Annotated in this window: 98 protein-coding genes and 1 pseudogene (1 of these 99 only partly in view); 61 read left to right on the forward strand and 38 right to left on the reverse strand. The window is 72.1% G+C overall.

The window, feature by feature from the left end:
• The first annotated feature begins 457 nt into the window (after window positions 1-457).
• The 3 genes from add (at window position 458) to AB0K05_RS19060 (ending at window position 6,514) form a co-directional block, all read left to right on the forward strand.
• Window positions 458-1,471 (forward strand): adenosine deaminase, encoded by a 1,014-nt coding sequence (add, locus tag AB0K05_RS19050; RefSeq protein ID WP_364230480.1) that lies wholly within the window; start codon window positions 458-460, stop codon window positions 1,469-1,471.
• A 42-nt stretch (window positions 1,472-1,513) separates the two neighbouring features.
• The gene (locus AB0K05_RS19055; protein ID WP_364230483.1) at window positions 1,514-4,150 is read left to right on the forward strand and encodes a DUF6493 family protein; all 2,637 of its coding nucleotides are present in this window, start codon (window positions 1,514-1,516) and stop codon (window positions 4,148-4,150) included.
• 111 nt (window positions 4,151-4,261) lie between these two features.
• The gene (locus AB0K05_RS19060; RefSeq protein WP_364230485.1) at window positions 4,262-6,514 is read left to right on the forward strand and encodes a hypothetical protein; all 2,253 of its coding nucleotides are present in this window, start codon (window positions 4,262-4,264) and stop codon (window positions 6,512-6,514) included.
• A 126-nt stretch (window positions 6,515-6,640) separates the two neighbouring features.
• Here AB0K05_RS19060 and AB0K05_RS19065 read toward each other — a convergent pair whose 3' ends face one another.
• Both AB0K05_RS19065 and AB0K05_RS19070 read right to left on the reverse strand, forming a co-directional pair.
• Window positions 6,641-8,185: a polysaccharide lyase family 1 protein gene (locus AB0K05_RS19065; RefSeq protein ID WP_271275594.1), complete on the reverse strand. Its 1,545-nt coding sequence runs from the start codon at window positions 8,183-8,185 to the stop codon at window positions 6,641-6,643.
• A gap of 80 nt (window positions 8,186-8,265) precedes the next feature.
• The gene (locus tag AB0K05_RS19070; RefSeq protein WP_364230488.1) at window positions 8,266-9,837 is read right to left on the reverse strand and encodes a carbohydrate-binding protein; all 1,572 of its coding nucleotides are present in this window, start codon (window positions 9,835-9,837) and stop codon (window positions 8,266-8,268) included.
• A 384-nt stretch (window positions 9,838-10,221) separates the two neighbouring features.
• On the opposite strand from AB0K05_RS19070, the gene AB0K05_RS19075 reads away from it, so the two are divergent.
• Window positions 10,222-10,707, forward strand: a complete 486-nt coding sequence (locus AB0K05_RS19075) for a hypothetical protein (RefSeq protein ID WP_271275596.1) — start codon at window positions 10,222-10,224, stop codon at window positions 10,705-10,707.
• A 48-nt stretch (window positions 10,708-10,755) separates the two neighbouring features.
• On the opposite strand, the gene pgl is transcribed toward AB0K05_RS19075, so the two are convergent.
• From pgl to tkt, 5 genes are all read right to left on the reverse strand, one after another.
• Window positions 10,756-11,529: a 6-phosphogluconolactonase gene (gene pgl / locus AB0K05_RS19080; RefSeq protein WP_364230492.1), complete on the reverse strand. Its 774-nt coding sequence runs from the start codon at window positions 11,527-11,529 to the stop codon at window positions 10,756-10,758.
• A 10-nt stretch (window positions 11,530-11,539) separates the two neighbouring features.
• Window positions 11,540-12,439 (reverse strand): glucose-6-phosphate dehydrogenase assembly protein OpcA, encoded by a 900-nt coding sequence (locus tag AB0K05_RS19085; RefSeq protein WP_271275637.1) that lies wholly within the window; start codon window positions 12,437-12,439, stop codon window positions 11,540-11,542.
• Between the two features lie 55 nt (window positions 12,440-12,494).
• Window positions 12,495-14,096, reverse strand: a complete 1,602-nt coding sequence (gene zwf / locus AB0K05_RS19090) for a glucose-6-phosphate dehydrogenase (RefSeq protein WP_271275598.1) — start codon at window positions 14,094-14,096, stop codon at window positions 12,495-12,497.
• 65 nt (window positions 14,097-14,161) lie between these two features.
• A complete protein-coding gene (gene tal / locus AB0K05_RS19095) occupies window positions 14,162-15,253 on the reverse strand; it encodes a transaldolase (protein ID WP_148031281.1) in 1,092 nt (363 codons plus the stop codon).
• A 5-nt stretch (window positions 15,254-15,258) separates the two neighbouring features.
• Entirely contained in the window at window positions 15,259-17,289 is a 2,031-nt protein-coding gene (gene tkt, locus AB0K05_RS19100) for a transketolase (protein WP_261808859.1), read from the reverse strand.
• A 336-nt stretch (window positions 17,290-17,625) separates the two neighbouring features.
• Between tkt and AB0K05_RS19105 the strand changes: the two genes are divergently transcribed.
• Complete coding sequence (locus AB0K05_RS19105; RefSeq protein ID WP_246640638.1) at window positions 17,626-18,597, forward strand: heme o synthase; 972 nt, start codon at window positions 17,626-17,628, stop codon at window positions 18,595-18,597.
• 65 nt (window positions 18,598-18,662) lie between these two features.
• A complete protein-coding gene (locus tag AB0K05_RS19110; RefSeq protein WP_148031283.1) occupies window positions 18,663-19,826 on the forward strand; it encodes a PrsW family intramembrane metalloprotease in 1,164 nt (387 codons plus the stop codon).
• Window positions 19,827-19,961: 135 nt separating this feature from the next.
• Here the strand turns inward: AB0K05_RS19110 and AB0K05_RS19115 are convergent, their stop codons facing one another.
• Complete coding sequence (locus AB0K05_RS19115) at window positions 19,962-20,948, reverse strand: COX15/CtaA family protein (protein ID WP_271275599.1); 987 nt, start codon at window positions 20,946-20,948, stop codon at window positions 19,962-19,964.
• Window positions 20,949-21,038: 90 nt separating this feature from the next.
• Between AB0K05_RS19115 and AB0K05_RS19120 the strand changes: the two genes are divergently transcribed.
• Genes AB0K05_RS19120 through AB0K05_RS19155 form a run of 8 tightly spaced genes read left to right on the forward strand, consistent with a single transcriptional unit; the run spans window position 21,039 to window position 28,324 of the window.
• Window positions 21,039-22,187 carry an FAD-binding oxidoreductase gene (locus AB0K05_RS19120; RefSeq protein ID WP_271275600.1) on the forward strand — a complete coding sequence of 383 codons (1,149 nt, stop codon included), beginning with the start codon at window positions 21,039-21,041 and terminating at the stop codon, window positions 22,185-22,187.
• The gene (locus AB0K05_RS19125; protein ID WP_271275601.1) at window positions 22,184-22,426 is read left to right on the forward strand and encodes a (2Fe-2S)-binding protein; all 243 of its coding nucleotides are present in this window, start codon (window positions 22,184-22,186) and stop codon (window positions 22,424-22,426) included. Before AB0K05_RS19120 ends, AB0K05_RS19125 begins: the two co-directional genes overlap by 4 nt.
• On the forward strand, window positions 22,423-23,775 hold the full coding sequence (locus AB0K05_RS19130; RefSeq protein WP_271275602.1) for an FAD-dependent oxidoreductase: 1,353 nt from the start codon (window positions 22,423-22,425) through the stop codon (window positions 23,773-23,775). Before AB0K05_RS19125 ends, AB0K05_RS19130 begins: the two co-directional genes overlap by 4 nt.
• Window positions 23,768-24,661: a dihydrodipicolinate synthase family protein gene (locus AB0K05_RS19135; protein WP_364230500.1), complete on the forward strand. Its 894-nt coding sequence runs from the start codon at window positions 23,768-23,770 to the stop codon at window positions 24,659-24,661. The genes AB0K05_RS19130 and AB0K05_RS19135 overlap by 8 nt, the downstream gene beginning before the upstream one ends.
• Complete coding sequence (locus tag AB0K05_RS19140; RefSeq protein WP_219547680.1) at window positions 24,658-25,659, forward strand: proline racemase family protein; 1,002 nt, start codon at window positions 24,658-24,660, stop codon at window positions 25,657-25,659. Before AB0K05_RS19135 ends, AB0K05_RS19140 begins: the two co-directional genes overlap by 4 nt.
• A complete protein-coding gene (locus AB0K05_RS19145) occupies window positions 25,656-26,657 on the forward strand; it encodes a proline racemase family protein (RefSeq protein WP_364230504.1) in 1,002 nt (333 codons plus the stop codon). Before AB0K05_RS19140 ends, AB0K05_RS19145 begins: the two co-directional genes overlap by 4 nt.
• A complete protein-coding gene (locus AB0K05_RS19150) occupies window positions 26,654-27,634 on the forward strand; it encodes an ornithine cyclodeaminase family protein (RefSeq protein ID WP_364230507.1) in 981 nt (326 codons plus the stop codon). The genes AB0K05_RS19145 and AB0K05_RS19150 overlap by 4 nt, the downstream gene beginning before the upstream one ends.
• A gap of 15 nt (window positions 27,635-27,649) precedes the next feature.
• Window positions 27,650-28,324: a GntR family transcriptional regulator gene (locus AB0K05_RS19155; RefSeq protein WP_271275607.1), complete on the forward strand. Its 675-nt coding sequence runs from the start codon at window positions 27,650-27,652 to the stop codon at window positions 28,322-28,324.
• Here the strand turns inward: AB0K05_RS19155 and AB0K05_RS19160 are convergent.
• The gene (locus tag AB0K05_RS19160) at window positions 28,321-29,232 is read right to left on the reverse strand and encodes an EamA family transporter (RefSeq protein ID WP_271275608.1); all 912 of its coding nucleotides are present in this window, start codon (window positions 29,230-29,232) and stop codon (window positions 28,321-28,323) included. The genes AB0K05_RS19155 and AB0K05_RS19160 overlap by 4 nt on opposite strands.
• A 109-nt stretch (window positions 29,233-29,341) precedes the next feature.
• Between AB0K05_RS19160 and AB0K05_RS19165 the strand changes: the two genes are divergently transcribed.
• The gene (locus AB0K05_RS19165) at window positions 29,342-30,541 is read left to right on the forward strand and encodes an MFS transporter (RefSeq protein ID WP_222708920.1); all 1,200 of its coding nucleotides are present in this window, start codon (window positions 29,342-29,344) and stop codon (window positions 30,539-30,541) included.
• Here the strand turns inward: AB0K05_RS19165 and AB0K05_RS19170 are convergent, their stop codons facing one another.
• Window positions 30,542-31,267 carry an ABC transporter permease gene (locus AB0K05_RS19170; protein WP_148034523.1) on the reverse strand — a complete coding sequence of 242 codons (726 nt, stop codon included), beginning with the start codon at window positions 31,265-31,267 and terminating at the stop codon, window positions 30,542-30,544.
• Window positions 31,268-31,320: 53 nt separating this feature from the next.
• A complete protein-coding gene (locus AB0K05_RS19175; RefSeq protein ID WP_271275609.1) occupies window positions 31,321-32,229 on the reverse strand; it encodes an ABC transporter ATP-binding protein in 909 nt (302 codons plus the stop codon).
• A 196-nt stretch (window positions 32,230-32,425) separates the two neighbouring features.
• On the opposite strand from AB0K05_RS19175, the gene AB0K05_RS19180 reads away from it, so the two are divergent.
• The 10 genes from AB0K05_RS19180 (at window position 32,426) to AB0K05_RS19225 (ending at window position 42,234) form a co-directional block, all read left to right on the forward strand.
• Window positions 32,426-33,649, forward strand: a complete 1,224-nt coding sequence (locus AB0K05_RS19180; protein WP_271275610.1) for a multidrug effflux MFS transporter — start codon at window positions 32,426-32,428, stop codon at window positions 33,647-33,649.
• Between the two features lie 91 nt (window positions 33,650-33,740).
• Window positions 33,741-34,460 (forward strand): metalloregulator ArsR/SmtB family transcription factor, encoded by a 720-nt coding sequence (locus AB0K05_RS19185; protein WP_148031296.1) that lies wholly within the window; start codon window positions 33,741-33,743, stop codon window positions 34,458-34,460.
• Entirely contained in the window at window positions 34,457-35,869 is a 1,413-nt protein-coding gene (sufB, locus tag AB0K05_RS19190) for a Fe-S cluster assembly protein SufB (RefSeq protein ID WP_148031297.1), read from the forward strand. Before AB0K05_RS19185 ends, sufB begins: the two co-directional genes overlap by 4 nt.
• Window positions 35,869-36,990: a Fe-S cluster assembly protein SufD gene (gene sufD, locus AB0K05_RS19195; RefSeq protein WP_148031298.1), complete on the forward strand. Its 1,122-nt coding sequence runs from the start codon at window positions 35,869-35,871 to the stop codon at window positions 36,988-36,990. Before sufB ends, sufD begins: the two co-directional genes overlap by 1 nt.
• Window positions 36,987-37,304 (forward strand): non-heme iron oxygenase ferredoxin subunit, encoded by a 318-nt coding sequence (locus AB0K05_RS19200; RefSeq protein ID WP_148031299.1) that lies wholly within the window; start codon window positions 36,987-36,989, stop codon window positions 37,302-37,304. The genes sufD and AB0K05_RS19200 overlap by 4 nt, the downstream gene beginning before the upstream one ends.
• 3 nt (window positions 37,305-37,307) lie before the next feature.
• Window positions 37,308-38,054, forward strand: a complete 747-nt coding sequence (gene sufC / locus AB0K05_RS19205; protein ID WP_148031300.1) for a Fe-S cluster assembly ATPase SufC — start codon at window positions 37,308-37,310, stop codon at window positions 38,052-38,054.
• Window positions 38,051-39,313 carry a cysteine desulfurase gene (locus tag AB0K05_RS19210; protein ID WP_271275611.1) on the forward strand — a complete coding sequence of 421 codons (1,263 nt, stop codon included), beginning with the start codon at window positions 38,051-38,053 and terminating at the stop codon, window positions 39,311-39,313. Before sufC ends, AB0K05_RS19210 begins: the two co-directional genes overlap by 4 nt.
• Window positions 39,314-39,315: 2 nt before the next feature.
• Complete coding sequence (sufU, locus tag AB0K05_RS19215; RefSeq protein ID WP_148031302.1) at window positions 39,316-39,756, forward strand: Fe-S cluster assembly sulfur transfer protein SufU; 441 nt, start codon at window positions 39,316-39,318, stop codon at window positions 39,754-39,756.
• Window positions 39,753-40,112, forward strand: a complete 360-nt coding sequence (locus AB0K05_RS19220; RefSeq protein WP_148031303.1) for a metal-sulfur cluster assembly factor — start codon at window positions 39,753-39,755, stop codon at window positions 40,110-40,112. The genes sufU and AB0K05_RS19220 overlap by 4 nt, the downstream gene beginning before the upstream one ends.
• Window positions 40,113-40,416: 304 nt before the next feature.
• Window positions 40,417-42,234, forward strand: a complete 1,818-nt coding sequence (locus AB0K05_RS19225) for a DEAD/DEAH box helicase (RefSeq protein WP_364230518.1) — start codon at window positions 40,417-40,419, stop codon at window positions 42,232-42,234.
• 819 nt (window positions 42,235-43,053) lie between these two features.
• Here AB0K05_RS19225 and AB0K05_RS19230 read toward each other — a convergent pair.
• Window positions 43,054-43,983: an RNA polymerase sigma-70 factor gene (locus AB0K05_RS19230; RefSeq protein WP_271275613.1), complete on the reverse strand. Its 930-nt coding sequence runs from the start codon at window positions 43,981-43,983 to the stop codon at window positions 43,054-43,056.
• Window positions 43,980-44,891: an NAD(P)-dependent oxidoreductase gene (locus AB0K05_RS19235; RefSeq protein WP_364230521.1), complete on the reverse strand. Its 912-nt coding sequence runs from the start codon at window positions 44,889-44,891 to the stop codon at window positions 43,980-43,982. The genes AB0K05_RS19230 and AB0K05_RS19235 overlap by 4 nt, the downstream gene beginning before the upstream one ends.
• A gap of 146 nt (window positions 44,892-45,037) precedes the next feature.
• Here AB0K05_RS19235 and AB0K05_RS19240 point away from each other — a divergent pair, with 146 nt between their 5' ends.
• From AB0K05_RS19240 to hisG, 3 genes are all read left to right on the forward strand, one after another.
• Window positions 45,038-45,805 (forward strand): SDR family oxidoreductase, encoded by a 768-nt coding sequence (locus AB0K05_RS19240; protein ID WP_271275615.1) that lies wholly within the window; start codon window positions 45,038-45,040, stop codon window positions 45,803-45,805.
• A 134-nt stretch (window positions 45,806-45,939) separates the two neighbouring features.
• Entirely contained in the window at window positions 45,940-46,203 is a 264-nt protein-coding gene (locus AB0K05_RS19245) for a phosphoribosyl-ATP diphosphatase (RefSeq protein WP_148031308.1), read from the forward strand.
• A gap of 62 nt (window positions 46,204-46,265) precedes the next feature.
• The gene (gene hisG, locus AB0K05_RS19250) at window positions 46,266-47,111 is read left to right on the forward strand and encodes an ATP phosphoribosyltransferase (protein ID WP_148031309.1); all 846 of its coding nucleotides are present in this window, start codon (window positions 46,266-46,268) and stop codon (window positions 47,109-47,111) included.
• Between the two features lie 72 nt (window positions 47,112-47,183).
• Here the strand turns inward: hisG and AB0K05_RS19255 are convergent, their stop codons facing one another.
• Window positions 47,184-48,473, reverse strand: coding sequence for an aminotransferase class V-fold PLP-dependent enzyme (locus AB0K05_RS19255; protein ID WP_364230526.1), 1,290 nt, complete (start codon window positions 48,471-48,473; stop codon window positions 47,184-47,186).
• 9 nt (window positions 48,474-48,482) lie between these two features.
• On the reverse strand, window positions 48,483-49,532 hold the full coding sequence (locus AB0K05_RS19260) for an EAL domain-containing protein (protein WP_364230529.1): 1,050 nt from the start codon (window positions 49,530-49,532) through the stop codon (window positions 48,483-48,485).
• Window positions 49,533-49,651: 119 nt separating this feature from the next.
• Between AB0K05_RS19260 and AB0K05_RS19265 the strand changes: the two genes are divergently transcribed.
• The gene (locus AB0K05_RS19265) at window positions 49,652-50,299 is read left to right on the forward strand and encodes an acVLRF1 family peptidyl-tRNA hydrolase (RefSeq protein ID WP_364230532.1); all 648 of its coding nucleotides are present in this window, start codon (window positions 49,652-49,654) and stop codon (window positions 50,297-50,299) included.
• Window positions 50,300-50,318: 19 nt separating this feature from the next.
• Here AB0K05_RS19265 and AB0K05_RS19270 read toward each other — a convergent pair whose 3' ends face one another.
• The gene (locus AB0K05_RS19270; RefSeq protein WP_364230535.1) at window positions 50,319-51,137 is read right to left on the reverse strand and encodes an NAD(P)H-binding protein; all 819 of its coding nucleotides are present in this window, start codon (window positions 51,135-51,137) and stop codon (window positions 50,319-50,321) included.
• Between the two features lie 97 nt (window positions 51,138-51,234).
• On the opposite strand from AB0K05_RS19270, the gene AB0K05_RS19275 reads away from it, so the two are divergent.
• The 11 genes from AB0K05_RS19275 (at window position 51,235) to AB0K05_RS19325 (ending at window position 65,144) form a co-directional block, all read left to right on the forward strand.
• Window positions 51,235-51,801 (forward strand): TetR/AcrR family transcriptional regulator, encoded by a 567-nt coding sequence (locus tag AB0K05_RS19275; protein WP_364230538.1) that lies wholly within the window; start codon window positions 51,235-51,237, stop codon window positions 51,799-51,801.
• A gap of 93 nt (window positions 51,802-51,894) precedes the next feature.
• Window positions 51,895-52,932, forward strand: coding sequence for a LacI family DNA-binding transcriptional regulator (locus AB0K05_RS19280; protein ID WP_364230541.1), 1,038 nt, complete (start codon window positions 51,895-51,897; stop codon window positions 52,930-52,932).
• A gap of 487 nt (window positions 52,933-53,419) precedes the next feature.
• Window positions 53,420-54,034 carry a DUF624 domain-containing protein gene (locus tag AB0K05_RS19285; protein WP_271275620.1) on the forward strand — a complete coding sequence of 205 codons (615 nt, stop codon included), beginning with the start codon at window positions 53,420-53,422 and terminating at the stop codon, window positions 54,032-54,034.
• 56 nt (window positions 54,035-54,090) lie between these two features.
• On the forward strand, window positions 54,091-55,590 hold the full coding sequence (locus tag AB0K05_RS19290) for an extracellular solute-binding protein (protein ID WP_364230545.1): 1,500 nt from the start codon (window positions 54,091-54,093) through the stop codon (window positions 55,588-55,590).
• A gap of 59 nt (window positions 55,591-55,649) precedes the next feature.
• Window positions 55,650-56,627 (forward strand): ABC transporter permease subunit, encoded by a 978-nt coding sequence (locus AB0K05_RS19295; RefSeq protein WP_222708922.1) that lies wholly within the window; start codon window positions 55,650-55,652, stop codon window positions 56,625-56,627.
• Between the two features lie 13 nt (window positions 56,628-56,640).
• A complete protein-coding gene (locus tag AB0K05_RS19300; protein ID WP_222708923.1) occupies window positions 56,641-57,540 on the forward strand; it encodes a carbohydrate ABC transporter permease in 900 nt (299 codons plus the stop codon).
• A gap of 5 nt (window positions 57,541-57,545) precedes the next feature.
• Window positions 57,546-60,164, forward strand: a complete 2,619-nt coding sequence (locus AB0K05_RS19305; protein WP_271275622.1) for a Tat pathway signal sequence domain protein — start codon at window positions 57,546-57,548, stop codon at window positions 60,162-60,164.
• Window positions 60,165-60,286: 122 nt separating this feature from the next.
• Entirely contained in the window at window positions 60,287-61,885 is a 1,599-nt protein-coding gene (locus AB0K05_RS19310; protein ID WP_219547720.1) for an ABC-F family ATP-binding cassette domain-containing protein, read from the forward strand.
• A gap of 113 nt (window positions 61,886-61,998) precedes the next feature.
• Window positions 61,999-62,214 (forward strand): helix-turn-helix domain-containing protein, encoded by a 216-nt coding sequence (locus AB0K05_RS19315; RefSeq protein WP_020547488.1) that lies wholly within the window; start codon window positions 61,999-62,001, stop codon window positions 62,212-62,214.
• 119 nt (window positions 62,215-62,333) lie between these two features.
• Entirely contained in the window at window positions 62,334-63,167 is an 834-nt protein-coding gene (locus tag AB0K05_RS19320; RefSeq protein WP_271275623.1) for an enoyl-CoA hydratase/isomerase family protein, read from the forward strand.
• 90 nt (window positions 63,168-63,257) lie between these two features.
• Window positions 63,258-65,144 (forward strand): ABC transporter ATP-binding protein, encoded by a 1,887-nt coding sequence (locus AB0K05_RS19325; protein ID WP_364230552.1) that lies wholly within the window; start codon window positions 63,258-63,260, stop codon window positions 65,142-65,144.
• On the opposite strand, the gene AB0K05_RS19330 is transcribed toward AB0K05_RS19325, so the two are convergent.
• The gene (locus AB0K05_RS19330; RefSeq protein WP_271275625.1) at window positions 65,116-65,997 is read right to left on the reverse strand and encodes a sulfotransferase; all 882 of its coding nucleotides are present in this window, start codon (window positions 65,995-65,997) and stop codon (window positions 65,116-65,118) included. The genes AB0K05_RS19325 and AB0K05_RS19330 overlap by 29 nt on opposite strands.
• 30 nt (window positions 65,998-66,027) lie before the next feature.
• Between AB0K05_RS19330 and AB0K05_RS19335 the strand changes: the two genes are divergently transcribed.
• Complete coding sequence (locus AB0K05_RS19335; RefSeq protein WP_364230555.1) at window positions 66,028-66,942, forward strand: LD-carboxypeptidase; 915 nt, start codon at window positions 66,028-66,030, stop codon at window positions 66,940-66,942.
• A gap of 40 nt (window positions 66,943-66,982) precedes the next feature.
• Entirely contained in the window at window positions 66,983-67,840 is an 858-nt protein-coding gene (locus AB0K05_RS19340) for a hypothetical protein (protein ID WP_271275627.1), read from the forward strand.
• A gap of 3 nt (window positions 67,841-67,843) precedes the next feature.
• On the opposite strand, the gene AB0K05_RS19345 is transcribed toward AB0K05_RS19340, so the two are convergent.
• On the reverse strand, window positions 67,844-69,613 hold the full coding sequence (locus AB0K05_RS19345; protein ID WP_364230558.1) for a glycoside hydrolase family 15 protein: 1,770 nt from the start codon (window positions 69,611-69,613) through the stop codon (window positions 67,844-67,846).
• A 15-nt stretch (window positions 69,614-69,628) separates the two neighbouring features.
• Window positions 69,629-70,231, reverse strand: a complete 603-nt coding sequence (locus AB0K05_RS19350; RefSeq protein WP_219547725.1) for a hypothetical protein — start codon at window positions 70,229-70,231, stop codon at window positions 69,629-69,631.
• Window positions 70,232-70,294: 63 nt separating this feature from the next.
• On the opposite strand from AB0K05_RS19350, the gene AB0K05_RS19355 reads away from it, so the two are divergent.
• Window positions 70,295-71,725, forward strand: coding sequence for a PLP-dependent aminotransferase family protein (locus AB0K05_RS19355; protein WP_364230562.1), 1,431 nt, complete (start codon window positions 70,295-70,297; stop codon window positions 71,723-71,725).
• A 4-nt stretch (window positions 71,726-71,729) separates the two neighbouring features.
• On the opposite strand, the gene AB0K05_RS19360 is transcribed toward AB0K05_RS19355, so the two are convergent.
• Both AB0K05_RS19360 and AB0K05_RS19365 read right to left on the reverse strand, forming a co-directional pair.
• On the reverse strand, window positions 71,730-72,338 hold the full coding sequence (locus AB0K05_RS19360) for a trimeric intracellular cation channel family protein (RefSeq protein ID WP_148031324.1): 609 nt from the start codon (window positions 72,336-72,338) through the stop codon (window positions 71,730-71,732).
• Between the two features lie 10 nt (window positions 72,339-72,348).
• On the reverse strand, window positions 72,349-73,842 hold the full coding sequence (locus AB0K05_RS19365) for an oligopeptide:H+ symporter (RefSeq protein WP_271275630.1): 1,494 nt from the start codon (window positions 73,840-73,842) through the stop codon (window positions 72,349-72,351).
• A gap of 135 nt (window positions 73,843-73,977) precedes the next feature.
• On the opposite strand from AB0K05_RS19365, the gene AB0K05_RS19370 reads away from it, so the two are divergent.
• The 3 genes from AB0K05_RS19370 (at window position 73,978) to AB0K05_RS19380 (ending at window position 77,292) form a co-directional block, all read left to right on the forward strand.
• Window positions 73,978-75,813 carry an AMP-binding protein gene (locus AB0K05_RS19370; protein ID WP_271275631.1) on the forward strand — a complete coding sequence of 612 codons (1,836 nt, stop codon included), beginning with the start codon at window positions 73,978-73,980 and terminating at the stop codon, window positions 75,811-75,813.
• A gap of 69 nt (window positions 75,814-75,882) precedes the next feature.
• Window positions 75,883-76,689, forward strand: coding sequence for a hypothetical protein (locus tag AB0K05_RS19375; RefSeq protein ID WP_271275632.1), 807 nt, complete (start codon window positions 75,883-75,885; stop codon window positions 76,687-76,689).
• 126 nt (window positions 76,690-76,815) lie between these two features.
• Window positions 76,816-77,292, forward strand: coding sequence for a hypothetical protein (locus tag AB0K05_RS19380; RefSeq protein ID WP_364230567.1), 477 nt, complete (start codon window positions 76,816-76,818; stop codon window positions 77,290-77,292).
• A 48-nt stretch (window positions 77,293-77,340) separates the two neighbouring features.
• On the opposite strand, the gene AB0K05_RS19385 is transcribed toward AB0K05_RS19380, so the two are convergent.
• Window positions 77,341-78,093 (reverse strand): carbon-nitrogen hydrolase family protein, encoded by a 753-nt coding sequence (locus AB0K05_RS19385; protein ID WP_364230569.1) that lies wholly within the window; start codon window positions 78,091-78,093, stop codon window positions 77,341-77,343.
• Window positions 78,094-78,228: 135 nt separating this feature from the next.
• Here AB0K05_RS19385 and AB0K05_RS19390 point away from each other — a divergent pair, with 135 nt between their 5' ends.
• Window positions 78,229-79,392, forward strand: a complete 1,164-nt coding sequence (locus tag AB0K05_RS19390; protein ID WP_219547738.1) for a histidinol-phosphate transaminase — start codon at window positions 78,229-78,231, stop codon at window positions 79,390-79,392.
• Between the two features lie 115 nt (window positions 79,393-79,507).
• Here AB0K05_RS19390 and AB0K05_RS19395 read toward each other — a convergent pair whose 3' ends face one another.
• The 3 genes from AB0K05_RS19395 to xylA all read right to left on the reverse strand — a co-directional run bounded on the left by AB0K05_RS19395 (window position 79,508) and on the right by xylA (window position 82,431).
• Complete coding sequence (locus AB0K05_RS19395; RefSeq protein ID WP_364230572.1) at window positions 79,508-80,464, reverse strand: CAP domain-containing protein; 957 nt, start codon at window positions 80,462-80,464, stop codon at window positions 79,508-79,510.
• Between the two features lie 229 nt (window positions 80,465-80,693).
• Complete coding sequence (locus AB0K05_RS19400; protein ID WP_219547742.1) at window positions 80,694-81,005, reverse strand: STAS domain-containing protein; 312 nt, start codon at window positions 81,003-81,005, stop codon at window positions 80,694-80,696.
• Window positions 81,006-81,255: 250 nt separating this feature from the next.
• On the reverse strand, window positions 81,256-82,431 hold the full coding sequence (gene xylA / locus AB0K05_RS19405; protein ID WP_148031333.1) for a xylose isomerase: 1,176 nt from the start codon (window positions 82,429-82,431) through the stop codon (window positions 81,256-81,258).
• Between the two features lie 77 nt (window positions 82,432-82,508).
• Here xylA and xylB point away from each other — a divergent pair, with 77 nt between their 5' ends.
• Window positions 82,509-83,921, forward strand: a complete 1,413-nt coding sequence (gene xylB, locus AB0K05_RS19410) for a xylulokinase (RefSeq protein WP_364230577.1) — start codon at window positions 82,509-82,511, stop codon at window positions 83,919-83,921.
• Between the two features lie 851 nt (window positions 83,922-84,772).
• Complete coding sequence (locus tag AB0K05_RS19415; RefSeq protein ID WP_364230580.1) at window positions 84,773-86,413, forward strand: ROK family protein; 1,641 nt, start codon at window positions 84,773-84,775, stop codon at window positions 86,411-86,413.
• A gap of 20 nt (window positions 86,414-86,433) precedes the next feature.
• On the opposite strand, the pseudogene AB0K05_RS19420 reads toward AB0K05_RS19415, so the two are convergent.
• Window positions 86,434-87,465, reverse strand: a pseudogene (locus tag AB0K05_RS19420) (LacI family DNA-binding transcriptional regulator); the annotation flags it as partial.
• A gap of 81 nt (window positions 87,466-87,546) precedes the next feature.
• Here AB0K05_RS19420 and AB0K05_RS19425 point away from each other — a divergent pair.
• From AB0K05_RS19425 to AB0K05_RS19445, 5 genes are read left to right on the forward strand one after another with little or no spacing between them, the layout of a single operon-like run.
• Window positions 87,547-88,896 carry an ABC transporter substrate-binding protein gene (locus tag AB0K05_RS19425; protein ID WP_364230583.1) on the forward strand — a complete coding sequence of 450 codons (1,350 nt, stop codon included), beginning with the start codon at window positions 87,547-87,549 and terminating at the stop codon, window positions 88,894-88,896.
• A 49-nt stretch (window positions 88,897-88,945) separates the two neighbouring features.
• Entirely contained in the window at window positions 88,946-89,827 is an 882-nt protein-coding gene (locus tag AB0K05_RS19430; protein ID WP_271280402.1) for a sugar ABC transporter permease, read from the forward strand.
• Complete coding sequence (locus AB0K05_RS19435) at window positions 89,824-90,651, forward strand: carbohydrate ABC transporter permease (RefSeq protein WP_219547753.1); 828 nt, start codon at window positions 89,824-89,826, stop codon at window positions 90,649-90,651. Before AB0K05_RS19430 ends, AB0K05_RS19435 begins: the two co-directional genes overlap by 4 nt.
• 28 nt (window positions 90,652-90,679) lie before the next feature.
• Window positions 90,680-92,173 (forward strand): alpha-N-arabinofuranosidase, encoded by a 1,494-nt coding sequence (locus AB0K05_RS19440; protein ID WP_364230588.1) that lies wholly within the window; start codon window positions 90,680-90,682, stop codon window positions 92,171-92,173.
• Window positions 92,170-93,159: a glycoside hydrolase family 43 protein gene (locus AB0K05_RS19445; protein WP_364230591.1), complete on the forward strand. Its 990-nt coding sequence runs from the start codon at window positions 92,170-92,172 to the stop codon at window positions 93,157-93,159. The genes AB0K05_RS19440 and AB0K05_RS19445 overlap by 4 nt, the downstream gene beginning before the upstream one ends.
• A gap of 10 nt (window positions 93,160-93,169) precedes the next feature.
• Here the strand turns inward: AB0K05_RS19445 and AB0K05_RS19450 are convergent, their stop codons facing one another.
• Complete coding sequence (locus tag AB0K05_RS19450) at window positions 93,170-93,886, reverse strand: lytic polysaccharide monooxygenase (RefSeq protein WP_364230594.1); 717 nt, start codon at window positions 93,884-93,886, stop codon at window positions 93,170-93,172.
• 154 nt (window positions 93,887-94,040) lie between these two features.
• On the opposite strand from AB0K05_RS19450, the gene AB0K05_RS19455 reads away from it, so the two are divergent.
• A complete protein-coding gene (locus AB0K05_RS19455; RefSeq protein ID WP_364230597.1) occupies window positions 94,041-95,180 on the forward strand; it encodes an acyltransferase in 1,140 nt (379 codons plus the stop codon).
• On the opposite strand, the gene AB0K05_RS19460 is transcribed toward AB0K05_RS19455, so the two are convergent.
• Window positions 95,086-97,143 carry an ATP-binding protein gene (locus AB0K05_RS19460; RefSeq protein WP_364230600.1) on the reverse strand — a complete coding sequence of 686 codons (2,058 nt, stop codon included), beginning with the start codon at window positions 97,141-97,143 and terminating at the stop codon, window positions 95,086-95,088. The two genes, AB0K05_RS19455 and AB0K05_RS19460, sit on opposite strands and share 95 nt — an antisense overlap.
• 261 nt (window positions 97,144-97,404) lie before the next feature.
• Here AB0K05_RS19460 and AB0K05_RS19465 point away from each other — a divergent pair, with 261 nt between their 5' ends.
• The gene (locus tag AB0K05_RS19465) at window positions 97,405-97,608 is read left to right on the forward strand and encodes a cold-shock protein (protein WP_148031343.1); all 204 of its coding nucleotides are present in this window, start codon (window positions 97,405-97,407) and stop codon (window positions 97,606-97,608) included.
• Window positions 97,609-97,727: 119 nt separating this feature from the next.
• Here the strand turns inward: AB0K05_RS19465 and AB0K05_RS19470 are convergent, their stop codons facing one another.
• Together AB0K05_RS19470 and rfaE2 are read right to left on the reverse strand one after the other, a co-directional pair.
• Window positions 97,728-99,437: a carbamoyltransferase C-terminal domain-containing protein gene (locus AB0K05_RS19470; protein ID WP_364230604.1), complete on the reverse strand. Its 1,710-nt coding sequence runs from the start codon at window positions 99,435-99,437 to the stop codon at window positions 97,728-97,730.
• Window positions 99,438-99,518: 81 nt separating this feature from the next.
• Window positions 99,519-100,952 carry a D-glycero-beta-D-manno-heptose 1-phosphate adenylyltransferase gene (gene rfaE2, locus AB0K05_RS19475; RefSeq protein ID WP_364230606.1) on the reverse strand — a complete coding sequence of 478 codons (1,434 nt, stop codon included), beginning with the start codon at window positions 100,950-100,952 and terminating at the stop codon, window positions 99,519-99,521.
• Window positions 100,953-101,078: 126 nt separating this feature from the next.
• On the opposite strand from rfaE2, the gene AB0K05_RS19480 reads away from it, so the two are divergent.
• On the forward strand, window positions 101,079-101,411 hold the full coding sequence (locus AB0K05_RS19480; RefSeq protein WP_364230609.1) for a YnfA family protein: 333 nt from the start codon (window positions 101,079-101,081) through the stop codon (window positions 101,409-101,411).
• Here AB0K05_RS19480 and AB0K05_RS19485 read toward each other — a convergent pair.
• From AB0K05_RS19485 to AB0K05_RS19520, 8 genes are all read right to left on the reverse strand, one after another.
• Complete coding sequence (locus AB0K05_RS19485; RefSeq protein ID WP_148031347.1) at window positions 101,408-101,743, reverse strand: metalloregulator ArsR/SmtB family transcription factor; 336 nt, start codon at window positions 101,741-101,743, stop codon at window positions 101,408-101,410. The two genes, AB0K05_RS19480 and AB0K05_RS19485, sit on opposite strands and share 4 nt — an antisense overlap.
• A gap of 19 nt (window positions 101,744-101,762) precedes the next feature.
• Window positions 101,763-103,337 carry a SpoIIE family protein phosphatase gene (locus AB0K05_RS19490; RefSeq protein WP_364230612.1) on the reverse strand — a complete coding sequence of 525 codons (1,575 nt, stop codon included), beginning with the start codon at window positions 103,335-103,337 and terminating at the stop codon, window positions 101,763-101,765.
• Complete coding sequence (locus AB0K05_RS19495; RefSeq protein ID WP_271279554.1) at window positions 103,330-104,979, reverse strand: ATP-binding protein; 1,650 nt, start codon at window positions 104,977-104,979, stop codon at window positions 103,330-103,332. Before AB0K05_RS19495 ends, AB0K05_RS19490 begins: the two co-directional genes overlap by 8 nt.
• Entirely contained in the window at window positions 104,966-105,976 is a 1,011-nt protein-coding gene (locus AB0K05_RS19500; protein WP_364230615.1) for an ATP-binding SpoIIE family protein phosphatase, read from the reverse strand. The genes AB0K05_RS19495 and AB0K05_RS19500 overlap by 14 nt, the downstream gene beginning before the upstream one ends.
• Entirely contained in the window at window positions 105,973-106,377 is a 405-nt protein-coding gene (locus AB0K05_RS19505) for an anti-sigma regulatory factor (protein WP_271279552.1), read from the reverse strand. Before AB0K05_RS19505 ends, AB0K05_RS19500 begins: the two co-directional genes overlap by 4 nt.
• The gene (locus AB0K05_RS19510; protein WP_364230617.1) at window positions 106,374-106,745 is read right to left on the reverse strand and encodes an STAS domain-containing protein; all 372 of its coding nucleotides are present in this window, start codon (window positions 106,743-106,745) and stop codon (window positions 106,374-106,376) included. Before AB0K05_RS19510 ends, AB0K05_RS19505 begins: the two co-directional genes overlap by 4 nt.
• The gene (locus AB0K05_RS19515; protein WP_364230619.1) at window positions 106,745-107,581 is read right to left on the reverse strand and encodes an STAS domain-containing protein; all 837 of its coding nucleotides are present in this window, start codon (window positions 107,579-107,581) and stop codon (window positions 106,745-106,747) included. The genes AB0K05_RS19510 and AB0K05_RS19515 overlap by 1 nt, the downstream gene beginning before the upstream one ends.
• Window positions 107,582-107,768: 187 nt before the next feature.
• On the reverse strand, window positions 107,769-108,782 hold the full coding sequence (locus tag AB0K05_RS19520) for a LacI family DNA-binding transcriptional regulator (RefSeq protein ID WP_148031354.1): 1,014 nt from the start codon (window positions 108,780-108,782) through the stop codon (window positions 107,769-107,771).
• Window positions 108,783-109,092: 310 nt separating this feature from the next.
• On the opposite strand from AB0K05_RS19520, the gene AB0K05_RS19525 reads away from it, so the two are divergent.
• The 4 genes in view from AB0K05_RS19525 to AB0K05_RS19540 are tightly spaced (at most 21 nt apart) and all read left to right on the forward strand, a layout consistent with a single transcriptional unit that may run on beyond the window.
• Window positions 109,093-110,391: an extracellular solute-binding protein gene (locus tag AB0K05_RS19525; RefSeq protein WP_271279549.1), complete on the forward strand. Its 1,299-nt coding sequence runs from the start codon at window positions 109,093-109,095 to the stop codon at window positions 110,389-110,391.
• Window positions 110,385-111,308 carry a sugar ABC transporter permease gene (locus tag AB0K05_RS19530; protein ID WP_364230622.1) on the forward strand — a complete coding sequence of 308 codons (924 nt, stop codon included), beginning with the start codon at window positions 110,385-110,387 and terminating at the stop codon, window positions 111,306-111,308. Before AB0K05_RS19525 ends, AB0K05_RS19530 begins: the two co-directional genes overlap by 7 nt.
• Window positions 111,305-112,135: a carbohydrate ABC transporter permease gene (locus AB0K05_RS19535; RefSeq protein WP_364230625.1), complete on the forward strand. Its 831-nt coding sequence runs from the start codon at window positions 111,305-111,307 to the stop codon at window positions 112,133-112,135. The genes AB0K05_RS19530 and AB0K05_RS19535 overlap by 4 nt, the downstream gene beginning before the upstream one ends.
• Before the next feature lie 21 nt (window positions 112,136-112,156).
• Window positions 112,157-114,573: the 5' portion of a glycoside hydrolase family 78 protein gene (locus AB0K05_RS19540; RefSeq protein WP_364230627.1), read on the forward strand. The gene runs 247 nt beyond the window's last position; the window shows 2,417 of its 2,664 coding nt (coding positions 1-2,417); the start codon lies at window positions 112,157-112,159; its stop codon lies off the right edge, out of view.

Genomic DNA, 114,573 nt, shown 5'->3' on the forward strand with positions numbered 1-114,573 from the left:
AACGACGGCGCGGCCATGTACGACGGCGCGGCCATGTACGACGGCGCGGCCATGTACGACGGCGCGGCCATGTACGACGGCGCGGCCATGTACGACGGCGCGGCCATGTACGACAGCGCGGTCACGAAGGTCATGCCGGCCGCCCGGCCGAGCACAGCTCGCGGCCGGTTCCCCTTCGACTCCCGCTCCGCTCGGGCAGGACGCGGACAAGGTCGCAGGTCCAGGTCCACCACGGCTAGCGAACCGCCCCCGTGCGCGTGGCCGGGCGGAGCGCCGGACGTCGCCAGCACCAGGAGGACGGACATGAATACGAGGTCGCCGATGTGAGGACCGGTGTCCGCACGGTGGGAGGAGTGCCGCAGAGCCAGCCGAGGGTCAGGGAGAATCTGACAAGATGATGGCAGATTCAGGCGGAAAACCTTCCGGGCGAAACCGGGCCCGGCCTAAGGTCGTCGGCATGACCATCGACGCCTTCATCGACGCCCTGCCCAAGGTCGAACTCCACGTCCACCTGGTCGGATCCGCCTCCGTGCCCACCGTGCTGGAGCTGGCCCGCCGCCACCCCGGCAACGGCGTGCCCACGAGCGAGGAGGAGCTGCGCGCGTTCTACACCTTCCGCGACTTCCCGCACTTCGCCCAGGTGTACGCGGCCGTCAACGCGCTGGTCCGCGAGCCGGAGGACATCGCCACCCTCGTCACCGGGCTGGCCCGCGACCTGGCGGGACAGGGCGGGCGCTATGCCGAGCTGCAGGTCACCCCGTACGCGCACCACATCACCGGGATCCCCAGAGGCGAGGTCACTCGGGCGCTCGACCTGGCCGCGCGGCGGTCGCTCGACGAGCACGGGGTCGAGATCGCGTACATCTTCGACATCCCCGGCGAGTTCGGCGAGGAGGCCGCGAAGATCACGCTCGATCACGCGCTCGAAGAACCTCCCGCGGCATTGGTAGGTTTCGGCCTGGGCGGGATCGAGCAGCGGCGGCCCCGCTACCGCGACGCCTTCCGCGACGCGTTCGCCGCCGCGCGGGCGGCGGGGCTGCACAGCGTCCCGCACGGCGGCGAGATGACCGGGCCCGAGACGGTCTGGGAGGTCATCGAGGGACTCGGCGCCGAGCGCGTCGGTCACGGCATCGCCTGCCTGGCCGATCCCCGGCTCGTCGCCCACCTGCGCGAGACGCAGCTCCCGCTGGACGTGTGCCCCACCTCCAACGTGTGCACCGGCCAGGTGGCGCGGATCGAGGACCACCCGCTGCCGCGCCTGCTGGAGGAGGGCCTGTTCGTCACGCTCAACAGCGACGACCCGCCCATGTTCGCCACCACCCTGGCCGGCGAGTACCGCGTGGCGGCCCGCGTCTTCGGCCTCGGCCGTACGGAGCTGGCCCAGCTCGCCCGCAACGCGGTGACGGCGTCCTACCTGGCTCGGGAGCGCAAGAAGGCACTCCTGGCCGAGATCGACGCCCTGGCCGCCTGACGATCCCGCGATTTGTCGGCGGGACACCCTAAGGTCCCGATCATGACGAACGCCTGGGAAGAGGTCAGGGCCGCCATCGAGGCGGTAGACACGCCCGCCGTGGTCAAGCTGGTGACGGGGCTCGACGACGAGCAGCGCCGCGAAGTGGCCGCCGCCCTGCCGGGACACCTGCCGGTCGCCCAGGAGGCCGGCCGGCGCAGGGAGCACGAGCGCGCCGAACAGCGCATGGCCGCGGTCCGTGAGCTCGCCGGCAGGAGGGGCCGGTCGATGTACGAGTTACCCGAGTACCACGAGCACGTCCGCTGGTCGCGGCATGACCTCTGGATCGAGCCGATGCGGGTCGCCGGGGCCGCCACCATCGTGGGCGCCGCCGCTGTCGCCACCTGGCTCAGCAGGCCAGACCTGCAGCGCCAGTGGGACGAGCCCGGGCGCGACGACGTGCCGTTCATCCTCGACGTCGTGTCGGCCCGGCCGGTCGCCTGGCAGCAGGACCTCGCCGTACGCTTCGCGCTGCGGCTGCGCGGTACCCGCCCCACCCGCGACCGGCGCGTCCAGCTCGCCCTGAGGCTGCTGCGCCACACGGGCGCCGTCCCGCCCGCGCACGACCCGCTCACCCTCGCCTGGATCGTCGGCACCCCGCCCGACCGGCTGTCCGGCGACCCGCTCCTGGACACGATGGTGCCCAGGCTGTTCGAGACCGAGGGCGCGGGCCGGCTGCTCACCGACGACGCCTGGCCCGCCGCACTCGCCGAGCTCGCCCGTACCGGCAGGATCGCCCGGCAGGTGCTGCTCGACGGCTGCCTCACCCGGTTCCTGCGCGGCGGCGAGGCCACCGGCCTGCGCTTCTTCGTCCGTCTCCACGAGCGGCTCGACCCCGCCCCCGAGGAGGTCGCCGACCGCCTGGGCGACTACCTGGCGCTGCTGCCCGCGTCCGCGGCCAACGTCGCCGACCTGGCGCTCAAGCAGGTCCAGCGGGGCGGTCCGGTGCCCGCCGCCGACGCCGGCGAGGCCGTCCAGGGTCTGCTGTTCCGCAAGGAGGGCAAGCTCGTACGGGCCGGCCTGGCCTGGCTCGACCGGCTGCTCAAGGACGGCGACGACGACCTCGACGCCTACGCGCCCGCGCTGGCCGCCGCCCTGCTCTGCGAGGCCGCCGGCGCCCGCGAGCGCGCGGTGAGGCTGGCCGTCAAGCACGCGGCCCGGTTCGGGCCGGCCGGAGCCGAGACACTGCGCGAGGCGGTGGCGACGCTCCCCGCCCACCAGGGAGCCGCGCTGGCCGCGGCCTTCGGAGGCGACGTGGCGGCGGAGCCGGAGCCGGAGACGTTCACGCCCGGCACGCTGCCGCCCGCGCCCCAGGCCGCCCCGATGCCGCCGCCGCTCCGCACTCCCGGTGAGCTGGGCAACTTCATGCCCAAGGAGTCCAGCTGGATCAGGACCGAGCGCTGGCTGGACGCCTTCGTCAGGCTCTTCGCGGGGCGGGAACGCGACCGGCTGCCCGCCGCGCTGACCCGGCACGCGACCCCCGACAACGAGTTCAGGGGAGCGCCGTGGTGGCACGCGAGCACGTGGGCCGGCGCGATGATCAGGGAGCTGACCGATCCGGGGGCCGAGAGCCGGATCCGGGACGCCGCCCCGGTGGCGAGGCGGATCCCGGAGATGACGCACGCCGCGGTCTGGAAGCTGATGCCGCTCATCCGGTACGCCGAGGTCTACCAGGCCCTGGTCGAGCGGCGGCTGCCGCCGTACCTGCTGGCCACGCCCACCCGGGTCAACGGGCTGCTCGACCCGGGGACGCTGGTGGAGCGGCTCGAAGGGTACGAGCGCGCCGGCGTCGAGGCGCTGCCCGTGGACCTGCGGCAGGCGCTGCTGCGGCTGGGGCGGTCCGTGGAGCCCGAGGTGGCCGCCCGCGCGGCGCGGCTGACCGGTGAGGCGGGACGCCGGGTCGCCCGCTGGCTCACCGACCGGCCCGCCGACCCCGTGGTGACGCTCCACAGGGGGGAGCACCTGGACAGGCCCCACACGTTCTCGGAGTTCTCGTCCGGGCCCGAGTATCAAGAGGTGCTGGGCGACCTGCTGGTGCACCGCTGGCACGAGGAGGAGCTCGGCCGGACCCTCGCCGTCTTCGCCGGGCACCGCGAGCTGGTCGCCGCCCGCTGCGTACGGTACCCGGCGACGTACGGGTACTTCGGCGCGTACAAACCCGCCGACGTCGCCCTGCTGGCCGACGGCGACGGCCCGGCGGGGCCCGGGATGTCGTTGATGCTGGCGTACTCGCTGGTCGACGACGGCCGGGACCTGGCGGTGGAGGCGTTCCTGCGACTGGCCGCGGGGGGCGGTGTGGCGGGGGAGGAGGCCGGCCGGAAGCTCGCCGAGGTGCTGCGGCACGGCGGGGAAGGGCCGAAGCGCGCTCTCGAGGCGCTCAGGGAGGCGGCGCTGAAGGGCGCGCACCGGGAGGTGTGGGAGGTGATGGCCGGCTGGCTGACCGCCTCTCTGCCGGGGCCGGGGGAGCGGGCCACCGCGGGGCACACCCGGATGGTGTCGCTCGCGGCCGACGTGGCCTCCTGGGTGGGTGCGCGGGGCGAGTTGCCGATGATCGCCGAACTGGCGAGCCGCCGACCCGGCAGCGAACTCGTCCGCCAGGCCCGCCGCCTGCACGCCTGCCTCACCACCCCGCCCGCCTGACGTCGTCACCAGGCGGCTCGTTCCTCCTGCCGCGGCGTTGATCGTTCTCAGGACGGCTCGCTAGGGTTGATCGCCTTTCGTTCACCCGTTCCCCTTCTCGGGAGATGTCCCGTGCGCCGTTACCGTTTCGGCTGGATCGCCGCCCCGATCGCCGTCGCCTTCGGGGGCGCCGCCGTGGTCGCCGGCGTCTTCGCGCTGGTCACCGGCGACGCCGCCGTGCTGCGGGCGCTCGTCGTGCACGGCTGGGGCACGGACATGGTGCCCTACACCTGGTGGGTGGAGGTCATCCTGGCCGGGGGCGGGATCCTGACCGGCTGGGCCCTGTGGCAGATCCTGCGCGGGCGGCGGGCCGGCGAGGCGCCTGTCCTGGCGCGGCCGGTGCGGCTGCTGCGGGCCGCGCTGTACGTGAGCCTTGCCTGCGCCCTGGCGTACGAGGCGCCGATCCCGTACCAGTGGTGGCTCGACCTGCCCGGCACATTGACCCAGTTCGCCATCGTCTGGCTGTTCTTGGTGGTCCTCGCCGGATCCATCCCCCGGTGGCTGCGGATCACGGCACTCGTGGCGGGCCTGGCCGACACCGCCGTGGAGCTGGTCGCCACCGTCGCCTACGGCCTGGGGCAGTACTGGGACCTGCCGCCGCTGGGCAACGTGCTCCACCTGCTGTGGCTGGTGCCGGTGCTGATCGGGCAGGCCCGGGACGGGCGCTGGAGCCGGGGCACCGTGCGGGCGGGCATGGTCGCGGCGGTGCTGGCGTCGCTGTCGTCCGGATCGTTCATGATCGTCGCGTACGGCGGCGTCGCGGACCACGGCACCGTGATCCTCATGGTCCGCGACATCCTGAGCGTCTTCCAGCTGATCTGGATGGCGCGGACGGCCCACGAACTGGCCGGGCCGCCACCGGAGCCGTCCACGCGCCGGGGCGAGCGGGCGGCGGTGCGCCCGTGGCCGCTCGCCGCCGTGGCCGTGGTGCTGCCGTCGGTCCCGGCCGCCGTCAACCTCGCCCAGGGGATGCCCTTCTGGATCGGCCCCAGGGGCGCGGTGGACATGTTCTTCCGCGAGTACTCCAGTTACCCGGCGGGCCTGGCCTGGGTCGCCGTGGACGTGCTCGTCGGGGTGGGCGCCCCGGCCGTGCTCGTCCTGGTGGCCGTCATCCGCAGGAGCAGGCGGCTGCTGACCGGCACGATCCTGTTCCTGGTCCTCGCCGCCGCGGCGGGCGTCGTGACGGCGCTCACGGCGCGGCCGGAGGAGGACTGGCAGGTCATTCCCGAGATGGCCGAGGTGCGGCTCGCCGTCTACCCGGACGGGCAGTTCGGCGGGGGCCTGGACGGTCAGCTCGTGTTCGGCCTCTCGCCGCTCTGGTACAGCGCGGCGCTCGCGGTCTCCGCCCTCGTCCTGTTCCTCCTGTACGCGGCCCCGCCCGCCGCCCGGCGGGGGCGCCGGGTGTTCGCGATGGCGCTCGCCACGGCCGTGGCGCTGATCTTCGTCCCGGCCGCCGACCGGTCGCAGGGCACGGTCACCACCGCCGCAGACTGTTCACCACCGGACCACCGGCATACGGAGGTGGAGCCCGCGCCGCTCACGGGCGAGGGCGCGTTCATCTGCGAGGTACGCACCGGCCAGGTCCTGGACATCCCCGCCACCATGCCCGACCAGGCGCTGCTCGCCTACGGCCGGAGCCTGTGCGGTGTCTACACCCGTGACGACCCGCGCGAGCTGGCCCGGGTCGAGTCCGTGGAAGGACTGCGGGTCCGGGACCTGTACTGGGCGATCGACGACATCTGCCCCGCCGCCGCGGCGAAGGTCAAGACCGAGCGGGAGGCGGACGACCAGGAGTTCGCCGCGTTCCATGCCGAGGAGCGGGCCAAGTGCGCCGCCACCCCGCGCCACCGTCCGCTCATCGAGCCCGTCAAGGCGGTCCGGCTCGATGACCCGGTGTGGCCGGAGACCGGACTGGAGATGCGGGACACGGCGGGCACCGGCGATTCCGGCGGCGGCCGGCACGACGACCTGGTCGAGTCCGGCCCCGGGCACCTGACGGTCTCGGTGGACTCCGAGTACCACCTCTGCGTCACCCTGGAGACGTACTCCCGCCGCCCGCCGGTGGAGACGAAGGGCTGGGACCACGTCACCGAGGCCGGCTACACCAGCACGGACGGCGAGCTGGTGTTCCATGACGTCCTGGCCGGCATCGTACTGCCCGACCTGTCGCCCGGCGGCCGCCGGGGCCGCTACCGCATCCGCGTCCACCACGCCTGGTTCCCGTGGAAGGGCGACGAGAGGGGCACCCAGCGGCTGCTGATCATGGCGTACCCGGGGAAGGACGACAGGCTCGTCACCTACCGCAAGCCCGCGGGGAGCCGGTGAGAGTCCCGCTCCCCGGCCAGGGCGGCCACGGCCCTTCCGGCGGGCAGGCTTCCACGTCCCCCGAACCGGCCGAAAGGGCGGGGCGCCCGAAGGCGGCCCCGCCCCGATCAGGCGGCGAATCGGTCGCTACCCGGCGTAGGTCTCGAACTCGGCGACCCTCGGCGTGCCGGACGACCCGGTGATCCGGAAGGTGATCTTCTTCAGCGTGGTGGGGGTGAAGGTGATGGCGCCCGCCCCGCTGCCGGATGCCAGCACGGCGGAATTGTCGTGGTTGACGAGCTGCCACGACCCGATCGAGGAGCCCGACGCCTCACGGATGACGACCCTGGACACCGTCTTGGCCGAACCCCACTTGACCGAGATGTCACCGGTCGAGCCGCTCGGCGACCAGTGGGTGCCCGCGTTGCCGTCGATCACGTTGCCGTAGCTCGTCCCGGAGGCCTTGCTGGAGCCGTCGGCGCCGGCCCCGATGCTGAGGTTGGTCCCGCCGCCCGTCGGCGTGGTCGTCGGCGTCGGGCTGACCGTCGGGGTGGGGCTGTTCGTGGGGGTCGGCCCCGGTGTCTGCGGCGTGCAGCTGCCGTTCGACACCCGCATGCCCTTGTTGGCGCCCGCCGTCTGGGCGACGACGTTCGGCACGCACGAGGCCCCGTCCATGCTGTAGCCGTACGGGACGCTCACGCTGGTGTTGGACTGCGGGTTGGGCCCGGCGGGGTTGTTGTCGCCGCTGCGGCTGGACCAGGTCACGTTGTCGAAGATGTTGCCGGCGACCTGCCAGTAGCCGGCCTCACTGGTGTAGAAGGTGCCCAGGACGTCCTTGGAGTTCCTGAAGTAGTTGTTCTCCACCTTGGCCCGCCCCCCGGCCCGGGAGTTGATGCCGGACTCGTGGATGCTCACGTACGAGTTGTTGTAGATGTGCGCGATGCCGCCGCGCAGCAGGGGCGTACGGGAGTCGATGTTCTCGTACAGGTTGTGGTGGAAGGTGACGAAGCCGTTCGAACGGTCGCTCTCACTGGACCCGATGAGCCCGCCGCGGCCGGAGTTGCGCAGGATGCTGTACGACAGCGTCACGTACTGGGTGTTGTCCTTCATGTCGAAGAGGCCGTCGAACCCCTCCGACTCGCCGCCCGAGGCCTCCAGGGTGACGTGGTCGACCCAGACGTTGCGTACGTCGCTCTCCATCCCGATGGCGTCGCCGCCGTTGGAGGTGGGCGAGCCCGACTTCTTGACGTTCCGTACGGTCACGTTCTGGATGATGATGTTGCTGGCCTCGCGGATGTGGATGCCGAGCTGGTCGAAGACGGCGCCGTTGCCGACCCCGATGATCGTGACGTTGCTGATCTGCTTGAGCTCGATCACCCCGGCGGCGGTGTTGCAGCTTCCGCCCGACACCTTGGTGGTGTTGCCGTGGTTGATGGTGCCCTCGACCTCGATGGTGATCGGGGTGCTGCTGCTGGCCCGGTTGCACAGGGCCGCGTGGATGGCGGTGCCCGTGGTGGCCCGCACCGTCTGTCCGCCCGCGCCGCCGGTGGTGCCGCCGTTGGCGGTCGCGTAGCCGGTGGCGCTGCCGACGGCCGCCGTGGCGTTCAGTGCCGGTAAGGCCACACCCAGCGCGGCCACCAGGGCCGCCGTGGACAGCGCGGCCGGGAGCCGCCATGCGCCTGCTCGTCTCATCCTTGTCTTACCTCTCTTCTCAGGCTGGTCTTCTCAGGCTGGTCTTCTCAGGCTGGTCTCGCTGTGGCTGGTGAGGTCGGTCAGAGGCGGGCGCCGACGTCCGCGCCGTTGGCGGGCCGCAGGAAGGACGAGGAGCGGATCGAGCCGTCCGCGGCGCGCGGGCCGGTGATCGTGCCGCTGTCGGTGCTCGCGAGCGTCCACGTGCCGCCGAGGTCCCAGGAGTTGCCGGAGCTCGACGACGAGCCCGGCGCGGCCTGCGTCCGGTTCGCCACCGACAGGTTCCTGGTCAGGACGGAGACGGAGTCGGCGTAGTCGAAGCCGGTGCCGCCGTTGCGCCAGGCGGTGCTGCGGTCGGTCACCAACCGGCCGGGGTTGCCGTTGTCGGTGAAGCCGTGCACCGCGTTGTCGAAGGCCATGGAGTTGCGCACGGCATGGCCGACCGCCGGGTCCGGGTCGCCGCCGCCGAGCTTGAAGCCGTTGCCGTCGCCGGTGTAGTCAGGCAGGTTCCACCGGTTGAACCCGTTGCCCCAGGCCACGGACGACTCCACGGTGACCTGCCCGAGGAACATCCAGAAGTCCAGGCCGTCGTCGGAGTTGTTCCACAGCCGGGCGCCGCGGATCACGTTGCCGCTGCCGGACCCCTCCTTGATCGCGACCCCGTCGGCGCTCTCGCCGTTCTTGCGCGGGTCGCGGTTGCCGTGGCTGTCGAGGTCGACGATCAGGTTGCCGCTCGACGCGCCCTGCAGGTGCAGGCCCGACTCGTAGTTGTCCCTGGTGACCAGGCGGTCGAAGACGTTGCCGCTGGCGTCCAGGCCGAAGATCCCGTACGGGCCGTTGATGATCTCCAGCCCGGCCAGCCGCCAGTGGTCGCCCTCGATGTGGACGGCGCCGCGCTCGGCGCGCGGGATGCTGGAGCCGACCGCGCCCGGCGTGTGCGGCATGTTCTCGCCGTCGATGATCACCCGCTCGCCGTCGTGGGCGGTCATGGTGATCGGCTGCGCGGGAGTGCCGTCCTTGAGTATCCGGATGTTCGTGCCCGGCGCGTACGTGCCGCCCCGGATGAGGATCGTGTGACCGGGCTGCGCCAGGTCCACCGCCCGCTGGATCGTGCGCAGCGGCGAGGCCAGGGTCCCGGGGCCGGCGTCGTCGCCGTTCGTCGCCACGTAGAGGGTGTTCGCCGGCTGCTCGCCGCCGGTCTCGGCGTCCAGGTAGTCCAGGTTGGGCAGGCCCGCGGAGGTCGTCGGGTTCAGCCGGACGGTGTTGGCGCCGGAGTTCACCGGGACGGTCACGGTCGCGGTCTGCCACGTGGACCAGGCGCCGGTGCCCTCGAAGGACAGGGTCCCCGCCGCGGCGCCGTTCACGGTCAGCCCGGCGGGCCGGGAGCCCGTGGTCCCGTTGGCGAAGCGGATCCGGAGCGTGGCGGCGCCGCCGGCCCCGGCGGTCACGGTGAACTGGGCGTGCGCGCCGGCGGCGTTGGCGCCGTTGCAGAAGCCGCTGCCGGAGTAGCCGGCCCAGTTGAACTCGATGGCGCCGGTGCAGACCGCCGGTGCGGATTCGGCCTCGTACCGGGTGGAGGCGGCGTGCGCGGGCGACACCGCCGCGAGGGTGCCGGCCACGAGGCCGGCGCAAGCGAGGAGCGTTCTGAGGCGCATCGTCCAACTCCCGGTAAGCGCTTTCCGAATGCTGCCGACTCAAGCACAGCACCGGGGTCACGGAAAGGCGGTCCCACCGCGACCCCCGGTCCCGACGCCGCTCACAGCCGGTCCGGCCACGCCTCGCCGGCCGTCATGACGCAGGTCGGCAGCGGTGCCCGGGGGAGACGGAAGGCGCTTACCCGGACGGGCCGAAGCGATGAAACTTTCATCACCGACGCCGGGCCGGGGGACGGGCACGTCAGACGAGGCCGGCCTCGTAGGCGGCGATGACCAGATGGACGCGGGTGCGCGCGCCGATCTTGAGCAGCAGGCTGCTGACGTGGGTCTTCACCGTGCTCAGGCTGACTGCAGGTGCTGGTGTCGGGTCTCGGGAGGTGAGCGGTGAACACCGTCGCCGCCGGATGGATCAAGCTCCGCACGCTCCGCTCGACCTGGTGGGTGATCGGCGCAGGGGTGCTCGGCACGGTCGCGGTCGCCGGATCGCTGCTCATCGCCGTTCCCGGCTACCTCTACGGGCGGCTGGTGGCGGCGGACTTCCGCCCGTCGCCGCTGCCCGCCGGGGCGTGGCAGGTGATCGGCGGCGGCACGCTCGTGATCGTGACCACCACGCTGCTCGGGCTGGCGCTCGGCGCGATCCTGCGCAACGGCGCGGCGGCGACGGCGATGCTGGTGGTGATCGTGCTGGTGCTGCCGTTCGCCGCCCTCGCACTGTCCCCGGCCGGGTGGGTCAACGGGCTCCCGCCGACGTATCCGGCCCTCCAGCCGACAGGGCAGGTACGGGACATCATGCCGGACCCGGCGGCGTTCGCGGTGCTCGCCGCGTGGGCGGTGGCGCCGCTGGCGATCTCGATGACGGTGCGGACATGACAGGGGCCGCCCCGGCGATCGCCGGTGGCGGCCCGGAGGGACAGATGGTCAGGGGGAGGCGATGCGGCCCAGGCCGGGCGGGATCTTGCTGGCCGCCGCGCGGTCCAGCAGGAACAGGGTGCGGCCGCGGGCACGCGCGCCCGCCGCCGGGACCTGCACCGGGCCCGACTCCTCCAGGGCCAGGCGGACGGCGCCGGACTTCTCCTCGCCGGCCGCCACCACCCACACCTCGCGCGAGCCCTGGATCACCGGCAGCGTCAGCGTGATCCGGGTCGGCGGCGGCTTCGGGGCGCCGTGCACCGCCACCGCGGGGCGGGTGTCGTAGAGCGCCGGCATCCCGGGGAACAGCGACGCGACGTGCGCGTCGGGGCCCATGCCCAGCAGCATCACGTCGAAGCTGGGCGCCGGCCCGTGGTCCTCGGGCCGGGCGGCCTTGGCCAGCTCGGTGGCGTAGGCGTCGGCCGACTCCTCCGCCGACAGGCCCGAGTCGGGCCCGGCCATCACATGGACCCGCGACGGGTCGACGTCGACGTGGTCGAGCAGCGCCTGCCGGGCGCCCGTCTCGTTGCGCTCGGGGTCGCCCGAGGGCAGGAACCGCTCGTCGCCCCACCAGATGTCGAGACGCCGCCAGTCGACGGCGTCTCTGGCGGGGGTGTCGCGGATGGCGGCCAGCGTGGCGATGCCGACGGTGCCGCCGGTCAGCACCAGGGACGCGGAGCCCTTCGCGGACTGCGCGTCGACCAGCCGGGTGATGATCCGCGCGGCCACGGCCTTGGCCAGCACGTCGGCGTCGCGGTGCACGACAACAGTGGGAACGCTCACCCGTATCACCTTAGTGTGCGTACGTCCGGGCCAGGCGCTTGACGGCCAGCTCGTAGGTCTCGTCGGAGTCGAGCCGGCGCAGCTCCTCGGCGAGCAGTTCGGAGAGGTGGCGCCGGGTCAGGGCCACGTTCCGGTCGGGCTGGCCGGGACGCGACAGGGTGGCCACCCGGGCGTCGTCACGCGTCACCGACAGCTCGCCGTCGTCGAGCGTGAGCCGCACCTCGGTGAGCCCGGGCCCGTCGGACTCGGCGGTGCCGACCGGCACGTCGAGCCGCTCCGCCAGCCAGGCGGCCAGCAGCGGCGCGCTCGGGTTGTCGGCGGAGGCCGCCACCTGCCCGCCGTACACCTTGCCCACCGGCTGGTCGAACGCGGCCGCCAGCAGGCTGCGCCACGGCGTCAGCCGCGCCCACGCCAGGTCGGTGTCGCCGGCCGAGTAGCCCTTGGCCCTGGCCACCAGGGCGGCGACCCCGTCCGGGGCGGACCTGGCGTCGGTGAGCCGCCGCTGGGCGAGCGTCCCGATCGAGTCCTCCGACGGCACGTCGGGCGCCCGGCCGGGCCACCAGGCGACCACCGGCGTGTCGGGCAGCAGCAGCGGGCTCACCACCGAGTCGGCGTGGTCGGTCAGCTCCCCGTACAGCCGCAGCACCACCGTCTCGCCCGGCGCGGACTCGCCGATGCGCAGCTCGGCGTCGAGCCGGTTGGCCTCCTCGGTCTCCCTGTTGATCACCACGATGATGCGGGACGGGTGCTCGCGCGCCGCCTCGGTGGCCGCGCGCACCGAGTCGTACTGGTCGCGCTCCTCGCACACCACCACCAGCGTCAGCACCATGCCGACCGCAGGCGCGCCCATCTGGTGGCGCAGCTGCGTGAGCTGGCTGGAGATCTTCCCCGCCGTCGTGTCGGCCAGCATGAAGGTAGTCACGACGCCTCCCGCGCCGGTCTCGTGCCGCGTCCAACGCCTGTCACTAGAGCCTCCTCCACACGCGCCCGTCGCGGGCCATCATCTCGTCGGCCGACGGCGGCCCCCACGACCCGGAGGGGTAGGGCTCCGGCTGCCCCTGGGTGGCCCAGAACTCCTCGATCGGGTCGAGGATCGTCCACGACAGCTCCACCTCGCGCTGGTGCGGGAAGAGCGGCGGGTCGCCGATCATCACGTCGAGCAGCAGCCGCTCGTACGCCTCGGGCGACGTCTCCAGGAACGACTCGCCGTAGGCGAAGTCCATGGACACGTCGCGCACCTCCATCGCGGTGCCCGGCACCTTCGAGCCGAACCGCACCGTGATGCCCTCGTCCGGCTGCACCCGCACCACCAGCGCGTTCTGCCCCAATATCTCGGTGTCGTCCTTGCTGAACGGCAGGTGCGGAGCCCGCTGGAACACCACCGCCACCTCGGTCACCCGGCGGCCCAGCCGCTTGCCGGTGCGCAGGTAGAACGGCACGCCGGCCCAGCGCCGGTTGGCGATCTCCAGCTTGACCGCGGCGTACGTCTCGGTCATCGAGTCGGACGAGATGCCGTCCTCCTGGAGGTAGCCGGCCACCTTCTGGCCGCCCTGCCAGCCCGCGGCGTACTGGCCGCGCGCCGTGTTGAGCGCCAGGTCGGACGGCAGCCGCACGGCCCTGAGCACCTTCTCCTTCTCACGGCGCAGCGCCTTGGCGTCGAAGGAGGTCGGATCCTCCATCGCCACCAGCGCCAGCAGCTGCAGCAGGTGGTTCTGGATCACGTCGCGGGCCGCGCCGATGCCGTCGTAGTAGCCGGCCCGGCCGCCGATGCCGATGTCCTCGGCCATCGTGATCTGCACGTGGTCGACGAAGCTGCGGTTCCAGATCGGTTCGTACAGGTTGTTGGCGAACCGCAGCGCCATGATGTTCTGGACGGTCTCCTTGCCCAGATAGTGGTCGATCCGGAAGATCGAGCTCTCCGGGAAGGCCGACGTGGTGATCTCGTTCAGCTCGTGCGCCGACTTCAGGTCGTGGCCGAACGGCTTCTCGATCACCACCCGCCGCCACGAGCCGTCGGGCGCCTGCGCCAGCCCCGTCCGCTTGAGCTGCTCCACCACCACGGGGAAGAACTTCGGCGGAACCGAGAGGTAGAACGCGTAGTTGCCGCCCGTGCCGCGCAGCTCGTCGATCTCCCGCAGCGCCATCGCCAGCGCGTCGAACGCGCCGTCGTCGGAGAACTCGCCCGGCACGAAATGGATGCCCTCGCGCAGCTGCCGCCAGACCTCCTCACGGAACGGGGTCCGGGCGTGCGTCTTCACCGCGTCATGCGTCAGCTGGGCGAAATCCTGGTCCTGCCAATCACGCCGGGCGAACCCGACCAGCGAGAAACCGGGCGGCAGCAGCCCTCGGTTGCCCAGGTCGTAGATGGCCGGCAGCAGCTTGCGTTTGGCCAGGTCACCCGTCACGCCGAACAGCACCATCACACACGGGCCCGCCACCCGCGGCAGCCGCTTGTCACGCGGGTCGCGCAGCGGGTTGGCGGCCGCCACCTCGATCGTGGTCGAGGTGGCGGCGACGGCGGCCGCGACCGCGAGCGCCTCCTCCGGGGGCCCTGCCGGGTCACTCATCTCAAACCTCCTGTGCGGGTGCGCCGCGGCGGAGGAGCCGGGCTCCTCGCCGCGGCGCCGGCGGTCTAGGGGACCAGGTTCTTGCGTACGCTGTCGAGCAGTTCGTTCCAGGACGCCTCGAACTTCTGCACACCCTCATCCTCCAGCACCCGCACCACGTCGTCGTAGTCGATGCCGGCGTCCTTGAGCTCGGCCATGGTGTTCCAGGCCTGCTCGTAGAAGGGACGCACACTGTCACCGCCGACGTCGCCGTGGTCGGCGGTCGCGTCGAGCGTCTTCTCCGGCATGGTGTTGACCGTGCCGGGCGCCACCAGCTGGTCGACGTACATGGTGTCGGCGTAGTCGGGGTTCTTGACGCCGGTCGAGGCCCACAGCGGGCGCTGCGGCCGGGCGCCGGCGGCGCGCAGGCGCTGCCAGCGGTCGGTGTTCATGATCTCCTCGAACGCGGCGTAGGCCAGGCGCGCGTTGGCGACGGCGGCCTTGCCCTTCAGCTCGGGCCTGCCGAGCTTGTCGAGCCGGCCGTCGATCTCGGTGTCGACGCGGCTGACGAAGAACGACGCCACCGACTCGATCGTCGCTAGGTTGAGCCCCTTGGCCTGGGCGGCCTCCAGACCGGCCAGCCAGGCGTCCATCACGGCGCGGTAGCGTTCCAGGGAGAAGATCAGCGTGACGTTGACGCTGATGCCCTCGCCGATCGCCTGCGTGATCGCCGGCAGGCCTTCGAGGGTCGCCGGGATCTTGATGAACAGGTTGGGCCGGTCGACCAGCCACCACAGCGCCCTCGCCTCGGCGACCGTCTTCTCGGTGTCGCGCGCCAGGCGCGGGTCGACCTCCAGCGACACCCGGCCGTCGACGCCCGAGGTGGAGTCGTACACCGGGCGCAGCACGTCGGCGGCCCACCGGATGTCGTAGGTGGTGATGGCGCGCACCGCCTCGCCGATGTCGACGCCGCGCACCGCCAGGTCGTGCATCTGCGTGTCGTACGCGTCGCCCTTGCTCAGCGCGCTGGCGAAGATCGTCGGGTTGGACGTCACCCCGACGACGTTCTTCTCGCGGATCAGCTGCTCCAGGTTGCCCGTGCGCAGGCGCTCGCGGCTGATGTCGTCGAGCCAGATGGCCACGCCCTGGCCCGACAGCTTCTTCAGGATCTCGCTCATGTCACTCAGTTTCCCGTCGTCTCGCCCTTGTCCTGGCCCAGCTTGGCCAGTGACGCCCTGGCCGCCGCGGCCACGCGCTCCGCCGTCAGCCCGAACTGCTCGTACAACGTCCTGTACGGCGCGGAGGCGCCGAAGTGTTCGAGGCTCACGACCTCGCCGCACTCTCCGACGAACTCGTGCCAGCCGAGGGCGATGCCCGCCTCGACCGCGACCCGAGCCCGGATCGACGACGGCAGGACGGTCTGCCTGTATGCGGAGTCCTGCCCCTTGAACCACTCGACACACGGCATCGACACGACCCGTGCCGGAATGCCCTGCGACTCCAGCAGCTCGCGGCCGTGGATCGCGATCTCCACCTCGCTGCCCGTCGCGATCAGGATGACCTTGGGCTGGCCGTCGGAGGCCTCGCGCAGGACGTAGCCGCCGTGGGCCACGCCGTCGGCGCTGGTGCCCTCCAGGACCGGCAGGTTCTGCCGGGTCAGCGCGAGCGCCGCGGGCCGGTCGGTGTGCTCCAGCACCGCCTTCCAGGCCGCGGCCGTCTCGTTGGCGTCGGCCGGGCGCACCACGTCCAGGCCGGGGATGGCGCGCAGCGACCACAGGTGCTCGATCGGCTGGTGGGTCGGGCCGTCCTCGCCCAGGCCGATGGAGTCGTGCGTCCACACGTACACGACCGGCAGCTTCATCAGCGCGGCCAGCCGCACCGACGGGCGCATGTAGTCGGAGAACACCAGGAACGTGCCGCCGTAGGGGCGGGTGCCGCCGTGCAGCGCGATGCCGTTGAGAATGGCGCCCATGGCGTGCTCGCGGATGCCGAAGTGGAGCGTGCGGCCGTAGCGGTTGCCGGGGAACTCCTTGGTCTGGAACTCCTCGGGGATGAAGGACGGCTCGCCCTTCATCGTGGTGTTGTTGGACTCGGCCAGGTCGGCCGAGCCGCCCCACAGCTCGGGCAGCACCGGCGCGAGCGCGCTCAGCACCTCGCCGGAGGCCTTGCGGGTGGAGATCGAGCCGCCCACGTCGAACGACGGCAGCGCGCCCGCCCAGCCGGCGGGCAGCTCGCGGTGGGAGATGCGGTCGAGCTCCGCGGCCCGCTCCGGGTGGGCCGAGCGCCAGCGCCGGTAGCCGTGCTCCCACTCGGCGTGCTCGTGACGGCCGCGGGCGGCCACCTCGCGGGCGTGCTGGAGCACCTCGGCGGGCACGTCGAAGGTCTTGGCGGGGTCCATGCCGAGCACCTGCTTGGTGGCGGCGACCTCCTCGGCGCCGAGCGCCGAGCCGTGGATCTTGCCGGTGTTCTGCTTGTTGGGTGAGGGCCAGCCGATGATCGTGCGCAGCCGGACGAACGAGGGACGGTCGGTCTCGGCCTTGGCCGCCTCCAGCGCCTCGTGCAGCGCCTGCACGTCCTCGGCGTAGTCGCCGGACTGGGTCCAGTCGACGCTCAGGGTGTGCCAGCCGTACGCCTCGTAGCGCTTGACCACGTCCTCGGACTTGGCGATGAGGGTGTCGTCCTCGATGGAGATGCGGTTGTCGTCCCAGATGACGATGAGGTTGCCCAGCTTCTGGTGGCCGGCGAGCGAGCTGGCCTCGTGGCTGATGCCCTCCTCGATGTCGCCGTCGCTGACGACGCACCAGATGTGGTGGTCGAACGGCGACCGGCCCGGCTCGGCGTCCGGGTCGAACAGGCCGCGCTCGCGGCGGGCCGCCATCGCCATGCCCACGGCGTTGCCCAGGCCCTGGCCCAGCGGACCCGTCGTGGTCTCCACGCCGGCGGTGTGGCCGTGCTCCGGGTGACCGGGCGTGAGGCTGTCCCACTGGCGCAGCCGCCGCAGGTCGTCCAGCGTGAGCCCGTAGCCCGACAGGTAGAGCTGGATGTACAGCGTCAGGCTGGTGTGCCCGGCGGAGAGTACGAAGCGGTCGCGGCCGATCCAGTTGGGGTCGGTCGGGTCATGCCGCATCGCACGCTGGAAGAGCAGGTATGCGGCGGGAGCCAGACTCATCGCGGTGCCTGGGTGTCCCGAGCCCGCCTTCTCCACTGCGTCCATCGCCAGCGCTCGGACCACGTCGACAGCCTGCTTGTCGAGGTCGGTCCACTCAAGGGCTGGCACGAGTTCGGTGCTCAAGCTCGATCTCCGGAATCTATTCGTCTGCTGATGGTGCCTGTTGGCAAAATCCCGCCCACACGGGACCCTAACCGAGTGGAGACGGCCATCGATTCCCTATCCACCCGAGCGTGTCCGCGAACAGGCCCACGCACCCCCTTGGCCGGACCGCCCATCCCTGCGACTACAGTTTGCTTGTTCCCAGGGACGCCCCGGCTGCCCTCACGAATCCGCTTCAATCCGAGGTTACGCGTTGACTCCGCACGTGCTGGAAGCGCCTTGACGGTGCTGACGAACAGGCAGGCGAGCAGGCCGCACGACGCCCCCGGCCACCGGGAGACCACCCCGGCGCATCCCGCGCCGCGGTCGATCGGTGAGGTCGTCATGGCCTACGTAGCCCTCACCAAGCCGCGCGTCATCGAGCTGCTGCTGATCTCGACGCTGCCCGTGATGTTCCTGGCGGCCGGCGGCCTGCCGCCGCTGTGGACGGCGGTGTCGGTCATGGTGTTCGGCACGCTCTCGGCGGGCAGCGCCAACGCGCTCAACTGCTACATCGACCGCGACATCGACCAGAAGATGCGCCGCACCCGGCGCCGGCCGCTGGCCAGGCACCAGGTGTCGCCGCGGGCCGCGCTGGTCTTCGGCATCGTGCTGGGCGTGCTGTCCACCGCGGGGCTGTGGCTGACGACCAACTGGCTCGCGGCCGCGCTGTCGACCGCCGCGATCCTCTACTACGTGCTGGTCTACTCGCTGATCCTCAAGCGGCGCACCGCGCAGAACATCGTGTGGGGCGGCATCGCGGGCTGCATGCCGGTGCTGATCGGCTGGGCGGGCATCACCGAGCGGCTCGACTGGGCGCCGCTGGTGCTCTTCGGCGTGGTGTTCTTCTGGACACCGCCGCACACCTGGACCCTGGCCATGCGCTACAAGGAGGACTACGCGGCGGCCAAGGTCCCGATGCTGCCCGTGGTCGCCACCGAGCGCCGGGTGATCCTTGAGTCGATCGCCTACACCTGGGCGACCGTGCTGTGCTCGCTGGCCCTGTGGCCGGTCGCCGGCACCACGCTGTTCTACCCGGCGGTGGCCGCCGTGCTGGGGGCGCTGTGCCTGTGGGAGGTGCACGCCCTGCTGACCCGGCTCAACGCCGGCAAGACCGGGGTCGACCTGCGGCCGATGCGGTTCTTCCACTGGTCGAACGCCTACCTGGCGCTGCTGTTCCTGGCCGTCGCCATCGACCCGCTGCTGTCCTGATCCCTTGCCGCCTGTAACCGAATCGCAGGTAGGACATCACATTCCTGATCGGTTACAGTCACCGTATGCCGTCCCATGATCCACGCTGGGTGTTCAAGGACCGCCCGTCGTCAGCGTTGATCATCGGGCTGGTCCTCACCGGCATCTGCACGCTCGTGTCGTTCTCCTTCGACGTGCTCAACGGCGAGCCGGTGCAGTTCTTCATCGCGCTGGCCCTGGCTCTGGCGCCGGTGCCGCTGCTGCTGGCCGCCGTGCTCGCGCTCGACCGGATGGAGCCGGAGCCGCGCAGCAACCTGATCTTCGCCTTCGCCTGGGGGGCGGGCGTGGCCGTGCTGGTCGCGGGCGTGGTCAACTCGCTCAACCTGCACTACATCATGGACACCGTCAACCTGTCGGAGGCCAGCGCCCGCAACATCGCGGCCACCTTCGGCGCCCCCGTCGTCGAGGAGACGATGAAAGGGCTCGTCCTGCTCGGGATGCTGCGCTTCCGCAGGTTCGAGCTCGACGGGCTCACCGACGGCATCATCTACGCCAGCATGGTCGGGCTCGGCTTCGCCATGAGCGAGAACGTCAGCTACTACCTGGCCGCGCTCAACTCCGAGGCCGGCGGGGTGGGGCTGGCCGTCACCGTGGTGCTGCGCGGCATCCTGTCTCCGTTCGCGCATCCGCTGTTCACCTCGATGATCGGGGTGGCGGTCGCCTTCGCGGCGCAGCGGCACGGGCCGGAGCGGACCTTCTCCATCATGGCCGGCTGGTCGGGCGCGATGATCCTGCACGGCCTCTGGAACGGGCTCGTCTCGTACGGCGGCTTCCCCGGGCTGGTCGTCGCCTACCTGGTGCTGATGGTGGTGCTCGTGGTGCTGATCGGCGTCGTGGTCCGCGACCGGCGCCGCATCGTCGCGCTGATCCAGCTCTACCTGCCGCCGTACGAGCCGACCAAGCTGGTGACCAGGGACGACATCCACATGCTCTCGGCGCTGCCCCGGCGCAGGCACGCCCGCCAGTGGGCCCGCATGTACGGCGGCAGGAAAGGGCTGCGCGCGATGAGCGACTACCAACTCGCCGCGACCGAGCTGGGGCTGCTGCACGAGCGCGCCGCCCGGCGCATGGTGGACGAGCAGACCTTCCACGAGGAGCAGCGGGCCCTGCTGGAGTGCATGAGCACCGCCCGCGCCGAGTTCCCGGTGCCGCCCGCGCCCGCCGGCACGGCCGGTTACGCGCCCGGCTGAGCTCCGGGAGGGGCGGACGAATGCCGCGAAAGGCGCCTCGCGGCGGTGGGGGAGTGGCGGACTTCTCACCCCAAAGCCTGACAGACAGGCACGGGTCGCGGAGGGCGACCGGGTGGGGGAGTGGCCGGGGCCCGGTCAGGCGGGGGCGGCGGCCTCGGCGACGGGCCGGGCGGCGGGCTCGTCCAGCGGGTCGTGCGTGCGCAGCGCGGTGACCACCCGGAGCGCGCAGATCCACACCAGGGTCGAGCCGAGCACGTGCAGGGTCACCAGGGCGGCGGGCACGCCCAGGAAGTACTGGACGTAGCCGATCACGCCCTGCAGCAGCTCCACCGCCAGCAGCGTCCACGCCGCCCGTCGGGCCCGCAGGGGCGCGCCGGTCACGCGCAGCGCGAACGCCAGCGCGAACGTCAGTCCGACCACCAGGTAGGCGACGTCGGCGTGCAGCCGCGCCACGGTCTCGATGTCGAAGCCGAACCGCGAGGCCACCACGTCACCCGAGTGCGGCCCCGTACCCGTCACCACCACGCCCGCGACCACCAGCACGAACACCGCCGCCACCAGGACCTGCCCGAGCCGCCGGAGGTCGCGGTGGACCACCGGGCGGGCCGGCGCGTCACCCTCGCCGGCGCGCGCGTAGAGCGCCCAGCAGGCGGCGGTCAGGCCGATCGACAGCAGGAAGTGCATGCTCACCGTGATCGGGTTGAGCATGGTGCCGACCACCACGCCGCCCCACAGCGCCTGCGCGGCGATGCCCACCGGCTGCAGCCAGGCCAGCCGCACCAGCGACTCGCGCCGCGGCGACAGCCGCATCGCCGCGACGACGCAGGCCAGGCCCACCACCAGCACCAGGAACGTCACCAGCCGGTTGCCGAACTCGATGGCCATGTTGAGGGGGTCGACCTCGGGGTGCGCGACCGGGACGAAGCTGTCGGGGGTGCAGCGCGGCCAGGTCGGGCAGCCCAGGCCCGAGCCGGTGACGCGCACCACCGCGCCGCTCACGGTGATGCCGGCGTTGACCACCACGGAAGCCAGCGCCCAGCCCCGCATGGCCGCGGGTGTCGGCGCCCAGAAGGAGAACAGGCGCCGTACGAGGGGGGAGTGATGGTCCGTGGGTAGCTTCACGTCATCGATGGTACGGGCCCCATGGGCCGGTCCTTTCACCGCCTTTTCAACCTCCGGCGTATGTGACATATTACTGAAGGGAGGTGGGCGATGTCCGACGTCATCGTGGTCGGCGCGGGGGTCGTCGGAGCCGCGTGCGCCTACTACGCCGCCCGCGCCGGGCTCGACGTGACCGTCCTCGACCGCGGCCCCGTGGCCGGCGGCACCACCGGGGCGGGCGAGGGCAACGTGCTCGTCTCCGACAAGGAGCCAGGCCCCGAGCTGGAGCTCGCCCTGCTGTCCAGCCGCCTGTGGCGGGAGCTGGCCGCGACGGGCGGCGGCTTCGAGTACGAGCCCAAGGGCGGCCTGGTCGTCGCCGAGACGCCCGAGGTCCAGGAACGGCTGGTGGAACTGGCCGCCGAGCAGGACGTGCCGCACGAGGTCGTGCCCGCGGACGGGCTGCGCGCGCTGGAGCCCGAGCTGGCCGGCGGGCTGGCCGGCGGCGTCCACTACCCGCAGGACGCGCAGGTCCAGCCCATGCTGGCCGCCGCCCGGCTGCTCCGGCACGGCGCCGCCAGCTTCGGCCGCGGCGCGCTGAAGGTGCGGCTCGGCGTCACCGTCACCGGCTTCACCCGCTCCGGCGACCGCGTCACCGGCGTGCGCACCAGCGAGGGCGACATGCTGGCCGGGGCCGTGGTCAACGCCGCCGGCACCTGGGGCGGCGAGCTGGCCGCCCGCGCCGGGGTGACGCTGCCCGTCCTGCCCAGGCGCGGGTTCATCCTCGTCACCGAACCGCTGCCCCGGCCGCTCATCCGGCACAAGGTCTACACCGCCGCGTACGTCACCAACGTCGCCAGCGACTCCGCCGGGCTGGAGACCTCGGCCGTCGTCGAGGGCACCCCGGCGGGCACCGTGCTCATCGGGGCCAGCAGGGAGCGGGTCGGGTTCGACCGGACCACGTCGCTGCCGGTGCTGTCGCGGTTGGCCGCCCAGGCCGTCGCCCTGTTCCCGGCGCTGCGTGAGGTGCGCGCCATCCGGTCCTACTGCGGGTTCCGCCCGTACTGCCCCGACCACCTGCCCGTGATCGGCGCCGACCCGCGCGCGCCCGGGCTGCACCACGCCTGCGGCCACGAGGGCGCCGGCATCGGCCTGGCGCCCGCCACCGGCCACCTGCTCGCCCAGGTGCTCACCGGCCGCCGGCCCGACCTGGACCTGTGGCCGTTCCGTCCTGACCGCTTCCGCTCCGGGGAGGACCGTTGACCTTCGAGATCACCGTCGACGGGCGGCCCGTGCCGGCGCGGGCCGGCCAGACGATCGGCGCGGCCCTGCACGCGGCGGGCATCCGCGCCTGGCGCACCACCCGCGTGGGCGGCCGGCCGCGGGGTCTCTTCTGCGGGATCGGGGTCTGCTTCGACTGCCTGATCAGCGTCAACGGCGGGCCCGTGGAGCGCGCCTGCCTGGCCGAGGCCCGTCCGGGGGACGAGGTGACCACCTCATGACCGTCTACGATCTCGCCGTCGTCGGCGGCGGGCCCGCCGGGGTGGCGGGGGCGCTGACGGCGGCGCTGCGGGGGCTGCGGGTGGCGCTCGTCGACTCCGGGGTACGGCCCGGGGGCCAGTATTTCCGGCACCGGGACGTACCGGACGAGCCCGCGACCAAGGGCTTCGAGCGGTTCGCCCGCCAGGTGCGGGCGCTGGAGGACCGCGCCGACGTCATGACGCGACGGCAGGTGTGGGCCGTCACCCGTGAGGACGACGGGTTCACCGTCCACTGCCTGGGCGGGGCCGCCGTCCGGAGCCGTCGGCTGCTGATCGCCACCGGGGCGCACGACCGGCCGCTGCCGTTCCCCGGGTGGGACCTGCCCGGGGTGCTCACGGCGGGCGGGGCGCAGGCGCTGCTCAAAGGGCACGGAGTGGTGGCGGGCAGGCGGGTCGTGGTGGCGGGGACCGGGCCGTTCCTGCTGCCCGTCGCGGCGGGACTGGCCGCGGCGGGGGCCGAGGTTCCCGGCGTGTACGAGGCCAACGGCGGGCTCGGCCTGGCCCGGCACCCCCTGCTCGCCCTGGACAAGGCCGGCGAGGCCGCCGGATACCTGGCGGCGCTGGCCCGTCGCCGCGTCCCGTACCGGACCCGCCACGCGGTGGTGGCCGCCCACGGTGACCGGGAGCTGGAGGCCGTCACCGTCGCCCGCCTGGACCGCGACTGGAACGTGCTGTCGGCCCGCCGCGTCCCCTGCGACACGCTCGCCACCGGCTACGGGTTCGTCCCCCAGCTCGACCTCGGGATCCAGCTCGGCTGCGCCACCCGCCCGGACGCCGACGGCACCCCGGTGCTCTCCGTCGACGCCGCCCAGCGCACCACCGTCCCCGGCGTCTGGGCCGCGGGCGAGCCCACCGGCGTCGGCGGCCGCCACCTGGCCGAGCTCGAAGGCCGCGTCGCGGGCCTGTCCATCGCGGCAGCCCGCGAGACCGCCCCGGCGACACGCGCCGCCGGCGTGCCGGACGTCCTGCTGAGGAGACGGACGCGGATGCGCGCGTTCGCCGCCGCGCTGCTGGCCGCCTACCCCGTCAAGGACGGATGGCGCGGCTGGCTGCGGGACGACACGATCGTCTGCCGGTGCGAGGAGGTGCCGCTGGCCGGGATCCGCGAGGCGCGCGAGCTGGGGGCCACCGACGCGCGCTCCGCCAAGCTGCTGTCCCGGGCCGGCATGGGCTGGTGCCAGGGACGCGTCTGCGCCTACCCCGTCGCCTGCCTCGTCGGCGGCGGCCAGGCCGCGCCCCGCCGCCCCATCGCCCAGCCCGTCACCCTGGCCGCCCTCGCCGAACTCACCCTGGAGGAACCCCATGACTGAACGCACCCGCCCCTGGCACGGCATCATGGTCGCCACCACGCTCCCGCTGCACGACGACCTGTCCGTCGACTACGACGGCTACGCCGCGCACTGCCGCTGGCTGGTGGAGAGCGGCTGCGACGGCGTCGTCCCCAACGGCTCGCTCGGCGAGTACCAGACCCTCACCCCCGAGGAGCGCGCCAAGGTCCTGGAAACCGCCGTCGAGGCGGTCGGCGGCGACCGCGTGATGGCCGGCGTCGGCGCGTACGGCGCGGCCGAGTCGCGGCGGTGGGCCGAGAAGGCCGCCGAGCTGGGCTGCGGGTCGGTGCTGCTGCTGCCGCCGAACGCCTACCGGGCCGAGGAGCGGGCCGTCTTCGCGCACTATCGTGAGGTGGCCGGAGCCGGGGTGCCCGTCGTCGCGTACAACAACCCCTACGACACCAAGGTCGACCTGACCCCGGCGCTGCTGGCCAGGCTGCACGAGGAGGGGCTGATCGTGGCGGTCAAGGAGTTCACCGGCGACCCTCGGCGCGCCTACGAGCTGGCCGAGCTGGCCCCGGGCCTCGACCTGCTCATCGGCTCCGACGACGTGCTGCTGGAGCTGGCGCTGGCCGGGGCCAAGGGCTGGATCGCGGGCTACCCGAACGCGCTGCCCGTCTCCAACGTCGCCCTCTACCAGGCCGCCACGGCGCACGACCTGGCGACGGCGCTGCCGCTCTACAAGCAGCTGCACGCGCTGCTGCGCTGGGACTCCAAGACCGAGTTCGTCCAGGCCATCAAGCTCTCCATGGACCTCGCCGGCCGCCGCGGCGGCCCGTGCCGCCAGCCCCGGCAGCCGCTCACCGCCGAGCAGGAGGCGGCCGTCCGCGCTGTCACCGAGAAGGCGCTCGCGGAGGGCCTGCGATGAGGACCAGGCGGGTCTTCCACGCCGTCGACTCGCACACCGAGGGCATGCCGACCCGGGTCATCACCGGCGGCGTCGGGGTCGTCCCCGGCGCCACCATGGCCGAGCGGCGGGTCCACTTCCGCGACCACCTCGACCACGTGCGCAAGCTGCTGATGAACGAGCCGCGCGGCCACGCCGCCATGAGCGGCGCCATCCTGCAGCCGCCCACCCGGCCCGACGCCGACTGGGGCGTGCTGTTCATCGAGGTGTCCGGGCTGCTGCCGATGTGCGGCCACGGCACCATCGGCGTGGCCACCGTGCTCGTCGAGACCGGCATGGTCGAGGTCACCGAGCCCGTCACCACCGTCCGGCTGGAGGTCCCGGCCGGGCTGGTGGAGGTGGACGTGGCGGTCCAGGACGGCATGGCGATGTCCGTGACGCTGCGCAACGTCCCGTCCTACGCCGACCGGCTCGACGCCGTCGTGGAAGTCCCCGGGTACGGGGAGATCCGCTACGACCTGGCGTACGGCGGCAACTTCTACGCCATCGCCGACCTCGACGCGTACGGGCTGCCGTTCGACCGCAAGGCCGGCGGCGAGATCCTCGCCGCCGGGCTGGCCACCATGGAGGCGATCAACGCCGCCGCCGAGCCGGTGCACCCGGAGGACGACCGCATCCGCGGCTGCCACCACGTCTACTTCGCCGCCCCCGGCTCCGACGCCCGCCACTCGCGGCACGCCATGGCCATCCACCCCGGCTGGTTCGACCGCTCGCCGTGCGGCACCGGCACCAGCGCCCGGATGGCCCAGCTGCACGCCCGCGGCGAGCTGCCGATCGGCCGCGACTTCGTCAACGAGTCGTTCATCGGCACCCGGTTCGTGGGCAGGCTGCTGGAGGAGACCAGCGTCGGCGGCAGGACCGCCGTGGTGCCGTCCATCACCGGTCGCGCCTGGATCACCGGCACCGCCCAGTACTTCCTGGACCCGCGTGACCCCTTCCCGGAGGGCTTCGAGCTGTGACCATCCCCACGACCATCCCCACGACCGTCACCACGGTCGACTACCACACGGCCGGCGAGCCGTTCCGGATCGTCACCGGCGGCGTCCCCGACATCCCGGGCGCCACCGTGCTGGAACGCCGCGCCAACGCCGCGTCCGCCGCCGCGTCCGCCGACCACGTCCGCAGGCTGCTCTGCCACGAGCCGCGCGGCCACGCCGACATGTACGGCTGCTTCCTCGTACCGCCCGACGACCCCGGCGCGCACCTCGGCGTGCTGTTCTGGCACAAGGACGGCTACTCCACCGCGTGCGGCCACGGCACGATCGCGCTCGGCGTGCACGCCGTGCGCGAGGGCCTGGTCGAGGCCGCCCCCGACGGAGAGACGGACGTGGTCATCGACGTGCCCTCCGGCCGCGTCACGGCGCGGGTGCGCCGCGCCGGCGGCCGCGTCACCGCCGTCACCTTCGTCAACGTCCCCTCGTACGTGGTCGCGCGCGGCGTCGAGGCCGCCGGCGTGAAGGTCGACGTCGCGTACGGGGGAGCGATCTACGCCTCGGTGCCGGCCGCGGCCGTGGGGCTGAAGGTCGGGCCGGAGCACCTGACCGAGCTGATCGCCTGGGGACGGCGCATCAAGGCGGACCTGGCCGGGCACCCGGCGGCCCGCCACCCGGGCGACGACCGGCTGTCCGGCGTGTACGGGGTCATCTTCCACGAGGAGCTGGACGGGGAGCCCGGGTACGCGCGCCAGCGCAACGTGACGGTGTTCGCCGACGGGGAGGTCGACCGGTCGCCGTGCGGGTCGGGCACCGCCGCCCGGCTGGCGCTGCTGCACGAGGACGGGCTGCGCGACCCGCTCGTGCACGAGAGCGTCGTCGGCACGACGTTCCTGGGACGGGTGACCGGCGTGACCGATGCCGGGGTGATCCCCGAGATCGAGGGCATGGCCTACCGCACCGGGCGGCACTCCTTCGAGCTCGACCCCGACGATCCGCTCGGCACCGGGTTCACGCTGCGATGAGCGGGCTGCCCTACCTCGACGCGGCCGCCGTGGCGCGGCTGGTGCCCGCCGCGCGTGCCGTACAGCTGCTGGAGGACGCGCTGCGCGCCGGGCTCGACCCCGACGAGACGCCGCAGCGGCCCGTGGTCGAGCTGCCCGCCGGGCAGCTCCTGCTCATGCCCGCCGCCTTCGGGCGCTACGCCGGCGTGAAGGCGGCCACCGTCGCGCCCGGCAACGCCGCCCGCGGGCTGCCCCGCATCCAGGGCACCTACCTGCTGTACGACGGCGAGACCCTGACGCCGCTGGCCGCCATGGACGGCATCGCGCTCACCTCCCTGCGCACCCCGGCCGTCTCCGCGCTGGCGGTCCGCCACCTGGCCGCCCCCGGCGCGGGTGACCTGGTGGTGTTCGGCACCGGCCCGCAGGCGTGGGGCCACGTCCTGGCGTTCGGCGAGGTACGCCCGCTGCGCCGGGTGACCGTCGTGGGCCGCGACCCGGCGCGCGCGGAGGCCTTCGCGGCCCGCTGCGCGGCCCTCGGCCTGGAAACGGCCGCACTCACCGCCCGCCCGCAGGAGCCGGGCTCCCCGGCACGGGTGACGGACGAGGTGGCGGAGGCTGTCCGGGAGGCCGATCTCATCGCCTGCTGCACGACCGCCAGGGAGCCGCTGTTCCCCGGCGGGCTGGTCCGCGATGGCGCCACCGTCGTCGCCATCGGCTCGCACGAGCCGGACGCGCGGGAGCTCGACGGCGACCTGGTGGCCCGCTCCACGGTGGTCGTGGAGGCCAGGACCGCCGCGCTCGCCGAAGCCGGCGATGTCGTCATCCCGATCAGCCACGGTACGATCACCACCCACCATCTCGCCGGCGACCTCGCCGACCTGGTCGCCGGCCGGGTGGCCGCCGGGGCCGGGCCGCGCGTGTTCAAGGGCACCGGCATGGCATGGGAGGACCTGGTGGTCGCGGCCGCCGCGTACGAAGCCTGGCATGGTGAGACCTGAGCGAAGGGAAGGGCGATGGCTGCCGAGGACCGGCTCGACCTGCCGATGGTGGGCGAGCGGCAGAGCCTGCGCGAGCAGGTGGCGCAGGCGCTCAGGGCGGCGCTGATCACCGGCGAGATGCGGCCGGGGGTGGTCTACTCGGCGCCGGTGCTGGCGGCCCAGTTCGGCGTCTCCGCCACGCCGGTCCGCGAGGCCATGCTCGACCTGGCCAAGGCGGGCCTGGTGGAGGCCGTGCGCAACAAGGGCTTCCGGGTGACCGAGCTGTCCGAGCGCGACCTGGACGAGCTGACCGAGATCCGCGAGCTCATCGAGGTGCCGACGGTCGCCCGGATGGCCGACTCCGGCCGGGCCGCCGACTTCGAGCGGCTGCGCCCGGCCGCCGAGGAGATTCTCGCCGCCGCCCAGCGGGGCGACCTGCTCGCCTACGTCGACGCCGACCTGCGCTTCCACCTGGAGCTGCTCGGCCTGTCCGGCAACGGCCACCTGGTCGAGGTGGTCAAGGACCTGCGCACCCGCGCCCGCCTCTACGGCCTGTCACAGCTGTCGGAGCGCGGCATGCTGGCCGACTCCGCCAGGGAGCACCTGGCGCTGCTCGACGCGCTCAAGGGCGGCGACGAGCGAGCCGCCGAGCACATCATGAGCGAGCACATCCGGCACGTCAGGGGCATCTGGGCGGCCCGCGAGGGCTAGCGCCGCCGCACCGCCCTGGTGGTGCCGAGGCTGGCCGCGACGATGCACACCACGGCCACCCACTGCTGGACGTGCAGCACCTCGCTGAGCACCAGCACGCCGATCAGCGCGGCCGCGGCGGGCTCCAGGCTCATCAGGATGCCGAACACGTGCTTCGGCATCCGGCGCAGAGCGTTCAGCTCCAGCGAGTACGGGATCACCGACGACAGCAGCCCCACGCCCAGCCCGATCATCAGCAGCTCGGGCTGGAGCAGGTCGGCCCCGCCGGAGACGACCCCCACCGGCGCGACGACCACGGCCGAGACCACCATCGCGAACGCCAGCCCGGTCGTGCCGGGGAACCGGCTCCCGGCCGCCGCCGACAGCAGGATGTAGGCCGCCCAGCAGGCGCCCGCCGCCAGCGCGAACGCGATGCCCACCCAGCTCGCCGACGCCGACTCGCCCCAGGGCGCGAGCAGCACCACTCCGGTCCCGGCCAGCCCCACCCAGACCAGGTCGAGCCGCCGCCGGGAGGCGGCCACCGCCACGCCCAGCGGGCCGAGGAACTCGATGGCGACCGCGACCCCCATCGGCAGCCGCGCCAGGGCCTCGTAGAAGGTCAGGTTCATCAGCGCGAGCGTCACGCCGAACCCGATCCCCACGGCCCAGTCGCGCCACGCCATGCCCTTCAGCCTCGGCCGCGCCACCGCGCCGATGATCAGCGCGCCCATGGCGATGCGCAGGAACACCACCGCGCTCGGCGGCAGCGCCGTGAACAGCTGCTTGGCGAACCCGGCCCCGAGCTGCACCGAGAAGATCGCCAGCAGCACCAGCCCGGACGGCGGGATGGAGTCGGCGGCGGTGCGCAGCAGGTTCCCCGGCCGGGGCAGGCCGCGGTCGACCGGGTCGTCAAGGGTGAAGGCGGGCACGGAACTCCTCGTATCGGACACAACGCCCTGAAGCGTACCGACCTCGCCCGACATTCCTGTCAGAGGGTGTTTTACTGATCAATATCCCCTCAAACGGATGCAGGAGCACATGAGCGCCTCAGCCCCGCCCGTCACCCTCACCCGGCCGCCGGCCGCGCTCGCCGCCGCCTCGTTCGTCAGCAGTTTCGACCGCCTGGTCGTGACGCCGCTCCTGGTGCTGATCGCGGCCGAGCTGGAGGTCCCGCTGGCCACCGCGGTGGCCGTGGCCAGCGGCTACTACCTCGCCTACGGGGTGTCGCAGCCGGTCTGGGGGGTGCTGTCGGACCGGTTCGGGCGGGTGCGGGTGATGCGGCTGGCCCTGCTCGGCGCCGGGCTCGCGGGCCTGGCCTCGGCTGCCATGCCGGCGCTGCCCGCGCTCATCGTCGCCCGGGTCGCCGCGGGCGCCTGCTTCGGCGCGGTCATCCCCACGTCGCTGACGTACGTGGGGGACACGTTCCAGGTGTCGGTACGGCAGCGCGCCCTGTCCGACCTGATGGGCCTGATGGCGCTGGGCACCGCGCTGGCCACCGGGCTCGGCGGCGTGCTGGGCGACCTGGCCGGCTGGCGGGCGGCGTTCACCGTGCCCGCGGTGTGCGCGCTGGCCTGCGCCGTGGCGCTGCGGACGCTGCCCGAGCCGCCGCGCGCCGAGATCGGCGGCCTGGGCAGGCACGTCGGCGCGGTGCTGCGCCGCCCGTGGGCCCTGCTGGTGTTCGCGCTGGCGTTCGTCGAGGGCGCCGTGCTGCTCGGCATGCTGACGTTCCTGGCCACGGTCCTGCAGCACCAGGGCGTCTCCTCCGCCCTGGCCGGCCTGGCCGCGGCCGCCTACGGCCTGGGCGTCTACCTGTTCTCCCAGGTGGTCAAGCGGCTGGCGGGAGGCCGGCCGGTGTGGTCGCTCATCCTGATCGGCGGGGCCCAGATGTGCGCCGGGTACGCGATCGTGGCCGTGGAGGCGAACCTCGGCACGGTCGCGCTGACCGCGCTGCTGCTCGGGGGAGGCTGGTCGTTCATGCACTCGTCGTTGCAGACCTGGGCCACCTCGGTGGTGCCGCAGGCGCGCGGCACGACGGTCGCGTTCTTCGCGTCGTGCCTGTTCATGGGCAGCGCCGTCGCCTCGTGGGCGGCCGGTCCGCTGGCCGGGAGCGGATCGTACGGGCTGCTGTTCGGCCTGGCCGCGGCCGTCGCCGCGCCGCTCACGGTGGTCGCCGCGGTCAGCCGCCGCCGTTACGGCGCGCGCGCTCCCGAGGAGGACGCCGCGCCCCGCCCCGAATGATCACTCCCAGCGGAAGGTCCTGGCGGCCAGCACGAGGGAGACGACGGCCCACGCGGCCAGCACCGCCACCGCGGCCACCGGCAGCGCGCCGCCGCCGAGCACGGTGCGCAGGCCGCCTGTCAGCGCCGAGATCGGCAGCAGCTCCAGCACGGGCCGCACCGACTCGGGGAACTTCGCCAGCGGGAACACCACCCCGCCCGCCGCCAGCAGCAGCAGGTAGACCAGGTTGGCCGCGGCCAGCGTCGCCTCGGCCCGCAGCAGACCGGCCATGAGCAGCCCGAGCCCGCTGAAGGCGGCGGTGCCCAGCAGCACCAGCAGCGCGCAGCCCAGCACCGCGGCCACCGGCGAGCCCTGCGGGCTCCAGCCCAGCGACAGCGCCACCGCGACGAGCACCACCACCTGGACGGCCTCCACCGCGAGCACCGCCACCGTCTTGGCCAGCATCAGCCCGCCCCTGGACAGCGGGGTCGCGCCCAGTCGCTTCAGCACCCCGTAGCGCCGCTCGAACCCGGTCGCGATCGCCTGGCCGGTGAACGCGGTCGACATCACCGCCAGCGCCAGCACGCCCGGCGCCAGGAAGTCGACCCGGCTGCCGCCGCCCACGTCGATCAGCGGCGCCACCGAGAAGCCGACCAGCAGCAGCACCGGGATGATCATGGTGAGCAGGAGCTGCTCGCCGTTGCGCAGCATGCCGCGGATCTCGGCCCCCGCCTGCGCCAGCACCATCCGCGGGAACGGCGCCGCCCCCGGTGCGGGCGTGAAGTCGAGTGTGGGTGTCGTCACCGCAGCTCCCTGCCCGTCAGCTCCAGGAACACGTCTTCCAGCGTGCGCCGCTCGATGCGCAGGTCGTCGGCCGTCACGCCCTCCGCCGCGCACCACGCGGTCACGGTGGCCAGCAGCCCGGGGTCGACCTGCCCCTCGACGATGTAGTGGCCGGACGGCGACTCCTTGGCCGCGCTGCCGATCGGCAGCGCGTTGAGCAGCTCCTCCAGCGCCAGCCCCGGGCGGGCGCGGAACCGGAGCTGCCGCTCGGCCCCCGTCAGCGCGGCAGGGCTGCCCTCGGCCACCACCTGGCCCCTGTCGATGATCACCACGTGGTCGGCCAGCCGCTCCGCCTCGTCCATGTGATGGGTGGTCAGCACCACCGACACCCCGGCGGCGCGCAGCTCGCCCACCAGCTCCCAGCAGGCGTGCCGGGCCTGCGGGTCGAGCCCCGCCGTGGGCTCGTCGAGGAACACCAGCTCGGGCCTGCCGATGACGGCCGCGGCCAGCGACAGCCGCTGCTGCTGCCCGCCCGACAGGCGCCGGAACGGGGTCCGTACGTGATCGGAGAGGCCCAGCCTGGACAGCAGGGCGCCCGGATCCAGCGGCCGGGCGTGGAAGCGCGAGACCAGCCGGAGCCACTCGCCGCAGCGCGCGGCGGGCGGCACGCCGCCCGACTGCGGCATGACGCCGACCCGGGGGCGTAGCGCGGCCGAGTCGGGCGGCAGGCCCAGCACCCGCACCGTGCCGCCGTCGGCCGTGCGGAACCCCTCGCAGATCTCCACCGTCGAGGTCTTGCCCGCGCCGTTGGGGCCGAGGACGGCCGTCACCGCGCCGCGGGCGGCGCTCAGCGTGAGCCCGTCGATCGCGGCGGTGCTTCCGTACCGCTTCACGAGGTCGACGATCTCGACGGCTGGGGATGTCATGAGCACGAGTCTAGGGACCGCCGGGGGTGGTTCGCCGGTCAGCCCCGCGTCGGCTTGTCAGGGAGGTTTCACCTACGAACGATACGTTTACCGGAAATTTCCGGAAACCGGGAATGAGTATTACCAGAAAAGGGTTTAGTCCTCTCGGTTCATGTCCGCATCTCACATTTTGGCCCGCATGGAGAGGTAAACGCGCATGTCCGTGGCAGAAGCCGCGCAACCGGTCGTCCAGGAGAGCCGCCGCCGCGCGGGGCTCCTGCTCTTCATCCTCGGGGCGCTCTCCGCGATCGGGCCCCTGTCCATCGACATGTACCTGCCCGCGCTGCCGGCCATCACCGAGGAGATGCTCAGCGTCCCCGCCCAGGTCCAGCTCACGCTGACGGCCTGCCTCGTCGGCGTGTCCGTCGGTCAGGTGGTGGCCGGGCCGCTCAGCGACGTGCGCGGCCGGCGGGTGCCGCTGATCGTCGGCGTGGGCGGGTTCATGGTGGCGTCGCTCCTGTGCGCGTTCGCCCCGTCCGTGCCCGTGCTCATCGCGCTGCGGCTGGTGCAGGGCATGCTCGGCGGCGCGGCCCTGGTCATCGTGCGCGCCGTGGTGCGCGACCTGTACGACGGCGCCGCCATCGCCCGCATCTTCGCCAGCCTCATGCTGGTCAGCGGCCTGGCGCCGATCCTGGCGCCGATCGCCGGGGCACAGCTGCTGGAGTTCACCTCGTGGCGGGGCGTGTTCGTGGCGCTGAGCCTGGCCGGGCTCGTGCTGATGCTGGCCGTGCTGGCGGGGGTGCGCGAGACGCTCCCGGCCGACCAGCGGGAGAGCGGCGGGTTCAGGCACACCCTGCGCAGCTTCCGGCGCCTGCTGGGCGACCGGCCGTTCATGGGCTGCGCGCTGAGCGCCGGGCTCGCGTTCGGCGCCATGTTCGCCTACATCTCGGGCTCGCCGTTCGTCCTCCAGGACGTGTACGGGGCCTCGCCGCAGCAGTACTCGCTCATCTTCGGGCTCAACGCGTTCGGCCTGATCGCCATGTCGCAGGTCGGCGGGCGCCTGGCCGGGCGGGTGCCGCAGGTCCGGCTCATCCTCGCCGGTCTGGGCGTCGCCCTGGCCGGCGGGGCGCTCCTGCTGCTGGCCGTCGTCATCGGGCTCGGGCTGACCGGGGTCGTGGCCGGGCTGTTCGTCATCATGTGCGGCCAGGGCCTGATCCTGCCGGGCACCGGCGCGCTGGCCCTGGCCGGCCAGCCGCCGCAGGTGGCCGGAGCGGCCTCCGCGCTGCTCGGCGTGCTGCAGTTCGCGCTGGGCGCGGTCGCGGCTCCGTTCGTCGGGCTGTTCGGCGCGGACACGGCGCTGCCCATGGCCGTCGTCATGACCGGCCTGTTCGCCTGTTCCGCCGTGGTTTTCGCGATCATGGCCCCGAAGTCTGTTAGGTAAGCCTTACCTGAGTGAGAAATTGCATTGACCCGCTGCTCGGAACCGTTTGTGGACCGGGAAGGAATTAGGGCACACTGATGTTGTGAAAAACGTGCCCTTGATAGAGCCAGGCAGCGAGCGCAGCACCCGTGCGCGCGTCGCCCGGCTCATTCTGGAGCACGGGCCCATCGCCGCGTCGGCGCTGGGCGAGCGGCTCGGGCTCACGCCCGCGGCCGTCCGCCGCCACCTCGACGCGCTGCTCGCCGACGGGATGATCGAACCCCGTACGGTGCGGCCGCGCGGTCAGCGGGGGCGCGGGCGTCCGGCCAAGCTGTTCGCCATCACCGACGCGGGGCGCAGCGCCTTCGAGCACGCCTATGACGACCTGGCCGGGAGCGCGCTGCGTTTCCTGGCCGCGCGTCTGGGGGAGGAGGCGGTGGCCGACTTCGCCCGCACACAGGTCTCAGGCCTGCTGCGGCGGCTGGAGCCGGTCATGCGGCAGGTGCCACCCGACCAGCGCGTCCAGGTGCTGGCCCAGGCTCTGTCCGCGGAGGGCTACGCCGCCTCGGCCACCAAGGCCAAGTCGGGCGGCGACCAGCTCTGCCAGCACCACTGCCCGGTGGCCCACGCGGCCGCGGAGTTCCCGCAGCTGTGCGAGGCCGAGACGGAGGCGTTCGCGCAGCTGCTCGGCACCCCCGTGCAGCGGCTGGCCACGATCGCGCACGGCGACGGGGTCTGCACCACGCACGTGAGCCCCCAGACGCTGGGGGTCCCACATAGAGCAACTGCCGAGAAAAGCACTCGCGAGAAGAGCAAGGAGACCGGAGGGTGACTGTCACCGACCGCCCGGAGCTGGAAGGCCTCGGGAATTACAAGTTCGGCTGGGCCGACCCCGACGCCGCCGGCGCGGCGGCCAAGCGAGGCCTGTCCGAGGAGGTCGTACGCGACATCTCCACGCTGAAGAACGAGCCGGAATGGATGCTCGACCTTCGCCTGAAGGGCCTCCGCCTGTTCGACAGGAAGCCGCTGCCGACATGGGGCTCCGACCTCACCAGCATCGACTTCGACAACATCAAGTACTTCGTGCGTTCGACGGAGAAGCAGGCGACGTCCTGGGACGAGCTGCCCGCCGACATCAAGAACACCTACGACAAGCTCGGCATCCCCGAGGCGGAGAAGCAGCGCCTCATCGCCGGCGTCGCCGCCCAGTACGAATCCGAGGTCGTCTACCACAAGATCCGTGAGGACCTCGAGGAGAAGGGCGTCATCTTCGTCGACACCGACACGGGCCTGAAGGAGCACGAGGAGCTCTTCAAGGAGTACTTCGGCTCCGTCATCCCGGTCGGCGACAACAAGTTCGCCGCGCTCAACACCTCCGTGTGGTCCGGTGGCTCGTTCATCTACGTGCCGCCGAACGTCGAGGTCGAGATCCCGCTGCAGGCCTACTTCCGGATCAACACCGAGAACATGGGCCAGTTCGAGCGGACCCTGATCATCGTCGACGAGAACAGCTACGTCCACTACGTCGAGGGCTGCACCGCGCCGATCTACTCGTCCGACTCGCTCCACTCCGCGGTCGTCGAGATCATCGTGAAGAAGAACGCCCGCTGCCGTTACACGACCATCCAGAACTGGTCCAACAACGTCTACAACCTGGTCACCAAGCGCGCCGTCGCCTACGAGGGCGCGACCATGGAGTGGATCGACGGCAACATCGGCTCCAAGGTCACGATGAAGTACCCCGCCGTCTACCTCATGGGCGAGCACGCCAAGGGCGAGACCCTGAGCGTCGCGTTCGCGGGCGAGGGCCAGCACCAGGACGCCGGGTCCAAGATGGTCCACCTCGCCCCGCACACCAGCTCCACCGTCATCTCCAAGTCGGTGGCGCGCGGCGGCGGACGCACCTCCTACCGCGGTCTCGTGCAGATCGAGGAGGGCGCCCACGGCAGCGCCAGCACCGTCAAGTGCGACGCCCTGCTCGTCGACCAGATCAGCCGCTCCGACACCTACCCGTACGTCGACGTCCGCGAGGACGACGTCTCGATGGGCCACGAGGCCACGGTCTCCAAGGTCAGCGAGGACCAGCTGTTCTACCTCATGAGCCGCGGGCTCGACGAGGACGAGGCGATGGCGATGATCGTGCGCGGCTTCGTCGAGCCGATCGCGCGCGAGCTGCCCATGGAGTACGCGCTCGAGCTCAACCGGCTGATCGAGCTGCAGATGGAAGGAGCCGTCGGCTGATGGGCCTGAACGAGAAGCCCCTGTCGACCCTGCACGAGAAGGCGTCGTACGACCTGGCCGACTTCGAGGTGCCGGCCGGGCGCGAGGAGGCGTGGCGCTTCACCCCGCTCTCGCGCCTGAAGGGCCTGCACGACGGCAAGGCCGTCGCGGAGGGCCACGTCAAGGTCGACGTGGACGCCGCGCCCGAGGTCACCGTCGAGACCGTGGGTCGCGACGACCCGCGGCTCGGCAAGGTCTACGTGCCCGCCGACCGGGTCAGCGCGCAGGCGTTCAACGCCTTCGAGAAGGCGACCGTGCTCACGGTGGCGCGCGAGGCCGTCACGTCCAAGCCGACCGTCGTCACGCTCACCGGCGCCGGCGACGGCGCCGCGTACGGTCACCTGCTGGTCCAGGTCGAGCCGATGGCCGAGGCCGTGATCGTGCTCGACCACCAGGGCAGCGCGGTCTACGCCGACAACGTGGAGTTCGCCGTCGGCGACGGCGCCACGCTGCGCGTGGTCAGCCTGCAGGACTGGCAGGACGACGCCGTCCACGTCAGCCACCACCACGCCAGGCTCGGCAGGGACGCCACCTTCCGCAGCTTCGTGGTGACGCTCGGCGGCGACCTGGTCCGGCTGTCGCCCAGCGTGTCCTACGACGGGCCCGGCGGCGACGCCGACCTGACCGGCGTCTACTTCGTCGACGCCGGTCAGCACCTGGAGCACCGCCTCCTGGTCGACCACTCGCAGCCCAACTGCAAGAGCAACGTCGACTACCGCGGCGCACTCCAGGGCGAGGACGCGCACGCCGTCTGGATCGGCGACGTGATCATCCGGGTCGCGGCCGAGGGCACCGACACCTACGAGCTCAACCGCAACCTCATCCTCACCGACGGCGCCCGCGCCGACTCGGTGCCCAACCTGGAGATCCTCACCGGCGAGGTGGCCGGCGCGGGGCACGCCTCCACGTCCGGCCGGCTCGACGACGAGCACCTGTTCTACCTCCAGGCTCGGGGCATCCCGTACGACGAGGCGCGCCGCCTGGTCATCAGGGGCTTCCTCGGCCAGCTCGTCGAGAAGATCCAGATCCAGGAGATCCGCGACCGCGTCATGGCGGCGCTGGAGGCGGAGCTCGCCCGATGAGTTTCGAGAAGGTCTGCCAGATCGGCGACATCCCCGACGGTGGCGTCATCGCCGTCGAGCTCGGCGAGACGCCGGTGGCGCTGGTGCGCAAGGGCGGCGACGTGTTCGCCCTGCACGATGTCTGCTCCCACGCCGAGGTGCGGCTCAGCGAGGGTGACGTCTACGACGGCACGCTCGAGTGCTGGCTGCACGGCTCGTGCTTCGACATCCGCACCGGCAAGCCCACCGGCCCGCCCGCCACCAAGCCCGTGAACGTCTACACAGTCAAGATCGACGGCGACGACGTGCTCGTCTCGCTCTCGAAGGAGTCCTAAGCAATGTCCACCCTTGAGATCCGTGACCTGCAGGTCGCCGTCGAGGACAAGGAAATCCTGCGCGGCGTCAACCTGACCGTGAAGTCGGGCGAGACCCACGCCATCATGGGCCCCAACGGCTCCGGCAAGTCCACGCTCGCCTACGCGATCGCCGGTCATCCCAAGTACACGATCACCGGCGGTCAGGTGCTGCTCGACGGCGTCGACCTGCTGGAGCTGTCGGTCGACGAGCGGGCCCGCGCGGGCCTGTTCCTGGCCATGCAGTATCCCGTCGAGGTCCCCGGCGTGTCGGTGTCCAACTTCCTGCGCTCGGCCGTCACCTCCGTCCGCGGCGAGGCGCCCAAGCTGCGCCAGTTCGCCAAGGACCTGAAGAACGGCATGGACGCGCTCGCCATCGACGGCTCCTTCGCCCAGCGCAACCTCAACGAGGGCTTCTCCGGCGGCGAGAAGAAGCGCCACGAGATCCTCCAGCTGGAGCTGCTCAAGCCGAAGATCGCGGTGCTCGACGAGACCGACTCCGGGCTCGACGTCGACGCGCTGCGCGTGGTGTCGGAGGGCATCAACCGCTTCCGCGAGTCCGGCGAGACCGGCGTCCTGCTGATCACGCACTACACTCGCATCCTGCGCTATGTGAAGCCCGACTTCGTGCACGTCTTCGCCAACGGCAAGATCGTCGAGGAGGGCGGGCCGGAGCTGGCGGACAAGCTCGAGTCCGAGGGCTACGAGCAGTACACGAAGGCATCTGCATGACTCAGACCAGCTTTGACGTGGAGAGGATCAGGAAGGACTTCCCGGTTCTCTCCCGCGAGCTGCCCGGCGGGCGCCCGCTCGTCTATCTCGACTCGGGCAACTCTTCCCAGAAGCCCACACAGGTCATCGAGACCATGCGCGAGCACCTGGCGCTGCACTACAGCAACGTGGGGCGTGCCATGCACGCCCTGGGCGCCGAGTCCACCGAGGCCTACGAGAGCGCCCGCGACAAGATCGCCGCTTTCGTCGGCGCTCCCTCGCGTGACGAGGTCGTCTTCACCAAGAACGCCTCCGAGGCGCTCAACCTGGTCGCCTACTCCTTCGGCAACCCGGCCAACACCGACGACCGCTTCAGGCTCGGCCCCGGTGACGAGATCGTCATCTCCGAGATGGAGCACCACTCCAACATCGTGCCGTGGCAGCTGCTCGCGCAGCGCACCGGCGCGACGCTGAGGTGGTTCGGCGTCACCGACGAGGGCCGGCTCGACCTGTCCGGGCTCGACGACCTGGTCACCGAGCGGACGAAGATCATTTCGATCGCTCACCAGTCGAACGTCCTCGGCACCGTCAACCCGGTCGGCGACGTGCTGGCCCGCGCCCGGCAGGCCGGCGCGCTGGTGATGCTCGACGCCTCCCAGTCGGTGCCCCACCACCCGGTGGACGTGGCCGCGCTGGGCGTCGACTTCGTCGCCTTCACGGGCCACAAGATGGTCGGCCCCTCCGGCATCGGCGTGCTGTGGGGCCGGGGCGAGCTGCTCGAGGCCATGCCCCCGTTCCTGGGCGGCGGGGAGATGATCGAGGCGGTCTGGATGGACCGCTCGACCTACGCCCCCATCCCGCACAAGTTCGAGGCCGGCACGCCGCCGATCGTCGAGGCCATCGGCCTCGGCGCGGCCGTCGACTACCTCAGCGGGGTCGGCATGGCGGCCGTCGAGGCCCACGAGCGCGAGCTCGCCGCGTACGGCCTCGACGCGCTGCGCGAGCTGCCGGGGCTGCGGCTGATCGGCCCCGACTCGCTGGAGATGCGCGGCGGCACGCTCGCGTTCACGCTGGACGGCATACACCCGCACGACGTGGGGCAGATCCTCGACGACGCGTTCGGCGTCGCGGTGCGCGTCGGCCACCACTGCGCGCGCCCGCTGCACCTGCGGTTCGGAATACCGGCGACCACGCGGGCGTCGTTCTATCTGTACAACACCACGGGCGAGATCGACGCCCTGGTGCGCGGCCTCCACCACGTCCAGAAAGTGTTCGCATAGCGATGATCGGCGAGTCGATGTACCAGGAGCTGATCCTGGAGCACTACAAGCACCCGCAGGGGCGGGGGCTGCGCGAGCCGTACGACGCCGAGGTTCACCACGTGAACCCGACGTGCGGCGACGAGATCACGCTGCGGGTCAGGGTGGGCGAGGCCGGCAAGATCGAAGACGTCTCCTACGACGGTCAGGGCTGCTCCATCAGCCAGGCCGCGGCCTCGGTGCTGCACGAGCTGACGACCGGCTCGACCGTACGGGAGACCCTGTCCGTGGTGGACGAGTTCACCCGCCTCATGCAGGGCAGGGGGCAGGTGGAGCCCGACGAGGACGTGCTCGGCGACGCGGTGGCGTTCGCCGGGGTGGCCAAATTCCCCGCGCGCGTCAAGTGCGCGCTGCTGTCATGGATGGCCTACAAGGACGCTGTGGTGAGGAGTGCTGCACAATGAGCAAGCCTGTCGAGACCCCGACCGGCTTCGACGGTGACGCGACCGTCGAGGAATTGATGGAGGCGCTCAAGGACGTCGTCGACCCCGAGCTCGGCATCAACGTCGTCGACCTCGGCCTGATCTACGGCCTCAACCTCGACCCGGGCCAGGACGGCAAGCCCGTCGCCACCATCGACATGACCCTGACCAGCGCGGCCTGCCCGCTGACCGACGTCATCGAGGACCAGGCGCACTCCGCGCTCGACGGCATGGTCTCCGATGTGAAGATCAACTGGGTCTGGCTGCCGCCGTGGGGCCCTGACAAGATCACCGACGAGGGCCGCGACCAGCTTCGTATGCTAGGCTTCAACGTCTGATCTTTTCTGCTGGAGGCTGGCGCCTCGGCGCCGGCCGCTTCAGCATGCCGGAGGTCCCCGGAAAGTCCGGAGATCCTCCTCGGGAATAAGCGTGATCTCTCCCGTGTTGGCACCCAAGGACACCTGACGCCTCATCGCGCGTCCCGCGCCGCCTGCGGCCGGCGCCCTCAGGTGCGCCTTCCCCCAAGCTCCGCCCCGATGGCGGGCGCACTGCAATGTGTACGGCAATGTCGCCGTACGTCCTGGCTCGTCCTTTCGCAGAAGTGACGTGCCACTTCGACTGAAAGGCACGAATTTCGTGACCATGCTTGACGCTGTCCTGCCCGAGACGACCCCCGAGCAGGGCCCGTCCGAGTTCGAGCTGCTCGGCCTGCCCAAGCCGCTCGTGAACGGCCTGGCCAGGCAGGGCATCGGCTCCCCGTTCCCCATCCAGAGCGCGGCCATCCCGGACGTGCTCGCCGGCGCCGACGTGCTCGGCCGTGGCCAGACCGGCTCCGGCAAGACCCTCGCCTTCGGCCTCCCCATGATGGCCCGCATCTCCGGCGTCAAGCCGGCCCCCGGACGCCCCCGCGCGATGGTCCTCGTCCCCACCCGTGAGCTCGCCCTCCAGGTGCACGACGCCCTCGAACCCCTCGGCCGCGGCCTCGGCCTGCGCATGAAGGTCGTCGTCGGCGGCATGTCCATGGGCAAGCAGATCGAGGCGCTGCGCCGCGGCGTCGACGTCGTCATCGCCACCCCCGGCCGGCTCGGCGACCTGATCCGGCAGGGCGAGTGCTCGCTGGAGGACATCGAGATCAGCGTCCTTGACGAGGCCGACCACATGTGCGACCTCGGCTTCTTCCCGGTGGTGACGGAGCTGCTCGCGCAGACCCCGCCCGGCGGGCAGCGGCTGCTGTTCTCCGCCACCCTCGACGGCGACGTCGACAAGCTCGTCCAGCGCTTCCTCAAGGACCCCATCAGCCACTCCGTCGCACCGGCCACCTCGCCCGTCGACACGATGGAGCACCACGTGCTGCAGGTGACCCGCGACGACAAGTTCGACATCACCGCCGAGATCGCCAACCGTGAGGGCCGCACGATCATCTTCGTGCGCACCCAGCACGGCGTCGACCGCCTCTGCAAGCAGCTGGCCAGGGTCGGCGTCAAGGCTGGCGGCCTGCACGGCGGCAAGCGCCAGAACCAGCGCACCCGCATCCTGGCCGAGTTCCGCGAGGGCTCCGTCAACGTGCTCGTCTGCACCGACGTCGCCGCCCGCGGCATCCACGTCGACAACATCAGCCTGGTGCTGCACGTCGACCCGCCCCAGGACAGCAAGAGCTACCTGCACCGGGGCGGCCGCACGGCCCGCGCCGGCGAGAAAGGCACCGTCGTCACGCTGGTGCTGCCGAACGAGCGCCGCTCCACCGAGTCGCTGACCCGGCGGGCCGGCATCCACCCGTTCCGCCTCAAGGCGACCCCCGGCCACCCCCGGGTGGCGGAGGTCACCGGCGCTCGCATGCCGAGCGGCGAGTCGATCCCCGTGTGGGAGCCGGACGTCCGCAAGCCCCTGCGCCCGCGCCGCGACAACCACAACGGCCGCTCCCGCCGTCCCCGTCGCGACTTCGACGGCGAGCGTCGTCCCCGGCGTCACGAGGACGGTTTCTCCGGCCCTCGCCGTCACGAGGACGGCTTCTCGGGTCAGCGCCGCCACGAGGGCGAGCGGCCGTTCGGCGGCCCGCGCCGCCACGACGGCGGAGACGCGCAGCCGCGCAGCTTCGGTGAGGACCGCCGCGACCGCCCCTTCCGCGAGGGCGACCGTCCCCGTGGCGGTGGCTACCGTGACGACCGTCCCAGCGGTGGTTACCGCGACGACCGTCCCGCCCGCGACGGTGACCGTCCACGTGGCGGCGGTTACCGTGACGACCGCGGGACGCGAGGCGGCGGGTTCCGTCCCGACGACCGCGGCAACCGCTACTCCGCCGACCGCGGCCGCCCCTCCACGGGTGACCGCGACCGCGGCGGGTACCGCTCCGACGACCGTCCCCGCGACGGCTACCGTCCCGGCAACTTCCGCTCGGACGACCGCGGCACCAGGGGCGGCGGCTACCGCCGCGGCAGCTCCGGCCGCAGCTTCGACCGCTGACCCACACCGCCCGTGACGGGTTCCGTCCATCCGACGGGGCACGCAAGGCCAGGCCATACGAACACCCCTGTTCCGTTCACCCGAACGGTGCGGGGGTGTTCGCGTGTGCGAGGGTGTTACGGCGGATCGTGGGTGATGATTGCACTCCATCCGGCAGGGCACGCAAGGCCGGCAGGCCATACGAACACCCCCGCTCCGTTCAGCCGAACGGCGCGGGGGTGTTCGTGTGTGCGGAGGTGTTGGTCAGTGGTGTGTACGGCGGGTCCTGGGGTGATGTGTTCGGCGAGGCGCGCACGACCGCAAGTCATGCGAGCGCCCCCGTTTCCGTTCAGTCGAACGGTGCGGGGGTGTTCGTGGGTGTGGGTCAGTGGCGTGTACGGCGAGGCTTGCACGACGGGGGCCTGCAGGAGCGGCATCCGAGTTCCCGCTCCGTTCGTCCGAAGGGGGTGCTCGCAGGTGCGGACGGTGGTCATGCCGGTCCGGCGTCGGCGGTGCGGGGGTGGGGGAGGCGAGACGGCGGGCCGTGAGGGCGATCGCGGGCTGGGGCGCCGGTGTGGGTGCGGAGCGGGTGCCGCTTGTTCGCGGGTACTGGTCGGAGGGGGCGCGGGGCGGCTGGTCGGCTGGGCAGGGGTGTTATGGCCTGGGTAGGAGGCGGTGGGGCGTGTTGATCGCGCTCGCGCGCTGCGGACCGGGTGTTGTGGCTGGGGTGTGGGGTGGTGGGTTGTGTTGATCGCGCTCGCGCGCTGCGGACCGGGTGTTGTGGCTGGGGTGTGGGGCGGTGGGGGGTGTTGTTCGCGCTCGCGCGCTGCGGACCGGGTGTCATGGCCGGGGGGTGGGGCGGCGGGCTTGGTTGGCTTCGCGGACGATGGCCCAGGCGTCCGCGACCGGGCCTAGGTGGCGGAGCTTGTCGGGGTTGATCACTGCGCGGATCGTCTGGACGCGGCCGGAGAGGATGTCGAGGGTCAGGGTGTTGACGATCCTGCCGTCCCGGTCGCGGAAGATCGCGCCCGGCTGGCCGTTGACCTCGTGCGGCTGCACCACGCCGCCGATGCGGACGAACGGCCCGGCGATCCCGGCCAGGACCCTGGCCACCTTGCCGGCGCCGAAGACGCCCGTGCCCCACAGCGGGGCGTTGCCGCCGCTGTCGCCGACCATCCGCACGTCGGCGGCGAGCAGGTCGCGCAGCCCGTCGACGTCCCCGTCACGGAAGGCGTCGAAGAACCGTCCGGCGAGCTCGTCCCGCTCGCGGCGGTCGGTCTCGAACCGGGCGCGTCCCGCCTCCATGTGACGGCGCGCCCGCACGGCGAGCTGACGGCACGCCGCCTCCGAGCGCCCCACCGCCGCGGCGACCTCGCCGAAGCCGAACCCGAACACCTCCCGCAGCACGAAGACCGCCCGCTCCAGCGGGCTGAGCCGCTCCAGCAGCAGCAGGGCCGCCATCGACAGCGAGTCGGCCAGCTCCGCCGACCGCTCCGGATCCTCGTAGGGGTCGGCCAGCAGCGGCTCGGGGAACCACCGGCCGGTGTACTGCTCCCGCCGGACGCGGGCCGAGCGCAGCACGTCGATCGCGATCCTGGACACCGTGGCCGCCAGGAACGCCTTGGCCGACGCCGGACGCCCGGGGTAGGCGTCGTAGCGCAGCCAGGCCTCCTGGACCGCGTCCTCGGCCTCGCCCACGCTGCCCAGGATCCGGTAGGCGATCGAGAACAGCAGCGGCCGCAGCTCCTGGAACTCCTCCGCCCTGGTCACGCCAGCTCCTCCTTGAAGCCCTGACGCCAGGAGGGGTGGCGCAGCCGCCAGCCGAGCTCCCGCTTGGCCTTGGCGTTGGAGAAGCCGCGCCCCTCGGTCATCATCGCCACCGCGGTCCTCCCGGCCAGCGGCCTGGCCAGCCAGACCGGGATCCGCATCGGCGGCCTGGCCCCCGCGCACGCGGCCAGGTGGGGCAGCCACTCGCGCGCCGGGGCCGGCTCGTCGTCGACGATGTTGAACACGCCCCTCGCCCGCTGTTCCACGGCCAGGACGGTGGCCTCGGCCGCGTCGTCGAGATGCACCCACGAACTGTAGCCGCCGCCGTCGCCGATGACCGGATACTGCCGCTTGCGCACCAGCTCGACCTGGGCGTCGGTGGCCCCGGGCCCGTAGAAGGCGCCGTAGCGCAGGACCGCGCCCCCGGCCGCGGCGACCACCTGTTCGAGGTGGCGGATCGCCGCCGCCCCCTGGCCCGTGCTCGTCGGGTCCAGCGGATCCTCTTCCGTCTTCACCCATCCGCCCGTACGGATGCCGTTCCACGAGGCGTAGCTCTGCGCGACGACATGGGAGACGCCGGTCGCCTCGGCGGCGGCCAGCAGGTGGTCCGTCCCCTCGGTGCGCAGCCGGTTGGTGGTGGCGAACCAGCGGTCGAAGTGCTTGATGTCGGGCTTGCCGCCGATGGCGGTCATCTGGTGCACGATCACGTCCGGCCGGGCCCTGGCCACCGCCTCGCCGACCGCTTCCGCGTCCAGCCCGTCCATTACGACCGCCTCGGCGCCGAGGCGCTCCAGGAGGCCCAGCTTGCCCGCGCCCGTCGTCGTCGCCGTCACCTGGTGGCCGCGCGCCACGAGCCGCCGCACCAGCCGCCGTCCCAGCACCCCGGCCCCGCCGGCCACGAACACCCGCATGACCATCACCTTTCCCACGTCACTGGCTGTTTCCGCCACCCGGGACGAGACAGCACAGCCGTCTGTGACATCGGCCGTCCATGTCACAGCGCGGCCGGCCTGTCTCGTCCCGGGGCGGACAGACTCACTGAGACAGGAGCTTGGCCATGGACGAGTGGAACACACACCGGAAGATCGCCCTGATCACCGGGGCGAACAAGGGGATCGGCCGGGCGACCGCGGAGCGACTCGCCGAACTGGGCGTGACGGTCCTGATCGGCGCCAGGAACGCGCGGCGCGGCGAGGAGGCCGCGGCGGCGGTGCGCGCGGGAGGCGGCGACGCGCACGCCGTCACCCTCGACGTCACCGACCTCGCCACCGTCGAGGCGGCCGCCGGATGGGTCGAGGAGCGGTTCGGCCGCCTCGACGTGCTGGTCAACAATGCCGCCATCACCGGCTCCGACCAGGTCCCGCCCGAGGACGCCGTCGACCAGATCCCCAGCGGCGTCGACCTGGACATGGTCCGGTCGGTGTTCGAGACCAACGTCTTCGGGGTGATCGCGGTCACCAACGCCATGCTGCCGCTGCTGCGGCGGTCGCCGGCGCCGCGGATCGTCAACCTCAGCAGCGGCGGCGGGTCGCTGGCCCTCAACAGCGAGCCGGGCGGCCCGCTGAGCGGGCTGCCGCAGTCGGCCGCGTACTCGCCCTCCAAGACCGCGCTGAACGCGCTGACCGTGCAGTACGCCAACGAGCTGCGGAAGGACGGCATCCTGGTCAACGCCGCGGCCCCCGGCTACGTCGCCACGGACATCAACGACCACCGCGGGTTCCTCACCCCCGCGCAGGGCGCGACGGTCGTGGTACGACTGGCGACGCTGGACGCGGACGGGCCGACCGGTGGGTTCTTCAGCGAGGACGGCCCCGTGCCCTGGTGACTGCCGGTTGAACGGACCACCCCACCCGAGAGGCCGGGCGCGACGCGCCAGGGAACGCGCCCGGCCGCGGGTGAGTCCGGTGCCTGGCGCAGACTAGGCTTGAGTAGCATTCCTGCCGAACGACGAGAGAGATCATGAAGACCTTCGAAGAGCTGTTCGCCGAGCTGTCCGAGAAGGCGCAGACCCGGCCCGCGGGCTCGGGCACCGTGGCCGCGCTCGACGCCGGCGTCCATGCCATCGGCAAGAAGGTCGTCGAGGAGGCCGCCGAGAGCTGGATGGCCGCCGAGCACGAGTCGAACGACCGGGCCGCCGAGGAGATCTCGCAGCTCCTCTACCACGTGCAGGTGCTGATGATCGCGAAGGGCATCGGGCTCGACGAGGTGTACAAGCATCTCTAGGGCGCCCCGCGCCCGCCTCCGCCCGTCCCGCACGTTTCGCGACCCATCCGAGGACCACTGACATGCTACGTCTGGCCGTACCCAACAAGGGCGCTCTCAGCGAGGCCGCCCAGACCATGCTCAAGGAGGCCGGCTACCGGCCCCGCAGAGACAGCAAGGAGCTGTTCGTCGTCGACGAGGCGAACGGCTGCGAGCTGTTCTTCCTGCGCCCCCGCGACATCGCCGTCTACGTCGGCGAGGGCACGCTCGACGCCGGCATCACCGGCAGGGACATGCTCATCGACTCCGGCGCGCCCGTCGAGGAGATCATGCCGCTCGGCTTCGGCGCCTCCACCTTCCGGCTGGCCGCCAAGGCCGGCACCCTGACCAGCGTGCACGACCTGCAAGGGCTGCGGGTGGCCACCTCCTACACCGGGCTGCTCGAGAAGTACCTGTCCGACCAGGGCGTCGACGCCCGCGTGATCAAGCTCGACGGCGCCGTCGAGACCGCCATAAGGCTGGGCGTCGCCGACGCGGTGGCCGACGTGGTCGAGACCGGCACCACCCTGCGCAACGTCGGGCTGGAGGTGTTCGGCGAGCCGATCATGCGCTCCGAAGGCGTGCTGATCAAGCGGAACGGCACCCCCGACTCGCCCGCCATGCAGCAGATCGTCCGCCGCATCCAGGGCGTGGTGCACGCCCGCGACTTCGTCATGATGGACTACGACATCCGCGCCGAGCGGATCGAGGAGGCCATCGCGCTCACGCCCGGCATGGAGGGGCCGACGGTCTCGCCGCTGCACCGCGAGGGCTGGGTGGCCGTCCGCGCGATGGTCCGCCGCCAGGGCCACCAGCAGGTCATGGACAAACTGTGGGACCTCGGCGCCCGCGCCATCCTCGTCACCGACATCTACGCCTGCCGCCTCTAGTAGCGCAACCCGTAGTCGAAGCGGCGGGCCGGCGAAACGCGTGCCCGAGGCGGGAACCCTCACGGGAGGACGTCAGGCGAGTCCTTTCACCGCTTCGACGGCGTGGTCGACCTGCTCGGGCGTGGTGACGATGCTGGTGCCGAAACGCAGCAGCGACGGCACGTACGGGGTGGTGGAGGCGATGACCTTGCGCCCGTGCAGGCGGGACACCGCCTGGGCCGCGTCCATGCCGTCGATCGAGCAGCACACGAGCCCCGCCGAGAGGCCGGGGGAGTCGGGGGTGGCCAGCCGGACGTGCGGGAGCGCGCTCAGGCCGGCCTTGAGCCGGGTGGCCAGCTCCTGGGTGCGCCGCTGGATGCGATCCTTGCCGATCGCCTTCTGGAAGTTGAACGCCTGCGTCATCGCCCACCGGTGCTCGAACGCCTTGTAGCCGCCCGGCGTGGCCAGGTCGGCCGTGGTCTCGGCCGGCCCCTCGCCGCGCTGCCAGGCCACGAACGAGGACCGCCCGAAGCCGGGGATGACCGGGGCGAGCGCGTCCCAGGCCCGGCCCCACAGGATGCCGGTGCCGCGCGGCCCGAACAGCCACTTGTGCGTGCCGCTGGCCATGAAGTCGCAGCCCAGGTCGCCCATCTCGTCGGCCATCGCGCCGAACCCGTGCACGCCGTCGACGCACAGCAGCGCCCTGTCGGCCTCGTCGCGGCCCCGGTTGGCCTCGGCCAGCATGTCGGCGATGGCCCGGATCGGCAGCCGCACCCCCGTGCTGGAGTGCACCCACGTCACCGCCACCACGCGGGTGCGCGGCCCCAGGCCGTCCTTGATCGCCTCGACGATCCGGGCCTCCGACGCCTGGGCGGGGTCGTCGTACAGCCTGACCCTGCGCACCTTCGCGCCGGTGCGGTCGGCGAGCAGCCGCACCCCCTCGTGGGTGGCCAGGAAGTCGTGCTCGGTGGTGAGCACGTCCTGGCCGTCCTTGAGACGCATGCCGGAGTAGAGCAGGCCCAGGCCCATCGTGGTGCTGTCGGTGAGCGCGAGCTGCCGGGCGTCGGCGCCGACGAAGCGCGCGGCCGTCTCCCGTACGGTGGCGTCAGGAGAGGCGTTGCCGGCGGGCAGGTAGTGCGGGTCGGCGTCCAGGCCCGCGCGGTGCCGCTCGATCGCCGCCCGCACCGGGGCCGGCGCGGGGGCCAGCACGAACGCCGCGAACTGCCCGTACGCCGGATCGAGCGTGAACTGCGCGCGCACCGACTCCCAGTCGTCCGCGTCGAAGGCCGGAGACGGCTCGGGGGCGGGGGAGGAGGTGCAGGCCGCCATCCCGGCGAGCATCCCCGCGCCGAGCACCGCCCGTCTGTTCAGCTGCCGCGTCACGCTCCCTTCCTATCCCGGGACGCGCCGATCTGCCCAGAGCGCCGGGCGAGTCGTTACCTGCCTGATCAGGTCCGAGATCCGGACGATGCCCAGGCAGCGGTTGACCTCGTCGGTGACCACCAGGTCGTCGTAGACGCGGCCGGTGTCCCGGCCGGCCGCCTGCATCGCCGCCACCGCCGGAGTGGTCCGCGGCACCGTGCGGGGCGGATCGGCCAGCCGCCGCGCCGGTTTCGACCCGTACAGCGCGTGCCCGTACCGGGAGGCGATCGAGAGCAGGAACCGGCCGCGGTCCAGGCTGCCCAGCGGACGCTGGTACTCGTCCACCAGGACCACGCTGGTGATCGTCGGCTCGCGCCCGAACGCCTCCACCGCCTGCTCCGCCTTCGCCGCCTCGGGCAGCGTCACCGCCGGCAGCAGCAGCTCCTGCACGCGGGGGCCGAGCGTCGCCTCCGGCTGGTCGTCGGCCGTGCCCAGCGGCACCCGTACCAGCCCGTCGGGGCCGGGCGACAGCAGCGGCCCGGTCGCCATCCGCGCGCCCCACGAGCGCGCCGCGGCCAGCTGCGCCTCGTCCTCGATCGCGGGCGCCAGCACGTGCGCGCCCACGCCGCGCGCCAGCGTCACCACCGCGCGCGCCGCCGCCACCGCCCGGTGGTCGCGGGGCGCCCGCGCGATCAGCTCCGGCGCGATCCCCACCAGGTACGGGGACGCGTCCGCGATCAAATCGAGCGGCACGTGCTCGGTCCCGGCGCCGCCGAATCCGAGCAGGTAGCCGTGGGCCCGCAGCCCGTCGAGCGCCACCCTGAGCAGCCTTCGCTCCTGCGGCGCGCACGGGCCGCTCAGCAGCAGGATCAGCTCGCGCGGATGCCGGCCGGCGCGGCGCAGCGCCTCGTGCAGCGGGGCCATCGCCCCCGCGCCCGACAGCACCACCTGGACCGGGACGTCCAGGACCATCGGCAGCGGGGCGGCCCGCAGATTCCCCGACGGGTCGAGCATCGCCGGCCGGGCGATCACCGAACCCGTGTCGAGATCCACAAGAGGGCCTGTGAGCAGGGAGGACACGTAGCGATGATGGGCTGGTCCGGGACCCCGCGACAGTCTCCCGCGGTGGAATTCACCGACATTTCCCCGGAGATTCCCCGGCCGGTGAACGCGCGCCGCCGGTCGGTTAGCCTTCCGGCATGAACGCGCGACCGGCGAAGGGCGGCGGCCGGTGGGTCTCCGTGCCGCCTGAGCGGCTGAATCCGTGGATCGACGGGTTCGCCGCCCGCCACGGGCCCTTCGAGGCCGCCGGCGACGACCGCCTGGTGCGGCTGACGGCGCGCGACGGGGCGGTGGCCGAGCTGCACGTGCCCTTCCCGCCGATGCGTCCGGGCCCGCCGCACGTCACCCGGCTCGTCGAGCACTCCCGCGCCGCCCGTCGGGTGGGGGTCGTGCTGGTGCGGCTCGGAGGATACGCGGCCGGGGTGTTCGACGGGACCGCGCTGGTCGCGTCCAAGGTCGGGTCGCGGCTGGTGCAGGGCCGCACGGCGGCGGGCGGCTGGTCGCAGCAGCGCTTCGCCCGCCGCAGGTCCAACCAGGCGGGCAAGGCCTTCGAGGCGGCCGCAGAGACGGCCCTGCGGGTTCTGACGCCGCACGAGCTGGACGCCGTCGTGCTGGGCGGCGACCGCAGAGCGGTGGACGCCCTGCGCGCCGACCCGCGCCTGGCGCCGCTGCTGGCCCTGGAGACAGAGCCGTTCCTGACGGTCCCCGACCCGAAGCTGGCGGTGCTCAAGGAGACCCCGGCCCAGTTCCGGGCCGTCCGCGTGCGCGTCACCGACCCCGCGTGACCGCGCCCGGTGGAGGAGGTCAGGCGCCGAAGGCGTGGGCGTGGTCGGCGAGGAAGGCCGTCAGGGGGCGCGGCGGGCGGCCGGTGAGGTCCTCGACCGCGGAGGTGACCGAGGCCCAGTCCTCCGTCTCCATCTCCCGCATCATCGTGGCCACCTCCGTGGCGGCGCCCTGCGGCACGCCCTGGGCGGCCAGGTGGGCGGCCATGGCGGGGACCGGGAGGTCGACGTAGGTCACCGGCCGGCCGATCGCCGCCGTGACCGCCGCGGCGATCTCGTCGTGGGTGTGCGCCTCGGGCCCGGTGAGCGTGTACGTGGCGCTCGGGCCCACCGGCGCGGTCAGCAGGGCGGCCGCCGCCGCGGCGATGTCCCGGGCGTCGATGTAGCTGACCTTGGCCGCGCCGTACGAGCCGTGGATGCGGCCGTCGCGCACCTCGCCCGGCAGGTTCTGCATGAACCCGCCGGGCCGCAGGATCGCGTGCGGCAGGCCGGACGCGCGCAGGTGCTCGTCGATGCGGCCGTGCGGGTCCTGACCGAGCCTGCCGCCCGGCCTGGCGTGGCGTACGGAGACCGTCACCACCTGCGCCACCCCGGCCTCCCGCGCCAGGTCGACGACCGCGCGGTGGGCGTCCACGACGCCGGGCCAGAGCGAGCTGTTGAGGAACAGCCGGTCGCCGGGTGACAGGTGCGCGCCGATCGACTCGGGCCGTTCCAGGTCGCCCGGCACGTACGGACCGCCGAGACCGGCGGGCTCGCGGGTGACGGCGGCGACCTCGCCGGGCGGGAGCAGGGCGACGAGCGCCCGGCCTATGGAGCCGGTGGCGCCGGTGACCACGATCATGGACTTCCCCTAAGTGGATGACATCATTCCGGTTAGGGGGACCGTACAGGAAGCGGAATCTCGTCGTCCACTTATTCGGGGCGGTACGATTTCCTCCGTGCGGGCGGACGCCAGGCGGAACCTGGGCAAGATCGTGGAGGCCGCGGCGGCCGTCATGGCCGAGCGGGGCCCCGCCGCGCCCATGGAGCTCATCGCCCGCCACGCGGGCGTCGGCGTCGGCACGCTCTACCGGCGCTTCCCTGATCGGGCCGCGCTGCTCGCCGCCATGGGGGAGCACTACGTGCACTCGCTGGGCGAGGCCCTCGACCGCGCCGTGGCCGAGGAGCGCGACGCCTGGAGCGCGCTGCGGGCGTTCGTGCTGTGGGCGGGCGACTCGGGGCGGGGCGTGCTCGCCGCCGTGCTGGCCGGGGTGCCCGAGGAGGCGACGGTCGGGCCGGGGTTCGAGGAGACCCGTCCGCGCTGGCTGGAACGTTTCACCGCGCTCGTCCGGCAGGCCCAGGCCGACGGCCGGATGCGCGCCGACGTGGGGGTGGACGACGTGGTGGCGCTGCTCAACCTGTTCGCCTGCCATCCCGGCTCGCTGCCCGCGCACGTCGCGGCCCGGCCCACCTGGTTCCTCGGGCTGATGCTGGACGGGATGGCGGCCGGGGCCGCGCGAGTCTGATCACGGGATCGCCACGTCTTTGAGACGATTCAAAAAAATCTTCAAGGCCGCTATGATGAACCCATTAACAGCGGCACGGCCTCGTGAGGATCAATGGGGACCAGGAGCATCAAGGAGGTCGCGCAGCTGGCGCGGGTCTCGGTCGGCACCGTGAGCAACGTGCTCAACCGCCCCGAGATCGTCTCGCCCGCCACGCGTGAGCGGGTCTTCGAGGCCATCCGCGAGCTGGGGTTCGTCCGCAACGAGGTGGCCCGTCACCTGCGGGTCGGGCGCAGCCGCACGGTGGGGCTGGTCGTCCTCGACGTCTCCAACCCGTTCTTCGCCGACGTCGCCCAGGGCGCCGAGGCGGTGGCCGACGAGCACGACACGATGATGATGCTCTGCAACAGCGCCGCCGACCCCGACCGCGAGCGCCGCCACCTCGACCAGCTGGAGCAGCAGCGGGTGCTGGGCGTCCTGATCACCCCGGTCGACGCCGCCAGCCCGCGCCTGGCCCAGCTCACCGCCAGGGGCACGCCCGTGGTGCTGGTCGACAGCGCCGCCACCGGCATGCAGTGCTCGGTCGCCGTCGACGACCGGCTCGGCGGCCAGGTGGCCGCCGCCCACCTGATCGAGCGCGGCCACCGGCGCATCGCGTTCGTCGGCGGGCCGCTGTCGATCAAACAGGTCGCCGACCGCCACGCCGGGGCCTCCGCCGCCGTGTCCGCCGCTGTGTCCGCGTCCGCCGGGGAAGGCGCCGAGCTCGTCGACTTCGAGACCACGGCGCTGGGCGTGGCCGCAGGGCGGGCCGCCGGGGAGCGCCTGGCCGCGCTGCCGGGGGCCGAGCGGCCGACCGCCGCCTTCTGCGCCAACGACCTGCTCGCCCTCGGGTTCCTGCAGGCCATGTCGTTGCGAGGGCTCAAGGTGCCCGACGACGTGGCGATCGTCGGCTACGACGACATCGACTTCGCCGCCGCCGCGGCGGTGCCGCTGTCGTCGGTGCGCCAGCCGCGTGAGCTGCTCGGCCGTACCGCCATCGAGCTGCTGCTGGAGGAGGTCTCCTCACCGGACGAGCACCGTCACAGGCAGGTGATCTTCCAGCCCGACCTGGTCGTCCGCGAGTCGAGCAAGGCGATCCGCAGAGACGCCTGAGCGGCGCTCCACCGTCCGGGAAGCGGACGCGTGCCTGGAGTGTGCGTCTGGGCAGGATGCGGCTGGAGAGCTGCCGTCCGACGGCCTGGTGTTCCGGTGCCTGGCCGGCGTGCGGATGGACGATCCGAGCCGGCGATCGGGAAAGATCGTTGCACAGCTGCAATCCGCGCGAGAGTCATGGCTTCCACCTGGTCGCGCAGGGGTGGACCCGCTGACGGCGGTGCTCGACGCGGTGGGCGTGCAGGCGGCGGGGTGACCTTCTCGGTCCTCGTTCCGCTGGACCGGCGGCGCGGACGGGTGGGGTTCAGGGAGGTGGCGGAATCCGGGGGTGGCGACGCATTGACTTTGAGTCGATTCAACACTACTTTCGCAGCAACCGACCGCCGTTCACCCCCGCGTAACGGGACGGGAACCAGCATGCAACGGCTCCCGTCCCCGGGTCCGCGCACACGCCACGAGAAGGTGCTGCCGGATGAGCCATCCCGCCATGTCAATCAGGTTGCAGGCCGCCTGTTCCGAGGTGGTCTGGGCGGCCCGGCTGAACGTGCTGTGGATCGTCTTCACGCTACTCGGCGGCGTCGTGCTCGGGCTCGGGCCCGCCACCGTGGCCGCGTACACGCTGGCCCGGAGGCACGCTCGTGGTGAATCGATTCATGCGCTGCCCGAGTTCTGGCGCGTCTACCGGCGCGAGTTCGTCCGCGCGTCCCTGCTCGTCCTGCCCCTGGCGGTGGTCGCCACCGTCCTCGTCGGCAACCTCCTCTACTTCGCCGCACTCGGGCCCGGCGCCAGGGCGTGGCAGGTGGCCACCCTCGTGGCCCTCGTGGCGCTCGCCTGCGTCGGGTCCTACCTGGGGCCGCTCTACGCGCACTACGACCTGCCGCTGCCGGCCTACCTGCCGAAGGCCTCACTGCTGGCGCTCACCCGGCCGGCCTCGTCCGTGCTCCTGCTGTTCGTGCTCGCCGCGATCGTCTTCGCGACGGTGGCGGCCCCCCTCCTCGCGCTCCTCCTCAGCGTCGGCGCGTGGATCTGCCTCAACACGTGGCTGTGCCTGCGGTTCTTCGAGGAGAACGAGGCGCGCCTGCACTCGAAAGGGAACCGATGACCGCATCCCGTCGTCGCCGGCTGGCCGCCGGTGCGTTAACGCTAACAGCAGCTCTCGTGGCGTCCGCCTGCTCCAGCGGCGCCGGTGAGGGGGCGGCGGAAAGCGACACGCTGACCATGATGGTCCCGCTGTTCCAGACCGCTCCCGACCCCAAGGGCGAGATCCAGCAGGCCGTCGAGAAGCTCGTGGGCAAGAAGCTGCAGATCACCTGGGTGCCCAACGCCGAGTACAACGACAAGACCAACGTCATGCTGGCCTCCAACGCCATCCCGGACGTGGTGGTCATCCAGGACAACAAGGGCGCGTCGTTCGTCCAGGCCGCGAAGGCGGGGGCGTTCTGGGACCTGACCGACAAGCTCGACAAGTACCCGAACCTCAAGCCGAAGTCGCAGCAGGCCTGGATCAACTCCAAGACCGACGGCCGCAACTACGGCATCTACCGGGTCCGCCCGCTGCTGCGCTCGGCGGTCGTGCTCCGCAAGGACTGGCTGGAGAAGCTGGACCTGGAGCCGCCCAAGACCACCGACGACCTGTACGAGATCGCCAAGGCGTTCACCGAGAAGGACCCCGACGGCAACGGCAAGAAGGACACCTACGGCCTCATCCTGCCGAAGTGGCCCGCCCCCGTGTTCTCCGCGTCCAGCCCGTACAACGCCATCGACGTCTGGTTCGGCACCCCGAACAACTACGGCATGCGCGACGGCAAGCTCGTCCCCGAGTTCGACGTGCCGGAGTTCTGGGAGGCGCAGAAGTACACCAAGAAGTTCATCGACGAGGGCCTGGTCAACCCCGACTGGGCCACCCTGGACACCGGCAAGTGGAACGACCCGTTCCTCCAGGGCAAGGGCGGCATCATCATCGACGTCAACGTCCGGGCCGGCGAGCTCTTCGACAAGTTCAAGGAGCTGGACCCCGAGACCTACGACCAGAAGGTCGCGATGGCGGGCAACCTGACCCGGCCGGACGGGCAGAAGTTCTCCCTGCCGTTCACCGGCTACAACGGCATCGTGGCGATCTCCAAGCAGCGCGTCCAGACCGAGGAACAGCTCGACGACGTGCTGACCACGCTGGACAAGCTGGCCGGCAAGGAAGGCTCGATCCTGCTGAACAACGGCATCGAGGGCCGCAACTTCAAGGTCGAGGACGGCTACGCCGTGAAGATCAACGAAGACGACCCGGCGGTCAAGGTCATCAACAACGACGTGCAGTTCGGCTTCATCCAGCTCGGCACGACCGCCAGCGTCGGCGTCGCCGGTGACGCGTACGAGTGGATGCGCCCCAGCCAGGCCGAGCAGGACTGGCTCAAGCAGCGCGACGAGCTCATGGAGCTGGACCTGCAGACCGCCGTGCACGACCCGTCGCTGCCGGTCATCTCGCAGACCGCGGTCGAGAAGGGCGCCACGCTCGGCCCGATCCCGACCGACGCCCGCATCAAGTATCTGGCGGGCGCGCTGACCGAGGACGAGTTCAAGGCCGAGATCAAGCGCTGGTACGACAGCGGCGGCACCCAGATCCTCGCCGAGCTCCAGGACGGGATCTCCAAGATAGGCGGCTGACCGGCTCGACCGAGAGGCCCGGGGGCCACCCGGGCCTCTCCTTTCGAAAGGAGGCCGCCGTGGCCACCGATCTGGCGTCGCCCGTCACCGAGGCGGCCCCCAAGAACAACCGGGACGGATCCGGCAGGGTGTCGGTCCGCGCGGCGCTGACGCGCTACCGCTGGCTGTACGTGATGCTCATCCCCGGCCTGGCCTACTTCGCGATCTTCAGATATCTGCCGTTGTACGGCCTGACCATCGCCTTCCAGGACTTCGTGCCGTTCCTTGGCTACTCCGGCAGCCCCTGGGTCGGCCTCAAGCACTTCGAGGCGCTGTTCACCGGGCCGGACTTCGCGCGCCTGCTCTTCAACACCCTGTTCCTCGCCCTGCTGACCGCGATCTTCGTCTTCCCGGCGCCGATCATCCTGGCGTTGCTGCTGAACGAGCTGCGGGTCAGCGTCTACAAGCGGTACGTGCAGTCGCTCATCTACATCCCGCACTTCCTGTCCTGGACGATCGTCTTCTCGCTGACGTACCTGCTGTTCGCGGTGGACTTCGGCGTGATCGCGGGCTGGATCCACAGTCTGACCGGCGGCGGCCCCAAGGTCGACTACATGGCCCAGCCGGAGTGGTTCAGGCCGCTGGTCATCCTGCAGCTGCTGTGGAAGACGTCAGGCTGGGGGACGATCATCTACCTGGCCGCGCTGGCCAGCGTGGACACCCAGCTGTACGAGGCGGCGCGGATGGACGGCGCCGGCCGCTTCCGGCAGTTCTGGCACGTCACGCTGCCGGCGATCCGGCCCACCATCGTGGTCATGGCGATCCTGACCTCCGGCAACCTCCTCGACCAGAGCTTCGAGCAGATCTGGCTGCTCACCAACTCGCTGAACCGCTCGACGGCGGAGGTGTTCGACACCTTCGTCTACTACGTCGGCATCGCCGGGGGCGGCTACAGCTACGCCACGGCGGTCGGCCTGTTCAAGGGCATCGCCGGCGTCATCCTGATCTTCGGCGCCAACTGGCTGGCCAAGCGCATGGGCCAGCGCGGACTTTTCTGAGGAGCGCGCGGCCGTGTCCGACAAGAAACCTGCCAACACGCCGATCAAGCACTACAGCTCGCTCGGCAGCCGCGTGTTCGACACGCTCAACGTCGTCGTGCTCGGCGCGGTGGCGCTGGTCACCGTGCTCCCGTTGTTCTACGTGCTCGCCGGGTCGTTCGCGACCGAGGCGGAGATCTCCACCCGGCCGTTCTTCCTGTGGCCGGAGAAGTTCGTCACGAGCACGTACGAGTACATCTTCGCCAACGACACCATGCTGCGGGCGCTGCTCACCACCATCGCGGTGACCGCCGTGGGGACGGTGCTGCAGGTCGCGCTGACCTTCACCATGGCCTACCCGCTGTCGAAGCGTTACCTGCCGGGCCGCACCCTGGTGCTCAACCTGGTCGTCTTCACGCTGGTCTTCGGCGGCGGGATCGTGCCGACCTACCTGGTGGTGCGCGACCTGGGGATGCTGGACAGCTACTGGGCGCTGATCCTGCCGCTGGCGATCAACCCCTTCTACCTGATCATCGTGAAGTCGTTCTTCCAGGAACTGCCGCAGGCCCTGGAGGAGGCGGCGCGGATCGACGGCTGCAACGAGCTCGGCGTCTTCTTCAAGATCGTCATGCCGCTGTCGAAGCCGATCATCGCCACGTTCTCGCTGTTCTACGCGGTGGGCATCTGGAACGACTACATGTCGCCGCTGCTCTACATCAACGACAACGACAAATGGACCCTGCAGGTGCTGGTCCGGCAGCTCACCAGCCCCGACGCGGCCAACGCCATCAGCGCGCTGGACACGGTGTTCTTCCCCGCGAGGGGCCTGATGTTCGCGGTCGTGGTGATCGCCACGCTGCCGATCCTGTTCTTCTACCCGTTCCTGCAGAAGCACTTCGCCAAGGGCGTGCTGATCGGGTCGGTGAAGGAGTGACCGGAGTGGAGACCTCGCTGCGCTGGCTGGACCGTCCGGGTGGCGGGCAGGGGGTGACCTGGGGCGTGCCGTGGCCGCGCGGCGCCGTCGCCCCCGGCGTGCCCTTCGCCCTGACCGGCGCCGGCGGGGGAGAGGTGCCGGTGCAGAGCTGGGTGACCGCCACCTGGCCGGACGGCTCGGTCAAGTGGTCCGCCCACGCCGCGGCGGCCGCCGGGGAGGACGCGTACGTCCTCGTACCGGGAAGGGAGCCCGCGGCGCCGCGCGTGCCCGTCACCGTCACCCGCGAGGGCGGCCTGATCAGGGTGAGCACCGGGACTGTCGTCTGGACGATCGAGCCGTCGGGGGACACGCTGGTCCGCTCCGCCGGGCGGGACGGCAGGGAGATCCTCCGCGACGTCCGCCTCGTCAGCCTGCGCCAGGACGGGCCCACGCCCGACGACGGGGGCGCGGTCCGACGGGAGAGCGCCACGGGACGGATCGAGCGGGTCACCGTGGAACAGGACGGGCCGGTGCGCGCGGTGATCAGGGCGGAGGGCCGGCACGGCGACTGGCTGCCCTTCACCGTCCGCCTCTACTTCTACGCGGGCGCCGAGGACGTGCGGATCGCGCACACGTTCGTCTGGGACGGCGACCCCGGCCGCGACTTCCTCGCCGGGCTGGGCCTGCGGGCCGGCGTCGTGATGCGGGACGAGCTCCACGACCGGCACATCCGGCTGGCCGGCCGCGACGGCTTCCTCACCGAGGCCGTGCGCGGCCTGACCGGCCTGCGCCGCGACCCCGGCGAGCGGGTGCGGCGCGCCCAGGTCGAGGGCCGCCCGTGCGGGCCCGTCGGCGACCCCGAGGTGGCCGGCCGCCTGCACCTCGTCCCCGCCTGGAACGACTACACGCTCGACCAGAACTCCGCCGACGGCTACCTGATGCGCAAGCGCACCGCCGAAGGCCACGCGTGGGTGACGATCCCGTCCGGGACCCGCTCGGCCGGGTACGGCTACGCCGGCGGCACGAGCGGCGGCCTCGGCTTCGGCCTGCGCGACTTCTGGCGCCTCCACCCGGCCAGGCTCGACGTCCGCGACGCCGCCACCGGCCTGGCCACCGCCACGGTCTGGCTCTGGTCGCCGTCCGCGCCCGCCATGGACCTGCGGTTCTGGCACGACGGCCTGGGCCAGGACACCTTCGCCGAGCAGCTCGAAGGCCTGGAGATCACGTACGAGGACCACGAACCCGGCTTCGGCGACCCGTACGGCATCGCCCGCACCCACGAGCTGACCCTGCGCGTGTACGGGGCCACGCCCGCGCACCCGGACCTGGCCGCGCACGCGGCCGCGATGAACGAGCCGCCGCTGCTGGTCGCGAGCCCCGAGCGGATCAGGGCGGCGGGCGTGTTCGGCGACTGGGCGCCGCCCGACCGCGCCACCCCCGCCCGCGCCGCGATCGAGGACCGCCTGGACTTCCTGTTCGACCTGTACGCGCGCGAGCGCGAGCAGCGCCGCTGGTACGGGTTCTGGGACTACGGCGACGTCATGCACACCTACGACGCCGACCGGCACACCTGGCGCTACGACGTCGGCGGCTACGCCTGGGACAACTCCGAGCTGTCGCCCGACCTGTGGCTGTGGTACCAGTTCCTGCGCACCGGGCGGGCCGACGTGTTCCGCTTCGCCGAGGCCATGACCCGCCACACCGGCGAGGTCGACGTCTACCATCTGGGCCGGTGGAAGGGCCTGGGCAGCCGGCACAACGTGCAGCACTGGGGGTGCAGCTGCAAGCAGTTGCGGATCTCCAGCGCCGCCTACCGCCGTTTCCTCTACTACCTGACCGCCGACGAGCGCACCGGCGACCTGCTCGACGAGGTGGCCGAAGCTGAGGAGGCGTACGCGGCGCTCGACCCGCTGCGCAAGGTCCGTGAGGACGACTACACGCCGGACCCGTCGGCGCTGTCGGTCGGGCTCGGCGCCGACTGGAGCGCGCTCGCCGCCGCCTGGCTGACCCGCTGGGAGCGCTACGGCGACGGGCGGGCCAGGGACAAGCTGCTGCGCACCATGGCCGGCATCGGCGCGCTGCCCAACGGGTTCCTCACCGGCGAGGCCCGCCTCGACCTGGCCACCGGCCGGTTCGACACCTCGCGCGACACCGTCTCGGTCTCCCACCTGTCGGCGGTCTTCGGCCTGCCCGAGGTGTGCTCCGAACTGCTCTCGCTCGGCCTGGACGTGCCCGGATTCGAACGGGCGTGGCTCGACTACTGCCGCCTCTACCTCGCCACGCCCGAGGCGCAGGCCGCCGAGACCGGCCGCCCGCTGACCGGGATCTCCCTGATCCAGGCGCACAGCCGCCTGGCCGCCTACGCCGCCGCCCGCCTCGACGACGCGGACCTGGCCGCGCTGGCCTGGCGCAGGTTCTTCCACGACGAGGGCGACCAGCTCAACAGCAACCCCTTGCAACGGGAACCGGACTGGCGGCTGACCCGGGTCGAGGGGCCGCACGTGCCCGCCGCCCTCTGGGACGCGCCGTTCGTCAGCACCAACGACGCCGCCCAGTACGGCCTCGCCGCGATCCAGAACCTGGCCCTGATCGCCCGGCACCTGCCGGAATCGAACGACGGTCCCCCGGCGTTCCCCGCTATGTGACGCTTCGAGCGAAGGCGGAGCTCCAGGCACGGGCCCTACACTGATCCGTATGCACACTCCCGATTGACCGGCGTCGCTCGCCCTCATCCCTCGTTTCCTAGCTCGGGAGTGCTTCGTCAATCATGATCATTGCCACTGACATCGAACTGCGTGCGGGCTCGCGCCTCCTCATCGAGAACGCCTCCTTCCGGGTCAACCCCGGCGACAAGATCGGGCTCGTCGGGCGCAACGGCGCCGGCAAGACGACGCTGACCAAGGTGGTGGCAGGCGAGGCGCTGCCCGCCGCCGGCACCGTCACCCGCACCGGCAGCGTCGGCTACCTGCCGCAGGACCCCCGCACGGGCGACCTGGAGGTGCTGGCCCGCGACCGCGTCCTGTCGGCCAGGGGCCTGGACGAGGTGCTGCGCAAGCTGCGCGAGGCCGAGGCCGGCATGTCCTCCGCCGACGAGCGCACCCGCGAGAAGGCCGTCAGGCAGTACGGCCGCCTGGAGGACCAGATGCACGTGCTCGGCGGCTACGCCGCGGAGTCGGAGGCGGCCTCCATCGCCTCCAGCCTCGGCCTGGCCGACCGGGTGCTCGGGCAGCCGCTGAAAACGCTTTCTGGCGGCCAGCGCAGGCGGGTGGAATTGGCGAGAATTCTTTTCAGCGGGGCGGAAACTCTCCTTCTCGACGAGCCGACAAACCACCTAGATGCGGACTCAATCGGGTGGCTTCGTGATTTTTTGCGCTCTCATCAGGGCGGCTTGGTGATCATCAGCCACGACGTCCAGCTTCTTGAAGCCACGGTCAACAAGGTGCTCCACCTCGACGCCAACCGGTGCGTCGTCGATCACTACAACGTCGGCTGGAAGGCCTACCTCGCCCAGCGCGAGACCGACGAGAAGCGCCGCAAGCGCGAGCGCGCCAACGCCGAGAAGCAGGCCGGCGCGCTCCTCTCGCAGGCCGACAAGATGCGCGCCAAGGCCACCAAGGCGAAGGCCGCGCAGGACATGATGCGCCGCGCGCACCGCCTGCTGGCCTCCACCGAGGAGGAGCGCGTGAGCGACAAGGTCGCCCGGCTGCGCTTCCCCGATCCCCAGCCGTGCGGCCGCACCCCGCTGATGGCGGAGGGCCTGTCCAAGTCCTACGGGTCCCTGGAGGTCTTCACCGACGTCGACGTGGCCATCGACCGAGGTCACCGGGTGGTCATCCTCGGGCTCAACGGCGCCGGCAAGACCACGCTGCTGCGCCTGCTGGGCGGGGTGGAGCGGCCCGACACGGGGGAGATCCGGCCCGGCCACGGGCTGAAGATCGGCTATTACGCCCAGGAGCACGAGACGCTCGACAGTGACAGAACCGTCCTGGAGAACATGCGTTCGGCAGGCGGAACGTTCACTGACACCGAGCTGCGCAAGGTCCTCGGCTCGTTCCTGTTCACCGGGGACGACGCCGACAAGCCCGCCGGAGTCCTGTCCGGAGGCGAGAAGACCCGCCTGGCGCTGGCCACGCTGGTGCTGTCGAGCGCGAATGTCCTGCTGCTCGACGAGCCGACGAACAACCTCGATCCGGTCAGTCGTGAGCAGGTTCTCAACGCTCTGAGGTCGTATTCAGGAGCGATCGTGCTGGTGACCCATGACGAGGGTGCCGTTGACGCCCTGTCACCGGATAGGGTGATCTTGCTGCCAGACGGAACTGAAGACGCGTGGAGCGAGGAATTTTCCGATCTTGTGGCACTTGCCTGATCTTAATTTGGGTGGGTACGGATCTTTTCCCGTGGAGTAGGTAGCCGATCCCGCTGAAATGACTGATCATGGCGGAGTAACGCTGCGGAAGTCCGGCACTACAGGAGGTACTCGTGGCCGAGACACTGAAGAAGGGCACCCGGGTGACGGGGGCCGATCGCGAGAAACTGGCCGGCGATCTGAAGAAGCGCTATGCCGCGGGCGAGAGCATCCGCGCCCTGGCGGCTTCGACCGGCCGGTCCTACGGGTTCATCCACCGCATCCTCAGCGAGTCCGGGGTGACTCTGCGCGGACGCGGAGGGGCGACCCGGGGCAAGTCCAAGCGCTGACGGCCGCCTCGGAACGCGCGACCGCAGCCGCTCGTCCCTAGTCAGCCTGCCGTCGCGCCCGGGCCAGAATCTCATTCTGTAAGCTCGGGCGCGACGGTACAGCGAGGAGGGCAGCGGTGATGGGCGACGCGAAGGCGCCACAGCAGCGCGGGGGGTACGCGGAGGAGGTTTCCGCCGAGGAGCTGGCGGAGATCGGCCTGCGCTACGAGGTGGACGGTGAGATAGCCACGGTCACTCTGAACCGGCCGGACAAGCGGAACGCGCAGACGTCCGCGACCTGGTCGGCTCTTGCACGCATCGGCGCCGGCCTGCCGGAGCAGGTGCGCGTGGTCGTGGTGAAAGGTGAGGGACCGTCCTTCTCGGCAGGCATCGACCTGCGGATGTTCACGAAAGAAGGGGTGCCGGGGCAGGGCTCGTTCGGCTCGGCCAGCAGGCAGGACGACAGCTCGCTCCAGCGACTGGTCGACCAGGCTCAGCAGGGTTTCCTGTGGCTGCGCCGCCCCGAGATCGTCTCCATCGCGGCCGTGCAGGGTCACGCGATCGGTGCGGGCTTCCAGCTCGCGCTCTCCTGCGACCTGCGGATCGTGGCCGACGATGTCAAGTTCTGCATGAAAGAGCCCGCGCTCGGGCTGGTGCCCGATCTGACCGGCACCAAGCCCCTGGTGGAGCTGGTGGGCCTGGCCAAGGCGATCGACATCTGCCTGACGGCCAGGATCGTGGAAGCCGACGAAGCCTTCCGCATCGGCCTGGCCGAACACGTGGTCGCGGGGGGCGACCTCGACAAGGCCGTGGCCGACAAGGCCGCGCAACTGCTGTCGACCAACCGGGACGCGGCGGCAGCGACCAAGCGGCTCCTTCAGGGCGCGTCCGCGCGCACCCTGGAGGAGCAGAGAGCCGCGGAGGGCGCCGAGCAGGCCGAACGCCTCAGGGCCCTCTTCAACGCCCAGTCATGACGGGGCGGAGCGGTTTCGCCAGAAGCTGATAAGGGAATCGACGGACGGCCCCGCGACGCTTAGCTGGGGGAGTGAGAGGATTTCCCCTGGATGGCGATGATGGGAGGGGGTTTCGGCCCCCAAGTGTGGGCGTCGCTGCGGCGGGACGGCTCGGTGACCAAGCAGCGGCTCGCGCCCGGCACGGTGCGGCGGATCGCCGGCTACGCCCGCCCCTACCGGCGGCAGATCGCGGCGTTCCTGTTGCTGGTGGTGGCGGGCGCGGTCGTCGTCGTGGCCAACCCGCTGCTCATGAAGGCCATCATCGACGACGGCATCCTGCCGAAGCGGACCGGCGTGGTGATCGGCCTGGCGGTGGCGATCGCCACGCTGGCGGTCGTCGACGCCGGGCTGACCCTGGCACAACGGTGGTTCTCCGCCCGCATCGGCGAGGGCCTGATCTACGACCTGCGCACCGAGGTCTTCGACCACGTGCAGCGGATGCCGGTGGCGTTCTTCACCCGGGCCCAGACCGGCGCGCTGGTGTCACGCCTCAACACCGACGTGATCGGTGCCCAGCGGGCGCTGACCAGCACGCTGTCGTCCGTGGTGTCCAACATCGTCAGCCTCGTCCTGGTGCTCGCCGCCATGCTCGTGCTGTCGTGGCAGGTGACGCTGGTCGCCCTGGTGCTGCTGCCGATCTTCATCGTGCCCGCCAAGTGGGTCGGCCGCCGCATGTCGGCGCTGACCCGCGAGCAGATGCAGCTCGACGCCGAGATGAGCAGCGTCACCACCGAACGGTTCAACGTGGCCGGCGCGATGGTGGCCAAGCTCTACGGCCGGCCCGAGGACGACGCCGCCGTCTTCGGTGAGCGCGCCGCCAGGGTGCGCGACATCGGGGTGCGGGTCGGCATGTACGCCGCCGTCTTCCGGGTCGCGCTCGGCCTGGTCGCCGCCCTGGCGACGGCCCTGGTGTACGGGATCGGCGGCGTGCTGGCCGTGGGCGACGTGTTCGAGCTGGGCACGCTCGTCGCCCTCGCCGCGCTGCTCATGCGTCTGTACGGGCCGCTCACGTCGCTGTCGAACGTGCACGTCGACGTGATGACGGCCCTGGTGAGCTTCGACCGGGTCTTCGAGATCCTCGACCTGAAGCCGATGGTGGCCGAGCGGCCCGGCGCCCGTCCGGTGCCGGGCGGCCCGGTCACGATCGAGTTCGACGACGTGAGCTTCCGCTACCCGTCGGCGGATGAGGTGTCGCTGGCGTCCCTGGAGTCGGTCGCCAAGCAGGACACCGGCCCGTCGGCGCAGGTGCTCGACGGCGTGACCTTCACCGCCGAGCCCGGCAGGCTCATCGCCCTGGTCGGCCACTCCGGCGCGGGCAAGACCACGATCACCTCGCTCGTCTCCCGGCTCTACGACGTCACCGGCGGAGCCGTCCGGATCAACGGCCTGGACGTGCGCGACGCCACGCTCGCCTCGCTGCGCGACACCGTGGGCGTGGTCATGCAGGACCCCCACCTGTTCCACGACACGATCGGGGCCAACCTGCTCTACGCCCGCCCCGGCGCGAGCGAGGAGGAGATGTGGGCGGCGCTGCGGGCCGCGCAGATCGGCGAGCTGGTCGAGGCGCTGCCCGACCAGCTGGAGACCGTGGTCGGCGAGCGCGGTTACCGGCTGTCCGGCGGCGAGAAGCAGCGCCTGGCGCTGGCCCGGCTGCTGCTCAAGGCGCCGCGCGTGGTCGTGCTCGACGAGGCGACCGCCCACCTGGACTCGGAGTCGGAGGCGGCCGTGCAGCAGGCGCTCAAGACCGCGCTGACGGGCCGCACCTCGCTGGTGATCGCGCACCGGCTCTCCACGATCAGGGAGGCCGACGAGATCCTGGTCGTGAACGCCGGCCGCGTCGCCGAGCGCGGCCGCCACGAGGAGCTGCTGGCCCGCGGCGGGCTGTACGCCGAGCTCTACCGCACCCAGTTCAGCTCGTCAGGTAGCCCAGCCGGGTGAGCTCCTGGCGGGCCACCTTCTCCACCAGCTCGGCGTCCTCCGCCCGCAGGCGGGCGCGCCAGCCGCCCACCCGGGGCGCGGGCCCGTACAGGGCGACCTTCGGCACCCGGGTGTCCAGGAACTCCGACAGCCTGGCCGCCTCCTGCGCGGGTCTGAGCGCCAGGTCCTCGTAGCGGACCGTGATGAGCTGGTCCTCCGGCAGCTCCTGGCGGAGGGTCGCGTTCAGCCGCACCGCGCTGCGCCAGCGCAGCGCGCTCTTGCCGGCCACCGGCATGGTCTTCCAGCGGTCGCGGTGCTCGTCGCGGTTGACGCCGAGGAACTCGTTGGGGAACTCGGTGTCCTCCGGCAGCATCACGGGCTTGAACCAGGCCAGGCAGGCCGGGTCGTCGAGCATGTCGGCGGTGACGTCCCGGCCGTCGCGGATGAGCTGCACGAACCGCGCGTCGGGGAAGGCGCGCCGCAGTACGGGCACGGCGTAGAGCAGGTCGGGGCTGGCGTCGCCGAACCTGGTGACCTCGCCGGTCGCCACGCACGGGCCGGTGCTGGTCACGCCGCCCGCCTCCCGGCAGGCGTCGGAGCACAGCCCGCACGAGCCGTTCAGCACCTGCCACGACTCGGCCAGCGCGTCGCGCAGCACCCGCACCGCGCCGGAGGTGCGGCCGATCGACGGCCGGCGGGCGAAGGCGTACACCACGTGCGCCACGCACGCGCGGCCCGTCGTCAGGTGGAACCCGGGCGCCCGTTTGAGGGCGCGGGCCAGCAGGTCCGTGCCCGAGTGCGGGGCGCCGACCAGGAACACCGGCCTGCGGACCTTGATGCCGTTGACCACGAGGATGTGGGGCGGAAGTCGCATACGAGAGGTAAGTGTGACACCGTTTTCCGGGTGATAGAGACAACCGGATTCTTGCACCATGACGCCACCGTCGCCGTCGTGTCCCCGTCGGGCCCGGCGGACGCCGCCGTGCTGAAGCGGGGGGTCGAGCGCCTGGAGGGGCTCGGCATGAAAGTCATCGTCGGCGCGCACGCGCTCGACCGCCAGGATCTGCCCTACCTGGCCGGTGAGGACGCGGCGCGGGCGGCCGACCTGCAGGCGGCGTGGTGCGATCCGGCGGTGTCCGCGGTGTACTGCGCCAGGGGCGGCTACGGCGCGGCCCGGCTGCTCGGCCTGATCGACTGGGACGCGATGCGGGCCGCCGGGCCGAAGGTGCTCATCGGCTCCAGCGACATCACCGCGCTGCACCAGGCGTTCGCCGTGGAGCTGGGCGTGCCCACGCTGCACGGCCCGATGCCCGGCAACGTGCTGATCGGCGGCGAGCAGGGCCCCGAGCCGGTCACCTGGGACGCGATGCTCGCGGCCCTGTCCGGCGCCGCCGCGCCGGTTACGGGCGACCGGGTGCTGGTGCCCGGCCGGGCCGAGGGGGTGCTGACCGGCGGTAACCTGTCGCTGCTGGCCTCGCTGTGCGGCACGCGCCACCAGCCGTCGTTCGACGGCCGGATCGCGTTCCTCGAAGACATCGGCGAGGAGCCCTACCGCGTCGACCGCATGCTCACCCAGCTCCTGCAGGCCGGCGCGTTCGCGGGCGTGCGGGGGATCGCGCTCGGGTCCTGGGTCGACTGCGGCGATCCCTACCCGGTGCTCCGTGACCGCCTGGAGCCGCTCGGGGTGCCGGTCGTCGCGGGGCTTCCCGTAGGGCATGGATCGCCCCAGATGAGTGTGTGGCTTGGGGCTCTTGGGGCTATTGATACCGAATCGTGCTCCCTGACCGGCCCCTACTGGAACGAGGACCAGGCAAGGTAGGACAAGAAGGGGACAAAACCGACAGAAAGGGACACGGCGCGTGCCATCCTTCCCACAGGAGCCCTCGCGACGATCGGTGGAGGACGTCGACCTCGACTCGCTGCTCGCCCTCGTCACCGAGTCCCTCGGCTACACCTGCGTGTTCGCGGCCGACGGCGCCTCCCTGACCATGCGCGGCCCCCGGGAGATCCGGGTCAGGCTGACCGGGTTGCGCAGGGAGGCGGTCCGCCGGGCCCGCGAGGACTGGCCGACGCTCGTCTCCGAGCACCTGGCGCACGCCGTGGCGGGCGGCCCGCTCGACTACTGCGACCTGGAACAGGTCCGGCCGCTGCTGACCACCCGCGTGGAGCCGGCCGGTGAGGTGGCCGACCCCGCCCGGGTGGTGGGCCGCCACCTCAACGGCGACCTGGTCGAACTGCTCGCCGTCGGCGACCGCCCGGTACGGCCCGAGGAGGCCGGCTGCTGGCCGGTGCCGGCCGCGCGGGCGCTGGAGCTGGCCGTGTCCAACGTGCGGCTCGGCGTGCGGCTGACGACCGAGTCCGTCGAGCTGTCCGGCACCCCGGTCACCCGGCTCACCGCGGCCACCCCGGCCGCCGCGACCCACCTGCGCTGGCTGGAGGAGTATCTCCCGGTGCCCGCCGACGGGGCGCTGGTCGTCCTGCCCGACCCGTACACCCTGCTCGTCCACCCGGTCGACGGGATCGGCGTGGTGCGCGCGATCGAGCGGCTGCGCGTGCACGCCGCCCGCACCGGCGGGCTCAGCTCGCAGGTCTACTGGTGGCACGGCGGCCGGCTCGCGCTCATCAGGGCCGACATCGAGCTGCGGCAGGGCCAGACGAGGCTGGTCGTGGCCCCGCCGCCGGAGTTCGCCGAAGTGCTCGCCAGGCTGGCCGTCTAGGGCTCACATGAGCTTCGACAGCGCCCGCGCCGCGTGGATCAGCGGGACGTGCGAGAACGCCTGCGGGAAGTTGCCCACCAGCCTGTCGTAGCGCGGGTCGTACTCCTCGGCCAGCAACCCGACGTCGTTGCGCAGCGCCAGCAGCCGGTCGAACAGCTCGGCCGCCTCCTCCTTGCGCCCCTGCATGGCCATGACCTCGACCAGCCAGAAGCTGCACGCCAGGAACGCGCCCTCGCCGCCGGGCAGCCCGTCGACGTCGTTGTCCTCGGCCACCGGGTAACGCAGCACGAAACCGTCGGCCATCAGCTCCTTCTCGATGGCCGCGACCGTGCCCGTCACCCGGGGGTCGTCGATCGGCAGGAACCCGAGCATGGGGATGAGCAGCAGCGCCGCGTCCAGCTCGTGGGAGCCGTAGGACTGGGTGAAGGTGTTGCGGTGCGGGTCGTAGCCCTTGTCGCAGATCTCGGCGTGCATCTTGTCGCGCGCCGCGCGCCAGCGGTCGGCCGGGCCGGTGCGGTCGAACCGCTCGACGTACTTGACCGCCCGGTCGAGGGCCACCCAGCACATCACCTTCGAGTGCACGAAGTGGCGGCGCGGGCCGCGCACCTCCCACAGGCCCTCGTCCGGCTCGTCCCAGTGTTCCTCGACGTAGTCGAGCAGCTTCCGCTGGATCGACCAGGCCCGCTGGTCCGGCCCCAGACCGGAGGTACGGGCGAGGTACAGCGAGCTCATCACCTCGCCGTACACGTCGAGCTGGAGCTGGTCGACCGCCTGGTTGCCGATCCTGACCGGCCGGGAGCGCTCGTAGCCGTCGAGCCAGCCGAGCTCCAGCTCCGGCAGCCGGCGCTCGCCCGCGACCCCGTACATGATCTGCAGGTCCTGCGGCCGGCCCGCGATGGCGCGCAGCAGCCACGCCCGCCACGCGGCGGCCTCCTCCAGGTAGCCGGAGCCGATGAGCGCGTCCAGCGTCATGGTGGCGTCGCGCAGCCAGCAGTAGCGGTAGTCCCAGTTGCGCACGCCGCCGATGTCCTCGGGCAGGGAGGTGGTGGGCGCGGCGACGATGCCGCCCGTGGGGGCGTAGGTGAGCGCCTTGAGCGTGATCAGGGAGCGGATCACGGCGTCGCGCCACCTGTCCGGCCCCTGGTAGAAGCAGGCGTCCACCCAGTCGCGCCACATGACCTCGGTCTGGACGAGCTGGTCCTCGCACTCGATCTGGGGCGGCATCGGCTCGTGTGACGGGTGCCAGGTGAACACGAACGGCAGCCGGTCGCCCGCCTTCACCTCGAAGGTCGCGGTGTGCGCGTAGTCGCCGCCGCGCAGCGGGATCGGGGAGTGGAGCCAGGCCGAGTCGGGGCCGCCGACGGCCTGCAGGTGGCCGCCGTTGCGGCGCATCCACGGCACGATCCGGCCGTAGTCGAAGCGGACCCGCAGCTGGGTGGACATCTCGACGGTGCCCGACACCCCCTCCACGATGCGGACCACGTCGGGGTTGACGTCGCGCGGCGGCATGAAGTCGATCACCCGGACGGTGCCGGTGGGGGTGTCCCACTCGCTCTCCAGGATCAGCGTGTCAGGCCGGTAGCGGCGCCGGTCGGCCGGCCGCCTGCCGGTCGGGCCGAGCCACCAGTGTCCGTTGCGGTCGTTGCCCAGCAGGGCGGCGAAGCAGGCTGGGGAGTCGAACCTGGGCAGGCAGAGCCAGTCGATGGAGCCGTCCCTGCCGACCAGAGCCGCCGACTGCATGTCACCGATGAGCGCGTAGTCCTCGATCCGCATGCCCCGACACTAACCTCAATCGAGCGGGAACCAGCGGGTGAAGAGCTGGGTGAGCGGTCCGATGGCGAGCGCGAAGGCCAGGGTGCCGAGCCCCGCCGTGCCGCCGAGCAGCCATCCGGCGGCCAGCACGGTGATCTCGATGAGGAACCGGCTCAGCCGCACCGAGAGACCGAGCTTGGTCAGGCCGGTCATGATGCCGTCACGCGGGCCCGCGCCCATCCTGGCGCTGATGTACAGGACCGTGGCCAGCGCGACGGACGTCACGCCGAGCGCGACGTAGAGCCAGCCGACGACCGGGTGCCCGGGGGAGGGCAGCAGGTGGAGCGCGGCGTCGGCGAACAGGCCGATGAAGATCACGTTGCTGATCGTGCCGAAGCCGGGCCGCTGCCGCAGCGGTATCCAGAACAGCATGACCACCGCGCCCACTATGATGATCATGGTTCCGATGGAGAGGCCGGTCCACAGCGCGGTCCCCTGATGGAAGACGTCCCAGGGGCCGTTGCCGAGGCCGGATTCGATCTGGAGCCCGATGCCGCCCCCGTAGAGCGCCAGGCCGCCGTAGAGGCGGAGCAGGCGTCCGGGCAGGGAACCGGCATGCGGGATGGTCGCTTCGCTCATGATGACCTCACCGTGGCACACGGCCGGTTTGCCAAGACAGGGCCAATCCTGAAAAGTGGCCTTATGCGGTTTCTTTCGGCAGGTCAGGTGGCCCGGCTCGTCGACGCCGGTCCACACGCGCGGCCCTACTACCGGGCGCTCGCCGACGCCATGCGCGCCGCCGTCATGGGCGGGCAGATCCCGGTCCGGGTACGCATGCCCGCCGAACGCGACCTGGCCAGGACGCTCGGCGTCAGCCGCACCACCGTGACCGCCGCCTACGACCTGCTGCGCGAGCGCGGCTTCCTGGAGAGCAGGCAGGGCTCGGGAAGCTGGACCGCGCTGCCCGACCCGGCCGTCACCGCCGACAACCCGTGGCTCGCCGTCGACGGCGAGGGCCTCATCCAGCTGCACGCCGCCGCCCCGCCCGCGCCGTCCGCGCTGCGCGCGGCCATGGCGCAGGCCGTCGAGGAGGTGCCCAGGTACGGCATGGGCAACGGCTACCACCCGCTCGGGCTGCCCGTGCTGCGCGAGTGGATCGCCGCCCGCTACACCGAGCGCGGCCTGGCCACCCGCCCGGAGCAGATACTCGTCACCACCGGCTCGCAGCACGCCATCATGGTGGTGCTCGGCGTGCTGGCCGGCGCCGGCGACGCGATCATCGTGGAGTCGCCCACCTACCCGCACGCCATCGACGCCGCCCGCCGGCTCGGCGCCCGGGTCACGTCCGTCGGCGTCTCCTCAGGCGGCTGGCCGGAGGACCTGGTCTCCGGCGCGATGCGGCAGGCCGCCGCCCGGCTCGCCTACCTCATGCCCGACTTCCAGAACCCGACCGGCGCCCTCATGGACGACGCCACCAGGTCCGCCGTCGTGGGCGCCGCCAGGCGGACCGGCACCTTCCTGCTCGTCGACGAGACCTGGTCGGAGCTGGCCCTGGACGAGGTGCCCCGCACCGCGCCGATGGCCGCGTTCGACACCGGCGGCACCGTGATCAGCATCGGCTCGGCGTCCAAGCTGTGGTGGGGCGGGCTGCGCATCGGCTGGATCCGCACCACGGCCGCGCTCGCCCGCCGGATGGCGCAGCACCGGGCGTCGGTCGACATCGCCAGCCCGGTGCTGGAGCAGCTCGTCGTGGCCGCGCTGTTCGAGCGCCTGGCGCAGACCAGGGCCGAGCGCCGCCGCACGCTGCGCGCCTCACGCGACGCGCTCGTCACCGAGCTGCGCGCACGGCTGCCGGGCTGGGAGTTCGCGGTGCCGCCGGGCGGCGGCACGCTCTGGATCCGGCTCGACTCCGGCTCGGCCGTCTCCCTCGCCGAGGCCGCTGCCTGTCATGGCGTACGGATCGCGCCCGGCCCCTGGTTCGGCCTGGAGGGGACGCTGGACGGCTACCTGCGGCTGCCCTTCACCCAGCCGCCCCAGGTGCTGAAGGAGGCGGTCACCCGGCTGCACACGGCCAGGCGCCTCGGCCTGACCGGGGCGGTGCGCCGGCCGGACGCGCTCAGTCCCATGGTGTGAGGGCTCATTCGCCGACGCCGCGGGCCAGGGGGGCGCGCCAGTTGTACCGCATCGCGGCGATGCGCAGCCCGAAGGTCAGCACCGCCGCCCCCAGCGCCACCGGCCAGCCGTTCAGCCCGGCCCACGACATCCCGGCCATCGCCGCCGAGCCGATGAGCGCGGGGACCGCGTACAGCTGCCTGTCGTACAGCAGCGTGGGGATCTCGCCCGCGAGCACGTCGCGCAGCATGCCGCCGCCCACGCCGGTGGTGACGCCGAGCAGGGTGGCGTGCAGCGGGCTGAGCCCGTACTCCATCGCCTTGGCGGTGCCGACGGCGCAGAACAGGCCGAGCCCGGCCGCGTCCAGCACCAGGATGAGCGGCATCACCCGGGTCACGTGCGGATGCCAGAAGAACACCACGGTCGCCGCAGCCAGCGGCACCAGCACGTAGCCGAGACTCTGGAAGGCCACCGGGGAGACGTTCAGCACCAGGTCGCGCATGATGCCGCCGCCGAGCGCGGTGATCTCCGCCAGCACCGCCATGCCCACCACGTCCAGACGCTTGCGCACCCCCATCAGCGCGCCGGTGAGCGCGAAGACGAAGATGCCGACGAGATCGAAGAGTTCTGCCACGCTGGACTGTCTACCGGACCGGCGGCATCGCGGGCGGCGCGTGGTGCTCGGCCATCATGGCGCGCAGCTTGCGGTTGAACGCGAACAGCCCCAGCCCCGCGACGATCGCCATCGCGGCCAGCACCAGGTAGTAGGCCGGTTCGGACATCACGTCGCCGAGCCGCCCGGTCTGGCCGCCGACCGCGTCGCCCACCGACACCGCGATGAACCAGACCCCCAGCATCTGGCCCTTGAACGCCCGCGGCGCCAGCTTGGTCGTCACCGACAGCCCCACCGGGCTGAGCGCCAGCTCGCCGAACACCTGCACCAGGTAGACCAGCACCAGCCACCACACCGACACCCGGCCGCTCTCCGCCAGGTTCGCCGCCATCGCCATGACGACGAAGCTCAGCCCGACCATGACAAGCGCGAAGCCGAACTTCTGCGCCGTGCTCACCCGGTCGCCGAGCTTCACCCACAGCGCCGCGAACACCGGCACGAAGATCATGATGAAGAGCGGGTTGAACGACTGGGTGGTGGCCGCGTGGATCGGGATGCCGAACAGCGACAGGTCGGTGTTGTTCTCGGCGAAGAACAGCAGCTTGCTGGGCGCCAGGTCGTAGATCATCCAGAAGATCGAGGCGGCGGCGAACAGCCAGATGTAGGCCTTCATCCTGGACCGCTCGTCCTCGCTCAGGTCGTGCGCGCCCAGCATGATGTAGCCGAAGTAGGCGATCGGCACGGCGATGATCACCGCCGTCATCACCGCGGTGAACCGGCCGAGCGTGAACGTGCCCGTCGCCGCCCAGGAGCCCAGCGCGATCGCCACCGCCACCGCCACCCCCGCCGCCGTCAGCCCGACCCGCCGCAGCTCGTGCGGGTGCAGCGGGACCTCCGGCCGGTCGCCGACACCGCGCAGGCTGACCCGGCCGCCGATCGTGTACTGCAGCAGGCCGAACGCCATGCCGACGGCCGCCGCGCCGAAGCCCAGATGCCACCGGTCGCCGGCCGCCAGCGAGCCGACCACGATCGGCGCGAAGAACGCGCCCAGGTTGATGCCCAGGTAGAACAGCGAGAATCCGGCGTCCCTGCGCGCGTCGTCGTCCTCCGGGTACAGCTTGCCCACCATGACGGAGATGTTGGGCTTCAGCAGCCCGGTGCCCAGGACGATCAGCAGCAGGCCGAGCCAGACGTAGGCCGGCGAAGGAACCGGGACGGCCATGCTGATGTGGCCGCACATGATGACGAACCCGCCCCAGAACACCGACCGGCGCGCGCCCAGGATCCGGTCCGCGATCCACCCGCCGGGCAGCGCCACCAGGTAGATCAGCGCGCCGTAGATGCCCACCACGGCCTGCGCGGTCTCCTGCGACAGGCCCAGCCCCTGATGGGCGGGGGAGGCGACCATGAACGTCGCCAGGATGGCGCGCAGCCCGTACCAGCTGAACCGCTCCCACATCTCCGTGCCGAACAGAGTCGCAAGCGCCCACGGGTGACCGAAGAACGTCTTGCCGTCGTTACCCATCCGGACCCTCCGGTCACAGGAAGCACGTGAATAATCACTGTACGTGACGGCTTCTCCAGATACTTGCCGCTACTCGCGCCGTATGGTGCGATGCATCCCAGCTGCGCAAGTGATTACTGACTGAAGGCGGGTGTCATGGCCGACGTCCTCGAGGTGCGGGCGGAGATCGAACGTTCCATCGCCGGGCTCACCCTGTGCGAGCAGTTGAGAAAGACCGCCGAACAATACCCCGACGCCCCCGCCTACTCCGATCCGGACGGCGACGGCTGGTCCACCCTCACCTACGGCCAGGCCAGGGAGCGGGTCCTGGAGATCGCGGCCGGCTTCGCGGCCCTGGGGCTGGAGCCCGGCGACGCGGTCGCGCTCATGATGGTCAACCGGAGCGAGCACGTGCTCGCCGACCTCGGCGCGGTGCACGCCGGAGGCGTCGGCTGCACCATCTACGGCACGTTCGCGCCGGACCAGGTCGCCTTCGTGGCGGGCGACGTGGCGGCCAAGATCGCGGTGATCGGCGGGCCCGCCGAGCTGGCCCGCTGGGAGCCGTCGCTCGACCGGCTGCCGGACCTGCGCAAGATCATCATGCTGGAGGGGGCGCCGGAGGGCGACCGCTTCATGTCCTGGCAGGACTTCCTCGACCTGGGCCGGGCCCGGCTGGCGGAGGACCCCGCCGCGGTCGAGGCCCGCTGGCAGGCCGTCACCGCCGGCGACCCCGTCACCGTCCTCTACACCTCGGGCACCACCGGCCAGCCGAAGGGCGTCCCGCTCAGCCACGCCAACGTCTTCTACGAGGTGGCCTGCACCGACCGGATGGCGAACCTGCCGCTGGAAGGCACCCAGATCTCCTACCTGACGTACGCGCACATCGCCGAGCGGGTGCTGAGCCTGTACCTGCCGCTGGTCAAGGTCTCCCACGTCTACTTCTGCACCGACCTGGCCAACCTCGGCGCGACGCTCGGGCAGGTCAGGCCCGTGCTGTTCTTCGGCGTGCCGCGCGTGTGGGAGAAGATGATGGCCCGGCTGCTCGCGGTCATGTCCACCCAGCCGGAGGAGCAGCAGGCCGCCGTGCGCCAGGCCATGGCCGCCGGCGTCGCCTGGGTGGAGGCCGGACAGTACGGCCACACCATGACGCCGGAGATCGAGGCCGCGTACGAGAAGGCCGACAGCTCGCTGCTGTCGATCGTCCGCGGCATGATCGGGTTCGACCGCGCGGAGTGGACCGCCACCGGCGCCGCGCCGCTCCCCGGCGAGGTGCAGCGCTTCTATGCAGGGCTCGGGCTGAAGGTCATCGACGTGTACGGGATGACCGAGACGACCGGGGCGTTCACCGGCAACGCCCCCGACTGCTACCGCCTGGGCACCGTGGGCAGGGCCGAGCCGGGCGCCGAGGTCCGCATCGCCGAGGACGGCGAGATCCTCACCCGGAGCCCGCTCAACACCAGCGGCTACCTCAACCGGCCGGAGGCCACGGCCGAGCTCATCGACGCCGACGGCTGGGTGCACACCGGCGACATCGGCACCGTCGACGAGGACGGCTTCTACCGGGTGGTCGACCGCAAGAAGGAGCTCATCATCACGGCCGGCGGGGAGAACATCTCGCCCGCCGAGATCGAGAACCACCTCAAGGAGCACCCGCTGATCGGCCAGGCGCTCGCGTACGGCGACCGCCGCCCCTACCCGGTGGCCATCCTCACCCTCGACGGCGAGATCGCCCCCGGCTGGGCGCAGTCGCGCGGCATCTCCTACACCACGCTCGCCGACCTGGCCGAGCACCCGGACGTGCTCAAAGAGGTGGGCGGCGCGGTGGAGACGGCCAACGCGAAGCTGGCCCGGGTGCAGCAGATCAAGAAGTGGGCGCTGCTGGGCACCGAGTGGACGCCCGAGAGCGAGGAGCTGACGCCCAGCCTCAAGCTCAAGCGGCGGGTGGTGCACAGCAAGTACGGCGATCTGATCGAGAGCCTCTACACCGACTGAGCCGGTTTTGCCATCAGGGGCGTGTGTCGTGGCCCCGGTCATGGCCGAGCGGTTCCTACCGTCTTGCGCATGATCAGATGCCTACTTCTCGCCTCGTTCGCGGCGGCGGCGCTGAGCGTGCCCGCTCCGGCGTCCGCCGCCGAGGACGAGCCCGTCATCAGGGAGATCGACGTACGGCCCGCCGCGCCGGTCGTCGGAGCCGAGGACTCCGTCCGTCTGGTGATCGACGTGGTCGCCAGGGGAGTGAGCGGGCGGCACGGGGTCGTCGTCGAGGTCGAGCCGGGTGCCCCGCCGGGGCCGGTGCTCGACAGCCGCCGGCCCGTCCGGCCGCCCGCCGCGGACGAGCGCGAGGAAGGCCGGTTCCCCCAGGAAGGCCCCGGCGAGCCCAAGTCGAGCGGGTCCATCGCGGCCACGATGGCCTCGCGCCTGGTCACCGACGGCTGGCAGACTTGGCGGTTCCTGCCCGACAAGCGGCTCAACCGCTTCTATCCGGCCGGCACCTGGACCGTGACCGTGACCGCCAGGGGCGAAGGGGGAGCGGAGCGGACCGAGTACGCCTCGTTCCAGCTCAGGCGGGAGACCAGGCTGGCGGCCGTGAAGGCGGAGCGCGACGGTGCGGGCGTGCGGGTGAGCGGCCGCCTGAAGAGGCTGGATCCGCGTGGCTACGCCGGATTCCTGCCGTTCCGCGAGCAGCGGGTCGAGATCCTGTGGCGGCGGGACGCGTCGGACGGCTGGGAACGCGCGGCCGAGGCCGTCACCGACGGCCAGGGCGCCTTCTCACGCACCGTGCCCGGCCGGGAGGGCGGCGAGTGGCGGGTCCGCTACCCCGGGAACGGTCAGCAGGCCGAGGACGACTCGAAGATCCACCAGTTGTAGGGACAGCCGGCGGCGTTGCGGAATCGTGATCGGCTTTACCGCAACTTTTCCTTACCCTTACGCGTCATTGGCGTTGACGCGCCCTGTCGTGGGGCGCGTCCTCCTACGGGGAAGGAAGTCACTTTCATGATGCGACGACTCGCCGCCGGAGTGGCGGCGGCCGCCATGGGCGCCGCGGTGCTCGCCGGCACGGCCACCCCGGCGATGGCCGACGACGGGGGCCGCACGCGCCTGCAGATCGACGTCAACCCCGAGCCCGCGTGGCGCGGTCAGCCGCTGTCGGTCAAGGGCAAGCTCTCGGTGAAGTGCGACGAGGACTACATCGACGGCTTCGTGTCGGTCCACCACGCCGACCACTGCGACGAGACGGGCACCTGGCACCACCTCGGCTGGAAGCGGATCGTCATCCTCTTCAAGCCGGCCGGCAGCGGCAGGTGGGAGCACGTCGACACGGTCAAGACCTACCGTGACGGCTCCTTCCACACCAAGGTCAGGGCCCGCACGTCCGGCACCTGGCGCGGGGTCTTCGAAGGCTCCCGCCACCTGGCGCCCTCCGAGGGCGCCGACTGGGTGAAGGTCCTCGGCCACCGTCACCGCCACTGAGAAACGCACGATGTCGCCCGGTCCCCCCTCGCGGGGCGACCGGGCGATCTACTTTGTAAAGGCGAAGCTCCGGTCGGCCCGGTTGCGGCGGAACCTGCCCAGCCGCTCGAAGTCCAGCTCGTACGCGGCGACGGCGGCCGACGGCTGGGCGGTGAAGAACCCTGCTCCGTCAGCCGGCGACGGGTTCGCCAGGCCGGTCACCCCCGCGCAGGGCTGCCCGTGGTACCCGGCCTCGTGATGCCAGTCGCTGACCGCCACATACGTCATGAACTCGTACGCCCGCGCCACGCTCATGTGCTCCCACAGGCTGCGCGCCGGGCCGGGCGTGGGCCACTGCGTCACCGAGAACGCGGGCACCACCACCACGTCGGCCGGCGGGCCCGCCAGGCTCCCCGAGTACCACAGGTCGGCGCAGAGCAGCACCCGCACCCGGCGGCCGGCCACCTCGAAGCCGTCCCCGATCGGCGCGGGCACGACCCCGTCGTCCCGCTCGACCCCGTACGGGTGGGACTTGCCGTACCCGGCGAGCACCTCGCCGGCCGCGGAGACCGCCAGACCCTGGTTGACCTTGCCGGCGCCGGCGGGCGCGTAGTGGGAGCCGCCCACGACGGCGGCGCGGGCCCGTGCCGCCAGGCCGCGCAGCCGCTCCAGATACTCCCGCCGCGGCAGCTCGGAGCCGGCCAGTTCGGGGAGCACCACCAGGTCGGCGGGCGGGGCGCCGGCCAGCAGCGTCTCGACGGCGGTGAGGTTCGCGTGGCCGTCGGGGGACCAGCGGGCGGGCTGGACGAGGAGGATCCGCACGAATCCGCTCCTTCGGGGGTTTTCCTCGCATCATGCCAGGCGGCCCCGAGGCGGCCTCGGGCCGTCCCCCCGCTGAACCCGGGTCTGCCCTCGCGCGTACCTTCTCACGTTCTGTTCAGGTGCCATGGAGGTGTCGTGGAGCTCAGCCTTTTGCGTGCCCAGGCGCACAGCCCTTCGTACTTCTCGTTGCTGCGCGGCTCCGACGGCCAGCGCCCGCCGGTGGACTTCTGCATCCCGTGCAACCCGTACTTCCCCACGCCGGAGATCTTCGAGCACCTGGGGAGGAACCTGGAGACGATCCTGAAGTTCTACCCGAGCGGCGCCGACACCATCACCGCCGAACTGGCGGCCACGATGGGGCTTCATCCCAAGACCGTGGCCATGGGCAACGGCTCCACCGAGCTGATCACCTGGATCGACCACCTGCTGGTGCGGGAGAGCCTGGCGATCCCCATCCCCACCTTCGGCCGCTGGACCGACCAGCCGATGGAGACCGGCAAGCGGGTCGACATGTATCCGCTGCTGGAGAGCCGGGGCTTCGCGCTCAACGTCAACGACTACGTGTCGTTCATCCGTACCCGCGGCTCCCGCGTCGCGGTCATCTGCAACCCGAACAACCCCGACGGCGGCTACCTGCCCAAGCACGAGGTGCTGCACCTGCTCGACCAGCTCATCGACCTCGACCTGGTGATCGTGGACGAGTCGTTCGGCGACTTCGTGGACGCCGAGCCCTACCCCGGGGTGGCGGCGGAGGCGGCGGTGCGGCCGAACGTGATCGTGCTGCGCAGCCTCGGCAAGAACTTCGGGCTGCACGGCATCCGCTTCGGCTACCTGGTCGCCAACCCGGCGCTGGCCGGGAAGATCGCGGACGCGCTGCCCAAGTGGAACCTGAACTCGTTCGCCGAGGTGGTCGTGTTCATGATGAAGCAGTGCATGGGCGAGTACCAGGAGAGCCTGCGGCGGCTCGCCCAGGACCGGCGCGCCATGTACCACCAGCTGTCGTGCATGCCGGAGCTGACGGTGTTCCCGTCGCAGGGCAACTTCCTGCTGGTGAAGCTGCCGTCCGGCTTCGACGGGGTGCCGCTGCGCGACCACCTGCTCGCCGAGCACGGCGTGTACGTCCGCGAGTGCGGCAACAAGCTGGGCACCACCAGCCAGTTCCTGCGCCTGGTGGTGCGCCCTCAGGAGGACGTGCGGCGGCTGCTGGTCGGCATGACCCAGTTCCTCTACTCGGGGAGTCTGCACGAGGTGCCGGTGATCGGGGTGCACCACCGTCACCCGAACTCGCTGTCGGCCTGACAGGCCTGGTAGATCTGGGGGCGCGGCGGCTGACATGCCGCGGCGCCCCGCGGTGGGAGTCGCGAGGCGCCGCGGTCTCCTCCACACGCCGCGTGAGGAGAAGCTCAGCAGGCTGTCAGCGGGCGGCGAAGTTCTGGGTCCAGTAGATCTGGCCCGAGGAGTTCTTCACGGCGCCGACGCCGATCAGGTTGTACGAGCAGTTCATGATGTTGGCCCGGTGACCTGAGCTGTTCATCCAGGTTTTGACCACGTCGGCCGGCGTGCGCTGGCCCATGGCGATGTTCTCGGCCCAGCCGCGGCCGCCGGTGAAGCCGGCCTGCCGGATGCGGTCCATGAACGAGCGGCCGTCCTGCGAGGTGTGGCTGAAGTAGCCGTTCCTGGCCATGTCCGAGGAGTGCCCGGCGGCGGCCTTGTTCAGCTGCGCGTCGTGCTTGAGCGCCTGGCAGCCGCCCTTGGCGCGCTCGGCGTTGGTGAGGCGGACGACCTCGTTCTCCTCGGCCGTGCCCACCGTGCCCGGCGACGAGGTCGTCGTGGGCTGGGGAGCCTGGGTGGCGGTGCGGGTGGGGGTGGGCCTGGGCGTCTGCGTCGCCGTGCGGGTCTGGGTGGGGGTCGGCCTCGGCGCCTGCGTAGCGGTGCGGGTGGCCGTCGGAGCGGGCTGGGGAGTCCTCGTCGCGGTGGGGACCGGCGTGGCGGCCAGGTCGCACTCCTTCACGCGGACCGCCCGGGACTTGCCCGCGTGGCCGCGGTAGTCGGTGGCGACGGCGTAGTACGTGCCCGGCGCGCACGCCATCGCGACGGTGACGCGAGGGCTGCGGCCCCGGTCAGCGCCGCTCTTGAGTATCCGGTCCTTGCCCGGCACCGCTCGCAGGATGCGCACTCGTACCGTGCCGTAGGTGTAGCAGCCGCGCAGGGCGGCGGTCGCCCGGATCTTGCCGTCGTCGGCGAGACGCGGCTTGGTCACGGAGACGCGGCAGGCCGACTGGGGCACCGTCGCGGCGTTCGCCGTGGCGACGGGTGCCGAGAGCGCGGCCGCGCCCACGAGGCAAGCGAGTACCCCTAAGGGTCTACGCATGGGGGGATTCCTTCCAGTTTGCGGTAGAGAGGCTGGATGGATTCCGCATTCTGCCGAGTCCGTCTCGCCTTTGTCACCAAAAACCGGATATTTGTGTAAACCAAAGGGGCCTCTCAGGCGTCTGGGACGCCTGCGAGAGGCCCCTTCTCATGGGGATACGCGGACAGGTGGGACTCGGTTCACCACTGCCGCCGTCGAACGCGCGGCCACCGGCCCGCGCGGAGGCCGGTCAGCCGAGCCCGAAGGCGTCCAGGAGCCCGGCGATCCTGAGCTGGTCGAAGACCCGGGGGGTCGGGTTGACCACCCTGAACCCGGCCTCGACCTCCCACGCCGACTTCATGGCGTCGACCAGCACGCCGACGCCGGAGGAGTCGAGGAACGTCACCTCGCCCATCTCGACCCGCACCGCGCGGGGCCGCCGCGCCGTCACCGCGGAGGAGATCGTCTCCCGCACCCGCGCGGCGTTCGTGAAGTCGATGTCGCCGCGCAGCACCACGGTCAGCGTCCCGTCCGTGACCTCGCCCACCGAAACCACGTCCATGTCGCGTTCGCCTCCTCGGAGCCTGGGCGAGCCCTCGCCTGCTTGCCCGTACGCTGCCATACTCGGCCGCGTCCGGTCGAACCGGTCCGGCGCGGCGTCCGCGCCGGGCTTCCCCCACCGCTGTCTATCATCGGGACCTCCGCACCGCTACGGCGGGCTGCCGGTCGATCGTGCGGAGGGACGCCGCCGCCCCCGCCCGGCGAGGTGCGGGCGGGGGCGGCGGCGTGTGCGGGGACGGCCGGACGGCCGGTCAGCGGGCGCCGAGCAGGTGGTCCATCGCCAGCTGGTCCAGCCGCTCGAACGCCATGCCGCGGCCGCCCGCCGCGTCCGCGTCGAACTCCTCGAAGGCGGTGCGGTCGGCCAGCAGGTCCGCCAGCGACTCCCCGTCCGCCAGCGTCGGGCGGGCCAGGTCGTCCAGCCGGGCCGCCCGCAGCGCCTCCTGCACCTCCGGGTCCGCGCGGAACGCCGCCGCTCGCTCCTTCAGCAGCAGGTACGTCCGCATGTTCCCGGCCGCCGAGGCCCACACGCCGTCGATGTCCTCGGTGCGCGGCGGCTTGAAGTCGAAGTGCCGCGGGCCGGTGTATCCGCCGGTCTCCAGCAGGTCCACCACCCAGAACGCGTCACGCAGGTTGCCGGCGCCGAACCGCAGGTCCTGGTCGTACTTGACGCCGGTCTGGCCGTTCAGGTCGATGTGGAAGAGCTTGCCGTGCCACAGCGCCTGGGCGATGCCGTGGGTGAAGTTGAGCCCGGCCATCTGCTCGTGGCCGGTCTCGGGGTTGACGCCGACCAGCTCGGGATGGGCGAGCTCCTCGATGAACGCCAGCGCGTGGCCGACGGTGGGCAGCAGGATGTCGCCGCGCGGCTCGTTCGGCTTGGGCTCGACCGCGAAGCGCAGATCGTACCCCTGGCCGAGCACGTACTCGCCGAGCAGGTCGAACGCCTCCTTGAGCCGGTCCAGGGCCACCCGCACGTCCTTGGCCGCGCCGGACTCGGCGCCCTCGCGCCCGCCCCACGCCACGTACACCTTGGCGCCCAGCTCGACGGCGAGGTCGATGTTGCGGATGGTCTTGCGCAGCGCGTAGCGGCGCACGTCGCGGTCGTTCGCGGTGAACGCGCCGTCCTTGAAGACCGGGTGCGTGAACAGGTTGGTGGTCGCCATCGGCACCACGAGGCCGGCCGCGTCCAGCGCCTGGCGGAAGCGCTTGACGTGGCCCTCGCGCTCGGCGTCGGTCGAACCGAACGGGATGAGGTCGTCGTCGTGGAAGGTCACGCCGTACGCGCCCAGCTCGGCGAGGCGGTTGACGCTCTCCACCGGGTCCAGCGGGGGGCGGGTGGCGTCGCCGAACGGGTCGCGGCCCTGCCATCCGACGGTCCACAGGCCGAACGAGAACTTGTGCTCCGGGCGGGGAGTGAGGCTGTCAGTCATCGGACTCCTATTCGTAAGGGCAAAAAACAAATTAATATGCGGGAGCGCGGTAGGGAAGCCCACAACCGGGAGGCACCATGTCGGCACAGCGCGTCGTCATCGGCATCGACAGCTCCACCCAGTCGGCGAAGGCCGTCGCCGTGGACGTGGACACCGGCGCGATCGTGGGAGAAGGCCGAGCCCCGCACAGCGTGACCTCGGGCGCGGGCCGCGAGAGCGACCCGGAGCAGTGGTGGCGGGCGCTGTGCGCGGCCGTCGAGCAGACCGGCTGGGCCGGCCGGGCCGGCGCGGTCTCCGTCGGCGGCCAGCAGCACGGCCTGGTCACCCTCGACGAGTCCGGCGCGCCCGTCCGGCCCGCCCTGCTCTGGAACGACGTCCGCTCCGCCGGGCAGGCGGCCGCGCTGGCCGACAAGTACGGCCCCGAGACGCTCGCCCGGCGCACCGGCAGCGTGCCGACGGCAGCGTTCACCATCTCCAAGTGGCTGTGGCTGCGCGAGAACGAGCCGCACCACGCCGCGCGGGCCGCGGCCGTCCGGCTGCCGCACGACTACCTCACCGAGCGCCTGACCGGCGAGGGCGTCACCGACCGCGGCGACGCCTCCGGCACCGGCTGGTGGACGCCCCGGGGGTACGACACGGACCTGCTGCGCGACATCGGGCTCGATCCCGCGCTGCTGCCCAGGGTCGTCTCGGGACGGGCGGGCACCGTACGGGCGGGCGGGCCGCTGCCCGAGGGCACCCTCGTCGCCTCGGGCACCGGCGACAACATGGCCGCCGCGCTCGGCCTCGGCCTCGAACCCGGCACCCCCGTGCTCAGCCTCGGCACCTCCGGCACCGTCTACGCCGTCACCCGGCAGCACCCCGAGGACCCGACCGGCATCGTCGCCGGGTTCGCCGACGCGCTGGACAACTGGCTGCCGCTGGCCTGCACGCTCAACTGCACCCAGGCCATCGACAAGATCGCCGCCCTGCTCGGCCGGGACCGGGAGGCGGTCGAGCCGGGCGGCGACGCCGTCGTGCTGCCGTTCCTCGACGGCGAGCGGACCCCCAACCTGCCGCACGCCGCCGGGCTCGTGTACGGGCTGCGTCACGACACCACCGCCGGGCAGGTGCTGCAGGCCGCCTACGACGGCGCCGCCGCGGCCCTGCTGGCGGCGCTCGACGACGTGCTGCGCGCCGGCGGCGAGCGGCCCGACCCGGCCACGCCGCTGCTGCTCATCGGCGGCGGCGCCAGGGGCGCCGCCTGGCGGCAGACGATCCTGCGCCTGTCCGGGCGGCCGGTGCTGGTGCCGGCGGCGGCCGAGCTCGTCGCCCTCGGCGCCGCCGCCCAGGCCGCGGCCCTCCTCACGGGCGAGGCCCCGGACGCGGTCGCCCGCCGCTGGGGCACGGCCCGCGGCGAGCTCCTGGAGCCGGTGCCCCGGGACGTCGCGGCGGTGGAACGAATCGCCGGCACCCTGCCCCGCGCCGGCCAGCTCTTCACCCGGCTCTGATGTCGGAAGAACCGCCATGCGCCCCTACTGGCTCTGACCCGGAAGAACCGCCATGCGCCCGCACCGGCTCCGATCCGAGAGAACCGCCATACGTCCCGCCGGCTCTGATCCGAGAGAACCGCCATGCGCCCTTTCCTCCGGCCCCACGCCACCGGCCCCACTGCCCGCCCAACCCTCCACCCCCGCCCCTCGTACCCGACCCCCGCACCCTCCCTGGTCCGTCTTCCCTCCTGTACCGGCGCGGAGACCTGCTGACCACGCCGGGAGCTCTCGGCGGGCTGTCCCTGGCCGCGGCGCGAACGCTCTCTGGTCCGGCTTTTCCGCCTGTACCGCGTACCCTCTCTGGTCCGGCTCTCTTGTCCGGACCGCGTACGCTCCCTGCTCTGGTCCTCTGGTCAGGACTGCGTGCACTGCCTGCTTCGGTTCTTGGGTCCGTGCGATGGGGGTGGCTGCGCAGGTGCCCGCTGCTCCGGCTTCTGGCATGTGCGGGGGCGGCAGGCCGGATACTCCCCACTTGGGCTTTCCCGCCCGCACTTGCGCACACTCGTCACTCCGGCTCTTCGGCCCGTGTGCCCGTCCAAGCCGGCCAGCCCTCCACCACCCGCCCCTCGTACCCACATCCCGAACGCTCTCTGGCCCGGCTTCCCCTCCTGTACCGCGAACACTCCCTGGTCCGGGCCGCGTACGCTCCCTGCTTCGGTTCTACGGTCTGTGCGTTGGGGGGTGGCGCGCGGTGACTGTTGGTTTGGGTTTTTGGTGGGCGGGCCCGGCTGTTTGGTTGGCGCTTCGGTACGGTTTGCGCCGTTGGGGGTGGTCGGTCAGGTGAGGGCGTTGTTCGGGGGAGGTCCGGGGTGAGAGGCGGGACGCGGCCCGCGTCGCAGCGGAGCATGCGGCAGCACAACCTGGCCCTGGTGATGGGCACTGTCGCCGAACGCGGCCCGGTGTCCAGGGCGGCCGTCGCCGGGCACACCGGGCTGACCAGGGCTGCCGTGTCGAGCCTGGTCGACGAGCTCCTCGCCGCCGGGCTGCTGACCGAGCTGGGACCGGCCGCCAATGGGCGGGTCGGGCGACCGGGCAGCGCGCTCATGGTCAGCGACCGGGGCCCCGCCGGGCTCGGGCTGGAGGTCGGCGTCGAGCACCTGGGCGTGTGCGTGACCGACCTGCGCGGCCAGGTACGCGCCTGGACGGTGGTGGACAGCCCGAACGCCGCCCTGCCGCCCGCCGAGGTGCTCGCCCGGCTGTCCGCGCTCGCCGACGACGCGACGGCAGACGTTGCCGGGCTGGGGTTGCGGCCGGTGGCGGCGGTGATGGCCGTGCCCGGCCTGGTCGCCGACGCCTCCGGCACCGTCGGGAGCGCCCCCAACCTGGGCTGGCATGACGTCCCGGTGGCGGACCTGTGGCCGGGCGCGCTGACGCCGCGGGTCGAGAACGAGGCCAACCTGGGGGCGCTCGCCGAGCTCTGGGCGCACCCGGTGGCGTCCGACTTCATCCACGTCTCGGCGGAGAGCGGCATCGGCGCCGCCCTGGTGGTGGGCGGCCGCCTCTTCACCGGCGCACGCGGCCTTGCTGGCGAACTGGGCCACATGCCGGTCCACCCCGACGGCCCGCCCTGCTCCTGCGGCGCCCGCGGCTGCCTGGAACAGTACGCCGCCAAGGCCGCCGTCCTCCGCACCGCCGGCCTCCCTTCCCCCTCCGCCCCCACCACCCCTGGGGTAGAACCTCGGATGACGGCCCTTTCACCTGACCTGGGTGCCGCGCCGGCGAGGCAGCAAGCGGCTCCTTCCGGTTCCGGGGACCCTCCGGCGACGTCTTCCGGGAGCGGGGGCACTCCGGCGGATCCTCTCTACGATTCAGGCGCCCCCGGGCGGCAGGCGGCTCTGCCTTACGGCGTGGCTGCCGGTGAGGCTGGGCACCGCGAGGCGGCTCCTTCCTCCGGTTCCAGAGGCTTGGGGGCAGGGCTCCCGGCGGCTCTTCCGTACGGACCCAAGGGCGTCTCGGCAGAGGGCCGTGCGACGGTTCCCGATGCGCACGAGGCGGGGCTTCCGGCGGTTTCCTCTGATCCCGGAATACCTGTGGCCGGCCTCCTGGGGGATCCCGATGCGCCCGAGGCAGGGAGCCAAGTGGGGCCTCGCGGATCGGGGGGACGGATGCCCGGTCCCGATGGGATCGGGTTGCTGGCGGCGCGGGCGCGGGAGGGGGACGCGCGGGTGGTGGCGGCGCTGGAGGAGGCTGGGAGGGCGCTGGGGACGGCGCTGGCCGGGGCGGTGAATCTGCTCGACCCGGCCGCCGTGGTGCTCGGCGGGGCCTATGCGGAGCTGGGGGAGTGGCTGGTGCCGCCGATACGGCGGGAGCTGGCCGCGCGGGTGACCGTACGGGAGTGGGACCCGGAGGCGCTGACCGTGTCGGAGCTGGGGAGGCGGGGGCCGCTGCTGGGAGCGGCGCTGGCCACGGTGCGCTCGGTGCTGGAGGACCCGGCCGCGCTCTGGGCCTGAACCCCGAGGGTGCTCTCCCGGGCGATCAGCGTGTGGGAGGCGCACACCTCCTGGGGGCGCCGGTCGGGGGCCGGGCCGGCCAGGAGGCCGGCGAGCAGGTCGACGGCCGTCTGGGCGATGCCCGCGCGGTCGGGCGCGATGGTCGACAGCGACGGGGTGGAGAACCGCCCGTCCTCGATGTCGTCGAAGCCGAACAGCGCGATGTCGTCCGGCACCCGCACCCCGCGCGACAGCAGCGTGCGCAGCGCGCCCAGGGCGAGCGTGTCGTTGAAGCAGAAGACCGCGTCCGGCCCGGCCCCGGAGTCCAGCAGATCGGCCATCGCCCGGGCCCCGTCCGCGCGGTGGAAGGCGTCGACGGGCACGACCAGCGCGGGGTCCTCCGCGAGCCCGGCGGCGGCCAGCGCCTGCCGGTAGCCGCGCAGCCGCAGCCGCGCCGTCGCCCCGGACGCGGCCTGGCGTGCGCCTATCGCCGCGATGCGGCGCCTGCCCAGCCCGGTCAGGTGCGAGGTGGCCTCTTCCGCCGCGGCCACGTTGTCGATGCAGACATGGTCGTACGCGGTGCGCCGCCGGCCGATCCGCTCGCCGAGCAGCACCATCGGCGTGTGGTCGGCGCGCTGGGCGAGGTCGGCGGCGGTGAGCGCGAGCGGGCTGAACAGCAGGCCGTCGATGAGGTGGGCCCGGATGCCCGACACGACCAGGCGCTCCTTGGCCCGGTCGCCCTGCGTCTGGTCGATGAGCACGGTCCAGCCGTGCCGGTCCGCGGCGGTGATCACGTTGGTGGCCAGCTCGGCGAAGTAGGGGATGTCCAGGTCGGGCACCGCCAGCGCGATCACCCCCGACCGGCCCTGCCGCAGGTTGCGCGCGGTCAGGTTGGGCCGGTAGTTCAGCTCGGCGATGGCCCGCTCCACCCGCTCCCGGGTCTCCGGCTTGACGAACGGATAGCCGTTGACGACGTTGGAGACCGTCTTGATCGACACTCCGGCGAGCTCGGCGACGTCCTTCAGTCGTGGCTGCACAGAGGCACTATAGCCGGGTTTCCAACGATGTAACACTTCAGTCTCCTCCTGTTTACAACGTTGGATTCATCGATGTAGAAATGCGGTCATCTCACCACCGTTGGGGAAGTGATCGTGATGACCGAGACGTCTACCCACACCCTCACCCGCCGCGGCCTGCTCGGCCTCGGCGCCGGCGCCGGCACCGCCCTGCTCCTCGCGGCCTGCGGCGGAGGCGGCGGTCCCGCCGGCCCCGCGGCCCGCCGATCCGGCCCCGCCTCCGCCGCCCCGACCGCCTACACGGGCCCGAACGTGACCCTGTCCTTCTGGAACGGCTTCACCGGCGGCGACGGCCCGTACATGAAGAAGCTCGTGGACCAGTTCAACGGCGAGCACCCCAACATCAAGGTGACGATGAACGTCTACCAGTGGGCGGACTACTACGCGAAGGTGCCCGCCGCGGTCACCGCGGGACAGGGGCCAGACCTGGGCATCATGCACGTCGACAGCGTGGCGACCAACGCCGCCCGCCAGATCGTGCTGCCGCTGGACGACCTGGCCGCCTCGCTCCAGCTCGCCGAGGCCGACTTCTCCCCGCCGGTCTGGCAGGCCGGCACCTACAAGGGCGGCAGGTACGCGATCCCGCTGGACGTGCACCCGCTCGGCATGTTCTACAACAAGACCGTCATGCGGGAGGCCGGCCTCGACCCGGAGAAGCCGCCGCAGAACGCCGCCGACTACCTGGCCGCGCTGGAGGAGCTGAAGAAGGCCGGCGTGCAGGGCCACTGGGCGACCCCGTTCCCGTTCACCGGCACGTTCCAGTTCACCAGCCTGCTCTACCAGCACGGCGGCACGCTCTTCAACGACGACGCCTCCAAGGCCATGTTCGGCGGGGACGCCGGCGTGCAGGCCCTGACCTGGCTCGTCGACCTGGTCAAGAAGGGCTACAGCCCGAAGAACGTGGGCCAGGACGCCGACGTCATCGCGCTGAAGAACGGCAAGGCCGCCTTCAACTGGAACGGCATCTGGACCATCAACACCCTCAACGAGGTCGAGGGCCTGGAGTGGGGCGTCGCGCCGCTGCCGCAGATCGGCTCCCAGCCGGCGGCGTGGGCGGGCTCGCACCAGTTCGTGGTGTTCAAGCAGCGCAGCCAGGACGACGACAAGCTCACCGCGGCCAAGGTGTTCATCAACTGGATCAGCCGCCACTCCCTGGAGTGGGCCAAGGGCGGCCAGGTCCCCGCCCGCAAGGCGATCAGGGAGAGCGCCGAGTTCCAGGCGCTGAAGGAGCAGGCGACCATCGGCTCCCAGATCGACCACCTGTTCTTCCCGCCGCCGGTGGCGGGCGTCGCCGACGTCAGCCCGCTCATCGACACCGCCGTCAACAGCGCGATCCTGCTCAAGAAGGAGCCGGCGGCCGCCCTGTCGGACGCCGTGACCAAGGCCGACAAGCTCCTGGAGCAGAACCGCAAGAAGTACGGCGGCTGATCCCGTGGTGGACGTACGCATCCGGCGGCCCGCACCGGTCGGGGGAGGCATGACGGCGCCCCCCGTGCGCAGGCGCGGGCGGCTCACGCCGCTGTTCTTCCTGAGCCCGTACCTGCTGCTGTTCTGCCTGTTCGTGGCCGTGCCGGCGGTGTACGGCCTCTACATCAGCCTGCACGAGTGGGACTACCTGCTGCCCGGCAAGCCGTTCGTCGGGCTGGACAACTACGCGGCGCTGTTCGACCCGGACTCGCCGGTGCACGACAACTTCTGGACCTCGATGAAGGCCACCGGCGTCTTCACCCTCGGCAGCGTGCCGCCGCTGGTGGTGCTGCCGCTCGGGGTGGCGATGATCCTGAACCGGCGCTTCCCCGGCCGCACGTTCTTCCGCGCGGTGTTCTTCCTGCCGTTCGTGCTCGGCGTCGCGGTCATCGGCGTCATGTGGCGCATCCTGCTCGACCCGAACCTAGGGTTCGTCAACCACCTGTTCGGCCTGGACATCCCGTGGACGACCGACCTGCCGTGGGCGTGGGTGTCGCTGATCGGCATCACGGTGTGGTGGACGCTCGGCTTCAACGCCGTCATCTACCTGGCCGGGCTGCAGGACATCCCGCGCGAGCTGTACGACGCCGCGTCCGTGGACGGGGCGGGCGCCTGGCAGAGGTTCTTGCACGTCACCCTGCCAGGGCTGCGGCCGGTGGCGGTGTTCGTCACCACCGTGACGATCCTGGCCTCGGCCAACATGTTCGGCCAGGCGCTGCTGGTCACCCAGGGCGCGCCCGGGATCGAGACCCGCACCGCGATCATGTACATCGCCCAGGAGGGTCTCGTCGACTACCGGATGGGCAGCGCCGCCGCCATGAGCTACGTGCTCACCCTCGCCCTCATCGTGGTCAGCGTGATCAACTTCCGGATCTTCAGGAGCAGGTCATGAAGACGCTGAAGGCGTCCGCCTGGTACGTCATGCTCGTCGGCTTCGCCGCGATCGTGATCGTGCCGCTGCTGTGGATGCTGCTCACCTCGCTCAAGACCAACGTCGAGGCGACCCGGATCCCGCCCACGTTCGTGCCCGAGGAGTGGAGCACCGGCGCCTACCGGACGCTCGCCGAGGGCACCAGCGAGACGCCGGTGCTGCGCTGGTTCCTCAACAGCATGGTCGCCGCCACCGGGCAGACCGTGCTCGTGCTGGTGGTCGCCTCCACCGCCGCCTACGCCCTGGCCCGGCTGGAGTTCCGCGGCCGCGGCCTGCTGTTCGGGATCATCGTGGGCACGCTGCTGGTGCCGAGCTTCACGCTGCTCATCCCGAACTTCCTCGTCGTGGACCAGCTCGGCTGGCTCGACAGCCCGTGGGCGCTCATCGTGCCCGGCGCTGCCAGCGCGTTCGGGGTGTTCTTCCTGCGCCAGTTCTTCCTGTCGCTGCCGCCCGAGCTGGAGGAGGCCGCCACCCTGGAGGGAGCCAACCACCTGCAGATCTTCCTGCGCATCGTGCTGCCGCTGGCCCGGCCCGCGCTGGCCACGCTGGCGGTGCTCACCTTCCTGAGCAACTGGAACGAGTTCATCTGGCCCATCTACGTGCTGTTCAGCCCGGACCAGTTCACGCTGCCGCCGGGGCTGTCCATCCTGCAGGGCGCCTACACCATCGACTATCCGGTGATCATGGCGGGCGCGGTGCTCGCCAGCGTCCCCGTCCTCGTCCTGTTCGTCATCGCCCAGCGCTACGTCATCGAGGGCGTGTCCCGGTCGGGCCTCAAGGGCTGACCCGTCCGCATCACAAGGAGCTGTTTACGTGGAGACCGCACGGCTGACCCTGGACCGCGACTTCACCATCGCCCCGGTCGGCAGGCGCCTGTTCGGCTCGTTCGTCGAACACATGGGCCGCTGCGTCTACACCGGGATCTTCGAACCCGGCCATCCGACCGCCGACGAGCACGGCTTCCGCGCCGACGTGCTGGAGCTGACCCGCGAGCTGGGGGTGAGCGTCGTACGGTACCCCGGCGGCAACTTCGTCTCCGGCTACCGCTGGGAGGACGGCGTCGGCCCGGTCGCCGACCGGCCCACCCGGCTGGACCTGGCCTGGCGGCAGATCGAGACCAACCGGTTCGGCCTCGACGAGTTCATGACCTGGACGCGGGCCGCCGGGGTGGAGCCGATGATGGCGGTCAACCTCGGCACCCGCGGCATCCAGGAGGCGTGCGACCTGCTGGAGTACGCCAACCACCCCGGCGGCACCCGCCTGTCCGACCTGCGGGCCGAGCACGGCAGGCCCGACCCGTACGGGATCCGGCTGTGGTGCCTGGGCAACGAGATGGACGGGCCGTGGCAGGTCGGCCACAAGACCGCGGACGAGTACGGCCGGCTCGCCAACGAGACGGCGCGGGCCATGCGGCTCGTCGACCCGGACGTGCGCCTGGTGCTCTGCGGCAGCTCCAACAGCCGGATGCCGACGTTCGGCGGCTGGGAGGCGACCGTGCTGGAGCACGCCTACGACGCCGTCGACTACCTGTCGCTGCACGCGTACTACGAGGAGGACGGCGACCTGCCAGGCTTCCTGGCCAGCGCGGCCGACATGGACCGGTTCATCTCCTCGGTGGTCGCCACCGCCGACCACGTCGCCGCCAGGCAGCGCACCCGCAAGCGGATCGACCTGTCCTTCGACGAGTGGAACGTGTGGAACCAGGCCGGCTACCACGGCCGCGAGCGGGAGCCGTTCGAGGAGGCGCCGCGCCTCATCGAGGACACCTACACCGCCGCCGACGCCGTCGTCGTCGGCGACCTCCTCATCACGCTGCTGCGGCACGCCGACCGGGTGGCGGTCGCCTGCCAGGCGCAGCTCGCCAACATCATCGCGCCCATCCGCACCGATCCCGGCGGCCCCGCCTGGCGGCAGAGCATCTTCCACCCGTTCGCGCTGACCGCCCGGCACGCGCGCGGCGAGGTGCTGCGCGTCGAGCCGGTGTCGCCGTCGCTCGACACCGGGCGGCACGGCGAGGTGCCGCAGCTGTCCGCGGTGGCCACGCTCGACGAGGACGGGGTGACGCTGTTCGCCGTCAACCGGTCGCCGGACCGGCCGCTGGAGATGACCGCCGACCTGCGGGACGTGCACGCGGACCGCGTCGTCGAGGCGTGCACCCTCGCCGAGGACGACCCGCACCGGGTGGGCGGCCCGGCCGAGGAGGTGCGGCCCCGGCCGCTCGACGGCGTGAAGGCCGACGGCGGGACGCTCACCGCGGTGCTTCCCCCGGCCTCCTGGACAATGGTCAGACTGGGGCGCCGGGCATGAACCCCCGCGTCCTGGCGGGCGCGCTCCTGTGCCTGCTGGCCGCCTGTTCGACGGCAACCCCCACGGGAGAGAGCATGACCTTCACCAACCCGGTCCACGACGCGAACTTCCCCGACCCGGGCGCCCTGCGGGTGGGCGCGACGTGGTACGCGTACGGGACCAACGGGGGCGGCGCGAACGTGCCCCTGCTCACCTCGCCCGACCTGGTGACCTGGACGCCCCGCGGCGACGTGCTGCCCGAGCTCGGCTCGTGGGCCGAGCCGGGCCACACCTGGGCGCCGGAGGCGATCCAGGTGACCGGCGACCGGTTCGCCCTCTACTACACGGCCCGCGCCGCCGGGACCGGCCGTCAGTGCGTCGGCGTCGCCACCGCCGCCCGCCCGGAGGGGCCGTTCAGGGACGACTCCGACACCCCGCTCGTCTGCCAGGCCGACGAGGGCGGCTCCATCGACGCCAGCCCGTTCCGCGACGCCGACGGCGCGCTCTACCTCTACTGGAAGAACGACGGCAACGCGATCGGGGAGACCACCTGGCTGTACGGGCAGCGCCTCACCCCCAACGGGCTCGGCCTCGAAGGGGAGCGGGTGCGGCTGCTGGCGAACACCGCAGCCTGGCACGGCAAGGTCGTCGAGGCGCCCCAGCTCGTCCGCCACGAGGGCCGCTACTACCTGTTCTACTCGGCCAACGCCTTCGACGCCGCCGCGTACGCGGTCGGGTACGCCACCTGCGACACCCCGCTCGGCCCCTGCCACGACGCCCCCGAGAACCCGATCCTGTCCAGCGGCGAGGGGGCGGAAGGCCCCGGCCACAGCTACCTGGTGACCACGCCGGCCGGGCAGACCTGGCTGCTCTACCACGCCTGGCCGCCGGACGCGATCGGCAGCGTGGAGCCGGGGCGGCGGCTCTGGCTGGACCGGGTCGACTGGGAAGACGGCAAGCCGATCGTGCGCGGCCCCACCGCGACCCCCCAGCCCCACCCCGCGTAGGAGGGCCGGCCTAGCGTCTCCTGTCCTGGCGGCGGGCCAGCAGCGCCAGCCCGCCCGCCAGCGCGAGCAGGCCGCCGCCCGCCAGCCAGGGCAGGCCGCCGGCCCCGTCCGGCGGCTTCGCGGCGATCGTGAACACCACGTCCGAGCACGAGTAGTACGTGTCCGGAGTGTCGGTGTTGCGCCACACCGTGTAGATCAGGTGACGCCCCGTCTTGCCCGCGGGCAGGCGGCCCTCCATGACGTATGAGCCGTCCCGCATCGGCGGGTCGGTCGCCTCCACGAACGGGCGCGGCTCCAGGTCGTCCCAGCCGAGCGGCCGGGCGGGGTCGTAACCGTCAGCCGTCACGTACAGGTGGAAACTGCCCCGGTGCGGGATCGTGCCCCGGTACCTGAAGGTGAAGGCGCCGCCCCGCACGAGCGTGGTGGCGGGCCAGTCGGCGCGCGGCAGGTCCAGGCCCCGGTAGGCGTCGAGCCCGCCGCTGCACAGCCTGCCGTCGGGGATCACCTCGCGATCCCGCCCGCCGACGTCCGCCACCCGCAGGTCGTCCCACGCGTCCGGCAGGCCGCCGCCGCTCGCCGCCGCCGCGGCGGCGCACGCCGGCTCCCGCGGCGCCCCCTCCGCCCCGCAGGCCGCCGCCCGGCTGACGGGCTCCTCCAGCGCCCCGTGGGAGCCGGTCGCCCACAATCCCAGCACCGCGACGGCCACTCCGGCGATCCGCTGACGCACCTCGGCCGACCTCCTCCTCCGGCGACACTCTGCGCTCAGAGGTACGCCGCCGGGCCCCGGGCAGTTCAGGCCCATGGCGCAAAGGGGACATTGAGCAGTTAATGAGCGTAGAACGACCTGTTGAGTGAGCAATGCCCCGGCGCATGCTCGCCGGGTGAACAGGGGGCGGGACAAGGCGTACGAGAGCCGGCACCGCAAGGCGGACCGGCTGTACGAACTCGACGGGTTACGGCTGGCGGCGGCGCTGTGCGTGGTGCTCTTCCACTACACGTTCTCCGGGCCGGTGGGCGGCACGACGACGATCACGTATCCGGAGATCTCCGGTCTGACCCAGTACGGCTACCTGGGTGTGGACCTGTTCTTCCTCATCAGCGGGTTCGTGGTGCTGATGAGCGCCTGGGGCAAGAGCCCGCGCGCGTTCGCCGCCTCCCGGCTGGCCCGGCTCTACCCGGCCTACTGGCTGGGCGTGGCCGTGACCGCGCTGGTGACGGTGACGCTCGGCCAGGGCATGTTCGAGGTCTCGCCGGTCCAGGTGCTGGCCAACCTGACCATGTTCCAGTCGGTGGCCGACGTGCCGAACGTGGACGTCGTCTACTGGACGCTCTGGGCCGAGATGCGGTTCTACTTCCTCATCCTGGCGTTCGCCTGGGTGGGGATGACCAGGGGCCGGGTCATGGCCATGCTGTGGGGGTGGCTGGCCATGACCGCCCTGGTCCAGGCCGGGGTGCTGCCGGGGGTCGCCGACCTGGTCGTGCAGTCGGAGTTCGCGCACTACTTCGTCGCCGGCATGGCGCTGTTCATGGTGTACCGGTTCGGGGTCACCTGGCAGACGCTGCTCCTCGTGCCGCTCTGCCTGGCCAACGCGGTGTACCGCGGCATCGGGTACGCCGACGCCGTCGGGCGGCGGTACGGGGCCGAGTACGACCCGTGGGTGATCGCGATCGTGATCACGGCGGCCTTCCTGGTCATGACGCTGGTCGCGGTGCGCGCGCTGCGGCCGCTCGCCCGGCCCTGGCTGGTGACGGCGGGAGCGCTCACCTACCCGCTCTACCTGCTGCACGGTCACATCGGCTTCGTCGTCATCGAGCGGACCGGCGGCGTCGTGGACCGGTGGGTGCTGCTGGCGGCGCTGGTCGCGGTCATGTGCCTGGCCGCCCACGCCGTGCACCGCTGGGTGGAGCGGCCCGCCGCCCCGCTGGTCAGGCGTCTGGCCGGGCCCCGAACACCTCCTGGTGCCACAGGATCTCCGCCACCCGTTCCAGCCCGGCCGCCAGATGCCGCCGGTAGGTACTGAACGGCAGCCCCAGCCTCTCGGCCGCGGCCTCCTGCGTGGGGACGCGGCCGAAGTACGTGGTGGCCAGCGCCCGGTGGAAGCGGTCCGCGCGCGGGTCCTGCCGCACCTGCTCGACCGCCTGCTCCAGCAGGTCGCGCACGGCCCGCGCGGGGTCGCGCTCGGGGTGCACCGCGACCAGCCGGCAGCGGGCCAGCGCGTTGCCCGCCAGCGCGTCCGGCCGCGACACGTTCCGCAGCGCGTCGCGCACCGCCGCGTCGAAGTCCGTACGCGCCAGCACCGCGAGCTCCTTGCCCTGCGGGGACGCGGGCCTGCGCAGGCCCAGCCCGCGCGTGCTCATCCGCTCCAGCCAGGCCTCCGGCGTGATGGTGCGCCAGTCGTGCGCGAACAGGCCGAACGTCTCGCGTCCCAGCGGGATGCGGGCGCCCAGGTCGTGCATGTCGTAGTGGCCCAGGTAGCGCCGCCACGAGTCCGGGTCCCGCATGACCAGGAACGTCCAGGCCAGCCGGTCGGAGCGCAGGCACTCGCCCACCGCGCGCCACTGCACCAGGTCCATGACCGGCGACCTGCCGTGGAAGGGGGGCAGCACCCAGGCGCGGGCCAGCGCGATGTGCTCGCCGGGCCGCGGCGGCGCGGTCTCCTCCACGTGCCGCCACGCCGCCGCGATGAGCGGGCAGTCGGCGTCCGGCTCGGCCGGGCCGCTGACCCGCACCCACGACATGAGCGCGACCGGCTCGCCGGTCTCGGTGCGCCGGTGCACCCAGAACCCCTCCGGCTGCCGGTCGATCCAGTAAGCGGCGTCCGAGGCCGACGCCTCGCCCTCGGCCTCCGCCGCCATCCGCAGGACCTCGTCGCGGTCCTCGGGGTTGAAGGCCTCCTCGTGCACCTCGCCGTCGCCCCGCCAGTTCTGGAACTTCGAGGTCACCCCGTCGTGGCGGTGCAGGAAGAACAGCGAGCCCATGGCCGTCAGCGTGTCCTGCCCTGCGGCGGCCCGCACCTGCGCGGCCAGGTGGGCGTGGATGCGGTGGTGCATGTCCGCGTACCCCTCGGGGTCGCGCCAGCGCAGGTCCGCCTCCAGCGCGTCGCGCACCACGTCGTGCGGGAACAGGCCGTGCCGGCCCGACTCGATGAACGGCAGCCGCCGCAGCCAGTCGAACAGCGGCTTCGGATGGTCGGGCAGCACCGCGCGCAGCAGCTCCTCGGTGGTGGCGTGGGCGTGGGCGCACACCTCCAGGGCATGGCGGTGGGCCGCCGAGGGCACCTCGCCGACGAGCTGGTCCAGCAGCGTCTCGGCGAGCTCCTCCGGGATGTCCTTGTCCAGGGTCCAGCGGACCGAGGCCCGCTCGTCCTTGGCGGCGACGGCCGCGCCCAGGCACAGCGCCAGCGGGTGGCCTCCCGCGAAGGCCAGCAGGGGCTCGCGCAGGTCCGCCGCCACCCCGCGGGCGTCGATCAGCGCCATCGCCTCCTGCGGCGCGAGCGTGCGCAGCCGGATCACCCGCAGCACCTCGGCCCAGCCGGGGTCGGCCTGCCAGCGCAGGTCGGGCGGGTTGCGCCCGGCGACCACGACGAGGGCTCCCGCCGGCACCCGCGGCAGGAACCTCTCGCGCAGCCAGCCCTCCAGGCCCTGGCACCGCTCGAACGTGTCGACCAGGAGCACCCCGCGCTCCACGGTCAGCACCTGCCCGGCCTCGGCCTCGAAGCCGCCGGGCGACGGGTCGACGGTGTGCCCGTCCACCGTCACCACCGGACGGCCCGCCGCGGCCGCCTCGGCGCCGAACCGGCGCAACAGTGCCGACTTGCCGATGCCGCCCGAGCCGTGCACGAACAGGACCATGAACGAGCGGTCCGTGCCGAGCGCGGATCGGAAGAGGGCCTGCTCCTCCTCCCGCCCCACGAACGCGCGGTCACGGGCGGCCTCCAGGCGCTGCCCCAGTGACGAGAAATCCGCCTCAGGACCCGATAACATGCGGGCCACGATAGCTGTGTGATCTTGACAAGGTCCGGCTAATGCAGATCGTCAAACGTGAAAAATTCAACAGAATTTGCTCGCGAGTCATGTTGGCCGAGCACGCGCGGGGCCGTGCTAGGCTTAGAGACGTTGCAGTTCTGGTACCCATGACTTCGTGTGCGCCTAACGGTATGTAACCGTCGGGCGCATTTTGTTTTACCGGTCATTTCCGGATGGGTCCGGACACTCCGGCTCTGTACTCATCAAAGGAGAAATGACATGGCCACAGGCACCGTGAAGTGGTTCAACGCCGAAAAGGGCTTCGGCTTCATCGAGCAGGACGGCGGCGGCGCCGACGTCTTCGCCCACTACTCCAACATCGCCGCTCAGGGCTACCGCGAGCTGCGTGAGGGCCAGAAGGTGAGCTTCGACATCACCCAGGGCCAGAAGGGCCCGCAGGCGGAGAACATCGTCCCCGCCTGACGCTCCACGGCCGAGGGCCCGCATCCCGTTCCGGGGTGCGGGCCCTCGCTCGTTCCCCGGCAGCTCCCCGGCCGCGCCCGCGCGCCGCCAGGCCATGGCGCTGCGGGTCCCTCGACGTGCTAGACGGGACGCGCCGGAGGCTGCCAGTCGTCGCCGGGGACGGGCGGCTCGTCGCGCTTGCGGATGAGGTAGGGCGGCAGGGCCAGCGCGTGCAGGCCGGTCTTGCGCAGGGTGCCGACCGCGTGCTCCGGCGTCTCGGTGAGCGGGTCGCCCGGCCCGTTCAGCGAGGTGTTGACGAGCACCGGGCAGCCGGTCCTCTCGTGCCAGCGGGTCAGCAGCTCGTGCAGGAACGGCGTGCGGCCCGGCTCCACCGTCTGCGGCCGGGCGGTGCCGTCCACGTGCGTGACGCAGGGCAGCTCCTCGCGGTGCTCGGGCCGCACCTCGGCCGCGTACTGCATGAACGGCGCCGGCCGGTCCACGTCGAAGAGCCGCCCCGCGTGCTCGGCCAGCACCAGCGGAGCCAGCGGCCGGAACCACTCGCGGCCCTTGACCTCGACGTTGACGTAGTCGCGCAGCTCGGGCACCCGCGGGTCGCCGAGGATGCTCCGGTTGCCCAGCGCGCGCGGCCCCGACTCGGAGCGCCCCCGGTGCAGGCCCACCGTCCGGCCGCCCGCCAGCAGCTCGACGATCGCGCCCGCCAGGTCGGCGGGCCGCTCGGCCGTCAGATCCTCCGGCAGCGCCCGCACCGCCGCGTCGATCTCGGCCGGGTCGGGTTCGGGCCCGAGGAAGTCGTCGGCCCACCGGAAGCCGCTCTCGGCGCCCAGGCACTCGATCATCCCGTACAGGGCGCAGCCCACGGCGGTGCCGCCGTCGTGCGGGCTCGGCGGGATGAACACCTCGCGGAACGGCGACCCGCGAATCAGCCGGCCGTTGGCCGTGCAGTTCAGCGCCGTGCCGCCCGCGAACACCAGGTCCGCCAAACCCGTCCGCTCGTGCAGCCAGGCCGCGAGCCGGTCGAGCGCCCGCTCGAACGCGCGCTGACCGGCGGCGGCCAGGTTGGCCGACCGCTTGAACGTGCTCGCGCCGTTGGTCACGTAGCGGAACGCCGCGCCCTGGTCGAACGTGTCCAGCCACGCCCGCGGGATGAACACCTCGTGCCCGCGCACGTCCAGCTCCGGCAGCCCGAGCGCGTCCGGGTCGCCGAACGGGGCCAGGTCCATCACCTTGCCCTCGTCGCCCCCGCCGCTCGGCCAGAGCATCCGCGTCAGCAGCGCGTAGAAGCAGCCCAGCCCCGCGGGCCTGGCCCAGTCGCCGTCCCAGAGCTGCTTGGCCAGGCACTCGACCCGGCCGCGCGAGCAGCGGTAGAAGGACGACACCTCCAGCAGGTCGCCCGGCGTGCCGCGGGGCAGCTCCACCCGCTCGGTGAAGTCCCGCACCCGGCTGCCCTGCGTGTCCACGACCAGCCCCGCGGCCTCCTCGAACGGCGACGGCGGGAAGGCGCTGTAGAGGTGGCTCAGGTGGTGCGAGACGAGCACGACCGGCGTGTCCCCGGTCAGGCCGAGGGTCTCGCGCAACTCCGCACGGTAGGCGGCCAGGTTGCCGATCTCGGTGTCGGACGAGTAGCCCTCCACCACGAGGTCCACCGGCCCGGCGAGCTGGGGCAGCCGGGGCAGGTAGTGGTCCGGCAGGTCGCCGAGCCGGCCCCGGTGGTGCTCGCGGCGGGTCATCCGCTCCTTCTGCAGGCTGTGGACCGAGGTCCGGCCACGGGCGACCGCGATCGACCCGTCCCGGGTACGGTTGACGCCGATCACGACAGGACTTCCGGTCATCTTCGAACCCCCCGAACGAGCGACGAACCAGGAGTCCCGTACCCCGATATCACGATATGTCACAGTATGGTGACGCGGTGCTCATGAGGGCCCGGCCTGATCCTCTTCCGGCAGCGACCGCACCCGCTCGATGATCGCCGTCGTGGACCGGTCCGAGACGTAGTCCAGCACCCGCACCTCGCCGCCCATGGCCCGCACCAGCGGAGCCTCCTGCAGCATCTCGGGCGTGTAGTCGCCGCCCTTCACGTACAGGTCGGGGCGGACCATCCGCAGCAGCCGCTCGGGCGTGTCCTCCTCGAAGGAGATCACGTAGTCGACGTAACCGAGCGCCGCCAGCACCGACATGCGGTCCTCGCACGAGTTGATGGGCCGCCCCGGCCCCTTCAGCCGCGCCGTGCTCGCGTCGCTGTTGACCGCCACCACCAGCACGTCGCCGAGCCGGGCGGCCCGTTCCAGGTACGTCACGTGCCCCCGGTGCAGCACGTCGAAGCAGCCGTTGGTGAACACGATCCGCTGCCCGCGCCGCCGGTGCTCGTCCAGCCGGGCCGCCAGCCGCTCCGGCGTCTGCGCCCGCCCGTCCTCCCGGTGCAACGCCCGCAGCAGCTCCTGCCTGGTGCAGGTGGCGGTGCCCGGCCTGCGCACCACCACCCCGGCGGCGGCCTGCGCGGCCTGCGCCGCCTGCTCCGGGGTCGCCCCGCCGGCCAGCCACAGCGCGAACGCCGCCGTGTAGGTGTCGCCCGCCCCGGTCGTCATGTGGTCCGGCGCCGGCTCGGCGTAGGTCCGGTACGGCGGCCGTCCCTCCTGGTGCAGCAGGGTGCCCTCGCCGTCCAGCGTGGTCACCACCATCCGCGCGCCCGACTCCGCCAGCAGCCGGCCGGAACGCTCGGTCAGGAAGCGCACCCGGTCGTCGTGGCCGCCGTCCTCACCCAGCAGTTGCAGGACCTCGCCGTAGTTCGGCAGCACCACCGCGGGGGCGCAGGTCCGCCACGGCGTGATCGCGTGCGCGTCCACCACCAGCAGGGGCAGCCCGGCCAGCGCCCGCCGCACCGCGTCCGTGCACCCGCCCGCCCCGTAGTCGCAGGCGATCACCACGTCGGCGCCGGGCAGCGACTCCCGCAGCTCCTCGATCACGCGGGCCTCGGCCGCGGCCGGGATCGGGTCGCGGTCCTCCTCGTCGTAGCGGGCGATGAGCTGCTCGCCGACCATGAGCCGCTGCTTGTGCGGGGTGCGCCTGCCGGGCACGGTCACCATGCGGGCGTCCACGCCCAGCAGGCTGAGCGCCGTGGCGAGCTGCTCGGCGCAGGCGTCGTCGCCGACCGGCCCGATCAGCCGCACGCGCGCGCCCAGCGCGGCCAGGTTGGCCGCCGTGTTGCCCGCCCCGCCCGGCGCGTCCTCGGTGGCCTCGACACTCACCACGGGGACCGGCGCCTCCTGGGCGATGCGCTTGACCGGCCCGCGCAGCCACGAGTCGAGCATCACGTCACCGACGACCACGGCCTGGATGTCCCTATCCATAGAAGGGCGACTACCAGGAGGAACGGTTCTCAAACGGTCGCGCTGATCTCACGACCCGGCAGGTCCCCGGACGGCGGCGGCGCACCCCGTGATCCGCGCGGTTCTCCCGCTCTATACAGTCGCCCCATGACGACCGTCCGCTCCCTGATCCTGTTCGCGCTGGCCGCCGTCGCGGAGATCGGCGGGGCCTGGCTCGTGTGGCAGGGGGTGCGGGAGCAGCGCGGGCTCCTCTGGATCGCCGCCGGCGTGCTCGCGCTCGGCGCCTACGGTTTCGTCGCCGCCTTCCAGCCGGACCCGCACTTCGGGCGCATCCTCGCCGCGTACGGCGGCGTGTTCGTGGCCGGGTCGCTGCTGTGGGGAGTGCTGGTCGACGGCTTCCGGCCCGACCGCTGGGACCTCTCGGGCGCGGCGATCTGCCTGGTCGGCGTGGCGGTCATCATGTACGCGCCGCGCGCCTAGTCGCAGAGCCGGGCGTCCGGCAGGGGGCGGCCCATCACCACGTCGGCGGCCGTCGGGAAGGCGCCGACGCACTGCTCGTTGATGCGGTAGAGGCTGGACGTGCCCTGACGCTCCACCAGCACGAAGCCGACGTCGGCGAGGATCTTCAGATGGTGGGACACGGTCGACTGGCCCACCCCGGACGCCGCCACGACCTCCCCGACGCTCATCGGCCCCCGGCGCCGGGCGAGCAGCGACACGATCTGGATGCGGGTGGCGTCGGCCAGCGCCCGGAACCAGCTCGCGTACTCTTCCGCCGCTGCGCGGTCCAGCGGCTGCGTCGACTCGTTCATCGGCCACCCACGATAGCCGTCAGGCGTCCCGCCGCAGCACCACGAGCGCCACGTCGTCCTCGCGCGACCCGAAGGCGGCCAGCATCCGGTCGCAGAAATGCTCCAGGTCGTCCTCGACCGTCTCCGCCAGCTCCCTGGCCCGCTCCAGGCTGACGTCCAGCAGCACGTCGCGGTCTTCGAGCAGCCCGTCGGTGAACAGGACGATGGTGCCGCCCGGCGGGAGCATCAGGTGGTCCACCTTGTACTCCTCCTCCGCCACCCCGAGCAGCAGATTGCCCATCCCGTGGTAACGCGCCCCGTCGCCGACCAGCAGGGGAGGGATGTGACCGGCGTTGGCGAGCTGGACCTCGCCGGTGCCGGGGTGCAGCAGCAGCATGCAGACCGTGGCCGTCATGCCCGGGTGGTAACGGCGCAGGACCTTGTTCAGCAGGCTCATCGAGGCCGCCAGGTCCACCTGGTCCATCACCGCGGCGCGCAGCGCGTGCCGCAGCTCGGCCATGACGGTGGCGGCGTGCAGGGAGTGGCCCATCACGTCGCCGATCGCCACCAGCACCCGGTCGTCGGCCTCCAGCACCTCGTAGAAGTCGCCGCCGACCTCCACGCTGTCGATCGCGGGCCGGTAACGCAGCCCCACCGACAGCCCCGGCACCTCGGGCACCCGCGTCGGCAGCAGGCTGCGCTGCAGGGTGAGCGAGATCGTGTGTTCCTGGGTGTAGGCGCGCAGCGCCTCCACGGCGAGCGCCAGCTCCTGGGCGAGCTGCCGCAGCAGGTTGATCTCGTTGCCGTCGAGTATGGGATCGGCCTCCACGCCCAGGAACACCGGCGGCCTGCTCTTCTTGGTGCGGCACAGCACACCCACGACGGGCCGCGTGACCTCCGAGCCGGGCATCAGCGTGGCCCAGTCGGCGGGGGAGATGGTGACCAGCTCGGCGCCGGCGCTCGGGCCCAGGACCATCTCGCACAACCGGTCGAGCAGGTCGGGCGCGACGTCCCTGGTGACGGCGCGCTCGCCCGGCTGGCCGAGGTAGCGGCGCAGCCGCCCGTCGGCCGGCACCGCCAGCGCCCTCGCCTGGCGGCCCAGGATCGAGGCGGTGCCCTGGACGGCCACCTCCTGCAGGCGTTCGAACGAGTCGGACCGGTTGATCCGCAGCGTCACCTCGGCCAGCTCGGCCAGCCGGTCGGCCATCACCTCCGCCCGCCGCCGCGCGCGCGAGTAGCGCAGCGTCGCCTCCACGGTCGCGATGAACTCACTCGGCTCGATCGGCTCCGCCAGGTAGGCGTCGGCCCCCCGCTCCAGACCCTCGGTACGGTCCTGCACGGTGACGGCGTTCCCCGACACCTGGATGACCGGGATGGACGCCGTCGCCGGATCGGCCTTGATGCGCTCGCACACCTCGAAGCCGCTCATGTCGGGCAGCCAGACGTCCAGGACCACCAGGTCGGGATGGTGCGCGTGCAGCACCGCCATCGCTTCCTCGCCGCCGCCCGCCTCGATCACGCTGTGACCGGCCCGGCGCAGCCAGCTGGACAGGATGTAGCGCTTGGCCGGCGTGTCGTCGACCACCAGCACGCTGGCCGGGCCGGAGTCAGGCACCGCGCCCCCTGGCCGCCTCGCGCACCGCCTCCAGCAGGTCGTGACGGCGCATCCCCTGCTTCGACAGCACGGGATGGCCCTCCGCCGCCTTGCCGGGCGCCACTGTCACCACGACCACCGAGACCTCCCCCAGGTTCTCGTCCTCCGACATCCGCTGCAGGAGCGCGTTGCCGTCAAGCCTGGGCATCAGCATGTCCAGCACGAGGACGTCCGGGGGCCGCGCCGTCATCAGCTCCAGCGCCTCGATGCCGTCGGCGGCCTCCTCGATCTCGCTCGCGACCCCGTACAGCATCCTACGGGCCAGCTCGCGGAAGCCCTGGTCGTCGTCGGCGATGAGCAGCCGCCCGATCTCGGGAGGCCCGTGGCGGCGGGGGAGCCGCAGGGTGGCGGTCGTGCCGGAGCCGGGCGCGCTGGTCAGCTCCAGCTGACCGTCGAGCGCCTCGGCCAGCCTGCGCGCGTACGGCAGGCCGAGGCCGGTGCCCTTGGTCTTGACCTGCAGCGCGTTGGGCACCTGGAAGAACTCCTCGAACACGCGGCTCAGGTGTTCCTCGGAGATGCCGATGCCGGTGTCGGACACCGTGATCACCACCTGGCCGGCCTCCTCGTCGAGGTGGGCGCTCAGCCGCACCTCGCCCTCCTGGGTGTACTTCAGCGCGTTCGCCACCAGGTTGCGCAGCACCCGGGTGAGCATGCCCTCGTCGGTGTAGATCTCGCCCACCTCCGGCGCCACCTCGGTGTGCAGGGCGACGTCGCTGGTGGGCTGCATGGTGGCTCTGAGCTGGTGCACGAGCCTGACGAGGTTCACGGACCCGAGCTGGGGATGCAGCGGGCCCGACTCGGCCTTGGCCATGTCGAGCAGCTCGCCGACGAGCGCCAGCAGCGTCTCCGCCGAGCTGCCGATGAACCCGATCTGCTGCTCCTGCTCCCCGGAGAGCGGCTCGCCGCCCGGGCCGGTCAGCAGCCGCACCAGGCCGATGATGGAGTTGAGCGGGGTGCGCAGCTCGTGGCTGACCGTGGCCCAGAACCGGTTCCTGGTCTCGGCCACCTCACGCAGCTGGCTGGACTTCTCGTCCAGCTCGGCGTAGAGGGCGACCACGCCCCTGTTGGTCTCCTCCAGCTCCGTGGACAGCTCGTTGTACAGGGCCAGCACGCCCGCATTGGTCTCCTGCAGCTCGGCGTTGAGCCGCAGCACGTCGTCCAGGGTCGCGGCCAGCTCCCTGTTCTGCTGGCGCAGCTCCTCCAACGCGGTGGTGGGGGCCACACGGGCCAGCTGCTCGCGGATCCGCGCGGCCGGCATCGAGGGCTTGCGCCCCGGCAGCCGCTTGACGAGGGTGAACCGCCCGTCGTCCGCGGTGACCCTGTCCACCAGGCGGCGGGCCAGCGCCACACCGTCGGATCCGGCCGGGTCGGCGTCCGCGGCGTGCTCGATCGTGATGATCAGTTCGCCGTCCTCCAGCGTGGAACGTACGAGGGCGCCCGAACCGATCACCTCCCGGCCCACCTCGCTGAGCGCGGTGGCGATCCGGATCTGGTCCTGCGCCTCCAGCCCGGCCAGCTCGGCGGCGGCACGGCCGAGCCGGCGCAGCACGAACACGTCCCGGTCCTCGGCCAGGCGCATCCTGAAAAGCTCAAGCGCGGTCACGTCGCGGCCTCACGATCACTACGCAGGCGTCGTCCCGCCGGCTGCCCGCGTCGCGGAGCAGCCCGGCGGCGATCACGGCGGGGGAGCGGGAGAACAGGCCCGGCATGGTGGTGGGCGACCACCGGTCCGTGAGCCCGTCGGAGTGCAGCACGACCGTCGCGTGCTCGTCCAGTTCGTACTCGTACTGCCTGAGGCGCCGCCGCTGGTGGCCGGTGATGCCGGGCACCGACACCATGCCCTGGCGGTCGTCGGCGTGCGTGATCCAGCCGGAGATGTTGCCCAGCCCGGCGTAGCTCACCCGCGCGGGGGTGACCCGCGCGACCGCGGCCGCGCCGCCGCGGGTGTGCGCCAGCCCGTCGTGCAGGCGGCGCAGGATGGCCAGCGGCTCGTCGGCCGGCCTCTCCAGGAAGAGCTCGACCGCCTCCCTGGAGGCGTGGGCGGCGGCCGGTCCGTGGCCCAGCCCGTCGAACACCAGGACGGTGATGTCCTGCTCGCCGGTGGACACGGCGAAGGCGTCACCCGAGACGACCTCCTCGCCGATGGGGCGGACGAGGCCGCTGGCCGGCGGCGGCTCGATCGTTCCCTTCGCGGCGAACTGGACGGCGAGCAGCGTTCCCCGGCCCGGCAGCGAGTGCACGTCGTACGAGGACGCCATGCGGGTGATGGCGCCCAGTCCGATGCCGAGCGTGCCGGAGGTCGAGTAGCCGTCGCGCAGCGCCCGCGCCACGTCCGGCATGCCCGGCCCCCGGTCCAGCGTGATCAGTTCGACCACCTGCGGCGCGACGGGGCAGGGGCGGACCAGGGCCACACCCTGCACGGCATGCTTGACCAGGTTGGAGACGGCCTCGGTGACCGCCACCGCCACCTGGCCGACGCGCTCGTCGCCGAACCCGGCCGTCTTGGCCAGGTCGACGGCCAGCCTGCGCACCGCCCCCACCGCGCTGGGCTCCTCGGCGCGGATCCAGGCGTCGTCGCGGACCTGGTCGGCTTCGATCATCCTCGGGCCCACTTCGTCACGACGATCGTGGTGCCCTCACCGGGGGCGGAGGTCAGGTCGAACTGGTCGACCAGCCGCCGCGAGCCGCCGAGGCCGAGGCCCAGCCCGGCGCCGGTGGTGTAGCCGTCGACCAGCGCCTGTTCGACGTCGGCGATGCCGGGGCCCTCGTCGCTGAAGGCCAGACGCAGCCCGCGACGCCGGCCGTCCTCGACGACCTCCACGGTGACGCGGCCCCCGCCGGCGTGCACCAGCACGTTGCGTGCCAGCTCGCTCGCCGCGGTCACCACCTTCGTCTGGTCTATCAGGGACATGCCCGCCTCGATCGCGACGGCGCGCACCTGCTGGCGGACCGCCACCACGTCGGCGTTGCTGGCGATGGGCATCCGGCCGCCGTCCGTCATCGCGTCGTGTCCCTGCCGCGGAGGTGGCCGAGCGCCGCGACGCCCTTCTCCAGGTCGAGCGCGGTGCGCACACCGCCGAGTGACAGACCGAGCTCCACCAGGGTGATGGCCACGGCCGGGCGCATGCCGACGACCACGGTGTCGGCGTCGAGCAGCCGGCACATGGCCGCGATGGTGGCGAGCATCCTGCCGATGAACGAGTCGATGATCTCGACCGCGGTGATGTCGATGACGACGCCCCGGGCGCCGGTCGCGACGACCCGTTCCGCCAGGTCCTCCTGCAGGCCCAGCACGCTCTGGTCGTCGAGGTCGATCTGGATGGAGATGATCAGGATGTCGCCGAGCTTGAGGATGGGGACACGTTCCATCACGCGTCCTCCGCGCGGATCGCGATCTGCGTCCGCCGGCCCTCGCCGAACTCGATGCCGCTGCGCCGCAGCGTGTACGCGAGCGCGTCGGCCAGGGTGGCCTTGGTCACGATGTCGCCGAACTCGATGCCGAGCGTGACGATCGTGTACGCGATCTGCGGGCTGATGCCGGAGATCACGCACTCGGCGCCCATGAGCCGCGCGGCCACCACGGTCTTGAGCAGGTGCTGGGCCACCTGCGTGTCGACGGCGGGGACGCCGGTGATGTCGATGACGGCGTGCTCGGACCCGGTGTCGACCAGGGTCTGCAGCAGCTTCTCCATCACGACCTGGGTCCTGGCCGAGTCGAGGGTGCCGACCAGGGGCACGGCCACGATGCCGTCCCAGAGCTTGACCACCGGGGTGGACAGCTCCAGGAGCTGCTCGGCCTGGTCCAGGATGACCTTCTCCCTGGCGGCCGCGTACGTCTCGATGGTGTACAGGCCCAGGTCGTCGATCAGCCGCGAGAACCAGATGAACCCGCGCAGCGCCTCGGGCTCCCCGTCGGCCTCGACGACCTCGTACACCGCCTCCTTGAGGCCGAACACCGCGCGTGCGGTGTCGGAGGGGGTGTGGCCCCGGCGGACGCGGTCGCGCGAGAGCTCCGCGAGCAGGCCGCGAATGTCGGCGAGGTCACTGCCTTCCTCCGCCAAGGCGGTGCGCAGGGCCTGGTAGAGCTCCTTCAGCTCGTCTACCGGGGCCTTGGCGAGGGCGCTCCAGCGGCGCAGGATCTGCTCGTCCGAAGTGCCCAGCAGCTCCTCTATGCGTCGCCTGGCGACGTCGGCATGGACGTTCAAATGGACTCCTGATGATACGTATGACGCACTGCCGGGCAAAGATTAACGCCCGATTGGTCCGGCAGGTGAAAGATGTGTGATTTGTCCCGAACCGTGTGCTCTCACGACGATATCCGATGCCGAGCACCACACCGCGTACCGAGATATTCCCGTGGTGCGAAAGCGGAAAGCCGCTGGCCGGGCCTGGTCAGGACACCGCCGCCGTGGTACGCCGGGGCACCAGCGTGGGCGTGATCGAGATGCGCGCCGACGCCGTCCGGCCGCCGATGCGCTCCAGCAGCAGCCGGCCCGCCGTGCGGCCCATGGTGACGCCCGACTGGTCGACGCTGGTGAGCGAGATGTGCGCCAGCGCGGCCAGCCAGCTGTTGTCGTATCCGGCGACCGAGACGTCGTCCGGCACGGCGAGCCCGGCCTCGCGCAGCGCGGCGAGGGCGCCGATGGCGGCCAGGTCGGCGCCCGCGAAGATCGCCGTCGGCGGCTCGGGCCGGCTCAGCAGCTCGCCGACGCCCTTGTGGCCGCCTTCCTCGGTGTACGTGGTCCACGCGATGTCGGCGTGCTCGCCCAGGCCCAGCCGGACCATGGCCCGCTCGTACGCCCGGGCGCGGATGGCCTGCAGCAGGGTGGCGGGCTCGCCCCGGCTGGAGTCGCGGTGGGCGATGTGCGCGATGCGGCGGTGGCCCAGGCCGGCCAGGTGCTCGACCACGAGCTCGGCGCCCACCTCGTCGTCGTCGAAGACGGCGTCGTAGCGGGGGGAGCGGTCGTGGCGGCCGAGCACCACGACCGGCACCGTGGCGGCGATCGCCTCCAGGTCGGACTGCGGGCTGAGGGGGGCGACCAGCACGATCCCGCCCACCGACTGGTCGATGAGCGCGTGGATGGCCCGCGACTCGCTCGCCGGGCCGCGGCCCCCCTGGCTGATCACGACCTCGTACCCGGTGCCGGCGATCTCCTCGACGACGCCGTCGACCAGGTCGGGGAAGAACGGGTTGCGCAGGTCGGGCAGGAGCACGCCGAGAGTGGAGGTGTGGCCGCGCAGCGCGCGGGCCGCCACGTGCGGCCGGTAGCCCAGCTCGTCGATGGCCGCCAGCACCCGGGCGCGCATGGAGGGGCTGACCCCGTAGGCGTCGCGGAGCACCTTGGACACCGCCGACCTGGACACCTGGGCGTGCAGCGCCACGTCCGCGATGGTCACCCTGGTCATCCGGCCTCCCGTAGAACGAACCACACCAGACGTGCCGTCGAGCCTCTTGACGCCCCTCCGGAGCGGAGGATAGCAATGGAGAACGTTCTACATCCCGTCTCGGAGCACCCGGATTCCCTCGACACCGCCCGCTTTCGCGACATAACCGGAAAGCGGCCTTTCCGCATGCCATAAATTTCCGGAAATATCACCGATGAGTAATCGTTATCCGGGCAAAGTCTTGACGCTACCGAATCGCAAAGTTTAAGTTAGCGGCGATTGGGGGGTTTGAAACGATTTAATGGTCCACGCGAAATTCCTGGAGGGCGTCATGAAGGCCGCTTGCCTCAGAGTCGCAGCCGCCGCCACCGCCGTGGTCACGTCACTGACCTCATGCGGGTCGTCCGAGCCGACCTCGGCCGACGGGACCGTCACGCTCAAGCTGCTCATCGACAACGCCGAGGCCACCGTGGCCGCCGCAGAATCCGTGGTGCGGGCGTTCGAGGCCGCCGAGCCCACTGTCGAAATCGACACCGAGACTCGTCCCGGCGGCGCCGAAGGCGACAACATCGTCAAAACCCGGCTCTCCACCGGCGAAATGGCCGACGTTTTCTGGTACAACTCGGGCTCGCTCATCCAGGCGCTCAACCCGAGCCAGACGCTCGTCGACCTCACCGGCGACCCCGTCCTCGCGAACGTGCAGGAGTCCTACCTGCCGGTGGTGTCCCACCAGGACAAGGTGTACGGGGTCCCGGCCGGCACCGCGGCCGGCGGCGGCATCCTCTACAACCGCAAGGTCTACGCCGACCTCGGCCTGGAGACGCCCAGGTCCTGGGCCGAGTTCATGGCCAACAACGACAAGGTCAAGGCCGCCGGCCTGGCGCCGGTCATCTCCACCTTCAAGGAGACCTGGACCTCGCAGCTGTTCGTGCTCGGCGACTTCTACAACGTCCAGGCCGCCGTGCCCGCCTTCGCCGCCGGCTACACCGCCAACAAGGCCAAGTACGCCACCACCCCGGCCGCGCTGTCGGGGTTCCGGAAGCTCGCCGAGGTGCACGCCGCCGGCCTGCTGAACGACGGGTTCGGCTCGGCCACCCTGGACAACGGGCTGAAGCTGCTGGCCGAGGGCAAGGGCGCGCACTACCCGATGCTCACCGGCGTGATGCCGGCCCTCATCGAGCAGTACCCGTCCGTCAAGACCGACATCGGCTTCTTCGGCATCCCCGGCGACGACCCGGGCACCCACGGCGCCACCGTCTGGGAGCCCGCCGGCGCCTACATCCCCGCCTCCAGCGAGCACGTCGACGCGGCCAAGAAGTTCCTCGCCTTCATCGCCTCACCGGCCGGCGCCCAGGCGTTCTCCGAGGGCGTCGCCCCGACGGGACCGTACCGGATCAAGGGCGCCGAGTTGCCCGAGGACGTCATCCAGGTGGCCAAGGACCTCAGCGCCTACATCGAGAGCGGCGCATCCGCGCCCGCGCTGGAGTTCGTCTCGCCGGTGAAGGGCCCGTCGCTGGAGCAGATCACCGTCGCCGTCGGCTCCGGGCTCACCACGCCGGCGGAAGGCGCGGCCCAGTACGACAAGGACGTGGAGAAGCAGGCCAGGCAACTGGGGCTGGCCGGATGGTGACCTCGGCCCGGCCTCGCCGGGCGGCCGCTCCGGAGAGCGGCCGCCGCCCGGCCCGGCCCAGGGCCCGCGCGGTCTACCCGTACGCGTTCTACCTGCCGGCCGGGATCGTCTACACCGTCATCTTCCTCGTGCCGACGGTGATGGCCTTCTACTTCGCGCTCACCCGGTGGACGCTGTTCGACAGCACGTTCGTCGGCCTGGACAACTTCCGCGACTTCTTCGCCGAGCAGAACCTGCGCGTCGGCTTCCGGAACACGATCGTCTACGCGGTCGTCACCAGCGGGCTGAAGGTGGTGCTCGGCCTGCTGCTGGGCGTGCTGCTCACCTCGAACCTGCGGCTGCGCGGCTTCCTGCGCTCGGTCGTGTTCTTCCCCGTGCTGGTCAGCACCGTCGCGGTCGGCATCACCTTCAGCGTCCTGCTCAAACCCGACACCGGCCTGGTCGACAAGGCGCTGGGCGTCTTCGGGATCTCCGGCCCCGACTGGCTCGGCGACGCCACGACCGCGCTGCTGTCGGTCGCGCTGGTCGACGTCTGGAAGGGCGTGGGCCTGGCCACCGTCATCTACATCGCCGGGATCATGTCGATCCCGCGCGACTACTACCAGGCGGTCGAGGTCGACGGCGGCAGCGCCTGGCACCGGTTCCGGCACGTCACGCTGCCGCTGTCCTGGCCCGCCACCTACTCGGTGATCATCCTGTCGTTCATCGGCGGCCTGCGCACCTTCGACCTCATCTGGACCATGACCCGGGGCGGTCCCGGCTTCACCAGCGACGTCATCGCCTCGATCATCTACAAGCAGTATCAGGCGGGCTTCTACGGCCTGGCCACGGCCGGGAACGTGATCCTGTTCCTCGCCGTCACCGCGATCGTGGTCCCGCTCGTCCGCCTGCTCGACCGCCGGGAGATCCACTCGTGAGGACAACCGCGCGCAGGATCGGCGCCGAGACGCTCGCGCTGGCGGTGGCCGCCGCCGTCTTCCTGGTGCCCTTCTCGTTCATGCTGCTCACCGCGGTCAAGGACGAGAAGCAGGCCGCCGACCTGGACTTCGCCTGGCCGACGAGCTGGCCCGTGGTGCGGAACCTGGTGGAGGTGATCTCCGCCCGCGACTACCTGCTGCTGACCGCGTACGTGAACAGCACCATCCTCACGGTCACCTCGGTCGCGCTGCTCGTGGTGTTCGCCTCCATGGCGGCGTTCGTGCTGCAGCGGCGGCCCGGCCGGGTGGCCGGCGTGGTCAACCTGCTCGTGCTGTCCGGGCTGATCATCCCGCCGGCCGTGGTGCCGACCATCTGGGTGCTGCAGGGCATCGGGCTGTTCAAGACGCTGCCGGGGCTCATCCTGGTCGAGGTCGCCTACAGCCTGTCGTTCGCGATGCTGCTCTACCGGGCGTTCATCGCCGCCATCCCGCGCGAGCTGGACGAGGCCGCCATGATCGACGGCTGCACCGGGATGGCGCTGTTCTTCCGGGTGATCTTCCCGTTGATGCGGCCGGTGACCATCACCGTGATCCTCACCACGTCCGTCGCCGTCTTCAACGACTTCGTCAACCCGCTCTACTTCCTGCCCGGCGACGAGAACGCCACCGTCCAGCTCACCCTCTACAACTTCCAGAGCCAGTACAGCACCCAGTGGAACCTGCTGTTCATGGACATCGTCCTGATCACGATTCCGCCGCTGCTGGCCTTCGTCTTCTTCAACCGCAAGATCGTGGCCGGCATGACCGCCGGCGCGATCAAGGGCTGACCCACTCGCACGAGGAGCACCATGACCCGAGCGTCCGGCATCACCGTCGACGCCCCCCGTTTCGAGCACCACCGCTTCGACCCGCACCGGCCGCCCCTCGGCATCGGTGCGTCCAGGCCACGCCTGACCTGGACCGTCACCGCCGCACCGCCGTCCTGGACGCAGGACGCGTACGAGATCGAGATCCGCACCGGCGGCGGTACCGCCAGCCACCTGGTGCGCTCGGCCGAGTCCCGGCTGGTGCCGTGGCCCGGCGAGCCGCTCGGCTCCGCCGAACGCTGCGCCGTCCGCGTCCGGGTGCACGGCGGCGGCCGGGCCGGCGACTGGAGTCCCTGGTCGGAGGCGGAGACCGGGCTGCTGACGGCGGACCGCTGGCAGGCCGCGGCCGCCGCGCCGCCGACGTCGCTCACCGGCCCGCCCGACGGCCCGGCGCCGCTGCTGCGCCGCGGCTTCGACCTGCGCGAGCGGCCCGTGCGGGCCCGCCTGTACGTGACCGCGCACGGCCTGTACGAGGTCGAGATCAACGGCCAGGTCGTCGGCGACGACGTGCTCGCGCCCGGCTGGACCAGCTACGGCCACCGGCTCCGCTACCGCACCCACGACGTCACCGCCCTGCTGCGGTCCGGCCCCAACGCGATCGGCGCGATGCTCGCCGACGGCTGGTACCGGGGCCGCGTCGGCTTCCTGGACGGCAGCACCAGCACGTACGGGACGCGCACCGCGCTCATCGCCCAGCTCGAACTCGTCTACGCCGACGGCGGCACCGAGACGCTCGTCACCGACGGCTCGTGGCGCGCCGCCCCCGGCCCGATCACCGCGACCGGCCTGTACGACGGCGAGAAGCACGACGCCCGGCTGCTGCCCGGCGGCTGGTCGTCGCCCGGGTTCGACGACTCCGGCTGGCTGCCCGCGGACGTGCTCGACCACGACCCCGCCCTGCTGGTGGCCCCCGACGGCCCGCCGGTGCGCCGGGTCGAGACGCTCGCCCCCGTCGCCACCCTGACCGGGCCGTCCGGCGAGACCATCCTCGACTTCGGCCAGAACATCTCCGGCCGGCTGCGCATCCGCGTGCAGGGTCCCGCCGGGCACACCGTCTCCCTGCGCCACGCCGAGGTCCTGGAGGACGGCGCGCCGGCCGTGCGCCCGCTGCGCGGCGCGGCCGCGCACGACACCTACACCCTGCGCGGCGGCGGGGCCGAGGAGTGGGAGCCGCGCTTCACCATCCACGGCTTCCGCTACGCCGAGGTGACCGGCTGGCCGGGGGAGATCCCACCGGACGGCGTGGTCGCCGTCGTCTGCCACACCGACATGCGCCGCACCGGCTGGTTCGGCTGCTCGGACCCGCTGCTGGAGCGGCTGCACGAGAACGTGGTGTGGAGCATGCGCGGCAACTTCGTCGACATCCCCACCGACTGCCCGCAGCGCGACGAGCGGCTCGGCTGGACCGGCGACATCCAGGTGTTCGCCCCGGCCGCGGCGTTCCTGTACGACTGCGCGGGCCCGCTCGCCTCCTGGCTGCGCGACCTCGCCGCCGAGCAGGCCGAGCTGGGCACGGTCCCGCCCTACGTGCCGTGGGTGCAGGTGCAGTTCCCGCCGCTGCCGGCCGCCGCCTGGGGAGACGCGGCGGTCCTCGTGCCGTGGGTGCTGTACGAGCGCACCGGCGACCTGGAGCTGCTGCGGCGGCAGTATCCGAGCATGCGGGCCTGGGTGGACCAGGTCGCCGGGCTGGCGGGGCCGGACCGGGTGTGGTCCGACGGGTTCCAGTTCGGCGACTGGCTCGACCCGTCCGCGCCGCCGGACGCGCCCGCCGACGGGCGCACCGACCCCTACCTGATCGCCACCGCCTACCACTTCTCCACCGCCTCCATCCTGGGACGGGTGGCCGGGCTGCTCGGCCACGAGGACGACGCGGCCCGTCACGCCGCTCTGGCGGGGGAGGTGCGGGAGGCGTTCCGGCGGGAGTACGTCACGCCGTCGGGACGGCTGGTCGGCGACAGCCAGACGGCCTACGCGGTCGCCCTCCGCTTCGGTCTGCTCGACGACGGCGGCGAGCGGGAGAGGGCCGGGCGGCGGCTGGCGGAGCTGGTCGCCAGGGACGGGTACCGGATCGGCACCGGCTTCGTCGGCACCCCGCTGGTCTGCGACGCCCTCGCGGAGACGGGCTCCCACGACGCGGCCTACCACCTGCTGACGCAGCGGGAGTGCCCGTCGTGGCTCTACCCGGTGACGATGGGGGCGACCACGATCTGGGAGAGGTGGGACAGCCTCCTGCCCGACGGGTCGGTCAACCCGGGGGAGATGACCTCGTTCAACCACTACGCGCTGGGGGCGGTGGCCGACTACCTGCACCGCGTGGTGGCCGGGCTGGCCCCCGCCGCGCCCGGCTACCGCCGCCTGCGGGTCGCGCCGCGGCCGGGCGGCGGCCTCACCCACGCCCG

Origin of the sequence: Nonomuraea sp. NPDC049486, assembly GCF_040676925.1 — a bacterium.
Taxonomy (GTDB): domain Bacteria; phylum Actinomycetota; class Actinomycetes; order Streptosporangiales; family Streptosporangiaceae; genus Nonomuraea; species Nonomuraea ferruginea.

Excerpts from the sequence above, each read along its gene's own strand:
- AB0K05_RS19355 (WP_364230562.1), top strand. The coding sequence starts at position 70,295 with ATGCGGTTTCTTTCGGCAGGTCAGGTGGCCCGGCTCGTCGACGCCGGT.
- sufC (WP_148031300.1), top strand. The coding sequence starts at position 37,308 with ATGTCCACCCTTGAGATCCGTGACCTGCAGGTCGCCGTCGAGGACAAG.
- sufD (WP_148031298.1), top strand. The coding sequence starts at position 35,869 with ATGGGCCTGAACGAGAAGCCCCTGTCGACCCTGCACGAGAAGGCGTCG.
- AB0K05_RS19505 (WP_271279552.1), bottom strand. The coding sequence starts at position 106,377 with ATGACGGACGGCGGCCGGATGCCCATCGCCAGCAACGCCGACGTGGTG.
- AB0K05_RS19285 (WP_271275620.1), top strand. The coding sequence starts at position 53,420 with ATGTCAATCAGGTTGCAGGCCGCCTGTTCCGAGGTGGTCTGGGCGGCC.
- AB0K05_RS19370 (WP_271275631.1), top strand. The coding sequence starts at position 73,978 with ATGGCCGACGTCCTCGAGGTGCGGGCGGAGATCGAACGTTCCATCGCC.
- AB0K05_RS19430 (WP_271280402.1), top strand. The coding sequence starts at position 88,946 with ATGACGGCGCCCCCCGTGCGCAGGCGCGGGCGGCTCACGCCGCTGTTC.
- AB0K05_RS19245 (WP_148031308.1), top strand. The coding sequence starts at position 45,940 with ATGAAGACCTTCGAAGAGCTGTTCGCCGAGCTGTCCGAGAAGGCGCAG.
- AB0K05_RS19500 (WP_364230615.1), bottom strand. The coding sequence starts at position 105,976 with ATGATCGAAGCCGACCAGGTCCGCGACGACGCCTGGATCCGCGCCGAG.
- tkt (WP_261808859.1), bottom strand. The coding sequence starts at position 17,289 with ATGGACGCAGTGGAGAAGGCGGGCTCGGGACACCCAGGCACCGCGATG.
- hisG (WP_148031309.1), top strand. The coding sequence starts at position 46,266 with ATGCTACGTCTGGCCGTACCCAACAAGGGCGCTCTCAGCGAGGCCGCC.
- AB0K05_RS19470 (WP_364230604.1), bottom strand. The coding sequence starts at position 99,437 with ATGACCGGAAGTCCTGTCGTGATCGGCGTCAACCGTACCCGGGACGGG.
- AB0K05_RS19365 (WP_271275630.1), bottom strand. The coding sequence starts at position 73,842 with ATGGGTAACGACGGCAAGACGTTCTTCGGTCACCCGTGGGCGCTTGCG.
- AB0K05_RS19140 (WP_219547680.1), top strand. The coding sequence starts at position 24,658 with ATGAGGACCAGGCGGGTCTTCCACGCCGTCGACTCGCACACCGAGGGC.
- AB0K05_RS19070 (WP_364230488.1), bottom strand. The coding sequence starts at position 9,837 with ATGCGCCTCAGAACGCTCCTCGCTTGCGCCGGCCTCGTGGCCGGCACC.
- zwf (WP_271275598.1), bottom strand. The coding sequence starts at position 14,096 with ATGAGTGACCCGGCAGGGCCCCCGGAGGAGGCGCTCGCGGTCGCGGCC.
- AB0K05_RS19330 (WP_271275625.1), bottom strand. The coding sequence starts at position 65,997 with ATGCGACTTCCGCCCCACATCCTCGTGGTCAACGGCATCAAGGTCCGC.
- AB0K05_RS19310 (WP_219547720.1), top strand. The coding sequence starts at position 60,287 with ATGATCATTGCCACTGACATCGAACTGCGTGCGGGCTCGCGCCTCCTC.
- AB0K05_RS19520 (WP_148031354.1), bottom strand. The coding sequence starts at position 108,782 with ATGACCAGGGTGACCATCGCGGACGTGGCGCTGCACGCCCAGGTGTCC.
- AB0K05_RS19225 (WP_364230518.1), top strand. The coding sequence starts at position 40,417 with ATGCTTGACGCTGTCCTGCCCGAGACGACCCCCGAGCAGGGCCCGTCC.
- AB0K05_RS19380 (WP_364230567.1), top strand. The coding sequence starts at position 76,816 with ATGATGCGACGACTCGCCGCCGGAGTGGCGGCGGCCGCCATGGGCGCC.
- AB0K05_RS19345 (WP_364230558.1), bottom strand. The coding sequence starts at position 69,613 with ATGCGGATCGAGGACTACGCGCTCATCGGTGACATGCAGTCGGCGGCT.
- AB0K05_RS19465 (WP_148031343.1), top strand. The coding sequence starts at position 97,405 with ATGGCCACAGGCACCGTGAAGTGGTTCAACGCCGAAAAGGGCTTCGGC.
- tal (WP_148031281.1), bottom strand. The coding sequence starts at position 15,253 with ATGAGCGAGATCCTGAAGAAGCTGTCGGGCCAGGGCGTGGCCATCTGG.
- AB0K05_RS19445 (WP_364230591.1), top strand. The coding sequence starts at position 92,170 with ATGAACCCCCGCGTCCTGGCGGGCGCGCTCCTGTGCCTGCTGGCCGCC.
- AB0K05_RS19510 (WP_364230617.1), bottom strand. The coding sequence starts at position 106,745 with ATGGAACGTGTCCCCATCCTCAAGCTCGGCGACATCCTGATCATCTCC.
- AB0K05_RS19350 (WP_219547725.1), bottom strand. The coding sequence starts at position 70,231 with ATGAGCGAAGCGACCATCCCGCATGCCGGTTCCCTGCCCGGACGCCTG.
- AB0K05_RS19180 (WP_271275610.1), top strand. The coding sequence starts at position 32,426 with ATGTCCGTGGCAGAAGCCGCGCAACCGGTCGTCCAGGAGAGCCGCCGC.
- AB0K05_RS19480 (WP_364230609.1), top strand. The coding sequence starts at position 101,079 with ATGACGACCGTCCGCTCCCTGATCCTGTTCGCGCTGGCCGCCGTCGCG.
- AB0K05_RS19280 (WP_364230541.1), top strand. The coding sequence starts at position 51,895 with ATGGGGACCAGGAGCATCAAGGAGGTCGCGCAGCTGGCGCGGGTCTCG.
- AB0K05_RS19110 (WP_148031283.1), top strand. The coding sequence starts at position 18,663 with ATGCCGTCCCATGATCCACGCTGGGTGTTCAAGGACCGCCCGTCGTCA.
- AB0K05_RS19395 (WP_364230572.1), bottom strand. The coding sequence starts at position 80,464 with ATGCGTAGACCCTTAGGGGTACTCGCTTGCCTCGTGGGCGCGGCCGCG.
- AB0K05_RS19235 (WP_364230521.1), bottom strand. The coding sequence starts at position 44,891 with ATGCGGGTGTTCGTGGCCGGCGGGGCCGGGGTGCTGGGACGGCGGCTG.
- AB0K05_RS19460 (WP_364230600.1), bottom strand. The coding sequence starts at position 97,143 with ATGTTATCGGGTCCTGAGGCGGATTTCTCGTCACTGGGGCAGCGCCTG.
- AB0K05_RS19135 (WP_364230500.1), top strand. The coding sequence starts at position 23,768 with ATGACTGAACGCACCCGCCCCTGGCACGGCATCATGGTCGCCACCACG.
- AB0K05_RS19325 (WP_364230552.1), top strand. The coding sequence starts at position 63,258 with ATGGCGATGATGGGAGGGGGTTTCGGCCCCCAAGTGTGGGCGTCGCTG.
- xylB (WP_364230577.1), top strand. The coding sequence starts at position 82,509 with ATGTCGGCACAGCGCGTCGTCATCGGCATCGACAGCTCCACCCAGTCG.
- AB0K05_RS19120 (WP_271275600.1), top strand. The coding sequence starts at position 21,039 with ATGTCCGACGTCATCGTGGTCGGCGCGGGGGTCGTCGGAGCCGCGTGC.
- AB0K05_RS19175 (WP_271275609.1), bottom strand. The coding sequence starts at position 32,229 with ATGACATCCCCAGCCGTCGAGATCGTCGACCTCGTGAAGCGGTACGGA.
- AB0K05_RS19170 (WP_148034523.1), bottom strand. The coding sequence starts at position 31,267 with ATGGTGCTGGCGCAGGCGGGGGCCGAGATCCGCGGCATGCTGCGCAAC.
- AB0K05_RS19085 (WP_271275637.1), bottom strand. The coding sequence starts at position 12,439 with ATGCTGGCCGACACGACGGCGGGGAAGATCTCCAGCCAGCTCACGCAG.
- AB0K05_RS19270 (WP_364230535.1), bottom strand. The coding sequence starts at position 51,137 with ATGATCGTGGTCACCGGCGCCACCGGCTCCATAGGCCGGGCGCTCGTC.
- AB0K05_RS19435 (WP_219547753.1), top strand. The coding sequence starts at position 89,824 with ATGAAGACGCTGAAGGCGTCCGCCTGGTACGTCATGCTCGTCGGCTTC.
- AB0K05_RS19375 (WP_271275632.1), top strand. The coding sequence starts at position 75,883 with ATGATCAGATGCCTACTTCTCGCCTCGTTCGCGGCGGCGGCGCTGAGC.
- AB0K05_RS19055 (WP_364230483.1), top strand. The coding sequence starts at position 1,514 with ATGACGAACGCCTGGGAAGAGGTCAGGGCCGCCATCGAGGCGGTAGAC.
- AB0K05_RS19130 (WP_271275602.1), top strand. The coding sequence starts at position 22,423 with ATGACCGTCTACGATCTCGCCGTCGTCGGCGGCGGGCCCGCCGGGGTG.
- AB0K05_RS19425 (WP_364230583.1), top strand. The coding sequence starts at position 87,547 with ATGACCGAGACGTCTACCCACACCCTCACCCGCCGCGGCCTGCTCGGC.
- AB0K05_RS19210 (WP_271275611.1), top strand. The coding sequence starts at position 38,051 with ATGACTCAGACCAGCTTTGACGTGGAGAGGATCAGGAAGGACTTCCCG.
- AB0K05_RS19525 (WP_271279549.1), top strand. The coding sequence starts at position 109,093 with ATGAAGGCCGCTTGCCTCAGAGTCGCAGCCGCCGCCACCGCCGTGGTC.
- rfaE2 (WP_364230606.1), bottom strand. The coding sequence starts at position 100,952 with ATGGATAGGGACATCCAGGCCGTGGTCGTCGGTGACGTGATGCTCGAC.
- AB0K05_RS19265 (WP_364230532.1), top strand. The coding sequence starts at position 49,652 with ATGAACGCGCGACCGGCGAAGGGCGGCGGCCGGTGGGTCTCCGTGCCG.
- AB0K05_RS19165 (WP_222708920.1), top strand. The coding sequence starts at position 29,342 with ATGAGCGCCTCAGCCCCGCCCGTCACCCTCACCCGGCCGCCGGCCGCG.
- AB0K05_RS19150 (WP_364230507.1), top strand. The coding sequence starts at position 26,654 with ATGAGCGGGCTGCCCTACCTCGACGCGGCCGCCGTGGCGCGGCTGGTG.
- AB0K05_RS19530 (WP_364230622.1), top strand. The coding sequence starts at position 110,385 with ATGGTGACCTCGGCCCGGCCTCGCCGGGCGGCCGCTCCGGAGAGCGGC.
- AB0K05_RS19320 (WP_271275623.1), top strand. The coding sequence starts at position 62,334 with ATGGGCGACGCGAAGGCGCCACAGCAGCGCGGGGGGTACGCGGAGGAG.
- xylA (WP_148031333.1), bottom strand. The coding sequence starts at position 82,431 with ATGACTGACAGCCTCACTCCCCGCCCGGAGCACAAGTTCTCGTTCGGC.
- AB0K05_RS19400 (WP_219547742.1), bottom strand. The coding sequence starts at position 81,005 with ATGGACGTGGTTTCGGTGGGCGAGGTCACGGACGGGACGCTGACCGTG.
- AB0K05_RS19240 (WP_271275615.1), top strand. The coding sequence starts at position 45,038 with ATGGACGAGTGGAACACACACCGGAAGATCGCCCTGATCACCGGGGCG.
- AB0K05_RS19220 (WP_148031303.1), top strand. The coding sequence starts at position 39,753 with ATGAGCAAGCCTGTCGAGACCCCGACCGGCTTCGACGGTGACGCGACC.
- AB0K05_RS19485 (WP_148031347.1), bottom strand. The coding sequence starts at position 101,743 with ATGAACGAGTCGACGCAGCCGCTGGACCGCGCAGCGGCGGAAGAGTAC.
- add (WP_364230480.1), top strand. The coding sequence starts at position 458 with ATGACCATCGACGCCTTCATCGACGCCCTGCCCAAGGTCGAACTCCAC.
- AB0K05_RS19155 (WP_271275607.1), top strand. The coding sequence starts at position 27,650 with ATGGCTGCCGAGGACCGGCTCGACCTGCCGATGGTGGGCGAGCGGCAG.
- AB0K05_RS19200 (WP_148031299.1), top strand. The coding sequence starts at position 36,987 with ATGAGTTTCGAGAAGGTCTGCCAGATCGGCGACATCCCCGACGGTGGC.
- AB0K05_RS19065 (WP_271275594.1), bottom strand. The coding sequence starts at position 8,185 with ATGAGACGAGCAGGCGCATGGCGGCTCCCGGCCGCGCTGTCCACGGCG.
- sufU (WP_148031302.1), top strand. The coding sequence starts at position 39,316 with ATGATCGGCGAGTCGATGTACCAGGAGCTGATCCTGGAGCACTACAAG.